Annotated in this window: 96 protein-coding genes (2 of these 96 only partly in view); 51 read left to right on the forward strand and 45 right to left on the reverse strand. The window is 40.9% G+C overall.

The window, feature by feature from the left end:
* From ACULLH_RS07790 to ACULLH_RS07805, 4 genes are all read left to right on the forward strand, one after another.
* Nucleotides 1-1,954 carry the 3' portion of a 3-hydroxyacyl-CoA dehydrogenase/enoyl-CoA hydratase family protein gene (locus tag ACULLH_RS07790; protein ID WP_454088178.1) on the forward strand. Its footprint begins 452 nt before the window's first position, so only the last 1,954 of its 2,406 coding nucleotides appear in the window; the start codon falls outside the window, past its left edge; its stop codon occupies nt 1,952-1,954.
* A gap of 1 nt (nt 1,955) precedes the next feature.
* On the forward strand, nt 1,956-3,146 hold the full coding sequence (locus ACULLH_RS07795; protein ID WP_454088179.1) for an acetyl-CoA C-acyltransferase: 1,191 nt from the start codon (nt 1,956-1,958) through the stop codon (nt 3,144-3,146).
* 28 nt (nt 3,147-3,174) lie between these two features.
* Nucleotides 3,175-4,986, forward strand: coding sequence for an acyl-CoA dehydrogenase family protein (locus ACULLH_RS07800; RefSeq protein WP_454088180.1), 1,812 nt, complete (start codon nt 3,175-3,177; stop codon nt 4,984-4,986).
* A 168-nt stretch (nt 4,987-5,154) separates the two neighbouring features.
* Nucleotides 5,155-6,600 (forward strand): pyridoxal phosphate-dependent decarboxylase family protein, encoded by a 1,446-nt coding sequence (locus ACULLH_RS07805; protein WP_454088181.1) that lies wholly within the window; start codon nt 5,155-5,157, stop codon nt 6,598-6,600.
* Here ACULLH_RS07805 and ACULLH_RS07810 read toward each other — a convergent pair.
* Nucleotides 6,593-8,392, reverse strand: coding sequence for a glycoside hydrolase family 15 protein (locus ACULLH_RS07810; RefSeq protein WP_454088182.1), 1,800 nt, complete (start codon nt 8,390-8,392; stop codon nt 6,593-6,595). The two genes, ACULLH_RS07805 and ACULLH_RS07810, sit on opposite strands and share 8 nt — an antisense overlap.
* Before the next feature lie 101 nt (nt 8,393-8,493).
* Between ACULLH_RS07810 and ACULLH_RS07815 the strand changes: the two genes are divergently transcribed.
* The 13 genes from ACULLH_RS07815 (at nt 8,494) to ACULLH_RS07875 (ending at nt 25,833) form a co-directional block, all read left to right on the forward strand.
* The gene (locus ACULLH_RS07815) at nt 8,494-10,701 is read left to right on the forward strand and encodes a bifunctional alpha,alpha-trehalose-phosphate synthase (UDP-forming)/trehalose-phosphatase (RefSeq protein ID WP_454088183.1); all 2,208 of its coding nucleotides are present in this window, start codon (nt 8,494-8,496) and stop codon (nt 10,699-10,701) included.
* Complete coding sequence (locus ACULLH_RS07820; RefSeq protein ID WP_454088184.1) at nt 10,701-12,221, forward strand: nuclear transport factor 2 family protein; 1,521 nt, start codon at nt 10,701-10,703, stop codon at nt 12,219-12,221. Before ACULLH_RS07815 ends, ACULLH_RS07820 begins: the two co-directional genes overlap by 1 nt.
* A gap of 121 nt (nt 12,222-12,342) precedes the next feature.
* Nucleotides 12,343-13,677 (forward strand): M28 family peptidase, encoded by a 1,335-nt coding sequence (locus ACULLH_RS07825; RefSeq protein ID WP_454088185.1) that lies wholly within the window; start codon nt 12,343-12,345, stop codon nt 13,675-13,677.
* A gap of 43 nt (nt 13,678-13,720) precedes the next feature.
* Nucleotides 13,721-15,334, forward strand: coding sequence for a M1 family metallopeptidase (locus ACULLH_RS07830; RefSeq protein ID WP_454088186.1), 1,614 nt, complete (start codon nt 13,721-13,723; stop codon nt 15,332-15,334).
* A gap of 1 nt (nt 15,335) precedes the next feature.
* A complete protein-coding gene (locus ACULLH_RS07835; protein ID WP_454088187.1) occupies nt 15,336-15,917 on the forward strand; it encodes a YdeI/OmpD-associated family protein in 582 nt (193 codons plus the stop codon).
* A 212-nt stretch (nt 15,918-16,129) separates the two neighbouring features.
* The gene (locus ACULLH_RS07840; protein WP_454088188.1) at nt 16,130-17,527 is read left to right on the forward strand and encodes an amidohydrolase family protein; all 1,398 of its coding nucleotides are present in this window, start codon (nt 16,130-16,132) and stop codon (nt 17,525-17,527) included.
* 132 nt (nt 17,528-17,659) lie between these two features.
* Entirely contained in the window at nt 17,660-20,860 is a 3,201-nt protein-coding gene (locus tag ACULLH_RS07845) for a WD40/YVTN/BNR-like repeat-containing protein (protein ID WP_454088189.1), read from the forward strand.
* A complete protein-coding gene (locus ACULLH_RS07850; protein ID WP_454088190.1) occupies nt 20,860-21,567 on the forward strand; it encodes a DUF2490 domain-containing protein in 708 nt (235 codons plus the stop codon). Before ACULLH_RS07845 ends, ACULLH_RS07850 begins: the two co-directional genes overlap by 1 nt.
* 36 nt (nt 21,568-21,603) lie before the next feature.
* On the forward strand, nt 21,604-22,824 hold the full coding sequence (locus tag ACULLH_RS07855; protein ID WP_454088191.1) for a bifunctional alpha/beta hydrolase/OsmC family protein: 1,221 nt from the start codon (nt 21,604-21,606) through the stop codon (nt 22,822-22,824).
* A 419-nt stretch (nt 22,825-23,243) separates the two neighbouring features.
* Entirely contained in the window at nt 23,244-23,825 is a 582-nt protein-coding gene (locus tag ACULLH_RS07860; protein ID WP_454088192.1) for a superoxide dismutase family protein, read from the forward strand.
* 87 nt (nt 23,826-23,912) lie between these two features.
* A complete protein-coding gene (locus tag ACULLH_RS07865) occupies nt 23,913-24,269 on the forward strand; it encodes a nuclear transport factor 2 family protein (RefSeq protein ID WP_454088193.1) in 357 nt (118 codons plus the stop codon).
* 109 nt (nt 24,270-24,378) lie between these two features.
* Entirely contained in the window at nt 24,379-24,750 is a 372-nt protein-coding gene (locus ACULLH_RS07870; RefSeq protein ID WP_454088194.1) for a VOC family protein, read from the forward strand.
* Between the two features lie 75 nt (nt 24,751-24,825).
* Complete coding sequence (locus ACULLH_RS07875; protein WP_454088195.1) at nt 24,826-25,833, forward strand: GNAT family N-acetyltransferase; 1,008 nt, start codon at nt 24,826-24,828, stop codon at nt 25,831-25,833.
* A gap of 84 nt (nt 25,834-25,917) precedes the next feature.
* On the opposite strand, the gene ACULLH_RS07880 is transcribed toward ACULLH_RS07875, so the two are convergent.
* Nucleotides 25,918-26,565, reverse strand: a complete 648-nt coding sequence (locus ACULLH_RS07880; RefSeq protein WP_454088196.1) for an OmpW/AlkL family protein — start codon at nt 26,563-26,565, stop codon at nt 25,918-25,920.
* A gap of 191 nt (nt 26,566-26,756) precedes the next feature.
* On the opposite strand from ACULLH_RS07880, the gene ACULLH_RS07885 reads away from it, so the two are divergent.
* Both ACULLH_RS07885 and ACULLH_RS07890 read left to right on the forward strand, forming a co-directional pair.
* Entirely contained in the window at nt 26,757-27,296 is a 540-nt protein-coding gene (locus tag ACULLH_RS07885) for a mechanosensitive ion channel domain-containing protein (protein ID WP_454088197.1), read from the forward strand.
* Nucleotides 27,297-27,363: 67 nt separating this feature from the next.
* The gene (locus ACULLH_RS07890) at nt 27,364-28,548 is read left to right on the forward strand and encodes an LETM1-related biofilm-associated protein (RefSeq protein WP_454088198.1); all 1,185 of its coding nucleotides are present in this window, start codon (nt 27,364-27,366) and stop codon (nt 28,546-28,548) included.
* Nucleotides 28,549-28,644: 96 nt separating this feature from the next.
* Here the strand turns inward: ACULLH_RS07890 and ACULLH_RS07895 are convergent, their stop codons facing one another.
* The 8 genes from ACULLH_RS07895 to ACULLH_RS07930 form a co-directional block, all read right to left on the reverse strand.
* Entirely contained in the window at nt 28,645-29,400 is a 756-nt protein-coding gene (locus ACULLH_RS07895) for a LytR/AlgR family response regulator transcription factor (RefSeq protein WP_454088199.1), read from the reverse strand.
* Between the two features lie 51 nt (nt 29,401-29,451).
* Complete coding sequence (locus tag ACULLH_RS07900; protein WP_454088200.1) at nt 29,452-29,781, reverse strand: 2TM domain-containing protein; 330 nt, start codon at nt 29,779-29,781, stop codon at nt 29,452-29,454.
* A complete protein-coding gene (locus ACULLH_RS07905) occupies nt 29,781-30,098 on the reverse strand; it encodes a 2TM domain-containing protein (protein ID WP_454088201.1) in 318 nt (105 codons plus the stop codon). Before ACULLH_RS07905 ends, ACULLH_RS07900 begins: the two co-directional genes overlap by 1 nt.
* Complete coding sequence (locus ACULLH_RS07910) at nt 30,089-30,391, reverse strand: 2TM domain-containing protein (protein ID WP_454088202.1); 303 nt, start codon at nt 30,389-30,391, stop codon at nt 30,089-30,091. The genes ACULLH_RS07905 and ACULLH_RS07910 overlap by 10 nt, the downstream gene beginning before the upstream one ends.
* 40 nt (nt 30,392-30,431) lie before the next feature.
* Nucleotides 30,432-30,710 (reverse strand): 2TM domain-containing protein, encoded by a 279-nt coding sequence (locus ACULLH_RS07915; RefSeq protein WP_454088203.1) that lies wholly within the window; start codon nt 30,708-30,710, stop codon nt 30,432-30,434.
* A gap of 125 nt (nt 30,711-30,835) precedes the next feature.
* Nucleotides 30,836-32,158: a 2TM domain-containing protein gene (locus tag ACULLH_RS07920; protein WP_454088204.1), complete on the reverse strand. Its 1,323-nt coding sequence runs from the start codon at nt 32,156-32,158 to the stop codon at nt 30,836-30,838.
* Nucleotides 32,159-32,160: 2 nt separating this feature from the next.
* A complete protein-coding gene (locus tag ACULLH_RS07925) occupies nt 32,161-32,784 on the reverse strand; it encodes a tetratricopeptide repeat protein (protein ID WP_454088205.1) in 624 nt (207 codons plus the stop codon).
* 164 nt (nt 32,785-32,948) lie between these two features.
* A complete protein-coding gene (locus ACULLH_RS07930) occupies nt 32,949-34,091 on the reverse strand; it encodes a hypothetical protein (RefSeq protein WP_454088206.1) in 1,143 nt (380 codons plus the stop codon).
* Between the two features lie 271 nt (nt 34,092-34,362).
* On the opposite strand from ACULLH_RS07930, the gene ACULLH_RS07935 reads away from it, so the two are divergent.
* From ACULLH_RS07935 to ACULLH_RS07965, 7 genes are all read left to right on the forward strand, one after another.
* A complete protein-coding gene (locus tag ACULLH_RS07935; RefSeq protein WP_454088207.1) occupies nt 34,363-36,762 on the forward strand; it encodes a TonB-dependent receptor in 2,400 nt (799 codons plus the stop codon).
* Nucleotides 36,763-36,766: 4 nt separating this feature from the next.
* A complete protein-coding gene (locus tag ACULLH_RS07940) occupies nt 36,767-37,612 on the forward strand; it encodes a DUF4249 domain-containing protein (RefSeq protein ID WP_454088208.1) in 846 nt (281 codons plus the stop codon).
* Nucleotides 37,613-38,119: 507 nt separating this feature from the next.
* Complete coding sequence (locus tag ACULLH_RS07945; RefSeq protein ID WP_454088209.1) at nt 38,120-38,878, forward strand: hypothetical protein; 759 nt, start codon at nt 38,120-38,122, stop codon at nt 38,876-38,878.
* A gap of 116 nt (nt 38,879-38,994) precedes the next feature.
* Nucleotides 38,995-39,993 carry a DUF3500 domain-containing protein gene (locus ACULLH_RS07950; protein WP_454088210.1) on the forward strand — a complete coding sequence of 333 codons (999 nt, stop codon included), beginning with the start codon at nt 38,995-38,997 and terminating at the stop codon, nt 39,991-39,993.
* A 71-nt stretch (nt 39,994-40,064) separates the two neighbouring features.
* A complete protein-coding gene (locus ACULLH_RS07955) occupies nt 40,065-40,817 on the forward strand; it encodes a DUF3179 domain-containing (seleno)protein (protein ID WP_454088211.1) in 753 nt (250 codons plus the stop codon).
* Nucleotides 40,818-40,829: 12 nt separating this feature from the next.
* Nucleotides 40,830-41,426, forward strand: coding sequence for an FMN-binding negative transcriptional regulator (locus tag ACULLH_RS07960; RefSeq protein WP_454088212.1), 597 nt, complete (start codon nt 40,830-40,832; stop codon nt 41,424-41,426).
* Nucleotides 41,427-41,520: 94 nt separating this feature from the next.
* Entirely contained in the window at nt 41,521-42,159 is a 639-nt protein-coding gene (locus tag ACULLH_RS07965; RefSeq protein WP_454088213.1) for a DinB family protein, read from the forward strand.
* Between the two features lie 19 nt (nt 42,160-42,178).
* On the opposite strand, the gene ACULLH_RS07970 is transcribed toward ACULLH_RS07965, so the two are convergent.
* Nucleotides 42,179-43,975, reverse strand: a complete 1,797-nt coding sequence (locus ACULLH_RS07970) for a PorP/SprF family type IX secretion system membrane protein (protein ID WP_454088214.1) — start codon at nt 43,973-43,975, stop codon at nt 42,179-42,181.
* A 305-nt stretch (nt 43,976-44,280) separates the two neighbouring features.
* Between ACULLH_RS07970 and ACULLH_RS07975 the strand changes: the two genes are divergently transcribed.
* Both ACULLH_RS07975 and ACULLH_RS07980 read left to right on the forward strand, forming a co-directional pair.
* Complete coding sequence (locus tag ACULLH_RS07975) at nt 44,281-44,760, forward strand: GNAT family N-acetyltransferase (RefSeq protein WP_454088215.1); 480 nt, start codon at nt 44,281-44,283, stop codon at nt 44,758-44,760.
* Between the two features lie 130 nt (nt 44,761-44,890).
* Entirely contained in the window at nt 44,891-45,313 is a 423-nt protein-coding gene (locus ACULLH_RS07980; RefSeq protein ID WP_454088216.1) for a DoxX family protein, read from the forward strand.
* Nucleotides 45,314-45,330: 17 nt separating this feature from the next.
* Here ACULLH_RS07980 and ACULLH_RS07985 read toward each other — a convergent pair whose 3' ends face one another.
* A complete protein-coding gene (locus tag ACULLH_RS07985) occupies nt 45,331-47,493 on the reverse strand; it encodes a TonB-dependent receptor (RefSeq protein WP_454088217.1) in 2,163 nt (720 codons plus the stop codon).
* 210 nt (nt 47,494-47,703) lie between these two features.
* Between ACULLH_RS07985 and ACULLH_RS07990 the strand changes: the two genes are divergently transcribed.
* The gene (locus tag ACULLH_RS07990; RefSeq protein WP_454088218.1) at nt 47,704-48,123 is read left to right on the forward strand and encodes a DUF2141 domain-containing protein; all 420 of its coding nucleotides are present in this window, start codon (nt 47,704-47,706) and stop codon (nt 48,121-48,123) included.
* A gap of 148 nt (nt 48,124-48,271) precedes the next feature.
* Nucleotides 48,272-51,664: a tetratricopeptide repeat protein gene (locus ACULLH_RS07995; protein WP_454088219.1), complete on the forward strand. Its 3,393-nt coding sequence runs from the start codon at nt 48,272-48,274 to the stop codon at nt 51,662-51,664.
* 5 nt (nt 51,665-51,669) lie between these two features.
* Here the strand turns inward: ACULLH_RS07995 and ACULLH_RS08000 are convergent, their stop codons facing one another.
* From ACULLH_RS08000 to ACULLH_RS08010, 3 genes are all read right to left on the reverse strand, one after another.
* On the reverse strand, nt 51,670-55,131 hold the full coding sequence (locus ACULLH_RS08000; protein WP_454088220.1) for a thiamine pyrophosphate-dependent enzyme: 3,462 nt from the start codon (nt 55,129-55,131) through the stop codon (nt 51,670-51,672).
* 65 nt (nt 55,132-55,196) lie between these two features.
* The gene (locus tag ACULLH_RS08005; protein ID WP_454088221.1) at nt 55,197-55,751 is read right to left on the reverse strand and encodes an OsmC family protein; all 555 of its coding nucleotides are present in this window, start codon (nt 55,749-55,751) and stop codon (nt 55,197-55,199) included.
* A 175-nt stretch (nt 55,752-55,926) separates the two neighbouring features.
* Nucleotides 55,927-57,777, reverse strand: coding sequence for a sigma 54-interacting transcriptional regulator (locus tag ACULLH_RS08010; protein ID WP_454088222.1), 1,851 nt, complete (start codon nt 57,775-57,777; stop codon nt 55,927-55,929).
* 163 nt (nt 57,778-57,940) lie between these two features.
* Here ACULLH_RS08010 and ACULLH_RS08015 point away from each other — a divergent pair, with 163 nt between their 5' ends.
* Nucleotides 57,941-58,882, forward strand: coding sequence for a LysR substrate-binding domain-containing protein (locus ACULLH_RS08015; protein WP_454088223.1), 942 nt, complete (start codon nt 57,941-57,943; stop codon nt 58,880-58,882).
* A 39-nt stretch (nt 58,883-58,921) separates the two neighbouring features.
* Here the strand turns inward: ACULLH_RS08015 and ACULLH_RS08020 are convergent, their stop codons facing one another.
* Nucleotides 58,922-59,119 (reverse strand): hypothetical protein, encoded by a 198-nt coding sequence (locus ACULLH_RS08020; RefSeq protein WP_454088224.1) that lies wholly within the window; start codon nt 59,117-59,119, stop codon nt 58,922-58,924.
* Between the two features lie 119 nt (nt 59,120-59,238).
* On the opposite strand from ACULLH_RS08020, the gene ACULLH_RS08025 reads away from it, so the two are divergent.
* Nucleotides 59,239-60,525, forward strand: coding sequence for a D-alanyl-D-alanine carboxypeptidase (locus ACULLH_RS08025; RefSeq protein WP_454088225.1), 1,287 nt, complete (start codon nt 59,239-59,241; stop codon nt 60,523-60,525).
* Here ACULLH_RS08025 and ACULLH_RS08030 read toward each other — a convergent pair.
* The 4 genes from ACULLH_RS08030 to ACULLH_RS08045 form a co-directional block, all read right to left on the reverse strand.
* Nucleotides 60,500-61,018 carry a peptide-methionine (S)-S-oxide reductase gene (locus tag ACULLH_RS08030; RefSeq protein ID WP_454088226.1) on the reverse strand — a complete coding sequence of 173 codons (519 nt, stop codon included), beginning with the start codon at nt 61,016-61,018 and terminating at the stop codon, nt 60,500-60,502. The two genes, ACULLH_RS08025 and ACULLH_RS08030, sit on opposite strands and share 26 nt — an antisense overlap.
* Before the next feature lie 21 nt (nt 61,019-61,039).
* Nucleotides 61,040-61,624 carry an NUDIX domain-containing protein gene (locus ACULLH_RS08035; protein WP_454088227.1) on the reverse strand — a complete coding sequence of 195 codons (585 nt, stop codon included), beginning with the start codon at nt 61,622-61,624 and terminating at the stop codon, nt 61,040-61,042.
* A 149-nt stretch (nt 61,625-61,773) separates the two neighbouring features.
* Nucleotides 61,774-62,427, reverse strand: a complete 654-nt coding sequence (locus ACULLH_RS08040) for a DUF2461 domain-containing protein (protein WP_454088228.1) — start codon at nt 62,425-62,427, stop codon at nt 61,774-61,776.
* 98 nt (nt 62,428-62,525) lie between these two features.
* A complete protein-coding gene (locus ACULLH_RS08045; protein ID WP_454088229.1) occupies nt 62,526-63,323 on the reverse strand; it encodes a TIGR00266 family protein in 798 nt (265 codons plus the stop codon).
* Between the two features lie 185 nt (nt 63,324-63,508).
* Between ACULLH_RS08045 and ACULLH_RS08050 the strand changes: the two genes are divergently transcribed.
* Complete coding sequence (locus ACULLH_RS08050) at nt 63,509-64,738, forward strand: hypothetical protein (protein WP_454088230.1); 1,230 nt, start codon at nt 63,509-63,511, stop codon at nt 64,736-64,738.
* A gap of 37 nt (nt 64,739-64,775) precedes the next feature.
* Nucleotides 64,776-66,005 (forward strand): hypothetical protein, encoded by a 1,230-nt coding sequence (locus ACULLH_RS08055; RefSeq protein WP_454088231.1) that lies wholly within the window; start codon nt 64,776-64,778, stop codon nt 66,003-66,005.
* 94 nt (nt 66,006-66,099) lie between these two features.
* Here the strand turns inward: ACULLH_RS08055 and ACULLH_RS08060 are convergent, their stop codons facing one another.
* The 3 genes from ACULLH_RS08060 to ACULLH_RS08070 all read right to left on the reverse strand — a co-directional run bounded on the left by ACULLH_RS08060 (nt 66,100) and on the right by ACULLH_RS08070 (nt 68,726).
* Nucleotides 66,100-66,429 carry a YegP family protein gene (locus ACULLH_RS08060; RefSeq protein ID WP_454088232.1) on the reverse strand — a complete coding sequence of 110 codons (330 nt, stop codon included), beginning with the start codon at nt 66,427-66,429 and terminating at the stop codon, nt 66,100-66,102.
* A gap of 168 nt (nt 66,430-66,597) precedes the next feature.
* Nucleotides 66,598-68,184 carry an outer membrane protein assembly factor BamB family protein gene (locus ACULLH_RS08065; RefSeq protein WP_454088233.1) on the reverse strand — a complete coding sequence of 529 codons (1,587 nt, stop codon included), beginning with the start codon at nt 68,182-68,184 and terminating at the stop codon, nt 66,598-66,600.
* A gap of 89 nt (nt 68,185-68,273) precedes the next feature.
* Entirely contained in the window at nt 68,274-68,726 is a 453-nt protein-coding gene (locus ACULLH_RS08070) for a DUF4442 domain-containing protein (protein WP_454088234.1), read from the reverse strand.
* Between the two features lie 169 nt (nt 68,727-68,895).
* On the opposite strand from ACULLH_RS08070, the gene ACULLH_RS08075 reads away from it, so the two are divergent.
* The 5 genes from ACULLH_RS08075 to ACULLH_RS08095 all read left to right on the forward strand — a co-directional run bounded on the left by ACULLH_RS08075 (nt 68,896) and on the right by ACULLH_RS08095 (nt 73,056).
* Entirely contained in the window at nt 68,896-69,378 is a 483-nt protein-coding gene (locus tag ACULLH_RS08075) for a DUF4870 domain-containing protein (protein ID WP_454088235.1), read from the forward strand.
* Nucleotides 69,379-69,551: 173 nt separating this feature from the next.
* Nucleotides 69,552-69,881, forward strand: coding sequence for a PadR family transcriptional regulator (locus ACULLH_RS08080; protein WP_097045933.1), 330 nt, complete (start codon nt 69,552-69,554; stop codon nt 69,879-69,881).
* 8 nt (nt 69,882-69,889) lie between these two features.
* Nucleotides 69,890-71,617, forward strand: coding sequence for a PspC domain-containing protein (locus tag ACULLH_RS08085; RefSeq protein ID WP_454088236.1), 1,728 nt, complete (start codon nt 69,890-69,892; stop codon nt 71,615-71,617).
* A gap of 85 nt (nt 71,618-71,702) precedes the next feature.
* On the forward strand, nt 71,703-72,425 hold the full coding sequence (locus ACULLH_RS08090) for a head GIN domain-containing protein (RefSeq protein WP_454088237.1): 723 nt from the start codon (nt 71,703-71,705) through the stop codon (nt 72,423-72,425).
* A gap of 181 nt (nt 72,426-72,606) precedes the next feature.
* Entirely contained in the window at nt 72,607-73,056 is a 450-nt protein-coding gene (locus ACULLH_RS08095) for a hypothetical protein (protein WP_454088238.1), read from the forward strand.
* A gap of 69 nt (nt 73,057-73,125) precedes the next feature.
* On the opposite strand, the gene trxB is transcribed toward ACULLH_RS08095, so the two are convergent.
* The 5 genes from trxB to ACULLH_RS08120 all read right to left on the reverse strand — a co-directional run bounded on the left by trxB (nt 73,126) and on the right by ACULLH_RS08120 (nt 77,198).
* Complete coding sequence (trxB, locus tag ACULLH_RS08100) at nt 73,126-74,094, reverse strand: thioredoxin-disulfide reductase (protein ID WP_454088239.1); 969 nt, start codon at nt 74,092-74,094, stop codon at nt 73,126-73,128.
* Nucleotides 74,095-74,624: 530 nt separating this feature from the next.
* On the reverse strand, nt 74,625-75,044 hold the full coding sequence (locus ACULLH_RS08105; RefSeq protein ID WP_454088240.1) for a GNAT family N-acetyltransferase: 420 nt from the start codon (nt 75,042-75,044) through the stop codon (nt 74,625-74,627).
* Nucleotides 75,045-75,057: 13 nt separating this feature from the next.
* Nucleotides 75,058-76,212 (reverse strand): phosphatidylserine decarboxylase, encoded by a 1,155-nt coding sequence (locus ACULLH_RS08110; RefSeq protein ID WP_454088241.1) that lies wholly within the window; start codon nt 76,210-76,212, stop codon nt 75,058-75,060.
* Between the two features lie 74 nt (nt 76,213-76,286).
* Nucleotides 76,287-76,862, reverse strand: coding sequence for a DinB family protein (locus ACULLH_RS08115; protein ID WP_454088242.1), 576 nt, complete (start codon nt 76,860-76,862; stop codon nt 76,287-76,289).
* 6 nt (nt 76,863-76,868) lie between these two features.
* Complete coding sequence (locus tag ACULLH_RS08120; protein WP_454088243.1) at nt 76,869-77,198, reverse strand: winged helix-turn-helix transcriptional regulator; 330 nt, start codon at nt 77,196-77,198, stop codon at nt 76,869-76,871.
* Nucleotides 77,199-77,327: 129 nt separating this feature from the next.
* Here ACULLH_RS08120 and ACULLH_RS08125 point away from each other — a divergent pair, with 129 nt between their 5' ends.
* The 4 genes from ACULLH_RS08125 to ACULLH_RS08140 all read left to right on the forward strand — a co-directional run bounded on the left by ACULLH_RS08125 (nt 77,328) and on the right by ACULLH_RS08140 (nt 81,586).
* Nucleotides 77,328-77,642 (forward strand): DUF6660 family protein, encoded by a 315-nt coding sequence (locus tag ACULLH_RS08125; protein WP_454088244.1) that lies wholly within the window; start codon nt 77,328-77,330, stop codon nt 77,640-77,642.
* A gap of 55 nt (nt 77,643-77,697) precedes the next feature.
* Entirely contained in the window at nt 77,698-79,884 is a 2,187-nt protein-coding gene (locus ACULLH_RS08130) for a TonB-dependent receptor (RefSeq protein ID WP_454088245.1), read from the forward strand.
* A 3-nt stretch (nt 79,885-79,887) separates the two neighbouring features.
* Entirely contained in the window at nt 79,888-80,307 is a 420-nt protein-coding gene (locus ACULLH_RS08135; RefSeq protein WP_454088246.1) for a Fur family transcriptional regulator, read from the forward strand.
* A 106-nt stretch (nt 80,308-80,413) separates the two neighbouring features.
* Nucleotides 80,414-81,586, forward strand: coding sequence for an aldose epimerase family protein (locus ACULLH_RS08140; RefSeq protein WP_454088247.1), 1,173 nt, complete (start codon nt 80,414-80,416; stop codon nt 81,584-81,586).
* Here ACULLH_RS08140 and ACULLH_RS08145 read toward each other — a convergent pair whose 3' ends face one another.
* From ACULLH_RS08145 to ACULLH_RS08200, 12 genes are all read right to left on the reverse strand, one after another.
* Nucleotides 81,587-82,504, reverse strand: a complete 918-nt coding sequence (locus ACULLH_RS08145) for a hydroxypyruvate isomerase family protein (protein ID WP_454088248.1) — start codon at nt 82,502-82,504, stop codon at nt 81,587-81,589.
* An 18-nt stretch (nt 82,505-82,522) separates the two neighbouring features.
* Nucleotides 82,523-83,866: a Gfo/Idh/MocA family protein gene (locus tag ACULLH_RS08150; protein ID WP_454088249.1), complete on the reverse strand. Its 1,344-nt coding sequence runs from the start codon at nt 83,864-83,866 to the stop codon at nt 82,523-82,525.
* A 5-nt stretch (nt 83,867-83,871) separates the two neighbouring features.
* Nucleotides 83,872-84,897, reverse strand: a complete 1,026-nt coding sequence (locus ACULLH_RS08155) for a formylglycine-generating enzyme family protein (protein WP_454088250.1) — start codon at nt 84,895-84,897, stop codon at nt 83,872-83,874.
* A gap of 122 nt (nt 84,898-85,019) precedes the next feature.
* Nucleotides 85,020-87,305, reverse strand: coding sequence for an FAD-dependent oxidoreductase (locus ACULLH_RS08160; protein ID WP_454088251.1), 2,286 nt, complete (start codon nt 87,303-87,305; stop codon nt 85,020-85,022).
* A 38-nt stretch (nt 87,306-87,343) separates the two neighbouring features.
* Entirely contained in the window at nt 87,344-89,002 is a 1,659-nt protein-coding gene (locus ACULLH_RS08165; protein WP_454088252.1) for a sodium:solute symporter family protein, read from the reverse strand.
* A gap of 11 nt (nt 89,003-89,013) precedes the next feature.
* A complete protein-coding gene (locus ACULLH_RS08170; RefSeq protein ID WP_454088253.1) occupies nt 89,014-90,126 on the reverse strand; it encodes a hypothetical protein in 1,113 nt (370 codons plus the stop codon).
* Nucleotides 90,123-91,928 (reverse strand): FAD-dependent oxidoreductase, encoded by a 1,806-nt coding sequence (locus ACULLH_RS08175; RefSeq protein WP_454088254.1) that lies wholly within the window; start codon nt 91,926-91,928, stop codon nt 90,123-90,125. Before ACULLH_RS08175 ends, ACULLH_RS08170 begins: the two co-directional genes overlap by 4 nt.
* A 40-nt stretch (nt 91,929-91,968) precedes the next feature.
* On the reverse strand, nt 91,969-92,922 hold the full coding sequence (locus tag ACULLH_RS08180; protein ID WP_454088255.1) for a family 43 glycosylhydrolase: 954 nt from the start codon (nt 92,920-92,922) through the stop codon (nt 91,969-91,971).
* A gap of 13 nt (nt 92,923-92,935) precedes the next feature.
* Nucleotides 92,936-94,435 carry a sulfatase family protein gene (locus tag ACULLH_RS08185; RefSeq protein ID WP_454088256.1) on the reverse strand — a complete coding sequence of 500 codons (1,500 nt, stop codon included), beginning with the start codon at nt 94,433-94,435 and terminating at the stop codon, nt 92,936-92,938.
* Between the two features lie 7 nt (nt 94,436-94,442).
* Complete coding sequence (locus ACULLH_RS08190; protein ID WP_454088257.1) at nt 94,443-96,677, reverse strand: TIM-barrel domain-containing protein; 2,235 nt, start codon at nt 96,675-96,677, stop codon at nt 94,443-94,445.
* Nucleotides 96,678-96,798: 121 nt separating this feature from the next.
* Nucleotides 96,799-98,586, reverse strand: a complete 1,788-nt coding sequence (locus ACULLH_RS08195) for a RagB/SusD family nutrient uptake outer membrane protein (RefSeq protein ID WP_454088258.1) — start codon at nt 98,584-98,586, stop codon at nt 96,799-96,801.
* A 28-nt stretch (nt 98,587-98,614) separates the two neighbouring features.
* On the reverse strand, nt 98,615-101,608 hold the full coding sequence (locus ACULLH_RS08200) for a SusC/RagA family TonB-linked outer membrane protein (RefSeq protein WP_454088259.1): 2,994 nt from the start codon (nt 101,606-101,608) through the stop codon (nt 98,615-98,617).
* A gap of 382 nt (nt 101,609-101,990) precedes the next feature.
* Here ACULLH_RS08200 and ACULLH_RS08205 point away from each other — a divergent pair, with 382 nt between their 5' ends.
* The 5 genes from ACULLH_RS08205 (at nt 101,991) to ACULLH_RS08225 (ending at nt 106,697) form a co-directional block, all read left to right on the forward strand.
* Entirely contained in the window at nt 101,991-103,010 is a 1,020-nt protein-coding gene (locus ACULLH_RS08205) for a LacI family DNA-binding transcriptional regulator (protein ID WP_454088260.1), read from the forward strand.
* A gap of 130 nt (nt 103,011-103,140) precedes the next feature.
* Complete coding sequence (locus ACULLH_RS08210) at nt 103,141-103,920, forward strand: SDR family NAD(P)-dependent oxidoreductase (protein ID WP_454088261.1); 780 nt, start codon at nt 103,141-103,143, stop codon at nt 103,918-103,920.
* A 45-nt stretch (nt 103,921-103,965) separates the two neighbouring features.
* A complete protein-coding gene (locus ACULLH_RS08215) occupies nt 103,966-104,874 on the forward strand; it encodes a helix-turn-helix domain-containing protein (protein ID WP_454088262.1) in 909 nt (302 codons plus the stop codon).
* 1 nt (nt 104,875) lies between these two features.
* Entirely contained in the window at nt 104,876-105,544 is a 669-nt protein-coding gene (locus ACULLH_RS08220; RefSeq protein ID WP_454088263.1) for an epimerase, read from the forward strand.
* Between the two features lie 10 nt (nt 105,545-105,554).
* On the forward strand, nt 105,555-106,697 hold the full coding sequence (locus tag ACULLH_RS08225; RefSeq protein WP_454088264.1) for an MBL fold metallo-hydrolase: 1,143 nt from the start codon (nt 105,555-105,557) through the stop codon (nt 106,695-106,697).
* Between the two features lie 222 nt (nt 106,698-106,919).
* On the opposite strand, the gene ACULLH_RS08230 is transcribed toward ACULLH_RS08225, so the two are convergent.
* The 4 genes from ACULLH_RS08230 to ACULLH_RS08245 all read right to left on the reverse strand — a co-directional run bounded on the left by ACULLH_RS08230 (nt 106,920) and on the right by ACULLH_RS08245 (nt 110,106).
* Complete coding sequence (locus ACULLH_RS08230; protein WP_454088265.1) at nt 106,920-108,470, reverse strand: DUF3570 domain-containing protein; 1,551 nt, start codon at nt 108,468-108,470, stop codon at nt 106,920-106,922.
* On the reverse strand, nt 108,388-108,597 hold the full coding sequence (locus ACULLH_RS08235; protein ID WP_454088266.1) for a DUF4266 domain-containing protein: 210 nt from the start codon (nt 108,595-108,597) through the stop codon (nt 108,388-108,390). Before ACULLH_RS08235 ends, ACULLH_RS08230 begins: the two co-directional genes overlap by 83 nt.
* Entirely contained in the window at nt 108,594-109,508 is a 915-nt protein-coding gene (locus ACULLH_RS08240) for an FAD:protein FMN transferase (protein ID WP_454088826.1), read from the reverse strand. Before ACULLH_RS08240 ends, ACULLH_RS08235 begins: the two co-directional genes overlap by 4 nt.
* Before the next feature lie 148 nt (nt 109,509-109,656).
* The gene (locus ACULLH_RS08245; protein WP_454088267.1) at nt 109,657-110,106 is read right to left on the reverse strand and encodes a thioredoxin family protein; all 450 of its coding nucleotides are present in this window, start codon (nt 110,104-110,106) and stop codon (nt 109,657-109,659) included.
* Between the two features lie 113 nt (nt 110,107-110,219).
* Between ACULLH_RS08245 and ACULLH_RS08250 the strand changes: the two genes are divergently transcribed.
* The 3 genes from ACULLH_RS08250 to ACULLH_RS08260 are packed head-to-tail and all read left to right on the forward strand — an operon-like array spanning nt 110,220 to nt 114,281.
* Nucleotides 110,220-110,741 carry an RNA polymerase sigma factor gene (locus ACULLH_RS08250; protein ID WP_454088268.1) on the forward strand — a complete coding sequence of 174 codons (522 nt, stop codon included), beginning with the start codon at nt 110,220-110,222 and terminating at the stop codon, nt 110,739-110,741.
* A 38-nt stretch (nt 110,742-110,779) separates the two neighbouring features.
* Nucleotides 110,780-111,703, forward strand: a complete 924-nt coding sequence (locus tag ACULLH_RS08255; protein WP_454088269.1) for a FecR family protein — start codon at nt 110,780-110,782, stop codon at nt 111,701-111,703.
* 4 nt (nt 111,704-111,707) lie between these two features.
* The gene (locus ACULLH_RS08260; protein ID WP_454088270.1) at nt 111,708-114,281 is read left to right on the forward strand and encodes a TonB-dependent receptor plug domain-containing protein; all 2,574 of its coding nucleotides are present in this window, start codon (nt 111,708-111,710) and stop codon (nt 114,279-114,281) included.
* Nucleotides 114,282-114,460: 179 nt separating this feature from the next.
* Here ACULLH_RS08260 and ACULLH_RS08265 read toward each other — a convergent pair whose 3' ends face one another.
* Nucleotides 114,461-115,343 carry the 3' portion of a glycoside hydrolase family 17 protein gene (locus tag ACULLH_RS08265; protein ID WP_454088271.1) on the reverse strand. 5 nt of this gene lie beyond the right edge of the window, so the window shows 883 of its 888 coding nt (coding positions 6-888); its start codon lies off the right edge, out of view — the gene reads right to left on this strand; its stop codon occupies nt 114,461-114,463.

The raw sequence follows: 115,343 nt of genomic DNA on the forward strand, positions 1-115,343 counted from the left end.
TTTTCAAAAGCACTTCTGCGGAACCCACTTTTTCAATCCGGCCAGATACCTGAAACTTTTTGAGATCATTCCTGGTTCGAAGACTTCCAAAGAAGTTTTGACCTTCTTAAATGGTTATGGCGAGCAGTTCCTTGGAAAAACATCCGTCGTGGCAAAAGACACCCCGGCTTTCATTGGAAACCGCATTGGAATTTTTAGCATTCAGAGCCTCTTTCATGCGGTTAAGGATCTAGGAATGACCGTGGAAGAAGTGGACAAGCTCACAGGACCAGTTATAGGTAGACCTAAATCGGCCACCTTCCGTACTGTGGATGTTGTCGGATTGGACACTTTGGTGCATGTTGCCAATGGTATCCACGAAAATTGTAAAGATGATGAGCGATTGGAACTCTTCCAATTGCCGGATTTCATCAAGACCATGGTCGATAATAAATGGTTAGGTAGTAAATCGGGACAAGGATTCTATAAAAAGGTCAAAGGCGAAAATGGCAAGAGTGAAATCCTGACGTTGGATTTGGATACTATGGACTATCGCTCAAAAAAGAGCGCCAAGTTTGCTACGCTGGAATTGACAAAGACCATTGATAAAGTTGTTGACCGATTTTCAGTTTTAACATCAGGCAAGGACAAAGCTGGTGAGTTTTATCGAAAGAGTTTTGGTGCCCTTTTTGCATATGTCTCGCATCGAATTCCGGAAATTTCGGATGAGCTCTATAAGATAGATGATGCCATGAAAGCGGGCTTCGGATGGGAACACGGTCCCTTCCAAATTTGGGATGCTGTTGGACTTGAAAAAGGTCTGGAATTTATCCAGGCGGAAAACTTGGAGGTAGCCTCTTGGGTGAACGACATGAAGGAAGCAGGAATCGAATCTTTCTATTCCGTGAAAGATGGAGCTACCTATTTCTATGATATTTCCAAGAAGACCATGAAAAAAGTTCCTGGTCAGGATGCGTTTATCATACTGGACAACATAAGGAAATCCAACGAAGTCTTTAAAAATAGTGGTGTTGTCATCGAAGATTTGGGTGATGGAATTCTAAATATTGAGTTCCAATCCAAAATGAACACCATAGGCGGAGATGTGTTGGCTGGTCTGAACAAGGCTGTCGACATTGCGGAAAAAGATTTTCAGGGATTGGTTGTGGGTAATCAAGCGGCCAACTTCTCTGTAGGTGCCAATATCGGAATGATTTTCATGATGGCTGTTGAGCAAGAATATGATGAGTTGAACATGGCCATCAAATATTTCCAAGATACCATGATGCGCATGCGCTACTCCTCCATCCCTACCATTTCAGCACCACACGGTATGTGTCTGGGAGGTGGATGCGAACTGTCCATGCATGCCGATAAAATCGTTGCAGCCGCTGAAACTTACATTGGTTTGGTTGAATTTGGAGTTGGTGTAATTCCAGGGGGGGGTGGTTCCAAGGAAATGGCTTTGAGAGCGTCCGATACCTTTAGAAAGAATGACGTGGAACTGAATGTGCTGCAAGAGTATTTCTTGACCATCGGAATGGCAAAAGTATCTACCTCAGCTTACGAAGCCTATGACTTGGGAATCCTGCAAAAAGGTAAGGATGTAGTGATTGTCAATAAAGATCGACAAATAGCTACGGCCAAGGCTTATGCGAAACTTATGGCCGAAGCCGGATACACTAAACCTCCAAAACGAACTGACGTAAAAGTATTGGGGAAACAAGCTCTAGGGATGTTCTTGGTTGGAACGGATTCCATGGAGGCAGGACATTACATTTCCGAACACGACAAGAAAATAGCGGATAAACTGGCATATGTGATGGCTGGTGGAGATTTGTCCGAAGCCAGTTATGTCAGTGAGCAATATCTGTTGGATTTGGAACGCGAAGCATTCCTTTCCCTATGTACCGAAAGAAAAACACTGGAACGTATCCAACATATGTTGAAAACAGGAAAACCTTTAAGAAATTAAGATGAAGACAGCATATATCGTAAAAGCATATAGAACCGCCGTTGGGAAGGCGCCTCGAGGTCTATTTCGATTCAAAAGACCCGATGAACTTGCCGCCGAGACCATTGAGCACATGATGAAGGAATTGCCCGGACTCGATAAAAAAAGAATTGACGACGTTATCGTAGGGAATGCAATGCCGGAAGCAGAACAAGGATTGAACATGGCTAGGTTGATTTCATTGATGGGATTAAATATTGATGATGTTCCCGGGGTGACTGTAAATCGCTATTGCGCTTCAGGGTTGGAAACCATTGGAATTGCTACAGCAAAGATTCAATCTGGAATGGCCGATTGTATTATCGCCGGCGGATCTGAGAGCATGAGCTATATTCCTATGGGTGGCTATAAACCAACTCCGGATTATGCAACAGCCAAGGAGGGTCATGAAGATTACTACTGGGGAATGGGCCTGACGGCTGAAGCGGTGGCAAAACAATTTAAGATTTCTAGGGAAGATCAGGATGTGTTTGCCTATAGTTCCCACATGAAGGCCTTAAAGGCTCAGGAAGAAAATCGATTCCAAGATCAAATTGTACCCATTGATGTTGAGCACACTTTTGTGAATGAAGCCGGAAAGAAAGAAACCACTTCCTATACCGTAAACAAGGATGAGGGGCCAAGAAAAGGAACCAATATTCCTACCTTGAACAAGCTTCGCCCTGTTTTTGCTGCTGGTGGAAGTGTTACCGCTGGAAACTCTTCCCAAATGAGCGATGGTGCTGCCTTTGTGATGGTTATGAGCGAGGAAATGGTCAAAGAGCTGAACCTCGAACCCATTGCCCGATTGGTCAATTACGCCGCTGCGGGGGTCGAGCCCCGTATTATGGGTATTGGTCCGGTAAAAGCCATTCCAAAGGCATTGAAACAGGCCGGACTAAAACAAGATGATGTGGAACTGATTGAGCTGAATGAAGCCTTTGCTTCGCAGTCGCTGGCCGTAATCCGAGAATTGGATTTAAACCAAGATATCATCAATGTGAATGGTGGAGCAATCGCTTTGGGGCATCCTCTTGGTTGTACCGGAGCCAAACTTTCCGTTCAGCTTTTTGATGAGATGCGCAAACGAGACATGAAAGGCAAATATGGCATGGTTACCATGTGCGTTGGAACCGGTCAAGGAGCAGCAGGGATTTATGAATTTTTGAACTAAGAAAAAGAAAGGAACTAATACTAAAGCTATGAGTACTGAAACCCTAAATAAAGATATCCTACGAGGCGGACAATTCCTGGTAAAAGAGACCAAGTGCGAAGACGTATTTACCCTCGAAGACCTTACCGAGGAGCAAAAAATGATGCGGGAGAGCACCAAAGAGTTTGTAGATAGAGAACTTTGGGCCCATTGGGAACGCTTTGAGAAAAAAGATTACGCCTATACCGAGGAAACCATGCGAAAAGCAGGTGAACTTGGACTTTTGAGTATCGCCGTTCCAGAAGCCTATGGCGGCATGGGTATGGGATTTGTTTCTACCATGTTGGTTTGCGATTATATATCTGGGGCAACAGGTTCTTTCAGTACTGCTTTTGGGGCCCATACAGGTATCGGCACTATGCCCATTACGCTTTATGGGACAGAAGAACAAAAACAAAAATATGTCCCGAAATTAGCGACTGGTGAATGGTTTGGAGCGTATTGTTTGACAGAACCAGGTGCTGGTTCTGATGCAAATTCCGGAAAAACCAAAGCTGTACTTTCCAAAGATGGGAAGCACTATAGCATTACCGGGCAGAAAATGTGGATTTCCAATGCCGGTTTCTGTAATCTCTTTATAGTTTTTGCACGAATAGAAGATGACAAGAACATAACAGGTTTTATTGTCGAAAATGACCCTGAAAATGGTATCACCTTAGGTGACGAAGAGAAAAAATTGGGTATTCACTCGTCCTCTACCCGTCAGGTATTTTTCAATGAAACCAAGGTTCCTGTGGAGAATATGCTTTCTGAAAGAGGAAATGGATTTAAGATTGCAATGAACGCCCTCAATGTGGGTAGAATTAAACTGGCGGCAGCTTGTTTGGAAGCGCAAAGACGTGTGCTTACTGAAGCTACCAAATATGCCAATGAGCGTATCCAGTTTAAGACCCCAATAATGAATTTCGGAGCGATTAAGGCCAAAATTGCCGATATGGCCACCAACGCCTATGCTGACGAATCCGCTTGTTACCGTGCGGCGAAAAACATCGAAGATCGCATTGCTATTAGGGAAGCGGATGGAAACTCCCATCAGGAGGCAGAACTTAAAGGTGTTGAGGAATACGCCATTGAATGCTCTATCTTAAAGGTTGCAGTTTCAGAACATGTGCAGCATACCACAGACGAGGGAATTCAAATTTTTGGGGGAATGGGCTTTAGCGCAGACACTCCAATGGAATCAGCATGGAGAGATGCACGTATTTCCAGGATTTATGAAGGGACCAATGAAATCAATAGGATGTTGGCCGTTGGTATGTTGGTCAAAAAAGCCATGAAAGGTCATGTCGATTTGCTAGGCCCCGCCACAGCGGTCGGTGAGGAACTTATGGGTATTCCATCTTTTGATACTCCGGACTTTTCAGAACTGTTTTCCGAAGAAAAAGATTTGATCGCCCGATTGAAAAAAGTCTTTTTGATGATTGCCGGAAGTGCTGTTCAAAAGTTTGGGCCAAGCTTGGAAGAGCACCAAATGCTATTGATGTCTGCCTCAGATATTTTAATACAAGTTTATTTGGCAGAATCCACTATATTGCGTACTGAGAAAAATACTAAAAGATTTGGCGAAGATTCCCAAGCTGCTCAAATCGCAATGTCCAAATTATATTTGTACAGAGCAGTGGATATCATCAACCAAAAAGGAAAAGAAGCTATCGTAAGCTTTGCGGAAGGTGATGAACAACGAATGATGCTAATGGGACTCAAACGCTTTACGAAATATACAAATCAACCCAATGTCGTGGCACTGCGGACTCAAATTGCCGACAAAGTAGCCACGGATAACGGGTATACCTTTGACTAATTCAAATAATGCTTAAACAAAGCTGAATTTGGGAACCGCTCCTCTTGGGGCGGTTTTTTTATGGCTCTAAATCAACGGAACAATTTTGTTAAACAAATTGCAAATGGAATAGTTTTTTGATAAATCATTTCGAACTTGCACAGTCCTAACGAATCACAACTTTATCCGATGCCAAGAAAATTACTTGATGCAGCATATTCAACCGAGAACTTCAACAGCACCGGTCATAAGCTTATAGAGCTATTGACAAATCATTTAAAACATACACTATCCGGTAAAAATCCTAAGACCATATCTTGGAACACACCTGATAATGAGTTGGATGCGTGGAAAGATTTTTTAGAGCACGGCAAAAGCGAAAATTTCTTTGCTGAAGTACTGCAACGAACCACCCACACGCACCATCCAAAATATGTTGGGCATCAAGTGGCGCCACCTGCACCCATAACCGCGCTTACCGGAATGTTGGTTTCCTTGATGAACAATGGCATGGCGGTATATGAAATGGGCATGTCCCCTACAGCCATGGAACGTATCACAACGGACTTATTGGGTCAAAAAATAGGATATGATTCCGATTCAAGGGGAATATTGACCTCTGGAGGTACGCTAGCCAATCTTACCGCGCTGCTCGCCGCCCGAAAAGCTAAGGTTGAACATGATGTGTGGAATAAGGGGCATACAAAACCATTGGGCATCATGGTAAGTGAGGAGGCGCATTATTGCGTGGATAGAGCTGCAAAAATCATGGGGCTTGGCGAACAGGGAATAATAAAAATTCCTGTTACCAAAGAATTCACCATGGATGTTTCTCAGTTGGAAGCTTTATATCAAGATGCAAAAAACCAAGGGATTCAAATCTTCGCTATTGTGGGCAGTGCCCCATCCACCGCTACGGGAATCTATGATGATTTGGAAGCCGTTGCGAATTTTGCGAAACAACATGACCTGTGGTTCCACGTTGACGGTGCCCACGGTGGAGCGGCCATTTTTTCCCAAAAATATAAGCACTTGTTGAAGGGTATAGAAAACTCCGATTCGGTGGTAATCGATGGTCATAAAATGTTGATGATGCCCACCATTACAACAGCACTCATTTTTAAAGAAGGTGCACATTCGCATACCACATTTAGTCAAAAAGCCGATTATCTATTGACAGATACGGATGAAGAGGACTGGTATAATGGAGGGAAACGAACTTTTGAATGCACGAAAACCATGATGAGTCTTCATTGGTTTATACTGCTCAAGTTGTATGGTGAGGAAGTTTTTGACCAGAATGTGACCGAGCTCTACGATTTGGCCAAAGCATTTGCCGAAATTCTTAATCGCGACAAGGATTTTGAGCTTGCCGTAGAACCTATGTCCAATATTTTATGCTTCAGATATGTAGTTGGTGGGCTGTCTTTGGAGGAATCCAATGTTTTGAACCAATCCATTCGACAACACCTATTGGAAGATGGGGAATTCTATTTGGTACAAACCAAATTGAATGGTATACATTATCTCAGGACTACCTTAATGAATCCGTTCACCACAGTGGAGCACCTGAAATCCCTATTGGGAAAAATCAAAATTGCTGCGGAGAAACTCCTTGCCAGTCAGGTTAGCTGATTGATTCCAGAATTTTTTCCTCACTTTTCTTTCTCGAGAAATTGATGGCGCATTCTATTAAAGCTAAATGAGAATAGGCCTGCGGGAAGTTTCCAAGTAAACGTTTGCTCTTGAAATCAATATCCTCGCTGAATAATCCCAGATGATTGCTGTACCCCAATAAACGTTCAAAATAAGCCAGGGCCTTATCCTCCTCCCCTATTTTGAACAAACTATTGATAAACCAGAAAGTACATATGGTAAATGAGGACGAAGGAAGTCCGAAATCATCTTCATTTTTATATCTGTATAGCAGTCCATCGTTGTTCAAATCTTCTTCAATAGCCCTTACGGTGCTAACAAATTTTGGATCTTTGGCATGAATGAATCCATAGGATTCCATCAACAGTACCGAGGCATCCAAATGGTCCGATCCATAGGATTGTACAAAAGCATTGACTTCTGGGTTCCAAGCATGTTCATGGATATCATTCTTTATTTCTTGTTCAAGCACGGTCCACTGCTCAAGTTTGCGTTCTTTTCCAAAGATTTTGGCCACTTTTATGGCTCTATCAATCGCTACCCAGCATAGCACCTTGGAAAAGGTAAAATGCCTATCCTCGCCTCGGAACTCCCAAATTCCCTTGTCGGGTTCTCTCCAGTGTTTGTTCACAATCCAAACAATTCCCTTGGTGATACTCCAAAGGTCTTCTCCATTTTCAATATCGTTCTCAAAGCGTACCAACTGCTCATAAATAACATCCATCAAAATGCCATAAATGTCGTTTTGCTTTTGTTTATAGGCAGCATTACCAATTCTAACAGGTTTTGAACCTCGATACCCATCAAGATGCTCAAGAGTCTTTTCTGTAAGTGTCTTTTCCCTGTTGATGCCGTACATAATTTGAAGCTTCTCGTCTTTGTCGGGCATCAAATCAATAATGAACTGAAGATATCTCCTCGCCGAATTCTTATGTCCCAATTCCGACATCACCTTAATAACCATGGATGCATCCCTTATCCAACAAAACCGATAATCCCAGTTGCGGACTTCTCCAATGGTTTCGGGTAAGGAAGTGGTAGCCGCGGCCAAAACAGCTCCAGTTTTATCGTATGTGAGCAATTTGAGCGTTATGGCACTCCGCATAATCTCCGCATTGAACTGCTTGTACGTAGGAGTTCTATCGACCCAATCCAACCAATAGATTTTGGTTCGTTCGAGTTCAAGAGATATTTTTTCGGTAGTCGGCCTGAAAATCTTTTCGTTGTAACAAATCAAAAAATAGCCATCCTCTTTAAGAATGATCTCATCGCCTTCCAGAATCTGTCTTTTGTTGAAGGAGGTATAGAGGAATAGGGTATCAAACTTCTGCTTGCTGGTCAAACTAACAATAAAGTTCTTCTTCATATGATGCGTGGTCTGACCCTGTGCATACTCCAATTTGGGATCGTACAAAACGCTGAACCTGGGAGCTCCAGAAATATGTTTTATATAACGCACAATCTCCGGAGGAGCGTTGTATTTGCCCGTAAGCTTGTGGTATCTGGGCATGAAATCGTGCACCTCAAAAGTATTTTCCCCATCGGAATAGCGTGTAACCAATATGGCCGTATTTCGATGGTATTCTTGATGTATTTCGTAATTGTATTTTGTACGGATTTCAAAGCTGCCGCCCTTCTTGTCATCCAAAAGCTTGGCGAACACTGAAGTTGAATCAAATTGTGGCAAACAACACCAGTCCAGAGAACCTGTGTCAGAAATTAATGCGGCACTTCTACAATTTCCAATTATTCCGTAATTTAGGTTATCCATAGTCAGGATGTGTATTTCTGTTGGTTATTATTCGGTTTTCACCTTATTATAAATCGAAAAAATAGGAATTTTATTACATTTTGGTCCTAAAATCACCTTTCATGAGTAAAACTATAATTATTTCCAATAGGCTGCCAGTTCAGTTGCAAATAAGTGATGGTGGCCTAACTGCCATTCCAAGTGTCGGAGGATTGGCAACCGGTATGAAATCGGTTCATAGTGGTGGAGAAAGTCTTTGGATTGGATGGTCTGGACTTACAGAAGAGGATACACCATCATCTCTTGAAAAGGAAATTGACAAGGCTCTGGAACAACATGGATGCGCTAAGGTCAATCTTACCATCAAGGAAATGGAGGGATTTTATTTTGGTTTTAGCAACCGTACCGTTTGGCCACTGTTTCATTATTTTCTGGAATACTCGGAGTTCGAACTCGAATTTTGGAATATCTATAAAGCCGTAAACCAGAAATTCGCCGATGCCATTATTGAGCATTCAGATGAAGGTGATACCATTTGGGTCCATGACTACCAACTCATGCTGGTTCCACAAATGGTAAGGGAAAAAAGACCCAATACCTCTATTGGATTCTTTCTGCACATTCCCTTCCCCTCCTATGAGATTTTTAGGACGCTCCCTTGGCGTGAAGAAGTGTTGGAAGGACTTTTGGGATCAGATTTAATCGGTTTTCACACTTACGATTACGAACGTCACTTTTTAAGCTCCGTCAGAAGGCTTTTAGGACTGGATGTAAGTTTCAACGATATTTATCTAGATCATCGTGTCATCAAGGTCGATTCTTTCCCAATGGGAATCGATTACAAAAAATTTAAGGATGCTGCCATTGCGAATTCCAAAAACACTGATGAAAAACGTAGTGATCTTCAGATGAAATTGGATGATCACAAAGCTTCGGCACCCGACACCAAACTCATCCTTTCCATAGATCGATTGGATTACAGTAAAGGAATTGCCAAACGAATCAATGCCTTCGAATACTTCTTGAACAAGTATCCCGAATACAAAGAAAAGGTTCGGTTGATCATATTGGCCGTCCCATCACGTTCCAATGTTCCGCAATACCAATTGCTCAAAAAAGAGATCGACGAATTGGTGGGTAGGATTAACGGTGAACTGTCAACCGTAAATTGGACCCCAATTTGGTATTTCTATCGTTCCCTACCCTTTGAAAATTTGATCGATCTATATACTTCTAGCGACATTGCTTGGTTGACACCGCTTCGTGACGGCATGAATTTAGTCGCCAAGGAGTACATCGCTACACGAATCGACAAAACAGGGGTTTTGATTTTAAGTGAAATGGCGGGATCCGCCTATGAAATGAACGAGGCACTATTGATCAACCCAAATAATTTCGAACAGCAAGCAGATACCTTGAAAAAGGCGATTACCATGCCGCGTGAGGAGCAAGTTGCACGCAACATGTTTCTTCAAAACAGATTAGAGCGTTACAATGTGGAAGTTTGGGCCAATGAATTTATGGGCGCCCTTAACCAAAAGAGTGAAGGAGAACAAACACATAAATCCAAAAAAATGTCCGATACCATTCTTGAAAAGGTGGGCAAAAATTATGTGGAGGCTAAAAAACGCCTTTTGTTTTTGGATTACGATGGAACACTTGCAGGATTTCACAAAGACCCCCAGAAAGCATCCCCAGATGACGAGCTGTACCAACTTTTGGACAAACTGCAAAATCAAAAGAACACCACCTTGTATTTGATCAGTGGAAGGGACAAGCAAACCTTTACCCGATGGTTCCTGCACAAAAAATACAACATGATCGTCGAGCATGGGGTGTGGATTTCAAGGGAAGGCGAAGAGTTTAAACTTCTGGAAAAAGTAAAGGGTGAGTGGATGGAAAAAATTAAGCCAGTACTGGAATCATTTGTGGATCGTACACCCGGTTCTTTTATCGAGGAGAAAAACTATTCCCTAGCCTGGCATTACCGCAGTACTGACCCTGATTTTGGTGAAAAAAGAGCCACAGAACTCAATACCGTTCTCACAAGTCTCATTGGGAATGATGATATCAGTGTACTCAATGGCAACAAGGTTGTAGAGATAAAAAGTAGCAATGTGAACAAAGGCAGGGCTTCCGTTCGTATATTAGGGGAGGATGATTATGATTTTGTCCTTGCCATAGGTGACGACTGGACAGATGAATTTATGTTCGAGGAGTTGCCCGATTCAGCGGTAACGGTCAAAGTAGGGTTAAAGAAAACCCAGGCCAAGTACCATGTTGAAAGTACCAAACGCGTTAGAACACTTTTAAAAAGATTAGCAACATAATGAACCCCAAATTCTTGATTGCGTTCCTGCTCATGACTTCACTATATGGGCAGGTGAACACGGATGTGTATCTGTTTGATTTGTCCATGGAACAGGGAAATCCAGTATTGACCAATCCAAAGAACATTTCGAACAACGAAGGATATGACAATCAACCTTCATTTTTAAACAACAACACTATCCTCTTTTCGTCAACAAGAGCGGACCAGACGGATATTAGAAGGTTCAATATTGAAGCTGGAAGCACTACTTCATGGATTTCCAATACCCCGACTGGAAGTGAATATTCCCCATTGAAAATTCCTGGTAAGAATGCGGTTTCCGCGATTCGATTGGACTTGGACGGATTGCAACTGCTTTATGAATATGATTTGGATACAGGAGAACCTACTCCTATTCTTGATCAATTAAAAGTGGGGTATCATGTGTGGTACAATGACAGTATTTTGATTTCTTCCGTCTTGGTTGATAACCGATTGGATTTGGTCATGAGTAATCTTAAGGATGGTACCAACCGCACGCTACAAAGAAATGTGGGGCGTTCCCTTTCTAAAATTCCTAACTCTGAGCTGATCAGTTATATAAGTAAAAGGGAAAGTCCATGGCAGATAAAATCAATTGATCCGAACTCCAAAACTATCAAAGTTATTGCTGATGTTCCTGAAGAAAGCGAGGATATCTGCTGGCTAAATGCCACAAATATTTTAACCGGAGTTGAAAAGTCATTGATGAAATTTGATACCGAAAAGGGTGATGGATGGAGTCCAGTTATTGAATTTCAACAAAAGGAAATCAATAACATCAGCCGGATCACCGTAAATGAAAACCGCACCAGATTGGCATTTGTCGCGGAAGAATCCATACAAAAGCTGATCGACAGGCAAGTGAGCACTTTTAACAGTGCAGATTTGTTGGGTTTTGTATCATGTTATGCCGAAGATGTACTGGTACAACGGTTTCCCAACGAAACCATGTACCAGGGAAGGCAAAAAATGACCGAAAACTATGACCGGTTCTATCAAAATACCCAAGAAGCACAGGTTGAAGTTGTTAACCGCATTCAAATTGGAAATACCGTAATTGATGAAGAAGTTACACTAGTTGATGGCCGTAAAGGACATCAGGTAGCAATCTATGAAGTGAGCAACGGGCAAATTGACTCCATGCGATTTATCTTTCCCGATAGAGAGACCCATGATTCGGAATCTGTTGTTCAATTGCAATTAGAGGCCTACAATGCGCGAGATATTGATGCTTTTATGTCCACCTATGCTGACGACATCGAACTATTTAACTTTCCCCATAAGCTCTTCCGAAAAGGTGCAGCCAAAATGAAAGCATCCTATGGAACCTTTTTTGAATCAACACCTGACCTTCATTGTGAGATTAAAAATCGCATCGTAATAGGGAACAAAGTGATTGATGAAGAGTTTGTCATAGTCAACGGGTCCAATTTCAGTGCAGTAGCTATTTATGAAGTAGAAGATGGGAAAATCGCAAGGGTTACTTTTATTAGATAGACCTCCTCTGATCCTCTAAACAATAGTATTGGTCCAAGTTTTATTTTGTTTTTTGTTTGCCTTATCCTTTTGTCGATTTTTAGTACTTTCATGGACTTCTAAAACAAAAAAACGATTGTGAATGAAACAGTTCTACGCATTATTGCTTGCGCTATTTTGTCTTTCACCGATTTTCTCCCAATCTGATTCCCGTTTATACGATATCATTGAAAACGTTTCTATAGAACGAATTAAGGGGGATGTCACAACACTTGCCAATTTTGGAACACGTCATACCTTGAGCGATACGATTTCGCAAACCCGGGGGATTGGTGCTGCAAGAAGATGGATAAAATCAGAATTCGAGAAGACTTCGTCAGCATGTAATGGATGCCTTGAGGTATTCTACCAGAAGAACTTCGTCAAAAAAGGAGAAGGCTCAAGAATTGTCAAGGATGTTTGGGTGGTAAATGTTGTCGCCATACAAAGAGGGACCAAATTCCCAAATCGTTTTATCATCATGAGCGGGGATATCGATTCCCGTGTAAGCGATGCCAATGATTACACCTCAGATGCACCCGGAGCCAATGATAATGCCACCGGAATGGCTGGAGCCATTGAAGCCGCTAGGGTATTGTCCAAATACCAATTTGAAAACAGCATCATGTACGTCGGCCTTTCTGGTGAAGAGCAAGGGCTTTTTGGTGGAAAAGGTTTGGCCGCCCACGCCAAGGAAAATGGCTGGGAAATAATAGGAATTCTGAATAACGACATGATTGGGAATATCACCGGTGTGGACGGCGTGGTCAGTAACCGCGACTTCCGGATCTTCTCCGAACCCGTGCCTCCAACGGAAACTGAAGACCAACGTAGGGCAAGACGGTTTTATGGTGGTGAGGTTGATGGGATTTCCCGTCAATTGGCCAGATACGTGCACAAAACAACTAAAACTTATATGCCCGACATGAACCCAATAATGGTCTATCGCTTGGACCGTTTTGGAAGAGGTGGACACCACAGACCCTTTAACGATGTTGGTTTCGCTGGAATTCGAATCATGGAAGCCCATGAGAATTACACCCAACAACATCAAGATATTAGAACGGAGAATGGCATTGCGTATGGAGATGTTCTGGAACATGTGAATTTTGAATATGCTACTAAGCTAACCGCGGTCAACGCGATCAACTTGGCTTCTATAGCTTGGGCTCCCCCTGCCCCATCCACAGTTGAAATTGGCGGTATCGTTGAACCTTCGGCCAAACTAAGATGGAATAAGGTCGAAGGAGCTATAGGTTACAAAATATATTGGCGAGACACTACTTCACCAACATGGGACCATTCAAGATATGTCGGTGATATTTCAGAATATACCTTAAATGGCATTGTTATTGACAATTTCTTTTTTGGAGTAGCAGCCGTGGGAAAAGATGGGCATGAAAGTCCAGTGACTTTCCCAAATAAGATTTTTAGATAGTATCGGTCATTTCGAGTAAGGCCATAAGTTTTGATAGCAACATATGAAACATTTTTTCACACCCTTTCTGATTATATGCGCAATACATATTTCAGTAGCCCAAAATTTTACTAGACAAGATACGCTTCGGGGAAGCATAACCCCAGAACGTGCCTGGTGGGATTTAAATTATTACGATTTGAATATTAAGGTCGACCCTGAAACGGAAACTATCGGAGGCTATAATGTTATTCGATACAAAGTGCTGGAAGAGGCCGACGTACTTCAGGTAGACCTGCAAAAGCCACTTAAGATAGAATCTGTTTCGCAAGATGGAAAAGAACTCGACTTCACTATGGAGGGAGCAGCTCATTTTGTGAAATTGAAGAAGAAACAAGTTCCTGGAACCTACAATCATGTGGTTGTAAAATATTCCGGAGAACCTAAAAAAGCCATACGGGCTCCCTGGGATGGCGGTTTTTCATGGGAAAGGGACAAAAAAGGAAACCCATTTGCGGCAACTTCCTGCCAAGGATTGGGCGCCAGCGTTTGGTGGCCCAACAAAGATCATATGTATGATGAAGTGGATAGCATGCGGATAAGTGTGGCCGTTCCGAAATCATTAATGAATGTCTCCAACGGAAGGCTTCGAAGAGTGGATAAAAACAAGGACGATAAGATCTATACCTGGTTCGTCTCCAATCCTATAAACAATTATTGTGTCAATGTAAATATTGGTGATTATGTGCATTTTGGTGAAAAATACCAAGGTGAAAAAGGAGAACTGGATCTCGATTATTACGTTTTACGTCACAATCTGAAAAAGGCTGAAGAGCAGTTTAAACAAACCTCTTTAATGCTTGAAGCCTTTGAGCACTGGTTTGGGCCATATCCATTTTATGAGGATAGCTTCAAGCTTGTCGAAGTGCCCTATTTGGGCATGGAGCATCAAAGTTCGGTCACCTATGGAAACCAATATCTAAATGGTTATTTGGGTCGCGATCTCTCCAAATCGGGTTGGGGGTTAAAGTTTGATTTTATTATTATCCATGAAGGTGGACATGAATGGTTTGCCAATAACATTACCTACAAAGACATAGCGGATATGTGGATTCATGAATCATTTACAGCCTATTCTGAAAACTTGTATTTGGATTATCACTTTGGAAAAGAAGCTTCAGCAGCATATGTCATCGGCACACGTTTCAATATTCAAAACGACCGACCTATAATCGGTCCGTATAATGTAAACAAAAGAGGTTCGGGTGATATGTACTATAAGGGTGCAAATATGCTTCATACGCTTCGGCAGTTGATAGAGGATGATGAATTGTGGAGGCAGGTGCTAAGAGGGTTGAACGAGGAGTTTTACCACCAGACGGTAACCTCGACACAAATTGAAAACTATATCAGTGAAAAAACCGGAAAAGACCTCTCTGCTTTCTTCAACCAGTACTTGAGAACCACAATGATTCCAAAACTGGAGTATTCCATCGATGGGAAAACCCTAAAATACAGGTATGTGAATATCGTAGAAGATTTTGATATGCCCATTCGCATTTTTGTGGATGCAAAGGAGCATTGGATATTTCCAAACGCTGAATGGAAAACCGAAACGCTAAAGGGAACCGACCCAATATTTGATATCAATTTTTATATAGAAACCGAAAAAATATAAATTGACCAACTATCCTGAACATTATTTTAAAAATGATGCTGAATGGAGGGACTGGCTCCATAAAAACCATGCTGCATCCTCAGGAATCTACCTGATTCTGTACAAAGTGGACCATGAAATGGAAAGCATGCGTTGGGAAGAGGCGGTTCGTGTTGCCCTGTGTTATGGATGGATAGATAGTACCGTCAAAAGCTTGGGAGATGGTAAACGCAGGCAATACTTCTGTCCAAGAAAGCCCAAGAGCGTTTGGAGCAAAGTAAATAAAGACCACATCAAAGATCTAATCAAAAGTGGTTTGATGCATACAAGCGGTCATGACATCATAGAAACAGCCAAAAAAAATGGTTCATGGATCGCTTTGGACGATGTGGAAAATGGTGTTGTTCCCCAAGATTTACAAAAAGCCTTTGATTCCGATAAAACCGCTTTCGAAAATTTTCGGAACTTTACGCATGGACAGCGTAAAAGTTACCTCTATTGGCTTCATCAAGCAAAAAGGGAAGAAACGCGACAAAAAAGGATAAAGGAAATCATCCAGTGTTGTGCGGCCAATATCAAATCCAGAAATCCAGGAAGCAGATAACGCATCGGCTCTAAACTGAGCTTCTTTTCAAAAAGAATGCTGATTTTGGACGTATTTCGGATGGAAAAATTGCCGAACTTGTAACTTGTCCTTTTGGATTCCAATCTGTTGGAAACATTATAATACCCTAAAACCATATGCAGTACTCAAAGGGATAAGTTATTTGCTGAACAGCTTGACAAACTTTTGAATGCATCCGAAATACAGTAACCATGAAAGCTACATTTAAAAAAATCACCCTTCTCCTGCTTGTATGCACCATCGGGAGTTCATGTCAGACAAAACAGAAGGCCGAAGAGATTAGTCCTACCCTAATGCTTATTTCCAAGGCCAATATTATTGATGTCCGAACAGGGCAGGTCAAAACAGGTCAGAACATTTTTATCGACTCTGGGAGAATAAAGCAAATCAATGCGTTGGAAATCGATGATCTATCAAAATACCATACGGTCATTGATGCTGAAGGACAATTTGTAATTCCCGGAATGGCGGAAATGCATGCGCACATTCCTCAGCCTCCTACCTCCAAGGAGCGCCTCGAAGATGTATTGTTTTTGTACTTATCACAAGGGGTCACAACAATCAGGGGTATGTTGGGACATCCCAATCATTTGACCCTTAGGAAACAAGTTCAAGATCGTGAGGTTTTAGGTCCAAGAATATTTACATCGAGTCCCTCACTGAATGGGAATACGGTAAAAACAGAGGAAGAGGCCATTGAAAAAGTTACGGCTTATCAAAAAGATGGCTATGATTTTCTGAAAATCCATCCCGGGATTCAGCGAAATGTATTCGATCAGCTGGTAAAGACAGCGAATGAAGTCGGAATCTCTTTTGCCGGACACGTTCCCGTTGATGTGGGTATCCGCCACGCACTCGAGAGCAAGTTTGTATCCATTGACCATGTCGATGGATTTTTGGAAGGATTGGTTCCAGAATCTGAAAACGTCGATCCTACTTCCAATGGCTTTTTTGGTTACAATTTCGCCCCTCTGGCAGATACCACAAAAATTGATGAATTGGTGCAATTATCCAAGGATAACAAGGTATGGATTGTTCCTACCCAAAGTCTATTTGAACGATGGTTTGCACCTACAAATGTTGACAGTCTATTGGCGGAACCCGAAATGAAATACATGCCCAAATCCACATTAGACAATTGGAGACGGGTAAAAGTCCAGACCATGGAGAATTCAGGTTTCGCGGTGTCCCAATGGGAGCAATTTGATGCAATTCGAATGAGCCTGATCAAAAAACTACAAGACAATGGCCATGGAATGCTTTTTGGATCGGATGCTCCACAGTTGTTCAATGTTCCAGGTTTTTCAGTGCAACATGAAATGAAAGGAATGGCAAGAGCGGGAATGCAACCTTTGGAAATCTTGCAATCCGCTACGATCAATCCAGCTATCTTTTTTGAAATGGAAGATACTTTCGGTGAGATCAAGGAAGGTTTGGAAGCAGATTTGGTCCTTCTTACCTCCAATCCTCTGGATGACCTTAAGAACTGCACCAAAGTTTCTGGGGTTATGGCCCGTGGCACATGGATATCCAGCGCTGATATTGAAAAAAGACTAAAAGAAATTGCTGACAGGGCAGCTATGAATTGAATCCTATTCGGTAAGCTACCAAAATGGACGAAGTTGTCTGATGATGGAGGACTCCTCGTCCATTTCCCTTAACACCTTTTTAAGAAATCCACTTGCCGTTTTTGGTATCTTTAGCCGAGCAATTTACCAACAATGAAATATTTCTACACACTATTGATGCTATTGGCATCTTTCCCCCTTTTTTCACAAGAATTTTCAATGGATTTGGTTCAGGATATGAAACCAAGGAACATCGGTCCCGCTGGAATGAGCGGACGGGTCACTTCCATAGATGTAGTCCATTCCAAACCGGATGTCATGTATGTCGGAACGGCTTCAGGAGGCCTTTGGAAATCTACCTCTGGTGGAATTAAATGGGAACCAATTTTTGATAAAGAGGTCACCGCTTCCATTGGTGCCGTAGCTATTCAGCAATCCAATCCATCAGTACTATGGGTGGGAACCGGTGAAGGAAATCCCAGAAACAGCCTAAATGGCGGATATGGTGTTTATAAATCCCTTGATGGAGGTAAAACTTGGAAGTCCATGGGACTTGAAAAGACCAGGCATATCCATAGGGTGATTATTGATCCGACTAATCCAGATGTGGTCTATGTCGGGGCAATTGGGTCTCCCTGGGGAGTGCACCCCGAACGTGGCGTTTATAAAACCACGGATGGCGGTAAAACCTGGAACAAAATCCTCTTTGTGAACAACAAAACGGGCATCGGCGATTTGGTAATGGACCCATCCAATCCCAACAAACTGATTGCAGCTATGTGGGAGCACAAACGTGACCCTTGGTTTTTTAAATCGGGTGGAGCCGGAAGTGGGCTTTACATTACCCATGATGGTGGGGCCAATTGGAAAAAGTTAACCGATGAAGACGGTCTTCCAAAGGGAGAACTCGGACGCATAGGTATTGCCATTGCAAAGAACAAACCCAACATTGTTTATGCCCTCGTAGAAGCCCAGAAAAATGCGCTCTATAAGTCAGAGGACGGCGGTTTTAAGTGGAAAAAGGTCAATGACAAAAACGATATTGGCAATCGCCCTTTTTACTATTCCGAAATCTATACGGATCCTCAAAATGAAAATCGCGTCTATTCAATTTTTACTTACGTGAATGTTTCCGAAGATGGAGGAAAGAATTTTAAGCAACTAATGCCCGCTTATCAAGTAAACAATGGCGTGCATCCAGACCATCATGCCTGGTGGATCCATCCCGAGAACGGACAATTTATGATCGATGGTAATGATGGGGGTGTCAACATCACCAAAGATGGAGGCAAAACATGGCGTTTTATTGGGAATCTTCCGGTGGCGCAATTCTACCATATCAATATAGATAATGAATATCCTTATAATGTTTATGGTGGAATGCAGGACAATGGCTCTTGGCGGGGTCCAGCATATGTCTGGCGTGCACAGGGCATACGAAACAGTTATTGGCAGGAAATCGCCTTTGGTGATGGTTTTGACGTAGTCCCTGATCTAGATGACAATCAATTTGGTTATGCCATGAGTCAGCAAGGTTTTGTGTCGCGATACGATTGGAAAACCGGGAACAACTACATCGTCAGACCAACACCTCCGGATGAAAAAACCAAGCTTCGCTTCAACTGGAATGCTGGGATAGGTCAAGACCCTTTTGATAACAGCACGGTTTATTTTGGTAGTCAATTTGTACATAAATCAACCAATAAAGGATTGACATGGGAAGTGATCTCACCTGATTTGACGACGAATGACAAAGAAAAACAAAAGCAACACGAAAGTGGTGGACTTACCATGGACGCTACTGGTGCTGAAAATTACTGCACTATTTTGGTTATCGAGCCATCACCCGTGGAAAAAGATATGCTCTGGGTCGGAACAGACGACGGACGTGTTCATTATTCCCAAAACGGAGGTGGCAGCTGGATAGAGGTCACAAAAAACATAAAGGGATTACCACAAGGTAGTTGGATTCCGCAAATCAAGGCCTCCAAGAAGAATAAGGGAGAGGCACTACTTGTGGCCAATGATTATAGAAGGTTCAATTACGAACCCTATGTTTACCGAACCAGGGATTATGGTAGAACTTGGACAAGAATCGTGGACGGCAATGATGCAGAAAGCTATGCTTTGTCTGTTGTGGAAGATGAAAAGAATCCGAATCTTATATTTCTAGGGACGGATGATGGACTTTATATCTCATTCGACGCGGGAGGCAAGTGGCAAAAATGGACTGAAGGCTTTCCAACGGTTTCAACCAAGGATTTGGTTATCCAACCACGCGAAAATGATTTGATCATCGGTACTTTTGGAAGGGCCGCTTGGGTTTTGGATGATATTCGACCTTTAAGGGAATTAGCTGCCAATCCATCGATTTTACAAAAAGATATCAGTCTTTTTGATAGCCCAGATGGCTACTTGGCGGCTTATCAACAAGCCACAGGAAGTCGTTTCGGAGGCGATGCCCTGTACAATGCCGAAAACCGAAAGTCAGGAGCGATGATCACCTATTATCTCAAGGAGGGTAAAAGCAAATCCAAATCTGAGGAAAAGAAAGACGATAAAAGTGAAGAAACCAATAAGGATGAGGCTAAAAAAGCCAAGGATTCTATTTTCTTCAAATTTTATGATGGAGATAGGCTGATTCGCACCCTTAAATACAAAACTCCCAAAAAACCAGGCTTCCACAGAATCTATTGGAGTCTTGATGAAAAAGGTCCCAACAGACCATCAAGAAAAATCAGCAAGAACAAATCTGAATCAGGAGGCATTAGTGTTAAACCTGGAACTTATAAAGTCAAAGTACACCATGGAGAGGCGGTTGATTCCACCACCGTGACCGTCAAGACGGATCCAAGGTTGAAAACCTCTAGTGCTTCCATAAATGAAGTATACGCTACTGGTAAGGAGTTGGAAAAATATATTCAAACCGCCGCAGATGCCGTAAAGCAGTTGGTAGAGAGTAAAAATTTGGCCAACAAGTTCCAAAAGGAGCTTAAGGATATGGACAAAGACAAGTATAAGAAGGACATTGAAGCCTCTACGGCGATTGTAAAACAAATAGATTCTGTTATAGCTCTCTATTTGGGCAAAGAGGATAAAAGACAAGGGATTACCCGAAATCCAGAGATTTCGGTCATGCAGCGATTGAACACCGCAAGCTTTTATGTAGGTACTCGAAAAACTGGAGTGACAGCTACGGAAAAAAGATTGCTTCAATTTGCCAAAGAAGAGCTTCAATCGGCCTTGGAAAAGACCAATTCCTTTTTCAATTCAGATTGGAAACCTTATAGGGAATCCATTGAAGCTTTGGATGTATCTCCATTTAAACAAACATCAACTTTTACTATAGATTAATGAGAAAATTCATGTTACTAGGGGTTTTATTGACCTCTATACTTACAGTTAACGCCCAACAAGCAGGTGAAGATGAATGGGGTGCTTGGTATATGTATTTTGGCACCAATAAGGTTTCTGAACGTTTCAGTATCCATACCGAGGCACAATTTCGATTTTATGAGACCACTGATAATTTTAACCAATTGTTACTGAGAACTGGGTTAAATTATCATATTGATGCGAATGCTATCGCTACCTTCGGATATGGATACATAGATACAGATCCCACGTTTCAAGGTGATGAAAATTTGGTGAATCAGATTTTGGAGCATCGTATTTTCGAGCAATTTATACTTAAAAACAAGGTTTGGGAATTTCTCTTTGAGCATAGGTATCGATTGGAACAAAGGTTTATCAATAACAAAGATTTGGACAATACCTTCACCGAACACAGAGCCCGTTATCGTATTCAAGTCACATTGCCGCTCACTGACACCTTTTTCTTGAATTTCTATGATGAATTGTTCATTAACCTTCAAGACAACCTATTCGGTCAAAACCGTTTGTATGGAGCATTGGGGATTCATATTACCGATAATAGCAGTGTTCAATTCGGATATCTGAGAAATCAGTTTAGTAATGCTGTGTTCGACCGCATACAGATAGGTTTCTTCTTTAATCCCGACTTAAGAGGTGTATTCAAAAAGAAGGCTAAGGACAACTAATCGGCTGTTACTTGGTCGTCTGTAAAACATCTCAACATGAGTTTACAAAAAGTAACCTTTAAGAACGATCTAGGTCAAATTTTGGTAGGAAGATTGGAACTTCCTGCTGATAGCCATCCCCACAATTTTGCGGTATTCGCCCACTGTTTTACCTGCAATAAAAATCTATTGGCAGTCAAAAACATAAGTAAAGGGTTAACATCCAATGGGTTTGGTGTATTGCGTTTTGATTTCACCGGACTGGGGGAAAGTGAAGGTGATTTTGCAGACACCAATTTTTCAGGCAATGTGGAAGATCTGGTTGCTGCCGCGCAATATCTCGAAAAGAATTATACAGCCCCTACCCTTATTGTAGGGCATTCTTTGGGTGGAGCGGCTTCAATTTTTGCGGCCACCGAAATACCATCCATAAAGGCAGTGGCCACTGTGGGCGCCCCTTCCAATCCGGTGCACGTTAAACATCTTCTCAAAAGTGGTATTGAAGAAATCCAAGCTGAGGGTAAGGCCGTGATTAATCTTAGTGGAAGGGATTTCACAATCAAAAAGCAATTTTTGGATGATTTAGAGACCAAATCGCTTCCCGAAACGGCAAAATCCTTGAGAAAACCGTTGCTCATCATGCATTCGCCACAGGATGACACAGTGGGTATCAAAAATGCCGAGGAAATCTATGTATCGGCACATCATCCCAAAAGTTTTGTCTCTTTGGATGGAGCAGATCATTTGCTCTCCAAAAAGGAAGATTCAGTTTATGTGGGCGAAGTTATTGCCGGTTGGGCCAAAAGGTACCTCGCCGATGGTGAAAAAAATGAGGCTCCCTTGAAAACCAAACATCAGGTAGTGGCCAGTTTAAATCATGCTGACGGTTTTACTACCCAAATGAAGGTGGGTAAACATTATATGGTTGCTGATGAGCCTGAAAGCTTTGGGGGAAACGACTTTGGTCCCTCACCCTATGAGTTGGTCTCAGCTGGTTTATCGGCATGTACGGTCATGACTATTCAAATGTATACAAAGCGAAAAGGCTGGGTGGTGGACAATGTTGAGGTCCATACCTCATACAGCAAATCCCACGCTGAGGATTGCCAAAACTGTGAGAGTGATAGTGCCAAAATCGACACTTTTCATCGAGAAATACGATTAACAGGGGATTTGGATGACAAGCAAAAAGCAAGGATTATGCAGATTGCGGATAAATGTCCTGTACACAAAACTCTGCACAGCGAAACACAGGTGATTTCAAAGTTAGTGGAATAGGTATAGGTGTATTGCGACTACCTTCGCATGTATAAAATATCGAAGTAACGCAGCTCCAGCTCTATGGCGGCTTGGTGTATTCTTCGCAGGGCGTTGATATATTCATTATACCCAATTTGCCCTTTGAGCCAAGCTTTCTTTGATTGGTGGTACCCTTTACAAAAAGATTTCCTCTTCTTACAGTAAATAAGAAAATTGATGTAATCTGAAGGTTGTTGAACTAAGGTACTCACCTATTTGGTTTGTTTAATTTATAGAAAATAGTCTTCATACAAAATAACGGGAGAAAGCCAAAAATAGTATTTCGTCGAAGTTTTTTTACCGTTCATCGATGTGAAACCATGGTTTTTAATAAAATAAAACTATTGCCATCTGAACAAATAATGAGTAACTTCACCCTCATCCTAAAAACACTTACAATGAAAAAAATACATGCCATGGCCATGGGACTTATCCTTCTTGGGGCCTTTAGTTGTAAACAAGCCAAAAAAGAAGCGGAGACCACATCGGAGGAGATTGTCGAAGAAATTCAAGAGGAAATTGTTGAGGTAAAGTCCATCAAGTTTTCCATGGAATCCAAAAGCGACAGCAATGTTAGCGGTGAAGTAACCTTTACTGAAGAAAACGGAAATGTGATCATGAAAGCCTCCTTGAGCGGACTTACCGAAGGAGAACACGCCATCCATATCCACGAAAAGGCGGATTGCTCATCTGCCGATGGAAAGTCAACAGGAGGGCATTGGAACCCAACCTTTCAACCTCATGCCAAATGGGGAGCCGAGGGCGGGTATCACAAAGGTGATATCGGAAATTTTGTAGCCGATGCCGAAGGTAACGCAACTGTTGATTTCGCAACCAGTGAATGGTGCATAGGGTGTGATGATGAAACCAAGAACATTGTAGGCAAAGCTGTTATTGTTCACCAGGGCGTAGATGATTTTACTTCTCAACCCAGTGGAGCAGCTGGGGCACGGATAGCCTGTACTGGGATTATTCAATAAAACACATAAAAAGGATTCCATATGGGATCCTTTTTTCTTTAAGCCCATTTAAGAACTAAGGTTAGCTGTATGGTAAACAGACCATGGATGGTATCATTTGTGTTGCTAATTCTATTGGCCCTAGGGTGTGCGCCGGATAGTCAAGAGCTGACCCAAGCGCAAAAAGACGCATTGATTCCGACCATTGAACGCTTCAACAATGCCTTTGCCCAAAGTGATTTGGCAACACTTGACGGATTGGTCACGGACGATTACATACATACCAATAGCACTTCCAAGGCTATAACCAGGGAGTCTTGGTTTCAATATTTAGACAAACGGGATAAGGAAATACAAACTGGCACCTTGGTCATCAAGACTTATGAAATGAGCGATTTGAAGGTTGAATACCATGCCAATTCAGCGATTGTTACTGGTAAGGTTTCTATCGTGTATACCGGGTAAGGAAAGTCTTTGGAAAATGAATATCGAATAACCAACGTATGGGTATTTCAAGATGAAAGTTGGAAACGTGCAGGTTTCCATGATGGAAAAATAAAGTAAAACTATAGATATGAAACTAGGAGCATTCTCAATCAGCTTAGCTGTTAAAGACCTCGAAACCTCAAGGGCGTTTTATGAAAAGTTCGGGTTTACCGTATTTGCGGGAAGCAAAGAACACAATTATTTTATACTCAAAAATGGAAATGCGTTGATTGGAATCTTCCAAGGGATGTTTGAGGGTAATATTCTCACCTTCAACCCTGGATGGAATGAAAATGCAGAGACTTTACCCGATTTTGATGATGTGCGTTCCATTCAAAAACATCTAAAATCAGAAGGAGTAACCCTGACATCTGAGACCGATGAGAATTCCACAGGCCCCGGAAGTTTTACCGTAATTGACCCGGATGGTAATGCAATTCTAATTGATCAGCACATTTAGACCTCTCCCATTTTCTTTATTGTTATAGTTGCAATTGAATATTTCATTATATTTACGTAACTAGTTACGTATTTTATGATGTTAAACGATTTTCTTCCCGAATTAAGACATTTGGGCTTTACGGCACGTATCAAAAGACTAAATGAAAAAATAGTCTCAAGTACTTTTTCACACTACTTCAATCAAGGGCTAAATTTAGAACCCAATTGGCACGTCATTTTTCTTTTGTTGAAGGAAAAAGGCGAACTAACCGTAACTGAAATTTCCAATGCCCTGGGGTTCTCCCACCCAGCTATGATCAAGATAACCCGAAAAATGAAGCATGAAGGTTACTTGGAAACCCACAAAGACACCCTCGATGGTAGAAAAACACTGATACAGCTATCCAATAAAGGAAGAAAAGCATTGCCCATTTTTGAAAAAGAATGGCTTAGAATACAAGAGGTGTTGCAAGAATTTGTGGATGATGACTTTTTAGAAAAACTTACTGCACTAGAACAAAAGCTACATGACCAGAGCTTTGCCGAGCGGTATCAAAACCGTTATGGTAAAACCAATTCAGGACAGCCCTTTATTGTCCGAAATGCGAAACCCCCCGAGCATAAAATCATCGGTCAACTTATGGTGCAGGTTTACGCAGGGCTTGAAGGATTTCCGAAACAGGCCGAGCAACCAGAATATTACAAAACCTTAGCGAATATTGGTGATTTTACCAAAAAGCCCGGAGTGGAACTTATGGTTGCCGTAACTCCTGAAAATAAAATTATTGGTGGGGTATTGTATTTTGAAAATATGAAATATTATGGTTCTGGAGGGACAGCCCCCCAAGAAAAAAATGCTTCGGGCTTTAGACTTTTAGCCGTTCATCCCGATGGAAGAGGTTTGGGAGTTGGGCGGGCCCTAAGTATTACCTGCATAGAAAAAGCCAAGGAGAAAAATCATAAAAATGTGGTCATCCATACCACGGAATTTATGAAGGTGGCTTGGAAAATGTATGAAAAGTTAGGTTTTAAAAGAGCTGAAGACCTAGATTTTATTCAAGTGGAGCTCAAAGTTTATGGATTTCGATTAAAAGTGAAATAGTTCTTTTAATCAATGGTATCACAAAAAGAACGGCCTGATTGCACAGGCCGTTCCTTTCATCAACTAAAAATCAATACTCAAAAATTAAAGCTTAACCCCTACTCCGAAACCAATGATCCATGGATTTATATCCACATCAGCTACCACAGTTGCGCCAAGTGCCGTGGTGGCATTTACGGTGGCATCGGTATTCAGAAATAGTTTTTTCACATCAACATTCAAGAACCATTTATCGTTGAGCATAAAATCGAATCCACCCTGCAAGGCGTATCCAATTGCTGTATCGTAGTCCACATCGTCTGCAACGGGGCCCTCATCAACCCCATAGAACAATGTCAAATTCAATCCGGCTCCCAAATAGGGAACAAGGTCCCCACCGGTAAAATGATATTGCCCGGTCAAGGTTGGTGGAAGTAACCATACATGTCCCAAATCTATATCACCTGCCGAAGTTTCTACAGCCTCCACATCGTGTTTGGCGGTGGCCAAAATCAGTTCCAAGGACCAGTTCTCATCAAAGAAATAAGAAATATCCAATTCCGGAACCACGGTGGTGGAAATCGAAGCATCTCCTCCAATTGCTTCAATATCCGCGCTCTCATCAGGAGTCACCACAATTCCCCGCAGCCTAAACTGCCAAGGGCTTCCATCATTATCCGTAGTATCTTGTGCAGTAGCCCAGTTTGCGGCTCCTACCAATACTGCCATTAAACAAATCGCCAGTTTTTTCATTGCCTATGTTTTAAAAATTTATCAAAACTACCTCGGTACTTGTTCGGAGAATATGACCTTTATCATTGTGCCTTTTTTGTTCATTTTTTTCTATTTCGAGACACATTCGGATCATCAAATGGCTAAATCCATTCATTTTTTTCACCCGACCATGGGAAATAGGTAATTTGCAATACGCTAAATGAAAAACTATGGTCGATTTTATGTCTTATAAACAGGAAATCTTGATTACGCTAATTCTGGTAATTGTCATTTTTGGTCTCAATTCCTTAAGCAAAAGGGCCATTAGACGTTTCGGCAAAACAAGTTCCATTGACATCAATAGCCGAAAGATTATTTTCTATTTGAGTAATCTGGTCTTCTATGGCATCGGTATTATCCTGATAACCTTGATATGGGGTGTAAACCTGCAAGAATTCTCGGTTTTCATTTCCTCGGTCCTTGCTATCGTAGGTATCGGATTTGTGGCCCAATGGTCCATATTGTCCAATCTAACGGCCAGCGTAATCCTATTTTTTAGTCATCCGTTAAGATTGGGAGACCGTATACGAGTGTTGGACAGTGATTTTGATTGGACCGGGAAGGTTGAGGACATTAGCGGCTTCTACCTGTTTATGCGGACCGATGACGGGAGAAGAATTACAATTCCGACCAATCTGGTTATTCAAAAGGGCATTGAGATACTCCAACAAGACGGGGACAACGCTCCAATCGAACAGATCGAGTCGTAATTAATAAAAGCTGTCCGCAGAAAAATCCTATAATTTGCTTTATTTTTGATTAGTAAACATTAACCTAATGAACCCTTCTGCTTCCGGTTGGATCAACAAATTTGGGCACCTCGTAAACAATGAACCGGAAGCGTTCACAAATTTTGACAGCCTTTACCAAGAACTGAAGAGAAACGGTTTTGTTTATGGAATTCACATCGACATTCCCCAGTTTATCAGTGTCGAGCATGAACTGACCGAGGATGAAGTTGCCAAGATCAATCTGCTTACCTCCTTATATTTTACCTACAAATTTGAAAAGGATGATACTAATTTCGAACATTTTGTAAATACGGTTTTCGGTTATTATAACTCCCTTGAGGTGGGCAAGATTTCATTCTTGAACAAAATCTTGACGGGAAGTCAAACCGAATCCCAGCTCGAAAAGCTCATAGATTCCCGAATTTATTTAGGTGGAAATGCCTTTAATCGTGCATTTGGCAATAGCCTTACCAATTCATTATTGTATGTTGATGTATTGATTTTTAGAATATATCTCCAAGCACATGCCCCGGTCATAGCGCATGCCCAACTCTTGGAATATGTAACTATCAACATCGCATACCAAGCCTTAAATTCCAAAGAAACCCAAAAAGAAGATGATAAACTGGTTCAACTTTTGGGATCATCGCTTACTTTTTTGGATTTGGAACGAACAAATTTCGACGGAAGCTATCGTGAATTATTGAAAGAAAACTTCACGGAATGTGAAAAAGATTACTTCATGGATATGGCCTGTTTGACCTTGTGGGAAGATAAGTCTTTGGACAGTCAAGAATGGGATTATATTTTGAGGTTGGGAACCGATTTAGACAAGTCCGAAAATGAGGTAAAATCCACTCTGGATTTTGTCCAATTTTTCTTCAAAAAAAACAAATCAAAAATTGGGTATTTAAATGACAAAAATGTGGCGGTTCAATTCTACGAAGGAATGTCAAAAAATGTGGGTAAATTAATTTTACGAAACAGCAAAAGATTGAAAAAAGAACTTGCTGAAAGTAAAGAATTGGTTTCCCTTTTATCCAAATCCGCGACCAAAGAATTGGATGCTACAGAAAGGAAAAAAGTACAAAATCAATTACTCGATATTTTTAAAACCATTCCTTCCTTGGCAATTTTTATGTTACCCGGCGGAGCTGTTTTATTACCTATTTTTATCAAGTTGATCCCAAAATTGTTGCCTTCAGCTTTTGATGACAACCGAGTGGACTAAATTTCGCCAATTTTGGACAAAAAAGTCACTATAAAGAAAATTTATAGTTGTTTTTTACCAAATTTAATAAGTTGAAATTCAGTTTTTTAAATTTCATTATTCCAACCATAACTTAAAGTCCTTAACTCGCTCCCTACTTACAATGATTTCTTGCTCGTTAAAGCGGTTTAACTTGATTTGAAGCCTAGAATTGGTGTATGAAATGATGTCGTTTATATGATTGATGTTCACATAAAATTTTCGGCTGACCCTAAAGAAAATTTTTGGGGACAACTCCTCCTCCAACTGTTCAAGTGTTGTGTCAAGCAAATAATTTCTGCCGTCCGCAGTTGCCGCATAGGTACCTTTGTTCTCACTGAAAAAACATTCAACCTCGTCGGCATTTATAATTTTCAAATGCTGTCCGACCTTGACCGTAAACCGTTTTTTATATTCCCGTTCCAAAGGGTTTACCAGTAACTTTTTTATGTCGTTAAAATCGACCGAAATATTTTGGTTTTCAGGCTTAAAATTTTGATACTTTTTTACGGCATTTTCCAGCTCTTCATCATCGATGGGTTTTAACAAATAATCGATGCTGTTCAACTTGAATGCTTGAAGGGCATATTCATCATAAGCAGTGGTGAAAATTATAGCACTTTTTACCTCGATGATATCGAAAATTTCGAAGGAAAGTCCATCCGACAATTGGATGTCCAGAAAAATTAAATCGGGATGTTGATTGTTATGGAACCATTCGATCGATTCTTCTACCGAATGAAGCATCGTTGAAACCGAAACATCGAGTTCGGATAACAATCTGCTTAATCTTCTTGCCGCTGGCTTTTCATCTTCTATGATTATAACCTCCATCTACTAATGATTACTATGATTAAATTGGTGTTGTTTTCAGTTTGGTACTGTTTATTTATATTTTTTGACCTCTTCTTGGTCTTGTTCCATGATTTTCTTGATCTGTCTTTCCTCCCACTTTTTAAGGAAGGGTAATTTGTGTCTATAGAGCGTAAGGCCGTGTATGACCACAATAATACCCCAGATAGCTACATTGGCGTTTATCCAATCAAAATAATATGCTTCCGTAGGAAACCCATCAGGCATTATTGGAGTCAACCATCCACTTTTAATGAGATAGAAGAGTCCATTGATAATAACAAAGATTTTCAGGTGGTTGTAAAAGCCCTTTAGCTCCTTTACCCGCTTTGCCGCACGTTCGTATTTGTTTAAATCTCTCATCACTTAAATTTATCCATCTCTCTTTTATCCTTTTCAATATACTTTTGGATTTGTCGCTCCTCCCAGTTTTTCCCGAACAGCAAATTAAACCCAAAGGTTTTCGAGGCGTGGAACAGTAACCCAATTCCCCAGGCGCCCAAGGTTATAAAGTGGGGCCACTCCCAAAAATTCTCGGAATGATTGTAAATGTTGATCAGAATAAAGGTGTTGATTACAACATATACCGCTAAATGGATATAAAATCCTTTGATTTCTTCAACCTGTTTCTTGGCTCTTTTGTACTTATCTCTATCAAAATTTTCCATGATTACCTCCATTTTTTTGTTTTTTCATCCTCTTCCATCAATTCCTTGATCTTGCGCTCTTCCCAATTTTTACCGAAAAAGGGATTGAGGTTGAACGTACCAACTGCGTGAAAAAGAATCCCAATCCCCCAACCAAATGCAGCCCACAAAAACCACATATAGCGGAATTCGTTGACTAAATAATTGATCAATGCCAAAGCTGAAATCACCATGATATAGGACCATAGATTGGCATAAAACTTCTTCAGTTCATCTACCCTTTCCTTGGCTCGGATGTATTTAGTTTCCTTATTTGAACGCTCCATTTTTGGTCGGTGTGGGATAATTATTAAATATAGCTATTCGTTAGAATTTATCATCGTTCATAAACTTCTGTATTTTGCGCTCCTCCCAGTTTTTCCCAAGTAGCGGGTGATATCCTGTTGCTTTCATCCAGTGAAAGAACAATCCAATACCCCATCCTACTGCTGGGAATGCGACCCACAAGAAACTCGTGGTTCTGTAGTTTATATAGGCTAAAAAGGGAATGACCAGAAAATAGGTCAACAAATTCCCATAAAAGCATTTAAGTTCTCTTACCTTTTCTTTTGCCCTTCGATATCTATGTTCGTCAAGAATTTCCATATGTTATGTTTTTAGGTGTTTTTTAATTACACCTCAAAATTCCATATAAATAAGGGTTGGTAAAAAAATGGATTCGCGAACTGTTGTTTTAGGTGGATGAATTGTTTCTGAACCTTTGGATGACATTAAAAATCATCCTTATCCATCAGTTCCTGGATTTTGCGTTCTTCCCATCGCTTACCCCAAAGTGGGTTGTAACCGTAGGCTTCCATACCATGGGCAATAACCCCAAAGCCCCAGCCCAAAGTGGGGAAAAACGCCCACAGAAACTCTGTAGTCCTAAAATTGAGCCACCATAAAAAGGGTATCACAATGCAATAGGCCGTTAGGTTGGAATAAAACTCCTTTATACTCTTGACCCTTTCCTTAGCCTTTAAATAACGTTTCTCTTCAATATAGCTCTGTTGGGTTTCTATGACAGAAATCTGCTCGGTAAGCATGGGTAGGCCAACACTGAACTCAGTATTGGTCTTGCTTATACCCACCTCCCGATCTGTTAGGATTCCGTAACGCTGCTTAATATTTTGAAGTCCAACCCCACTGCTCTTTTTAACCACTTGCTTTTCTTGGAGGTTATTCCGCACCACCAACATTCCATCTTCTTCTACTACCTTTAAATGTAAGGGTTTGGAAGATGTAACCACGTTGTGCTTTACCGCATTCTCCAACAGCAGTTGCAGCGACAAAGGGACAATTTTTGCATCCGGCATGCTGCTTTTTTCTGGGATTTCAAACACAATACTGTCCTCAAACCGCATTTTTAAAAGTCGTACATAAGTACGGGCAAAATTGAGTTCCTCATCAACCGTTACCAAATCTTTATTTTTCTGCTCCAGTACATATCGATATACCTTTGATAGCGAAGTGGTGAACTTTTGGGCCTGGTCTTGGTCCTCTTCGATCAAACTTGTAAGCACATTCAAGCTATTGAACAAAAAATGGGGGTCCAACTGATTTTTTAGCGCATCGAATCTAGCTGAAGCCGTTCCGGCGATGATTTTTTGTTTCTTTACCTCTTTCTTTTGAAGGGCCCGATAAAAATAAAAAGCATGGGTAAAAAGCGAGGCTATGATGGTAATCACAATCGCTATGATGTAGGAGTCCATGGTTTCTTTTTCAAGGAATTCAGCAATGGACAAACCCTGATAATAGAAATGGACCAGGTAGCGTAATACGCCAAAGGTGATAATAGTCAAGATAAGGGCCCCGATGGCACCTATCCACAACCGCTTTTTAGGGTCTTTCTCCCAGGAATAGCGGATATTCATTCCATCGTAGTAATATGAGTTGACTGCTGTCAACCCAAATGAAAAAATAAAACTGATCACAATATTACGCCTTATACTTTCAAAAGAATAGTCGCCATCCCCAAAAACAAAAATGCTTAGGACAGCGACGAATACCGTGATTAACAAGGAGACTTTTAAAACCTTGATAAAGTTCTGCATACTTATGACTTACATTGCTCTAGTACCTGCACCGCCCTATCTTTTCCCCATGAAGGGTAGAACGGAGTATCATTGCTAAAATTAGCAAAAAGTTCCAAGGCTCTTTCAACATCTTTGCAATAAGGAGTCGTATCCTTACCAAAATATCTGGCGGCCCCCATGTCCCATTCCGCTTTCGAAAACACCACTCTTGGGTTTTCCGGCGCTAGTTCAAGCGCTTTTTGATAGAGTTGTGCATTCTTACCGGATAAGGTCATTCCATATGTGGCCCCATCGAACGCAATCCATGCAGTGTTTATCATGGCCTCTTGCACCAATAATTCCGGATTTTCTGGTGAAATGGCCTTGGCCAAATCCAAAAACTCTTTAGCTTTTTCCAGCTGTTTGGATAGTTTTTCCAAGTCCGTTACACCAAAGGAGTAGATCGTGTTTATCTGAGCCACGTAATAATAGGGCATCCAATTATCGGGTTCTGCCATGGCAATACGCTCAAAAAGGTTTGCGGCTTCCATAGGTTTTTGATCTTGCCAAAGTTGAAACGCTTTTTCCATACCTTGGGTATACCTATCCTGTGCCGAGACTACCCCGACACAACCAATTAAAATAAGAAGGATTAGTTTTTTCATCACTGTTCGTTTTTTAATTATTTATGGCGCAAAAGTGCCCACGAACTTTGTTTGTGACCAAAAACTGTTACCCAATCGTAGATTTTGATGCCTGAACTGTTGTCTGAAAATAAAAAGTCCGGCAATTCACTTGAAAAGCCGGACTTTAAAAATATAAGTATTGGTTATTGGTTGCTGTAATCCATATAGATTGCCTCTTCAAAAGCCTCCCAATGCGCATCGGTCATTCTACCAGGGGTAAAGAGACATATTCCGGTTGCTCCATTCTTCATGGAACCTGCTATGGCCGTGCCAATTTCTTCAGGCAATAACCCATGATTCTCTGGATCCTTCTCATTTCCTTTCTTTTCGGGTTTAGGGCAAATAAACAATCCACTATAGATTGGAACGCCAGCTTTTGCAGCTCCTACTTCTTCCTTAACAATCTCTCCTACCCATTCCGGTCCTTCCAAATAGAAGTCGTTATAGTTCATAGGATATACCGCATCCAGATTCCATTTATTCCACTCTTGGCGCACCAATTTTTTGGAAATTGACGGACCAGGAAAAACAGCCGCATTTATTTTTTTTCCTTTGGAATGAACCACATCAGCCAAACGGCCCACCATATTGGTAATAAGATCATATCTGAACTGTTTCCATTCGCCAACTTGTGTGGCATCCTCTGCCTCTTTTATGTCTATACCGGTCTTTTCTTTAAAATCGGAAGTACAGTCATCACAATAGCAATAGTCATACGGAGCGTATTCTTTATCCATTACCAAACCATATTTATCCCATAGTCCACGAGCCAAAATAACATCGGGAAAACGGATATAATCCAGGTGAATACCATCTACCTCGGGCACGTCGGCGACACCGCCATATAATTCAGCCAAAAAGTTGTAGGTCCCCTCTTTGCTAGGACATAAAAATTTATAATAGTCCACATAGGCCGGCTTATCGAAGGCGGATTCCCCGTTTCTATTGACTGCGTACCACTCTCTATCAATCTTAGGATTTTCTCCTTGCACCATGGTTGGAATCCAAGTGTGGAATTCCATTCCAGCCTTCTTCACCAACGCTCCAACTCTTTTATAAGTTTCCGGATTCTGCCCACCGTTGTACATAAGTCCGTCCACTCCTTTTTCTTTAAGATCTTTAAACTGGGTTGTCAATTCAGCATCGGTAGCTTCACCAGGTCCACCAATCCATGCGTACACAGGAATCTTGTTCTTTTTGTCTGCGGAAGCAGTGGCTTCAGAATTTTTGGATTTACAGGAAATCAACAGCAAAGTTGCCGTTGCCATTAGGAGAAATTTGTTCATTTTCGAGCGTTATTTTGTTTAGCGGGATATGAATTTAATCAAACTTTATAACCTTACTCATATTCTTAGCTAAATGACACTTCTGCCAATACGAACACCAAAACTTTTGCAAATTTTAAGTTGATAGCTGAGGGAGCAATTCCCAATGTTTCGTTAAAAATACGTCCGGAATGAATTTCTTTTCGATTTGATGCAACCCTTTTTTTTCTCAAATGTCCTTAGGTGGAATAGATCAAAAAACGATTCAATCTAATCTTAAATCAAAAAACAAATGAGGATAAAAAAGGAAAGGCATAGGTCTTTTAGGTTACTTATGGGATTATGTCTTTTAATGGGAATGATTACCGTAAATGCCCAAAACAATTATACCATCAGCGGAAACGTAAAGGACAAGAATAATGGAGAGACCCTTTTTGGCACTTCAATATTTTTAAAGGGTACAACCATTGGAGCGATTACCAACGAATACGGGTTCTACTCCCTTACGGCACCTGAAGGATCTTACACACTTGTTTTCTCCCATTTAGGATATAAAGAGATTTCAATGCAGGTAGTATTGGACCAAAACCAAAAAATTGATATTGAAGTCGCTGAGGTCTCCACACAGCTCGATGAAGTTGAGGTGACTGCCGAAGAACCGGAAAGGGCCATTTTAAGAAAGCCTGAAATGAGCGTTTCCAAACTCAACATAAAAACGGTAAAGCAAATGCCAGTAGTACTTGGCGAAGTGGATGTCATTAAATCACTTCAAATTTTACCCGGAGTCACCAATAACGGTGAGGGATCAAGTGGTTTTCATGTTCGCGGTGGAGCTGTGGACCAAAACCTGGTGTTATTGGATGAGGCCATCATCTACAACACTTCGCATATGCTCGGTTTTTTCTCCGTTTTCAATGCAGACGCAGTTAAGGACCTTAAGCTTTATAAAGGAGGTATACCTGCTAAATTCGGTGGACGTGTATCATCTGTATTGGATGTACGCCAAAAAGATGGTAACAGCAAGAATTTTGCCTTGACCGGTGGTATTGGAGCCATTTCCAGTCGATTGGCGGCTGAAGGACCTATGTTCGGTGACCGGGGCTCCTTCCTTGTTGCAGGACGAGGATCCTATGCCCACCTATTTTTAAAATTGGCAGGTGAAAAGAACAGTGTCAGTTTCTACGACCTCAACCTAAAAACCAATTACCGCTTAAACGATAACAACAAGCTATTTCTTTCAGGATATTTTGGGAGGGATGTTTTTGATTTCGATGGTTCTTTCAGCAGTAGCTACGGCAATGCTTCGGGAAATTTGAGATGGAACCATATTTTCAATGATCGATTGTTCTCAAACCTTTCCCTGATCTACAGTAAGTATGATTATGAACTGGGTATTGAGGATTTTGAATTCGATTGGATCTCGTCCATCAAAAATTACAACGCCAAATACGATTTGAAATATTACTTCAGTGATGCTTTTAAGCTCGATTTTGGAATAAGCACGATCAAGTATGAATTTGATCCTGGGCAAATCAAGCCAACTGGGCCTAATTCTTCAATTAATGAACTGCAACTGGATAAGAAAAGAGCGTTGGAAAGTGCTGCCTACATCAATGCAGAGCATAAATTGACCGATAGATTAACTGCCCAGTATGGTTTGCGATTCAGTCATTTTAACAGAATGGGGGGACAACCATTATCTGAATATGCCAATGACCAGCCCTTGGTTTACAATGAGACCTTGCGATTTTACCAAAGAGCAGACCCCATAGGTGAAACTGTATATAGCAAGAGTGAGAGTATTGAAACCTTCAGTAATTTTGAACCTAGGCTAGCTTTGGCTTATCAAATCAACGATTATTCATCCGTCAAATTCGGATATTCCAGGGCCGCACAATACATTCATTTGTTGTCCAACACTTCATCCGTTACCCCTCTTGATGTTTGGACACCAAGTGGAAAGTACATCAAACCACAATTATCCGATCAGTATGCCATAGGGTATTTTAGAAACTTTAGGGATAAGATGTATTCATTGGAGGTCGAAACCTATTACAAAACCGTGGACAATCGTATTGATTACATCGATGGTTCTGATTTGATCGGGAACAATACCATCGAAAGAGAAATTCTTAATGGTGAGTCCAGAGCCTATGGTCTTGAACTATTGTTCCGAAAAAACGAAGGTCCTTTAACAGGATGGATATCTTATACCCTATCAAAATCGGAACAGCGAACCTTCGGCGGAAATGCAGGTGGTCCGGGCATAAACAATGGAGATTGGTACAACACGCCTCATGACCGGACCCATGATATTTCCATCACCGGAGCATATCAATTAAATGATAAATGGAGTTTTGGTGCGAATGCCATTTTCCAGACGGGAAGGCCTGTGACCTATCCGAATGGGCAATATCAGTACGAAGGCATATCCATCGCATCATATTCCGACCGCAATGCCGATAGATTGCCAGCCTACCATAGATTGGACATTTCAGCAACATATAGGCCGAACAAAAGACCGGACAAAAAATGGAAAGGAGAATGGGTATTTGGGATTTACAACGTGTACAATCGCAAAAATGCCGCTTCCATCTCCTTCGGACAAAACTTTGAAACTGGGGCCAATGAAGCAACCCGGACCGCAATCTTTGGCATAGTGCCATCAGTCACCTACAACTTTAAATTCTAAAACGATGAAACGCATATATAAAATCTTATTTATCACTTTATTGATCGGCATTTCTTCTTGTACCGATGTTATCGAAGTCGATGTTCCCGAAGGTCCGATAAGACTCACCATTGAAGCTTCTTTGGATTGGGAAAAGGGCACATCTGGAAACGAGCAGACCATTCTTTTAAGTACCTCTACACCTTATTTTGAAAGTCAAAACAATTCCGCAGTGACTGGCGCAACAGTGCATGTCAGCAATAACGATAGCGGGGCTGTTTTTACTTTTCAGGATGAAAATGATGGCCGGTATACTACAGCCTCATTTGTTCCGGTAATTGGTAACTCTTACACGCTTGAGGTGGTATATGAGGGTGAGCGCTACACCGCTACAGAGACCATGTTCCCTGTAAGTGACATTTCATCCATAACCCAATCTAGCGAAGATGGCGAGGATGATGAAGCCTTGGAGGTCAATGTCTCTTTTCTTGACCCTGCCGATATCGAAAACTATTACTTCCTACGATTTCAAAGTAGGGTTGACCAATTGCCAGAACTCTTTTATATCAAAGATGAGTTTGTGGATGGTAACGAGGTGACCTTTTACTACGAGAAAATAGAGGACGATGCGGAAAACATCAAAGAATTTGAACCGGGTGACACGGTGGATATTGTTTTATTGGGCATTTCAGAAGATTACCATAATTATCTGCGGCTTCTTGTCGAGCAGTTTGAAAGCGGGGGGAATCCGTTTAGCGCAACCCCTGTGGCCTTGGTCGGTAATTGTATCAACGTGGACAATCCGGATAACACCCCATATGGATATTTTAGGGTTTCAGAAAAAGTAGAAAGCAGTTTTACGTTCGAGTAGTTTTTGTTTTAGGTTGACAATCCCAAAGTTCGAGTTTTCGGCTTTGGGATTTTTTTGTTTCCAATTTGGACTAGAGGTTATCGGAATTGAATATAAAATAGGATACATCTTGTAGGAAACCATATATGAATCAGTCATTTTTCATGAATAAACAGTATTTCCACGTCTATTTAACCCCCTCATTACCAGTTTTTTATTATATTTAGAATACTAGGATATCTTCTTCCCCCTGTCCCACTTTCCTGGTTTATCCCCCACAGTAAAGAACCTTTACTTGCATCCGTGTAGGTTGATATATGCTGTTTGGAATTGAGCAAGGTGTCGATTACCAAATGTGCAGACTAATTCAATATTTATATCAACCTTTAATTCTAAACTTTATGAAAAAAAACTGCAAGTAGGCTGTTCAAAACAGTGATTACTTAATTCCCGCCTGTTCTATGTTCTCCATTCAAATTAGGAAACTTTAATACAGGCTTCCTTTTACTAACTCTTAAATCAATAAAAATGAAAAAGCTATTTTTTACCCTATTGCTGATTCCTTGTGTATTAATGGCACAAGAAAATCAAGAAGGCCCAATGTTCATGAACGTTATGTTGACCGCCCATCCTGCAAAGATTTCAGAATTTGAAGCCGGTTTGGCCGCGCACAACAAAAAATTCCATACGGAAGGTGCTAGCGCAGTAAGCGTATTTTGGATTTCAAGCGGAAAAAATTCCGGTAAATACATCTGGAGTTTGGGCCCTACCTCATGGGCAGCAATGGATGAGGCCAACAATCCCGACGCGGCCCATGCCGCCGATTGGAACGCAAATGTTGCGCCATATTCAAAAGCGTCCATGGAAACCACCTTTTGGAAAAATGACCTCAAACATTCCAATTTCAACAAGAACTTCCAGCTAAAAAATCTGGCCATTTTTATGCTGGATATGAAACGCTTTAAGGAGCAACAATTCATGGATGTTTTGGACAAGGTCTATGAAGTATTTAAAACTAAAGACGGAGACCATCAATGGGGTGTTTATTTTAATGAACTCAACAATATGGACGGTCAAGATATGGTTTGGGTCGATTTCTTTGATAAATCGGCGTGGATGGGAAGAGAAGATAAGTTTCCACAATGGTTTGAAGAAGTTCATGGACCCGGTAGCTTCATGAATTTCCTTACCGATTTTGAAAGCTCTACCAACGGAAGCCAACAAGAACTCTGGATATTCCGAGGAGATTTGAGTGGCGCCAGCGGAGAAGTGCAAGTGAGGCAGTAGATCTCATCATTAAAATAGGAGCTTTCAAAGCTCCTATTTTTTTGTAATGACCATACATAACAAATTACGCCCAAATTGTCCACCACATTTCCAGTACCTTTACTAAAAGCGATGTGATGCATAAAACTATTAGGGCCATTTTAATTTTCAGTTTTGTTGGCGCCATTGGCTTCGGTCAAAGTTCGGTGGCCAATTTCTTTAATTCTCTTAACCAAACACAACGAGACAAAGCTGTGATGGAGTTTAGTGATGGCTCTAGGGAATCTTGGCATTTTTTTCCTGCCTCCATGTTGGATAAAAGCGGTATTTCCTTGGCGGAACTCAATGTCTCCCAAAAAGACTTTTTCCAAACCATGCTAAAAAGCCACCTGAGTCAATCCGGTTATCAAAAGACTTTAAAAATTATTGCATTGGAAGATGTGCTCTTGGAACTGGAGGGAAATGCGAATATGAGGGATTCCGACAAATACCATATCGCCTTCTATGGCAATCCATTGAGTGATCCTGTTTGGGGCTGGTCGTTTGAAGGGCACCATCTTTCGCTGAATTTCACCACTGTAGGCAATCATGTTTCCCTTGCACCGAGGTTTATGGGTGCATCCCCTGCCACCATACTCTCCGGAAAACGAAAAGGTCAACGGGTCCTGACCAAAGAAGAAGATTTGGGATTGGAATTGATAAATGCTTTGGATACCAATCAAAAAAACAAGGCTATTTTCCGCAAAACGGCCTTAAGGGAGATTGTTTCTTTTGTGGATTCCGAAGTCAAACCTTTGGAAACAGTAGGAATAACCATGAAAGCCTTGAATCAAGCCCAACAGGAGCTGCTCTGGAAACTCATATACGAATACATTTCGGCCATGCCCGATGAGTTGGCCAAAAAACGAATGGATAATGTGAAGGATGAACAACCCGCAAACATCTATTTTGGATGGGCAGGTGCTACTTCCGCTGGTAAACCTCATTACTACCGTATTCAGGGTAAAAGCTTCCTGATTGAATTTGATAATGTTCAAAACAACGCCAACCATATCCATTCCGTTTGGAGGGATTTTGATGGGGATTTTGGAAGAGATCTTATTCGGGAACACTATCAAAATTCAAATCATCATTGAGCAATAGATGATTTGATGGTCATTAGTTTAACGGTTGGTTTTTGTAACTTTCTACAATAAATCAATCCAAGATGAGAACAACCTTTACTTTTATATTCATCCTCTGTGCTTTTACTGGGCTGTCACAAAGACCAAGTGCTTTGGAAAACGGTAAATTTTTTGACAAGGATGGAAGCAAGGTCCTGTATGGTGGCGAAAGTGATTCACAACATTTTATCATAGATAATCTCGACCTAAAACCTGCACAATTTCATTATGGAATTGGTCGTGAACGTTTTCCGGCACTATTGAAACCAGAATTTCAGACCATTCAAGAAGCAGATGCCTCCTGGACACCGGAAAGTCGATTTTTGCTCGCCAAAAAGGGAAATGAAATCAAAGCTTATTCCGTAGCGGACCTGACTCGACACGAAGTGGTCAATGATATGTTGGACGGAGAACCAATTTTTGCAGCCTATTGCATTTTGGCCGATTTGGGGGCAATCTATAAACGAACCTATGCGGACAAAGTGTTCACCTTCGCACTTAGCGGGTATACCTATTTTGATCCCAAAGTATGGGATGGCCTTGATGGTTTTGTACTTTGGGACAGAGAAACTGAAAGTCTGTGGTGGCCCCTAATCGACAAAGCGGTATCAGGCTCACTAAAAAATGTAAAGCTTCAAAAACTGGAAGATACTTTTTGGGAAGATACCACATGGGGGAACATACGGGAAAATTATCCAAACGCCCAGGTCATGAAATCGGGCTTAGACTACGAACGCCCAAAAACATGGAAACGATATGATGATGTCTCGGATATCGTTAAAAAATATGCTAACTGAATTTTTTTAGGCTTGTACATTCCACATTACTACAAAAATGAAAATGTTGACGAGGTCAAAACATTTTTAAAAGAAAACAGCTTCGGTATCTTGGTCAATCAGGTCGATGGTAAACCTTGGGCCACCCATATTCCGTTGGAATTGGATCAAGATGATAAAGGAAACGATGTCTTGGAGGGGCATATCTCCAAGGCCAATCCACAATGGAAGGCCTTTGAGGCATCCAACGAGGTTTTATGCATTTTTAATGGGCCTCACGCCTATGTGTCCTCCTCTTGGTACGAAGAAGAAGAGGTGCCGACTTGGGACTACATTGCTGTTCATGTATATGGGAGGTTGAAGGTTTTGAATGATGAGGAAACCATGGAATCCCTGCATAAATTGGTAGAGAAGTACGAGAAGGGTTCTAAAAACCCCATTTCGCTCAATGATATGTCTCCCAAAACACTGAGACAAGTAAAAGGTGTGGTTGGTTTCCAAATTCAGATTATGGATATTCAAGCGGCCTATAAACTTTCGCAGACCCGACCACAGGATCATCCTAAAATTGTTTCAGAACTTTCAGAAAGGGAGGATCCCGGAAGCAAAGCCATCTCAAAATTGATTTAAGGCTGAAGATGATCCTTTTTAGCTTTCGGAAGTAGGTGTTTTGTATCTTGTAAGAGATTAAAAAACAACTATTTACCTCTAAAACACCGATTTCATGAAAGCATCAAGAAGAAAATTTTTAGCTGGATCTGCCCTGGTCACAGCCGGACTTACCCTTACTCCTACTTCAAGTTTCGCTAATACAAAAGCGAAAAAAAGCTCAAAAGATGATTTGTATCTTATAGGACCCAAAGAAGGATTCTCACCAGAAATAGGAACTTTACTTTCCACAATGACCATGATGCGCCATTGGGTTATTGGCACAGTCAAAAATCTGACCCCGGAGCAGTTGGATTATCAAATTGATGATGAATCAAACTCCATTGGGGCAATGTTGTTACATTTGGCCGCAACAGAAAGATACTATCAGCTGAACACGTTTGATGAAATGGAATGGGGTTCCTGGAGCGACGAAATCAAAAACGAGTGGGATATTCCGATGTCCATGGGCAAAGCCGGTAGGGAGATAATAAAAGGACATCCTGTTGAGTATTATCTATCCAAATTGGAGGAAGTTAGGGAAATAACTCATCAGGAATTTGCAAAAAGAGATGATAGTTGGTTAGAAAAGGCGGAGCCTTTTTTTCAAAATAAACCCACCAACAACTATTGCAAGTGGTTTCATGTGTGCGAACATGAATCCAATCATAGAGGTCAAATGAAATTTATTGTCAAACGATTACCGAGCGCTTAGCAAACGACAGTTCCACTGACTATTCATTGTCCTGAAACTTGGTATCGGCCCATCCGGAATATCGCGGATTGTTCACGTGCATTATCCAGATTTCATCTTTATAGGCTCCTTTCATTTGGGATCTATACGCGGTGTAGGCATCCTCATTTTCTTGGTATTTGGCCAAATACACATAGTTTAAACCGTTATCCGGGTTTTTGAAATACTTAGCATTCAGTCCTTTAGCTTTCAGTTTCGCCATAAAACTTTTTAGATAATGCTCATTTTTAAATACATTGGCTACAATGTAATGACCTTTTCCAACTCCGTCGAGACTAATGAACTTTTCGACAGGCTTATACGCGCCTCCAGTGAATGCTCCTTTTTCTTTTGGAGCCATTGCCTTAGGTTTTGCAATTACCTTTTTAGGTTTTGCTGGACTTGCCGCTGCTAGCTGTGTTTGTTCCAAGCTATCGAAAATGGAATCTAAATCAGCTGTGCTTTTTGCCAGATAAAGTTTTTGGGCCTTGGCTTCAACATCTGGACGTTTGTTGTCTGTCTGTCTTTTAACCATCCGCATGACCATTTCAAATCGTTTTTCCATGTCTTGCTGTCTGGTTCTTTCAAGCGAATCCATTTTAAAGAGCAATTCATCAATTACCGCATAGCTATCTTCTTGCTGTTCTTTTAACTGCCTTACCTGTTCTTCCCAGAATGCTAAATCTTCTTTATTGGTTGGTCTCAATGTGGTCTCTGCTTCTAACTTGCTCTTCTTCGATTTTTTCTTTTCCTTTTTGATATCAGCTACAAAAGTTCCCTCAATAGGCTTTCGCGTGGAACCTTCATCATTGGATGCCAAAACATTTTTGGACATATTGGGTACAAAAGAAAATGCAATCGAAACCTCATGGGTCACTCCCAAGTTGGTGAAGCTGTTGTTGATGTTCTTTTCAAAGTTATATCCAAAGGACAGTCTTCGGTTTAAATTGAATCCGGTACCGGCCGATGCGCCGTAGAATTGGTCATATCCACCTTGTATCCATCCCAACTTTGGTAGATCAAGAATGAGTCCACCTCCAAAAATAGGGTCTGTCCTTCCTTCAAATCGCGCTCTGGCCAAAGGCAAAAGTCGACCATCTTCGAAGATACCAGCGCCATTTTTGAATTCATGTGCAAATTGTATATGGCCAGAAAAGGTTTTGTCGTTGAATTCAGTCAAGGATCTTCCGGATTTGATATTGTAGTCCACCAAATTTTGAGCGAACACTCCAAAGTCGAATTTTCCTAAAGAGAGATTCAATCCAGGCTGAAATGAAATGATGGAGTTCTGGGAGGCATCACTTAATAAAGGATCATCTTCCAAGGTTACCGCCCTATCCGGGTCAAAGCTACTCACATAGTAGGGAATGTTCACGCCAAAACTCAAACTACTTTTTTGGCCCAACTGGATCCCATGTGAATAATTCGCCATCACACCCAAATTGGAAATGACGCCTTCTTGCTGATTATACAAACTGACACCTAATCCAACACGATCATTGATTCGGCCGCTGTAGCTCAGAAAGTAATTTTGATTGTTGTTGTCAAAGTCTGCACTCTGACTTCTATGGAACAGGTTTACGTATGATTTGTCCTCGCGAACCGCTGAAAAAGTAGGGTTGATCAAGAATCGGTTGAATTTCAACAGGTTCTGAAATGGAACATCGTAACTTACATAGGGGTTGCCATCTTGAGCTCTTGATTCAACAAAAAGCAGGCAAGGTAAAAGCAACAGAAGAAGTCGAACGTTATGTCCTATGCAGATATTTTTGCATTGAATGGGTAGTTTTATAGCCATAGCCAAAAATTCTTAGTAGGTTAAACATCCCGTTGGGGATAGGTATGTGGTTTTTGTCTGGTCTCATTAGCAAGATTTGGGATTCTTGTAAGAGTTTTACTATTAACTTAATTGTAATAATAGGTATTTTATCGGCAAAAAACCAATTTAATCGATGAACGACACGGTTATTTGACGACAAGTGCCATTGTATAACGAAGTTTCTTCCTTTTTCTTATAAATCAATATGTTACTAGTATGATTATCTGCATGAATATCTAGTTATTTACCATTATTTTTGTGTTTTCTTACCCCTTTTTCATGTTATGACGGACCAAATTCAAATCGTTCCCTGTACAGAGACCTATTTTGAAGCTTTTAGAGTTTTGAACGAGGAATGGATCATCAAATACTTCAAAATGGAGGAAATGGACCGTCTCTCACTTCACAACCCGAAGGAGTATATCTTGGACAAAGGAGGATATATTGCCGTAGCATTGCTGAATAATGAACCTGTTGGCGTATGTGCCTTGATAAATAGTGATCATCAAGGGTTTGATTATGAGTTGGCAAAAATGGGCGTATCACCCAAAGCCCAAGGTAAGGGTATCGGCAAACTCTTGGGTCAGCATATCATTGAAAAAGCCAAATCGCTAGGTGCAACCAAGTTATTTTTGGAAAGCAATAGAGTTCTTGGTCCAGCGCTAAGCTTGTATAAGAAGCTGGGTTTTAAAGAAATAATAGGCGCTACTTCTCCTTATGAGCGAAGCGATATCCAAATGGAAATGGATCTAAGCAATTCCTAGGCTTTTTATCGCTTACACGGCGATCATAATGCCTACAATGCCAAATTATTTGGATAAAGGCCTGTTTTGATATTTCCGTACCCCGTTAAAAATGAGTATATTATAATATTCATTCTAAAACTCCAATGTCATGGGAACAGTTAAAAATTTGAACAAATGGGCCAATGCCCATACCTATTATCCTTTGGATTTGGTTCGAGTAGCCCTTGGAATATTTCTTTTTTACAAGGGAGTGGAATTTATGACCAACCATGAGCAGATGGCCGCCATGGTTAGGCCTTTTCAAGAAATGCCCGGAGGAATGATTCTCCTGCATTATATTGCTCCTGCTCATTTTGTCGGTGGTTTTTTGATTGTTGTTGGTCTGTTAACGCGATGGGCAGCCGCGGCACAGCTACCCATATTGATTGGAGCGGTATTGACTAATTTCTTAGGGGAAATGAATACAACCAATCTTATTTTGGCAACAGTCACTTTATTGGCCTGTATCTTTTTCTTTGTGTACGGCTCCGGAAAACATTCCGCGGATTACTATTTAAAGATGCAACAGTGATTTGCTAGGCGATTGCACTACAGATTGTCCAACTGATTGCTTTTGCCGTCATTGCTTATCGTCCAAAAGAAACCAACAAAAAAGAAGCTATCGGCCGGAGGGGTTATGGCCCTTCTATCATAAACTCCATTTAGGTTGGAGGCGTCGGCATATTGATAATCACTGACATTATTAAAGCTCAATACATTATTGACTGAGAAGTACAGAATTTTTTGTTGATCTATAAGGTAGGCCCAGTTGACACTCAAATTATTGAATGAACGTGTTTTCTCGGCCAAAAACTCGGGTGTGTTGGGGTTATCATAAGGTCTTCCAGATCCATAAGAATATGAAAGTCCAACCTGTGACCGCAATTTGTCCATCCAGTATTTGGTCACAACGGAGAAATTGTGTTTTGGAGCAAAATTGGGAGTGGCTCTTTCCCTATAGTTTAGAAAATCCCGCTCCGTGTCCAAATATGAATAGGAAACCCAATAGTCCAAGTTGTCAATGCTCTTGTTATCTCTCCAAAAAATATCCACACCAGCAGCATATCCGCTACCGAGATTGGTGAAATTGGAATTGAACTGAGGTAATTCTGTGTCATACTTTACCAAATTGTCATAATCCTTGTAATAACCTTCAGCCCTAAAAGTCTTGCCATCGCCCACATACTGATAGTTTAAAATGTAGTGTGACGTTTTTTCGGATAAAAGTGGCTGTCCAAACTTGGCCACATTGCTCATTGGATTCTGATAGAAATCTCCATAAGCCAACGAAAATTGTCCTTTTTCTCCTGGCTTATAGGCCACCGATACCCTGGGTGAAATGGTAAAGTCCTCCAGGAGCGAACTATGCTCTCCCCTAACCCCTAATTTCATGGCAAATTGATTGCTCAAGAAAATATCCGTTTCCATAAAACTTGCCCAGAGACGGTCATCATAGTTACGGTCGAACATAAAACCATCATTTGCAGCAAAAGTTTCTTTATAGTCCGTATTGAATAACTCGGTTCCAAAAGTAAGGTTGAACCTGTTGCTGAAATTCTTACGTGCCTTTACCTTTATATGGGAAGCTGTTTCTTTGGTGTCAATAGCATCTTCCATCAAACCGATGTCATTAGTGTCCCAAGAAATGGCAGCTCCGGAAGTAAGGCTCCAATCGTTTTCGAAATAATATTTATAGGATGAGTTAAAATAAAGGTTGTTGTTCTTCAATCGAAACTGGATAAAATCATCAAAATTGATATCCTCTTGTTCAATATCAAGGTTAGCATGATTGAATCCTGTGTAAAGTTTGAACATGCTCTTTTCTCCCTTACTTCGGAATACGGCCTCTCCGGAAATGGACTCGTAAGGGCTATTCCAGCTTACTCCTTGATCGGAAGGAATCAATGCCTCATATGGAGAAAGGTTGATATAGGATGTGTTGATACTCAACGATTCGTCACCCCAAATTTTGGTGTGGCCCAATCCTCCTCCCACGGACATTATGGAAATATCGGTTTTCTCCTGATCAGGAACATCCGTGGTGTTCAAAAGCAGAACACTCGACAAGGCTTGTCCATATTCTGCGGAATAACCTCCAGTGCTAAACGTAATTCCTTTGAACAAGAAGGGAGAAAATCGACCCCGTGTTGGCATATTGTTGGCGGTAGCGTTAAAAGGTTGAAAGACCCTGAGTCCATCAATAAACACTTGTGTCTCTCCGGCAGACCCTCCCCGCACAAAAAGTCTACCATCCTCATTTACCGTGGTTGTTCCTGGCAAGGTTTGAAGCGCAGCGACAAAATCTCCTGCAGCTCCGGCTGTGGTGACTATATCCAAAGGTTTAAGCACTGAAACTTTGGAGTTGTCCCCTGCCTCAAAAGTTCCTGCAGTTAAGGTAACCCCAGTCAACGCATTGATGGATTCCACCAATTTTATTTGAAGGTTCTCAAAATATTTTACATCCCCCACTTCGTAGTGCGGATCAAACGATAACATGGAAATCACCAAGGTCTGTGTTCCCATTTCGGTAGTTTCAAAGCTGAATTTTCCATTTTCGGTTGTGGAGGCGCCATCATAGGTTCCTTCCAAATATACATTGGCCCCGATTATCGGATTGTCCTTAGCATCGGTTACCGTACCCGATATTGTGGTTTGGCAAAACAATAATCCTGCGTTAAATAATGTAATGAGTAATAGCATCTGGTTTTTCATGACTGTTCGTTGTTTGATACTACAAAATTGCTCCACACGTTTCGGCCACACCAATCAAGAAGACCCAACTGTAGAATTTTAGTGATGAATTGAACGACAATTTTTTGATGACGATTCAGTCGCCAAAAACAACATTTCGGTAGGCTTAAATTTTAAAAGTGTGTCTCTTGAAGGAGTTTTGAGGCATCAAAAACATCAAAAACAATCATTATGAAAACTGCGACACTAACATTGGGATTACTTTTGGTATGCTTCCTAGGCTTTTCCCAAGAAAAAACTGTCAACAGCATTGTAGTATCCATTGAAAACGTATTGAGTGATGAAGGCAAAGTAATGGTTAGCCTTCATACCCAGGATACCTTCATGAAAGGTCCCGGAATACAAAATCTGGAAAGCACCATTGAAAACGGAAAAGTTTCCTTCACTTTCCAAAACGTACCGAAAGGTACTTATGCCATCATGGCCTTACATGATATCAATGAAAATCAACGCATGGATTTTGAAAGTAACGGCATGCCAAAGGAAAGCTTCGGAATGTCTGGCAACGATATGTCATTTGGTCCACCAAACTTTGAGATGGCCAAATTCAATGTAGCAGGGGAAGATTTAAAATTCGATATCAGATTTTAAATCCAAGTTTAGTCATCAATCGAATAAAGGCGTGTCGTTGGCACGCCTTTTATTTTGCGCTTTACGCTTTAAGCCTTACATTTAAGTAACTGTTTGTCAACCACTTTAAACCAATACCATAAAAACCTCAATCCACATAATCTTTTTTATGTGCTTTTTGGTTGTTTCCCTAAAAGCCCAAACAACCATCGATAGTCTTCGAGGAAAGTACCAAACTGCCCAATCCGATTCTGCCCGAGTACGCGTATTGAAGGACATTTCTTGGATATACCTCAACAACAGAAGCAACGTGGATTTGGCCAAAAAACATATCGATAGCTTCTATACCATCAGTAAAAAAGCAAATATACCTTGGGGTGTTTCCCTAGGCCATTATCAATATGCGGTACTGGAGCGGCAAAAGGGCAACTACAGCGATGCACTGGATTATATTGATAAGTATCTGGATTTTTATCAAACCAAAAAGGAACCCTTTGCAATGGCGAACGGTTTGTATCAAAAAGCCATTATCCTTGATGATCTTGGCAATTTTGACAAGAGTTTGGAAATCTACTACACCATCCTAAAAATCTACGAAGAGGCCGATGATTCCTTCAGCATTGCCACCACCCTGAACGCCATGGGGGAGATTGTAAAAAAAACGGGCAAAAAATTGGATGCCATGGACTTTTACAATCGAGCGCTAAACCTCTTTACCGAAATTGGGGATAAAACTGAAATTGCCAATTGCCTTTTTAATATTGGGGATACCCATATGCAACTGGAGCAGTATGACAGGGCTTTGGAATATTTCAATAAAGCGCTTGCCCTGGACCAAGAAACGCAAAGTGATTGGGGCATGGCCTATGACTACGAAGCCTTGGGCAAAGTGTATGGGTTCCAAAAAAAGTATCAAACCGCACTGGAATACCACAATAAAGCACTTGTGCTACGGGAAAAATTGGGGTTACGACGTGAGCTGGCCATGAGCCATTCCGAAATCGGGTCCATCAATCTTAAGCTAAAGAGATATACTACAGCCGAGAAAAGCCTGAACACCGCCCTTCAAATCGCTGGAGAAATAGGAGATAAATCGGAACTTAAGGATAACTATGATATTCTTTCCCAATTGTATGAGGAAACCGGTGATTATCAAAAATCCTTGGCTTTCAAAAACAAATTCATCAATATCAAGGACAGTTTGTTCAACGAATCGAGGTCCAAACAAATTGAAGAGCTTCAGGTAAGATTCGATACTGAAAAAAAGCAAAGTGCCATAGCCGCCTTGGAAAAGGACGCGGAAATTACCGGCCTCAAGCTTGAACGCCAAACAACCTTGCGGAATATAATCATCGGAGCAGCGCTGATCCTCTTGTTGTTTGGATACTTCGCCTTCAATAGATACAAGCACAATCAGCGTATAAAACATGCTGATGAAGAAAAGAAAAGGATGATCGTTGAAGAACGTAAACGCACAGAGATTGAAAAGCAACGTGTGGTTGAGCTTGAAAAAATTGATAAGCTCAAAGACGAATTCCTGGCCAATACTTCCCATGAGCTAAGAACTCCCTTGGTCGGTATCATCGGACTAACGGAATCTTTAAAAGATGGGATAGCTGGAAAACTTCCCAAAGCCGCACTCGAAAATTTGGAAATGATTGCCAACAGCGGAAAACGACTCTCACATTTGGTCAATGACATTCTGGATTTTTCAAAACTGAAGAATAAAGACATCGCCCTCTCGATACGCCCAGTTGATATTCATGCGCTTTCCACCATTGTGTTACGGCTATCATATCCGCTTATTCAAGATAAAAAGTTGAAGCTGATCAATTCAATCCCAAAAGAAGTGCCCTTAGTGGATGCCGATGAGAACAGGTTGCAGCAAATCATGCATAATTTAATCGGCAACGCCATTAAGTTTACCCAAAAAGGTTATGTGACCCTTCTCTCTGAGGTGAAGGAGGATATGCTACACATTTCCATTACAGATACAGGAATTGGCATTCCGCAGGATAAATTGGAAACCATCTTTAATTCCTTTGAGCAGGCTGATGGGTCAACCCAACGGGAATATGGAGGAACTGGTTTGGGCTTGTCCGTTACAAAACAATTGGTAGAGTTACATGGCGGCACCATTCAGGCGACATCTGAACCGAACAAGGGCTCTATTTTCACCTTTACACTTCCGTTGAGCTCAATGGACCGGAAGGACTTTAAAGCAAACGGACTCGCTTCAACCGATTTTGTTCTGCCACTTTCCACATCCCACGGAAAACTACCCCTTCCAGGAGCAAAAAAACTGCAAGGTCTTGAAGTTCCCAAGATTTTGATTGTTGATGATGAACCGGTCAACAGAAGGGTACTTGAGAACCATTTGACCATAGCTGGCTATGAGGTTGCCGAGGTAAGCTCAGGAAAAGAAGCATTGGAAGAACTGGACGGAGATGTATTGTACAACCTTGTCCTTCTTGATGTGATGATGCCTGGAATTTCAGGATACGAGGTCTGTGAAAAAATCAGGGAACGCTATATTGCCAGTGACCTTCCGGTAATCTTGTTGACAGCAAAAAATACGGTCAATGAACTCGTCACCGGATTTAACGCCGGGGCCAATGATTATTTGACCAAGCCCATTTCAAAAAATGAACTACTCAGCAGAATAAAAACACATATCAACCTGAATACCATTCATAGGGCGACTTCAAGGTTTGTTCCCTCTGAATTTGTGCAGTCTGTGGGAAAACAGTCCATAACCGATGTGAAGCTTGGGGACCATATCGAAAAGAATGTTTCAGTTTTATTTTCGGATATACGAGATTATACAACCCTTGCCGAAAGCATGACACCTGAACAGAACTTCAAATTTGTCAACGCTTATGTGGGGCGCATGGGGCCTATCATTAAGGAGAATAATGGTTTTGTAAATCAGTATTTAGGTGATGGAATCATGGCTTTGTTCCCCCACAAATCCGAAAACGCTTTGGATGCTGCCATTGAAATGCAACGGACCTTGGCCCTGTATAATAAAAGAAGGGTTAAGGAAAAGGGTTATGTTCCGATATCGGTGGGGATGGGATTGCATACCGGGCAACTGATCATGGGTATTATTGGGGATACACAGCGGAATGATCCTGCGGTGATTGCCGATACGGTAAACAGCGCATCCCGTGTAGAGGGAGTGACCAAACATTTTGGCGCCAACATCATTATCAGTGAGGACACTTTGCAATCTATGGCGGATACCACTGGCTTCAATTTTAGATATCTGGGGAAGGTCCGGGTAAAAGGGAAACAAAAAGCCATTGGCATTTACGAATGCATAGATGGTGATAGTGTGGAAAGCATTAGCCTAAAATTGGAAACAAAACAGGATTATGATGAGGGTGTAAAACTATTTTTTGAGCAAAACTTTGCTAATGCACTACTCCTATTCGAAAAGATTCTTGAGAAAAATCCAAAAGATACTGTTACGCAGTATTTTGTTTCCAAAGCCAAAACCTATCTTGCCGAGGGTGCTCCTGAAAATTGGCAGTCGATGACGGTAATGCATGAAAAATAGTTACGCTAGGAAAGTACGGAAGTAGCATTTTCATAAAGGGCTGATACATCCATCAATGCTCGAAGCTTATAGTTTGCAAATCTTCGGTTGATACATTCCTGTGCTTGGGCTATCATGGCCTCAAAGGTTTCCAAATCCTGTTCGAACAGCACTTCAAATCGTTTTTCCATTCTAAAATATTCAGCAATCGGCAGGACTGGCGTATACGAGTCCAGTTTCAATGCGTTCAATCCTTTTAATTTTCTCAAAGGGTCATTTCTATAAAGTAACCACTGTCCGGATTCCACTGCCGCTTTGTGGTACTGCGATGGATTTTTCATATCGATACCGTGTGCCGGGCTATGGCAATATGCTATGATCAATGAAGGTCCATCATGTTTTTCGGCTTCAATAAATGCTTTTAAGGTTTGTTCTTGGTCTGCACCAATGGCAACGGATGCCACGTAAACATCGTCATAGTTCATGGCCAAAAGACCTAAATCTTTCTTTTGTTTCTGTTTTCCCTTTGCCGCAAATTTTGCAGAGGCCCCGAAAGGTGTGGCTTTGGACATCTGTCCACCGGTGTTGGAATATACTTCGTTGTCCAAGACCAGAATGTTCACATTTTTACCTGAGGCCAAAACATGGTCCAGGCCACCATATCCGATATCGTATGCCCAACCGTCCCCTCCAACAATCCATACACTTTTTTTGACCAGGTTGTCCACGTTTTTCATAAGGAATGCTGCTTCAGTATCATCCAACATCTCCAAAAGCGCTTTTAGTCTTTCGATACGAGCTCTTTGCAAAGCAATTTCGGATGCTGTATCCTGCGAAGCATTGAGTATTTCCTGAACCAATTCCTTGTTCAATTGGTTCTCTAATTTTTTCAGTGTTTTTCTTACCTGGGCTTCCTGTTGGTCTAAAGTCAACCTAAACCCCAATCCGAATTCGGCATTATCCTCGAACAAAGAGTTGGACCATGCCGGACCTCTCCCCTCTTGGTTTTTTGACCATGGTGTAGTTGGTAATGCCCCTCCAAAAATAGAGCTCGCTCCCGTTGCGTTGGCGACCAACATACGGTCACCAAACAATTGTGATATCAACTTTAGGTAGGGCGCTTCCCCGCAACCATCAACTCCCATGGCATATTTAAAAAGTGGCTCCTGTAATTGTTGTTGGCTTATTTTGGTGACATCAATTTTTGTTCTATCAAATTCCGGAATGGTCTCAAAAAATTCCCAGTTTTCTTTTTCCTCTTGGATTTCAGCGCTATCAATTGTAGTAAATAATGCCTTTGCGGCACAAGCATCCACGCAGTTGTTGCAGGATGTGCACTGGTCTGGATTTACCTGTACCGTATAGTTTAACAAATCGAAACCATCCATATCCTCAGCAAATTCAAGTGATTTGAATTGGGTCGGAGCTTGATTCAAATGCTCTTGACCATATGCCTTTATACGTAACGCTCCCTGCGGGCAAGCCATGCTGCATGCGCCGCATTGTGTACATAAATCCGTATTCCAAATGGGAAGTTCTGCAACTTCTTCTCTCTTATTGAAAATGGAAGTATTGCTTTCAAAGGTTCCATCCTCGGGCAATAAACTAACTGGAATCTTATTCCCTTTTTGCGCCATCAGTTGTCCCAATAAAGTTTTGGAAAAAGTATCGTCCATAACTGTTGTTTCTTTGGATGACAGCATAGTAGTATCAACCTTTTGAATGCACCTGTGTATGCAATCCATGTTCGGATGATGTGAAAATGTATCCGTTAGCGACAAATGACAAGCCTGCAATCTTGATATAAAGTATTCATCAATATTTATGAGATTGGGCAACTGATTGGTATTGACCAGATATAGTTTTATTTGTTTTGACTGTACGATGCTTTGCTGTGCATGGGACAGCATTTCCCATAATTCTTTGGAATTAAGCTTAGACTCCACCAAAATTTTCCCGTTCTGTTTTGTGAGCTCCAATACGGAATCCTCTTTTAAAAATGAAACGGATTCGCATACTACAAAATCTGCGTCAGTAATCAGGTAGGGAGCCTTAATATGGGTCGAAGCGGTACGTAAATGGGAAACGCTTCTTGAATTTGATTTCTTGTAATCACATTCAGTATACCCTTGAACATACGTATTTGTATTTGCGCCCAACAGTTTCAAATATTGATTGAAGTTTTTAGCGGTTTCTGTCGTCTTGGTTTCATAAAATAGTGCTTGGTGATACTCCGAATGCATTTGAAAGTTTTCATCACTAACAAGGCTAGTAAAGGTCACATCATCCTGAATCCCAACAGTGAAACCATGTTTAGGTGTTGCCAATTTCAAGTTCTCCACAATGGCCTTTACCATAGATGGAGTAAATTCTTTAGAACTCAATCCATACCGACCTCCAATTATTTTTGGAAGCTTGTCGAAGGTATCCCTAGCTTGAAACAGTGACTGAACTACATCCAAATAAAGTGGCTCTCCGGCCGACCCAGGTTCTTTGGTACGGTCCAAGACTGCAACGCTTCGGCAAGTTGATGGAATGCTCTTAATCAAATGCTCAGTACTAAAGGGGCGAAACAGCCGTACTTTGATCAATCCGATGCGTTCACCCTTTGCATTCAACGTTTTTATGGTCTCCTCAATAGTTTCTGTAGCTGATGCCATGGCGACAATCACTTGCTCTGCATCTGAATGGCCCACGTAATCAAAAAGTTTGTATTGTCGTCCTGTCAATTCGAAAAATTTGTCCATCTCATTCTGAACGATTGATGGACAAGTGTTGTAATACGGATTGGTTGTTTCCCTACTTTGGAAAAATACGTCAGGACCTTGGGAAGTACCTCGAACAACAGGATTGTTTGGGTTAAGAGCTCTATCTCTATGAGCACTTATCAATTTTTTATCGACCATGGTTCTTATCACCTGATCGGGGATGATTTCAATTTTTGCTGATTCGTGTGAAGTTCTGAATCCGTCAAAAAAATGTACAAAGGGAATTCTAGAGGAAAGCGATGCAGTCTGTGAAATCAAGGCCATATCCATGGCTTCTTGCACCGAACAGGATCCCAAAAATGCATATCCCGTGTTCCGGGCGGCCATAATATCGCTGTGGTCCCCAAATACGGACAATGCATGGGTCGCTACCGACCGGGTGGCCACATGGATTACATTTGGAGTCAATTCTCCGGCAATTTTGTACATATTGGGAATCATCAACAAAAGGCCCTGAGAGGCCGTAAAAGTGGTTGCTAATGAACCCGTTTGTAAAGCGCCATGCATGGCTCCGGCTACTCCGACCTCACTCTGCATTTCAAATACTGAAGGAATATTGCCAAAAACATTTTCTAGGTGGTTGGCGCTCCACTCCTCGACCAGCTCGGACATTTCAGAAGCAGGGGTAATCGGATAAATGGCACAAACCTCATTGGTTCTATAAGCCACATGGGCCGTTGCCTGATTCCCATTGAATATATGTTGACGCTGATTTTTCATTTTTAGGAGGTGTGGAAATTGTGGGAGGATGAATAAGCCGCCCGTTTGGGCGGCTTATTTCAGTTTTACTTTTCAAACTCGATAGAAACCGGAGTTGGATTGGTAAGCATGTCAAATACTGGAGAGAATTGTGATAAAGCTCTCAATTGCTCTTCAGAAGCATCAGATTTTACTTTGAATTTAACCTTGATTCCGTTAAATCCTTTTCTTACCTCAGGATCCAATCCAAGGAAACCGTGTAAATCCACACCACCTTCCAAAGAAGCTTCCATTCCCTCGATATCGATTCCATTGGCTGCGGCATGGTACACCATTGCGCCTGTAAGACAAGAACCTAAAGCGTGCAATACAGTTTCAGCAGGGTTAGGTGCCAAGTCTTTTCCTAAAAGTACTTCAACGTGGTCGGCTTCCATAGTGAAAGCATCCTTGCTTCGCTCGGTATGCTCAGCACCAACACCGTAATAGTCCTTGATACTAGTTACACAATGACCTCCATCGATCCAGTTGGTTTTGGCTCTAAACTCGAATTTTGCCAAAGATGGTTCTTCTTGAACGTGATTGATGGTTTCTACCAATTGATCTACGTTTACTCCGTTTTTAATGTTTGCTGTTGTAATCATTTTTTTAGTTTTTAAAGATTAATTTTTTGCATTTGCCATAGTTAATGCAGTTGGCGTGCCAAAAAATATAACTATCTCAAAATCAAATGATTACAATGGTATTTATAATATTTCATACTAACGATATTTCGTTAATTAACGAAATATCGTTAGTATATTTATGAAATCTCGTGAATTATACCGGGCGTACGATGCCCAGTGCCTTTATTTTGGAAGTCAAGGTGGTTGGTCGTAGTTGCAATAGTGCGGCTGCTCCATTTTCACCAGAAATTTTCCAATTGGTCTGCCGCAATGCCTTGAGAATGTTTTCTTTTTCCAATTGCACCATTTCCTTTGCGGTTAAAGTGCGATTTGATTGGGCGCTTTCGGTTTCTGTTTTCGCGAAACTGCCATGGGGAATTATGTTTTGCCAATTGACTTGACCATTGTTTGAAACAATAATGGCTCGTTCAATTAAATTTTGTAGCTCCCTGACATTGCCCGGCCAATCATATTCGAGGAACAACTTCTTCTGGTCCTCTGTCAAGGGTTCGACATATTTGTTCATCTTTTTGGAAAACTGTTTAACCATTCGGTCGGCTATCAAACAAACATCATCTCCCCTATCCTTCAGGGCCGGAACAACAATCGGAAACACATTCAACCTATAATACAAATCTTCCCTGAACTTTCCTGTTTTCGAAAATTCTAACAGATCCCTGTGGGTTGCAGCTATTATCCGTACATCCACTTTGATGGTTTCCGAACTTCCGACAGGGTCAAATTCCCCTTCTTGGATTACACGTAGCAGTTTGGGTTGCAAGTCTATGGGCAGTTCTCCAATTTCATCCAAAAAGATGGTTCCTTTATCCGCCAATAAAAACCGTCCTTTTCTGCTTGTGGTGGCACCTGTAAAGGCTCCTTTTTCATGGCCGAACAATTCACTTTCAATCAAATTTGCGGGTATAGCTCCACAATTGATCCGTATCAATGGTTTTTCCGCCCTATCACTTGCATTATGAATCGCCCTGGCCACAAGTTCTTTTCCTGTTCCGGTTTCTCCCTGAATCAGAACTGTTGCTTCCGTGGCCGCTACCTGCTCCACCAAATCGAGTACATCGGCCATGGTACGGTCTTGGGCTATAATCCCATAATCGTTGGTCAGTTGTTTTATTTCTTCCTGTAGATATTTAGCTTGATTTGTTAGCGAACTAATTTTCCGTTCCGCTAATACCCTATCATCAATATTTCTAAGAATCAAGGTGTAAAAGGTATCTCCTTCAACCCCATAGGTGCTTATGGTTCCTTCGTTCAAAGTTTCAGTTTCATTGGAACCGATTACTTTCACTTCTGATGGCAGATAGGTGTTCATACCCTTCTTTTCCCCACTTAAATGGGCTTCGACCAGAGACTCCAGCATGTCGGCACTGTCCTCATCCAAAAAGAAAAGCACATTGCGCTTGATGACGTCCTCATTCTCCAAAATGACATTGGCAGATGCATTTGCCAAAACAATTTTAAAGCTGCTATCAAACATTATGATGGCGTCCATAGCGCCATCAATCAAACCCAACATTTTTGAATTTGACAGTTCGATTTCCTTCTTTGAAGCGGCCAAACTTTCTTGAATAATGTCCAGTTCTCGATGTCTTTTGATTAAAACCGACAGCACACCTTTTGTAAAACCCATGTCGGTGGAGACGAGATCTACGAAGTTTTTTGGTTGAATTTTGAGCAATGAGGTGTCCTCCAATGCTGTGACGGAAGCTGATCGGGGCTCTTCATCAATAAGTGCATATTCCCCGAAACAATCTGTTGGCAGCAACGTACTGTATAAATGGCTCTGATCATGAACTTTAACCTTCCCTTCCAAAATAACATACATCCCATCTCCCACGGCACCTTTTTCGATAATGCAGTCATTTTTTTCAAAACTTTCTGTTTCCGCATCCTTGCATAATTGCAGCAAAGACGCTTTGTCGACTTCAGAAAAAAATGGGACCCTTTTCAGAAAATCCACGAGATGATTTAGTTCGGTTGTGGTCATTGCTCCCTTTTGGTGGTTCAGCAGAAAATAAATATAAAGATTTGGAAATTAATCACGTAAAGTTTCGAAAGAGCTTAGCTTAAGAATTTCCCATCGCTTTTCAATTTTTATTATAAATATTATTGATGGTTTTTTATATTTTTATTTCTCAAACCTATACTAAATGACAATTACGCAGTTGCAGTATGTACTTGCAGTGGCCGAATACAAAAACTTTACCCTGGCCGCGGAAAAAAGCTTTGTTACCCAACCTACTTTGAGTATGCAGGTACAAAAACTTGAGGACGAGCTGGATGTTTTGATATTTGACCGCAGTAAAAAACCCATTTCCATTACTGAAGTGGGGAAAAAAATTGTGGCCCAAGCAAAAAATATTGTAGCGGAAGCAGAGCGCATTAAGGATATTGTTGACCAAGACAAGGGGTTCATCGGGGGTGATTATACCATCGGAATAATTCCAACGGTGATGCCAACTTTGTTGCCCATGTTTTTGGGAACTTTTATTAAAAAATATCCGAAGGTAAACCTGATTATCAAGGAACAGCCAACGGATGCGTTGATACGAAACATTTTAGATGGGCACCTGGATGCCGGAATTGCGGCCACTCCCTTGGAGATTGAATTCATCAAGGAGCGTCCATTGTATTACGAGCCCTTTGTTGGTTATGTCCCCGAAAACCATAGGTTATCTCCAAAAGATCAGTTGATTACCGAGGACCTTGAGGTCAGTGATATTCTTTTACTGCAAGATGGGCATTGTTTTAGGGATGGTGTCATCAATCTATGCCAGTCACCAAGAAATTTGGGGCAAGAGCATTTTAAGATTGAAAGTGGAAGTTTTGAGACTTTAGTAAGCTTATCAGATGAAGGTATGGGCATGACCCTGCTACCCTATCTGAATACCCTTGAACTGGATCAAAAGAAAAGGCAGCACTTAAAACAATTTAAAAAGCCCTCTCCTGCGCGGGAGATAAGTCTTATTTATCATAAGAGCGAACTTAAAATACAGATTACAGAAGCGTTGAAGGAAGTAATCTCCAGCATTGTAAGGGGTGCCATCGCCTTTCAGGATGTGGAAATTATAAGTCCCCTTGGAAAAAACTAACTGAACTTAAAAGAAAAAAGCCGCTAAAAGCGGCTCTTGTTAATTTTTAATTAGTAACATGGTGGGTTGTAATTCTGGTTTGTCCAATATAAATTGTTGTAACCAGATCTTGAGTTCTTCGATTTCATTTGGTAATAACCTTGAAACGGCTTTCTTCAATTCTTTAGCGAAGAGTTTTGCATCAAAACTAACTTTTTGAAGTACAGTTTTGGTGTAATCTAACATTGCTCTGGGCATAGAAATTTGATTATTTTGAATTAAAGGTTGTACGCCTAAATTACGAAAAACCGACCTTTATTACACTTAAATGAGGTTAAAAATTAAATAATTTCGTGTTAAATTCGATAAACCACAAAATGTACCTAGCCTACAATCAAGAAGTTAAGAGTCTGGCCCCCATAGTATTAGCAGGATTTTTCCTTCTTTTTGGCTGTTCTTCATCCCGCTTGGCAAAATTTGACAATCGGCTTACTGAAAATAGGCTTCAGAATTCTTTTCATGGATTGGTAGTCATGGATGCCCAGACAAAAAAGGTTTTGTACGATACCCATGGCGACAAATATTTCACTCCAGCCAGCAACACCAAAATTGTCACTCTCTACACAGGTCTAAAAATGCTTCCCGAGCATTTTCCAACGTTGAAATATCTCGAAAAAAATGATTCCATTTTTGTTGTTCCCACCGGAGATCCCTCGTGGTTACATCCATATCTGCAGGATAGTACCGGTATTCAGTTTTTAAATGGGAAAAAGAACATTGCCCTATACCTTGCCAATACAGAAGACGAGAGATTTGGGCCTGGATGGGCATGGGAGGACTATCCGTATTATTTTTCGGCCGAGAGGAGCTCCCTCCCGATTTATGGGAATGTAGTATCCATATCCAATATTGATGGTTTGGAAGCGTCTCCCCTTTTCTTTATGGATAGCCTTCAGCTAAGGCATTCAGGTACCGGCAGGGATGAATTCAATAATCAATTTTATTTGAATCCTGAACGACAAGACACAATTCACACACCTTTTATTGTCAAAGATGATGTGATAAAAAATCTTTTGGAATCCGTTTTGAAGAAAGAGGTTACCATACTGGACAGTTTACCCAATGAGCCCAAAGAAGTTCTTTATGGTATCAAATCCGATTCCATTTATAAAAGAATGATGCACGTAAGCGATAACTTTTTGGCAGAACAAATTATGATGACGGCTTCGTCTACGCTTTCTGATACGCTTGGCATTCGAAGGGCTATGGAGCATATGTTGGAGAACGAACTTGCCAATTTGGAACATCCACCTCGTTGGGTCGATGGTTCCGGTTTGTCCAGATATAACCTATTCACGCCTAAATCTTTTGTCCAAATCTTGGATAAACTATATCAAGAAGTAGATCACGAACGTTTATTCACACTATTTCCCAATTGGGATGCCACGGGAACCATTTCAAAATGGGAGGACCCCACTATGGAACCCTTCATTTTTGCCAAATCAGGTTCCTTCGGAAATAATTACAATCTCAGCGGGTATTTAAAAACGAAATCTGGAAAACTATTGATTTTCAGTTTTATGAACAATCATTTTAGAATTCCCAGTAGTGAAGTCCGGTCACAGATGTACGTGCTTCTTAAATCGCTTCACGAGAAGCATTGATCTTTTCCTCATCCGCCAAATCGCCAAACTTGTTCAGAATGGTTTGCAGTTTTGGTGAAATATAGGTTTCACAGAAGGGCTTTTCGGGATTTGCGTAGTAGTAATTGTGAAACTGCTCTTCGGATGGTTTAAATTGATTGAAGTAATGTACACTGGTAATCAGTTCCTGATCAAAATCGGAATTCAATAACTTCAAAATATTGGATGCTCTATCAAAATCCTCCTCTGAGAAAACATAGACAGCAGATCGATATTTGTTTCGAAATGAATGCGCAGAAGTGCTTTTATGGGTATGTAGGTGAACCGTTATCAAATCCTTCATTGAGATCAGCGCACTGTCATAGCTTACCACAACAGCCTCGGAAAAAGCATTTTCATCCTCTTTGGGAGAAACAAACCCCTGTTCGACCTTTACTACTCCCTTGAGCGATAAAAAAACAGCTTCGGTACACCAATGACATCCGCCTCCCAAGGCAACTTTCGAGATATTCATAGGTGATTGGTCGTTAAAACCTTAATCGAATAACGCATTGATTTGTGCCCACTGCAATAACATGATGGTTTTAGCGTCCCGTATCTCCCCCGTGGACATCATTTTCAAAGCTTTGGAAAACGGCATCTCCATAACCTCTATGTTTTCGGTCTCTTCTGCAGAACCACCTCCGTCACTCACTCGCATGTCTTCCTCATAATGACCAATAAAAAAGTGAAGAATCTCGGTAACCGAGCCGGGCGACATATACGATTCAAACACCTTTTCAACCTTATCAATTTTATATCCTGTCTCCTCTTCCACTTCCATTTTTATGGTCTGTTCGGCATTTCCCTTTTCCAAGATTCCTGCACAGGCTTCAATCATCATCCCATCTTCATTTCCGTTCAGATAGGTGGGCATTCGAAATTGTCTTGTAAGCACCACATTTCCTTTGGACTTGTTATACAGCAAAATCACGGCTCCATTCCCACGGTCATAGGCTTCACGCACTTGTTCCTCCCATTCCCCATCTTCACGTTGATACTCAAAGATTACCTTGTTCAGGGAGTACCAATTGTCCGATAAAAGTTCTTTTTTAATGTTTCTGACGTTGCCGTATTTCATTGATTAGAGCGTTTAGGATTTCGGAAAAAGCGCATACTACTGACCACTGCTTACTGCTTACTGATTGCTGATTACTGATTACTGACCACTGATTACTGACCACTGATTACTGATTACTGACCACTGACCACTGACCCCTGATAACATACCTACACCGATGACGCATTGTTCAAATATTGTCGAAAAGGAAGCATTTCCAAATAAACTAGTTTAATTTTTTCCTTAAAATCAGATTGAAAGACTTCCTTTCTGTCAAATTGGCATTCCACTCCAAAAGTCTTGTTTCGCAATAGATCTATATGTGGATGATTGTTGGTAAATCCTTTGGGAGCATTGGTCAATTTTTCATCTTCATAAAGTCCTCCAAAGCGTTTTTTGAAGGATGGCTTGTTCAAAATCTCGTGAAGTTCTTCCCCATTATAATCAATTCCTTCTCGAATACTTCGCAAAATTTTGGGTTCGGGCCGCCAAAATCCACCCGCCAACAGACACTGTTTCAGGCCTATTTCAATGTAAAAATCGGCCGATTTAGGTGCTTTATCCAAACCCGCGCCAAAATGGTCCTTGTAAATCGGTTTATGTGGATGGAACATTAGGTTATTATTGATTCTGTTGATGCCGTTCTTCCCCGGAGTGGGATAGTAATCCTCATGCAGCTCCGACATGGTCAAATCCAAATCATCCAACCAAAGGATAAAATCGTTGCGAAGCGACCTATGCCACTTTCGGTTGGCATCCATCCATTCCTTGTTATTGTTTTGTTGAAGTTGGGTAAGAAATTCAAAAAGTTCTTGGAAATTCATGGGTCGAAAGTAAGAAATACAATGTATTAATCCTTTATTCCTTACTTAAAAGCATCTTCGTTTTTTTACTTTCGACTTTCTATGAGGTATTTGGAACTTTAAAATTTGTTGTCACCCATGACAATGTCGCCCAGACCCCCAAGAATGCTACCTTCTCCTTTATCTTTACCACCTCTTGGAACAGCGGCCAGTACCCTTCCTGCCAATCGACTGAATGGCAATGATTGTACATAAACAGTACCGGGTCCTCGAAGCGTGGCAAAAAAGAGTCCTTCACCTCCAAAGACGGTGTTCTTAATTCCTCCTACGAATTCAATATCGTAATCCACGGTCTGGGAAAAACCAACTATACAACCGGTATCCACTTTTAAAACTTCGCCCGGTGCCAATTCCTTTTTGGCCATGGTTCCTCCGGCATGCACAAAGGCCATTCCGTCCCCTTCAAGTTTTTGCATGATAAAGCCCTCGCCACCGAACAATCCACGTCCAAGACGTTTAGAGAATTCAATTCCGACAGAAACACCCTTAGCTGCGCATAAAAAAGCATCTTTTTGACAAATAAACTTTCCTCCTTTTTCAGAGAGGTCAATGGGTAAAATTTTACCTGGGTATGGTGAAGCAAAGCTTACCTGTTTTTTTCCTTGCCCGACATTCAGAAATGCGGTCATAAACAAACTCTCACCTGTCAAAAGGCGTTTACCCGCAGAGAACAATTTACCCAACACCCCGGAATCTTGATTGGACCCATCGCCAAAAATGGTGTCCATTTTAATATCGGTATCCATCATCATAAAGCTGCCGGCTTCCGCTACGACGGCCTCCTGAGGGTCGAGTTCTATCTCTACATATTGCATTTCCTCCCCGTAAATTGTGTAGTCTATTTCGTGTGCGTTCATTTTCTAATTGTTGATTATAGATTATGCGTTGATTGGTTACAATTTCAAATTGTACTCAGTTGTTAGTTGATGGTTTCAGTTTTTTGTTACAAAACTTTAAAATGGATTAGATTTATAAGATTTTTCTTTCAAATATGCTTAAGTTTATTCCTGTAAATCTATTCCCATCTTTATCCTCAAATATTATGAAAAACTTAATTCTTTTCAGCATTTTCTTTTTATCCGTATTAAGCATAAAAGCCCAATGGACCGATAATGGAACAAATCTAACCACCACCGATAATGTGGGGATAGGCACCACCAATCCAGCACTCAATCTGGAAATTAATAAAAGCTTTGATGGTACAACAGGTGCATTTATTTTGAATCAAAGCCAAACAGCGAACTCAAGGACCATATTGTTAATGGGTGAAACTGCATCCGGAGGAAACTATGGATATCTTGCGCATTTTAACCCTAATTACGTCTCCAATTGGGGCTCATATACCTTAGCAAATTCCACAGCACTATTTGGTAATGATACCAATGGATTAAACCTTATTGCTGGAAACTCTAACGGTAAAATAGTCTTTGGTACTAGCACAACCGAAAAGATGAGGTTAAACTCCGTTGGGAACTTAGGCATTGGCACCACAAACCCAACTCATCTTTTAACCCTGAATGGAGGCGCAAGCTCAGATGGAGCAAGGGCCCTAGTTTTTGAAAGAGAGGTAAGCGGTGGAGCATATAACGATATCAAGGCTTCTTTAGGTATTAGTGGGCATACAACCCAAGGAGGATTACGATTTACGTTAAGTTCTGACAATGGAGGCAATTGGAACAATGATGTCCTCTTTTTACAAGCAGGAGGCAATGTTGGCATTGGCACCAGCGATCCTGAAGAACAATTGGATGTAAATGGAAAAATCCAAGTGGATCACTTAATACGAGTAAATGCCGCTTCTACTACTGAAGGTGGAGAAATTGGCCTGGACGGACCGTCGGGGTACAACGATTGGCGCATTGATAATCGCGTTGGCCATTTCCGATTGCATCATTCAGGCACTGTACACCTTCAACTAAACAATAATGGTAACCTTGGTATTGGAACAACCTCCACCGGCTCACATAAACTTGCAGTTGAGGGCTCCATCGGGGCAAGAGAAGTCAAAGTAGAAGCAAGTGGTTGGTCAGATTTTGTTTTCGAAAAAGACTATGACCTTCCGACATTGGAGGAAGTGGAAAATCATATTAAAACAAATGGACATCTGAAAGACATTCCAAGTGCTAAAGAGGTCGAAGAAAATGGAGTTTTACTGGGAGAAATGAATGCGAAATTACTTCAAAAAATTGAAGAGTTAATGTTGTATACGATTGAACAGCAGAAAGAGATCAAAGAGTTAAGATCTCGGCTTGAAAAATTAGAAACCAAATAATCTCAATCCCAAACTTGTCTTTAAAAATTATACATATATGAAAACAACAATTCTATTTCTCTCAATTCTTTTGACATTATCAACCGTACAGGCTCAATGGACAGATAATGGAACCAATTTAACTACCACCGATAATGTTGGAGTAGGAACGACTACTCCATCCGGAAAATTGGAAATTTTAAAAGATGCCAACCTATCAAGTTCAATAACATTACCCAATAGTGGTTTGGTCTTGCGAGCTGATAACGATGGTAACGACGCTAGTCTTAGGTTTGGAGTAGACAATACCAATTTAAAGGCTCTTATTCAAACACAGCAAACAACAACAGCTGCTAAATTTGACTTGCTCCTTAATCCTTTTGGAGGAAATATTGGAATTGGAACCATAAGTCCACAGTCCAAACTACAAATAAAACAAGATGGCCCTTCAGGTCTCAGATTTGTTAGAGATAGCCACGATGAATATGAATTACTTGTAGCGGGCACTAAGGGTCTGTTTGTTAAAAACCGTACTGATGGAGTTGATGAAATGGTATTCGATGGCACAGGGAATGTTGGCATTGGCACTTCAGATCCTGTGAACAGACTTCATGTTAAAGGCAATACTTTAGGAGCAGTAGCAGGGGATCAGTCTATGATTACCACTATTGAAGGAAGCGTGGATGGAAACAATTCAAAATTTCAAATCCTAAACAAGCGTAACAGCAATGGTACAAATTGGAATAACACCTCTTTAAGATTACAAAGAACAGTGGATTCAACTCCCCAAGCTTTCATAGATTTTGGAATTGAAAATGAAAATTCAAACTATGGGCTAGCTTTTGGGACCCGCAATGGATTTGGCGGCACCCAACAAACTAGAATGGTGATAGAGGAAAATGGGTATGTTGGCATAGGGACCACCAGCCCGGATGCCAGATTGGCCGTAAATGGAAATATCCATACCAAGGAGGTCAAAGTAGATTTAGTAGGTTGGCCCGATTACGTATTCGAAAAAGACTACCGACTTCCAACATTGGAGGAGGTGGAAAAACATATCAATATAAATGGGCATCTAAAAGACATTCCAACTGCTAAAGAGGTCGAAGAGAATGGGGTTTTCCTTGGAGAAATGGACTCCAAACTCCTCCAAAAAATTGAGGAACTCACCCTATATACGATTCAGCAGCAAAAAGAAATTCAGCAACTCAAACAGGAAAATTCGAAGCTACAATCCTTATCCGAGAGATTGGAACAGGTTGAGAGCCTTCTTGGTCAAAAAGAATAATTGGGTCTAATTCTGAGTATAAACCATAAAAAAAAAGCAACCAAAATTGGTTGCTTTTTTAAATCATGCTGATAGCGCCCTATAGCAATTGCTATTAGGAGTTATCCTCCACAGCAGCGTCAGGTGCGTTTTTCTTTACAGATGCTATCCCATTTTCCATTGCGGAAGTAGAAGTATACATCTCACTTTTTCCAATAACCTGGCCGTTGGAAGCTTTTAGGTTAAAGTATGGACTACCATCTTTAGCAGTTTTGCGATCAAAACGATCATCGTTCTGTGAATTGGTTCTCACTGATTCGATGCCATTCTCGCAAGCAGATTTGCTATTGTACTGTTCGCTAGTTAGTATCACCTGACCATTTCCGGCTTTAAGATTAAACATTGTTTTGCCCGAACTGGTGGTTTTAACTTCAAATTTTCCCATGTGTGTTTAGTTTTCTATTAATTACTGTTAATGGTGAAATTACTAAAAAATAGTAATTCCCCTAAGATATGAAGTTTAAACGTTATGTCATATAGTTCGGTGTAAATTGAAATTAGAAAACTTTCTTTTTAAAGATAACTGGGTTTTCAATAGCAATTGCGCTGGTCGCTATTCACCAATGCAAATGAGATGTTTTAAGGTTCTATGATACAATTTGCCGTTCGCAAAGGAGGGTGTGTTCACCGACCATGTTTTTCCTTTTGGACCAAGATCATTTAGACTTATAAATGCACTTTCATCAAATGATTCGGTTTTTGCATCTATACAATACACAACACCAAGCATAGTGGTAAAAAAAAGTTTCCCGTTCACAACGATAGGATTTCCGTTAAAATTCCAATGCCAACCATCCCTTCGGGATCTTTTATCATTGGACACATCCAGTCCTCTAATATTGATGGTTTCAGTGGTCAACTCTTTATTCCATATATAAGTCCTTGTTTCATCAGAATAATTAACATGAACAGGTACTTCCAGATATTCAGCTTTTCCTGTTTGTAGATTTACCTTGCCCACAGAATAGTCTGGACCGATATCTTTTCTATAATGTCCTTCTTTAAAACAAAGGAAAAAGAGGTTATCATCGACTATAATATTTGTGTACCACGAGGGAAATACATTCAACCCCAAATCCTTTTGAATGTCCACACTTTTTTTCACAATATATTTTCCAGCCTTTTCATCATACGTACGGATATCAACGTTGTCGGTCAACGAAACCTTCTTTTGCAGCTGACCTGTCTTTGAATCCAGAATATGGACAACACATTCCTTTTCGGTATACCACACGGCATAGTCCTTGTCCCAAGTGGCATTATATAAGGCCAATCCTTCTTCAGTTTCATATTGCCACAACCTTTTTCCAGTTTCCGCATCAATCAAGGAATATCCCTTTGGTTTTTCAGGAACATCATGATGCCCCCCTCTTCCGATCATGATGGCAGGCTTTCCATCTTCAGTTTCGGAAAGAAAAGGCGTGTTGTAATGTGTAAGTCCATCTTCAGAAATCCATATTTCCTTGCCAGTGCCTTTGTCAATGCCATATAAATAGTTCCACCCATAGGTTCGATCACCATCTTTTTTCCAATAGGTCTCCATATTAATAATTAGGTCGCCTACAATAAAAGGTTCGAACTGTTTGTTGAAGGGAAAATGGACGCCATCCAACTCTTCAACAGGATTCCAGGTTCTTTCCCAGATCAAGTTTCCCTGAAAATCAAAGCAACTCAAATTCCCGCTTGCATTGTAAAACCAAACATGCTTGCCATCGGTAACAGGTCCTGGGGTTGAAGAATCACTGAAACCGTACATATATTCGCTATCCACACTTCCCTTAAGCTCCTTTTTCCAAATAATTTTGCCATCCTTGGCATCAATGCATAACCCATGAACGTCAGCTCCTTTAATACCTTTTCCTTCTTCTATTCGGTGTATAGGTTTCATTACGGTTAGGAAAATAGTATCGTCCCATATCGTGATACCACTTTGTCCGCCTTCTGGCAACTCCGCTTTCCACAACACATTTTTACCTGTGGTTACGCTCCACTCGGTTGGAACTTTATCCTCCGTGGTCAAAGTCCAATCCCCATTAGGTCCGGCTGGTTGGGGCCAATTATTGTTCTTTTGTGCACTAATGGTCAAATAAAAAACTAGTGAAAGTATTAGTGGGAGTGTTTTCGTTTTGTTACTAATCATTTTTTGGTGTAGGTTGATTTAACAAAATGCAATAAAGGAGATTGGTTGGAAAGAAACCAATACTAAATTGACCTATAGAAACATTATTTCTACTTAATTCTGATGGTCCACTCGAAGTTAAAGGTCGAAACGACCACACCATCTTGGTTGACCCCTGTGGATTTCATCCAAAAAGTTTGTCCCTCCCCTGTTTCAATAGTTTTTTGAATAGCGTCGCTGATCAAATGGCCATCCTCACAGGTAAAGGTTATTCTGCCCGTAGCTTTTTTGGTAAAAGTGGCATTGTTATTTGCAACCAACATGGATATTCGCTTACCACTTTTTTTGATTTGCGTAATGACCATTGCTCCAGTACTCAGCTCCGCCGCCATGCCTTGCACTGCCCAAAACATAGAATTAAAAGGGTTTTGATTAAACCATTTATGTTTTACAGAAGTTATCGCTTTTTGGTCATCGATGTACTTCAGCCGTACGCCGCACCACCAAGCAGATGGTAATTTAAAAAACGTGAACTTATTGAATTTACTGGGATTTAGAGCCATTGTAATTATTTATCATTGCTAAAAGTAACCAAAATAATGACATTTTCAATATGTTAAATATATGTTAATATTTAGTACTTTGTTTTGCATAGTACCATCTTTTAGATATATATTTGCATCGTAAGCTAATAGGTAAACCCTGTTTGTAGTTAAAAATCATCAATTAAAAATGGCAACAACAATAACCAAACACGAAAGAAATTTGTCCGCGATCATACACGCATCGACCTTTTCAAAGTACTTTATTCCTTTTGGGAATTTTATACTTCCGTTGATTTTGTGGACCGCAAATAAAAAAGAGTATCAATTTGTGGATTATAATGGCAAACAGGCGCTTAATTTTCAAATTAGCCTGTTGTTATACTCTATTCTAGTTGGAATTATCAGTGTGCCGTTCTTTGTTGGTTTCCTGCCAGATTTATTCGACTGGGGTGTTTTTGACTTCCATAGATTAAGTGACCTGAACAACTTGAACATTCACATTAGCAGTGACGATTTTAGGTTTGGACGTTTTTTCTGGCCAGTCGGAATTTCGGGATTGCTTCAGTTTGCCTTGGTGGTCATCAACATTGTATATACCATTTTGGCCACTATAAAAACCAATGAAGGAGAAACTTTTAAATATCCGATCACAATAAAATTCATCAAATAAAAAACGATAGGAGTTTAATCATCAATCAAAAAACGAAAACATGTACTGAGTGTAGACGAAGTATCATCAATCAACAATCAATCAATCAAAAAACCGTTTCCACTCCCCTGCTCATCACAGGGGAGCTAAGGGAAACAAAAAACGAACAGTTAATTAAATAGAACCATGCAGTTATGAACATAGAAAACACAAAAGCACAAATGCGCAAAGGGGTTCTGGAGTATTGTATTCTTTCCATTTTAAATGATAAGGATAAATACGCATCAGAGATTCTTGGAGCCCTAAAAGACGCTAAGATGCTGGTGGTGGAAGGTACCATATATCCTCTGCTCACAAGGCTAAAGAATGCTGGACTGCTCAATTATCGTTGGGAAGAATCCACATCAGGGCCGCCTCGAAAATATTACGCACTTACCGAAACAGGACGCCTGTTCTTAAACGAACTCAACGGTACCTGGGATGAACTTAGAAATGCAGTCAATCTGGTAACCAACACAAAATAAATCAAGAAATGAACAAGACAGTAAATATAAATTTAGCAAACACGCTCTTCCATATAGACGATACTGCTTTTAACAAGCTCAAACGTTATTTGGAATCCTTAAAAAGATCCTTTGCCGGTACTCCGGGCAGTGATGAAATCATTGCTGACATCGAGGCAAGAATCGCGGAACTCTTCTTGGAAAAAATGGAGAACGAGCGACAAGTCATTACCGAAAAGGAAGTGGATTCGGTTATTAATGTGATGGGACAACCAGAAGATTACATGGTTGACGAGGATATTTTTGAAGACGAGCCCAGAAAGACTCAAAAACGCACAGAACGTAAATCCAAAAAGCTGTACCGCGATATGGATCAAAAGTATATCGGTGGGGTATGTTCAGGTCTGGAGCACTATCTAGGACTGGATGCCCTTTGGATTCGATTGATCTTTATCCTATTGGCCGTATTTACCGGTTTTGGACTTATCGCCTATATCCTATTATGGATTTTGGTCCCTGAAGCAGCGACCACCTCCCAAAAACTGGATATGTCGGGAGAGCCCATCAACATCAGCAATATAGAACGCAAAGTAAAAGAGGGGTTTGATGATGTTGCAGACAGTATAAAAAATGTTGACTACGAAAAAGTGGGCAACAAGGTAAAAAGCAGCTCCAAGACCTTTTTTGACACCATTGGTGAAATCATCATGTTCCTGTTTAAAATATTCGGGAAGTTTATCGGAATACTATTGATCATTATTGGTGCCTCTACCCTTATAGGGTTATTTGTGGCCATGTTCACAGTCGGTATGTTCGATGCCGTACATTTTCCCGGTGTGGATTTCTATGAAATCGTAAACACAACAGGAGCTCCTGTATGGTTGGTGTCGATACTCTTGTTCTTTGCCTTTGGCATTCCGTTCTTCTTCTTATTGTACCTCGGTCTCAAGATTTTGGTGAACAACTTGAAATCCATCGGCAACATTGCAAAGTTCTCACTCCTTGGTCTATGGCTCATTTCTATAGGAACCTTGTTCACTTTGGGTGTAAGACAAGCAGCTGAGTTTGCCAATGTAGGCAGTGTAAATATCAAAGATCAAATGTTGATGGTCGAAGGGTCGGATACCCTGACCATTAAAATGAAGGATTCAGATTTTGATTATGGTATGGAAGACATCCACTTTGGAAGAATGACATTTACCTATGACGATAACGACAATCGACTATTGATTTCTGACGACGTCGATATCAAGGTAAGAAAATCGGATGACGCCTATGTTAAGCTCAACATCCGGAAAGATTCCCACGGCAGCAGTACATTGGCGGCAAGGGAAAGAGCAAAGCAAATAAATTACAACTATGAACTTGCGGAGAATGAGGTGGTTCTTGATGAATACCTGACCACCTCTCCTTCCAATAAGGCACGAAATCAAGAAGTGACAACAACCATCTACATTCCTGAAGGCAAAGTGGTTTCTTTTGAGGAATCGACAAGGGGGCATATTGGTAGAGGAATACGAAACGACCGCGACCTGTACAGAAGTGGTATCGTTGCATACACCTGGATCATGGGCGAAGATGGTGAACTTAAATGCCAAGACTGCCCAGAAGAAATCGAAGATGAGGACGAAGAACGCGAAAGAGTGATCATTGATAAAAATGGTATCAATATCGACGTAGAAGATGGGGCGGATAGTTTTAAAATGAAGCTTGATGAGAACGGACTTGAAATAAAAGCGGAGGAAAAAGACAACTGAGAACCCGATTTCTACAGTTCGGAAACCTTTAATAGATAAAAAACAATTTAAACACGAATTTTAATCAATCATTAAAACAACAATCATGACAACACTAGCAAGAATAGCAATCGCATTTATTTTGGCCGTATTCGCCTCGTCCTGTATCATGGATGTCAATTTTGGCAACGGTAAAAAAGGAAATGGCGAGGTAGTAGAGGAAAGCCGAAAGGTTACCGAAGATTTCACTGTAGTATCTGCCTCTGAAGGACTTGATGTTTTTGTAACCCAAGATTCAGATTTCAAAATTTCCGTAGAGGCGGACGAAAACATCATCGACCTCATCGGGACAGATATCAAAGATGGAAAATTACGTATCCATGCCATAGAGAACATTGGAAGAGCTACCAAAAAAGTATATGTAACACTTCCTGAGGTTACCGCACTTAGAAGCTCCAGTGGGGCCGACCTAATCGCACAGAATGTAATTGAAACCGAAAAAATCGAACTCGACGCGAGCAGTGGTTCAGATCTACGGATAGAATTGGTAGCCTCTGAAGTATCTGCTGATGCAAGCAGCGGGGCCGGAATCAAGATTTCTGGAAAAGCGGATGCACTTTATGCGGATGCAAGCAGCGGGGCCGATATCAGAGCTCGTGAGCTATTTACCAAAACGTGTAATGCCGACGCCAGTAGTGGTGCTGATATATCCGTAAACGTATCCGAATCGTTGGTAGCTGATGCAAGTAGCGGAGCCGATATTCGGTATTCAGGAGAGGCCAGTGTTAAAACGAAAAAGTCTGTTTCTGGAAGCGTTCATAAATACTAGACTAAATAATCACTATATCCCTTTGGGAAAAACAAAAGACCTGGTTATCTCCAGGTCTTTTTTGTTTGTGCCCATAGCTCTTACTTGAAGCTCGATCAAAGTCGTTGTTTGCTAACCACTTAACAAAAAAAATTGTATCTTATTAGTGGAAAGGAAACTATAACTCTAAACACATACTGCCATGAAAAAAATATTTGGATTGGCCTTGTTGATGCTGATTTTGATTTCTGCTACAAAATTAGCTTCTCCAATGCCTGAATCGATGCACTCTATCGAGGGAACTTGGGAACTTCAAAGTTTCTATAACTATGATGATGGTGTTAACATTTCGGATACAGTCCCGACCGCGGATGGTTATCGACAGGTAAAAATGTACTATAACGGAAAGATTATGTGGAGTAGACACGCTCCTAAAGATTCTTTGGATTGGTTCGGCTATGGAACGTACAGAATCACGGCCGATTCGCTTATTGAAACTTTGGAATACGGCTCTGCGACCATGATGTCCGCTTTGGACACCTTGAGAGTGTTCAAATTTGAGTTGGAAATGACCGATGAAACATACAGTCAAATTAGCTTTGATGAAGAAGGCAATCGCACCTTTTCCGAAAATTACAAACGCATCGATTGAAACAGCATACCATAACAAAAAAGGCACCTTATATAGGTGCCTTTTTTTATTTTATATTTTGGAAAATCGCTAGGAAACCACAGTTTCTGCGCTCTCTACCGATGCCAAATAGCGTTCTGCATCCAATGCGGCCATACAGCCTGTTCCTGCTGCGGTAACGGCTTGGCGATACTCCTTATCCTGAACATCACCGCTCGCAAAAACCCCAGGTTTATTGGTCTTAGTGGATTTTCCCTCGGTAATGATATACCCAGTGTCATCCATATCCAATTGACCCTTGAAAATATCGGTATTGGGTTTATGCCCGATTGCGATAAAAAGTCCTGTAATGGCAATCTCTTCCTTTTCTCCCGTTTGATTGTTTACCATACGCAAACCTTCCACAACCTGGTCGCCAAGAACTTCATCCACTTCGGTATTATAGCGTATTTCAATATTATCCAAGCTATTTACCCGATGTTGCATGGCTTTTGAGGCCCTCATATAGTCTTTTCGCACCAACATGGTCACTTTTGTGCAAATATTTGCCAAATACGAAGCTTCCTCTGCCGCAGTGTCCCCTGCCCCAACTATAGCCACATCTTGACCTTTATAGAAGAAACCATCACAGACGGCACATGCTGAAACTCCACCCCCTCTTAAACGCTGCTCGCTTGGGATGTTCAAGTACTTTGCTGTAGCTCCTGTAGATATGATAACGGTCTCAGCTTCAATTTGCTTGCTGTCATCGACTGTAATCTTATGAATACCACCGACCTCATCGCTAAAATCGACAGCTGTTACCATACCGATGCGCACTTCTGTTCCAAATCGTTCCGCTTGCTGTTGCAACTGCACCATCATGGTTGGACCATCAATACCTTCAGGGTATCCCGGAAAGTTGTCCACTTCTGTGGTAGTGGTCAACTGTCCTCCTGGTTCCATGCCTGTATACATAACGGGTTTCAAATCGGCCCTAGAAGCATAAATTGCCGCTGTATAACCTGCTGGGCCAGACCCTATAATCAATGTTTTTATTCTTTCTATCTCTTCTGACATAATAAAAATCTACGAGTGTGTTTTAGTTTTACAAAAGTAGGTTTTTTGCACAGAAACTTACACTTGGGTTATTATGACTTACCAACACTTCAAATTAGAAAAGAGCCACAGGGCAAATGGCTCTTTTGATAATTTATAATAGGTTAATGATGGTGCGTCTTAAAAACCGCTACAACCAAGAGGCTCAACCTCAAAACCCCTTGGCGCAACGGAAACCTCATTGAATAAGATTTACACGGATTGAACACTAAAAAGTAAAGATCCTATCTTATTTTTTTGGAGGTTATTTCATGCTCTAAAAGATCTATCTAGAATTATTTGGTAAACTTACTATCGAAATAGAGTTTGGAGATAAGCCGATTAATCAATGCGGTGTCCCCATCGATGAATGGCCCGTTTGGATTTACGGTAATACTTCATGTTGCTTGGAGTAAGCGGGCAAAGTAGAAGATGAAAGCAATACTATACTGACAATGGACGTAATCAAAATTCTTCTGGGATGATCGGCCTTGGACAATTTCTATCAATAGCTAACTTCCCATAATCTTATACATTCCAGGGCTACCGTCACGCCTTTTAGTATACCCAAAAGAGGTATAGAATGTTTCCACGCCCTCTGCGGCCATGAGACCAATGAAGCCATAATCCTGTATAGTTGCGGAAAGAAAGGATTCTATGGCTTCCATAATGAGTTTCCCCACACCTTGTCCCCTGTGTGAAGGATGTACAATAATATCCTGGATATAAAAATAGATGGCACCGTCACCAATTACACGCCCCATCGCAACAATATCCTGTTCGAAAACCACCACTACCGAGAACAAATCTTGGTTAAGTGCTTTTGCCACTTTCTGATCCTCTAACAACTGCCAATTTGTGGTATTTCGAAGCTTTTGATATTCTGATACCGTTATGGGGCGTGTTTCTACTTTATAACCGTCAATATTCATTTTTTTGTTTTGCCTATTTTGACAATACACCAACTTTTTGTCCCAGTTGAACGTTGATGGCGTTCAGCCTACCTTTTTCAAACAAAAGCAAAACTGTAGAACCCCCATAGGCAAAATGTCCCAGTTTATCTCCTTTGTACACTTTAATAGGGTTTGAATCAACGATATCCTTGAATTTTTCCTCAAACACCACAGAACCTATGGTTTGCAATCCAATAGGAATCATTGCAATATGTCCGTAATCCTTGGTATCAATAATATAATACCCATGCCTAAAATTCTGAAAAACGCTATAATCTTTGTTATAAGCTACGTTTCCATCATTGATAATATCAAGAATATCGGGCATACCAAAAAGTCTATCGCCCACATCGTCTCTGGACTCCACCATAATCCCTGAAATGGGTGCATGGAAATGGTGATAATAAGTAGGCAATAAGAAAAATGCCATGGCAGTTCCACCAACAAACTTTTCACAGAATTTGGAGCCACCCAACAATTCCTTTAAACTTAATGTCATACCTCCTTTGGTCGGAATTTGGGAGTCCATTTGAACATTGTTGTTGATCATATTGACAACACCATCCGCAGGAGCCACTAGAACAGAATTGTCATTAATTGCCGTAATTGGCCTAGTTCCTGGTTTGAGGTCGCGGGTAAAAAAATCGTTGAACGACTTAAACCCTCCGATTGGCTCTACAAAATCCTTGTTGTTTAGAACAGGGTCGGAAAGCCATTCCGATATATTCTTGGTCGATTCTGGGCTGTCCATATATTTTCCGCGTTCCGCTATAAAGTTCAATGACCAGCTTTTGCCAGGTTCTTCAAGGATAAATTCCATTCCATCAGGGTTTTTATGATATAGGAAAGAAAATTCCAGAATTCGATCAAGTCCGTTTTTGGTATTCGGCAAAAAATAAAACCATTCGTTCATAAAGGTGTGCAAATCCTCAACATTTTTATTTTTCCATGGGTTTGCCATGCCATTTGGTAGTTCATGTACATTTTGGAACATACGATCAACAACGGATCTAAACTCTGCGTTGTTGGAATAGAGATTTTTAAGCTCAATTACAGGTTTGCTGTCGTTCTGGCCAATAAGACTTAAACACATAAAACATTGAAAACCGAGTGCGATAATGAATTCTTTGAAAACAAGTTTTTTCATGATTTCGGTTATTGTTATAAAATAATTTAATTGAATCCAGATGCCATTAGGGCTCTGGAACACTCAGGGGAACTTTAGTGCAATGTGGAGATTCCTTTAGGTAATGGAATTCCTAGATATCGTTCTTTAATAATATTGAAATGTCGGAGTTCGTGGCCCGCTATATGATATGCCAAAGCGCGAACCGTTCTTCTATTAATAATACTGCCGTCAAAATCAATACCTTCTCCGCTTCTTAAAAAACAATCATTGGGTAGATACTGAAAAAGAGCAATGGTTGCTTTTCGGACCAACTCGTACTCCTCAAATATACTATCCAAACTGCGTTTATTCGCTTGCGAATATTTCACATACCAATCCTGGTCAAAACCATGAAGCGGGGTTTCATCATTTCGTGCGTACCGCAAGGCCCTGTAGGTAAAGACGCGCTCATCGTCAATAAGATGCACAAGAATTTCCTTGATCGTCCATTTATCCTCTTTGTACCGATAGTATAACTTCTCATCTGGAAGCTGCTGGACAAAATCCCGAAGTGCGATAAAATTATCCCATAAATGCTTTAAAATCAGCCCGTCATCATCCAATAAATCCATATAAATACTTGAATATTCTGGGTATTCATCTACAGTGGGTTTGGTAATCTTTCTCATTCTTCCTTATTTGAATTTTTTCGCCCATCTATTTCTTGCCCAACCACCAAGAGGTTCTATCAATCCGAACAGCTCTTCACCATGTTCGGTCAAAGCATAACCCTCCACGGTTCGTTCGATCAGGTAAGAATCCCTAAGTTCCTTTAACCTCAAGTTTAAAGTGGTTGGGGATATGGATTCACAATACTCCTGAAGCTTTCTAAAGGTGCTAGGGCCGTTGGAAAGATGCCAAACAATTCCCATCGCCCAACTACGTCCCAAAAGATCTAATAAAGCCATAATGGGTTGTCCTGTTTTGGAACCTCTTACAGGTTTTCCAGGTATAGGTAATGCCATTTGCTACAAATTTAATAGCAAAGCTACATAATGTGTAGCATTTTGCCAAATGATTTTAAAACCAAAAGTTTTGCACTTGGACAGCGATTTTGCAATGTTGTTGCATTCACTTTAAATTATCTTTGCATTATGAAATGGATACTGATTGTATTTTCTGCATACTTTTTGTCTTTGAACCTACTTCCATGCGGAGACGAAGCTTTGGATTCTCAGTCAATAAAGACTGAAGTTTCTTGCGCGGACAGTGCCCATGAACATGACGAAGGCCATCTGTGCTCCCCATTCTGTCAATGTCAGTGCTGCCATGTCCATGTTATTTCTGCCGATTTGGCTATTCTTCTTCCCACCAAACCTGATTTTTCATCCGAGCTGCATACTGATAAGCAGGGAGTGATTCAAGAAATACTGTATTCCCTTTTCCAACCTCCCAGATTTTTTGGCTAGTTCTTTAGCGAGGCATCTGCCTTTCAAACTTTAACAGTCAAATAATAACATTTCAATGAAACAACATTTAATAAGCCTTTGGCTTATGCTTATGGTTTGTGGTTTGATCACAGGTCAAGAGCATAACGTTCAAATAAAGGTTCTTACCAACACTGAAAAAGAACCTCTTCTTGGAGCTTCCGTATATTTATCCAACCTAAAACTTGGCGCTATCACGGATTTTGCCGGGCAGGCCATTTTAGAAAACCTTGAGAAAGGAGCATATCAACTGACCATTTCTTATATCGGCTTTGAAACATATCATTCGACCATTCATGTTCCCATGCAGGAGCAATTGATTGTTCACTTAAAAGAAAGCACCAATGTACTTGAAGAGGTAGTATTGCAATCTTCACGAAGCACAAGAACCATAGAAAAAATACCTACTCGAATAGAGTATATTGGTATCGAGGAACTTGGTGAGAAAGCCATCATGAATCCAGCAAATATCTCCATGGTGTTGCGTGAGAGTACTGGTATTCAAATGCAACAAACGTCGCTTAGTAGCGGAAACACCAACATAAGAATTCAAGGGCTGGATGGTCGATACACCCAACTGCTACGGGATGGTTTCCCCTTGTACGGAGGTTTTTCGAGCGGGCTAAGTATTTTGCAGATTCCACCGCTGGACCTGCAACAGTTTGAAATTGTAAAGGGTAGTTCCTCCACTCTTTATGGTGGTGGAGCAATAGCTGGACTTGTTAATTTAATTTCCAAGGTTCCGGAAGAGGAGCCACAGATGGATATTATGCTTACCCAAACCCAAGCTCAAGGAAGTACCGGTAATATTTTTTATAGTGAAAAAAATAAAAAGCTTGGGTGGATAATCTATGGTTCAGCTCATCATCAAAACGCATATGACCCTGAAAATGATGGATTTAGCAACCTTCCTAAAACAATATCTATTTCATTAAACCCAAAATTATTCCTTTATCCTTCTAAAAGTACCACACTTTGGTTTGGTTTGAACGGTACTTTGGATGAGCGCAAAGGTGGAGACATGTCGCTTATCGAAGATGGTCAAAATGGGATCCATCAATATTCCGAAACCAACAGCTCTAAACGAATCAATAGTCAGGCAGTCTTGGAAACACGATTGGATTCCATAAAAACAATTAGGGTAAAAAACAGTATCTCCTTTTTCAACCGTGAACTGGAAATACCTGATTTTGTATTTAAGGGAAAACAATGGAATTCATTTTCAGAAGCCACCTTAGCAATCGAGCGCAGCAAATCGGAATGGGTGTTTGGAGCAAATCTTTATACGAGTTCATTTGATGAGGATTCCCAATCCCTGGAAAGAGACCAAACTGATATCACCTATGGTACTTTTGCCAACATGATTCATGACATTTCTGACCATTGGATTTTTGAAATGGGATTACGTACAGACTATTCCGAAGATTGGGGGTTCTTTACCTTACCCAGGGTTTCATTGCTTTACAAAACGAGAGCAAATTTCTCAACCAGAATTGGTGGAGGATTGGGATATAAAATTCCCGATATATTTACTGAAGAAGCGGCATTCGTCAATTTCCGCAATATTCTTCCTATTGACAAAAATGTGTTACGGGCGGAGAAATCTTATGGGGCTAATTTGGATTTCAACTATCAAGCCCGATTGTTTGAACAAGTTAGTTTTTCCATCAACCAATTGTTTTATGTCACGGCAATAAAAAATGGTTTGCTTCTGAGATCCACGGATGAAGGATTGTACCAATTTGAGAATGCCACAGGAAGCATTATAAGTAAAGGAGCTGAAACCAACATAAAGTTCGCGCATAAGAATTTTAAGTGGTTTTTGAATTATGCCTTAATTGATGCTAGATTGAACTACCTACCTAGAAATCCTCAAAAACCATTAACAACCAGACATAATATGGGTAGTGTACTTATGTACGAATCACCAAAATGGCGTATTGGCTATGAAACCTATTATATAGGGAAACAGTTACTTTCAAATAACATTCAAACAACCGATTTTGTCACTATGGGGCTACTGGGAATGCGTAACTTTGGTTGGGGAAGTGTTTTTGTGAATTTTGAGAATTTTACGGATCGTAGACAAAGTAGATTTTCACCGCTGGTACTTCCCCCACATGAAAACCCTACTTTTCCCGAAATCTACGCTCCCACAGATGGATTCATATTTAGTATTGGGCTCATCTTAAAACCTCTTGGAAACGAACAACAGCACAAATAAACTATGGACAAAAGCTTGGAAAATTTATTGGAAGACCGTGGAGTGCGTCCGACCGCAATGCGCCTATTGGTCTTAAAGTTTCTTGCCCACAGCAAAACAGCCAAAACACTGAATTCTATCCAAGATGCTTTAGAAAAGGCGGACCGTACAACATTGTATCGTACAATAAAACTTTTTGAGAAAAAAGGCATTGTCCATCAAATAGACAACGGAACTGGAGCGGCCAACTACGCACTTTGCGATGAAGATTGTGATTGTACACCAAACAAAGGCTTACATATGCATTTTCATTGCACTGGATGTGGAGAAACCATGTGCATGCCTCAAAGAGTGCTTCCAAAATTGGATTTGCCTGAAGATTATACCCTTGAAAACTATAATCTGGTAGTCAAGGGAAAATGTCACATTTGCTCCAAGCTTTGATAAAATATGGCATTCAATCTGCGTAAATCCATCAATTTGATTAGATTTGAAAATACCGCAATAGATGTAGCTAGTTGCTTCAACACATAACCAAAAAATTGGTTAAATGGTTCTCAGGAGAAATAGATTTTATACAAATTATAGTCAACTAAAGGCAATTTTCTTTGTCTTTTTACTCACGCTTGTCCATATGGGATGTACAGAAACTTCAAGAAATGCTGGAATTGAAGAAACAGATTTTGGAACAACCGCAGACGGAAAAAAAATAACCCATTATAAACTGACGAATAAAGCGGGAATGTCCGTAGGCATAATAAATTATGGCGGAATTGTCACCAGCATAGAAGTTCCAGACAAAGATGGAGCTTTTGGCGATGTTGTGCTCGGTCATGATAATCTGAAGGATTTTGAAGAGCAGAGTCCTTATTTTGGTTGTATCGTGGGACGTTATGGAAACAGAATTGGCAATGCCACGTTCAGTCTTGACAGTATTCCGTATACATTAAACGCCAACAATAATGGGCATTCGTTGCATGGTGGTGACGAGGGGTTCGACAAACGTGTTTGGGAAGCTAAACCTTTTCAGAGTGATAATGAATTAGGGGTTGAATTGCGTTATACCAGTCCAGATGGGGAAGAAGGTTATCCAGGAACTTTAAAATGTCAGGTCACCTACACCTTAACATCTGAAAATGCATTACGGATAGATTATCAGGCAACAACGGATAAAAAGACCATAGTAAACCTGACCCATCATTCCTATTTTAATCTTAAGGATGGAGGAGCTTCATCCATTCTTGATCATAAATTACAACTAATGGCATCTCGCTATACTCCAGTGGATGAAGGGTTGATTCCATTGGGTGAACATGCCGAGGTTGAAGGAACTCCATTCGATTTCAGGAATCCCGTAGCCATTGGAAAGCGCATAGCTGAGGACAATGAGCAATTGGTTGTCGGTCTGGGATACGATCACAATTTTGTATTTGACAAAGCGCATGAAGGGTTGGAGTTGGTTGCTAAAGTAACAGAACCTGAAACCGGGAGGGTGATGGAGATTCTTACCACGGAACCAGGAGTTCAGTTTTATTCTGGAAATTTTCTTGATGGAACAATAACAGGAAAGCGAAATATAAGCTATGCATATAGAAATGCGCTATGCTTGGAAACGCAACACTTTCCTGATTCTCCCAATAAGCCCCAGTATCCATCAACGGTGCTGGAACCTGGTGATACTTACGAAAGTACCACCATTTATCAATTTAAGGTTGACCAGTAGTTATAAAAAGTTATCTGATTCAACATAGGCATCGATAACTCTTTTCTCGCCTTCCTTGCCCTTAATCGAATTACCGTGTTCCATTCCAAGGATGCCTTTGTAATCTTTGCTATGGATAAACTTAAAGACATTCTTATAGTTGATTTCACCAGAAGTAGGTTCATTTCGACCTGGGTTATCACCAATTTGAAAATAAGCTATCTCTTCCCAACAGGCCTCAATATTCGGAATGAGGTTTCCTTCTTGAATCTGCTGATGATATATATCAAAAAGAATTTTACAGGAAGGAGAATCCACAGCCTTACAAACCTCATACGCCTGTGGGCTTTCTGAAAGGAAAAGACCAGGGTGGTTCCTAAAGTTTAAGGGTTCCAAAACCATTACAAGTCCATGGGGCTCTAAAATATCCGATGCTCTTTTTAAGGATTCCACCACATGTGCAGTTTGATACCCCATATTCTGTCTCAAGTCCACATGACCAGGAACCACGGTCATCCATTTTGCATTTACGCGCTTGGCCACTTCAACCGATTCCTTGATCTGGGAAAGAAACTCATTCCGTAAATTCAAGTCACCACTAGCGAGGTTTGGTTTTTGCCAATATATTTTATGGGCCACAAATACTCCCATTGCAATACCTCTTTTGGCCATGGTTGAAGCCATTTTTTCTTGAAGTTCAATGGTTCTACCCTTCATACCGTTGTCTTCAAAAGCTGTAAATCCCTGATCAGCCATAAAATTGAGCTGGTCTATAGGGTCTTTTCCGGCATGGTTTTGAAACATCCCCAAATGTGGGGCATATTTCAAATTGAAATCTTTATAGACCGGTCTACTTTCTTTTTGTCCCATCATCACTCCCGGAATAACGCCCAAGGCCGTTGTTGCCGCTATCGAACTAACAAAATTTCTTCGTTTCATTTTCTTGGTGTTTTAGTCTCATGCAAACTTGGTTACTCCGGGAACAGGAATCTTATAATTACCATCTGCATCTGGTAATGTGGGTGCCTCAGAATCCCAATTCAGGTTGTCCGGAACAAGCTGTATATCCGAATTCAAGGCCTGGTCCCATGTAATAATATCACCTGAATAGGTTGCCATTCGTCCCATAATCGCAGCCAAAGTTGATTTAGCACCATTTTCACCGTCGGCCAACAGTTCTGACTTGGTTCGTATGGCAGCAAAAAGTCGGTCGTGTTCCACCTGATATGGGTTAGGGTCTTGCTGACTTTGATTGACATCTGAATAATTGAACTTCTCAGCACCAGACAAATCCGAAATAATTCCCTTGCTTATGACCACGCTTCCGTTACTCCCCTGAAATGCCTCATCTACCCTATTGTGACATCCTCTTTGGTGTCTACATTGACTTGAAACCATAGCGCCTGAAGGATAAGTAAACTCTACAAAGTGATGGTCGAATATCTCTCCATGATCTTTTCCGTTACGCACTTGTCTTCCTCCCATACCTTGTGCCATTGTTGGGTATTCCCCGATAAACCAGTTGGCCACATCAATGTTATGGATATGCTGCTCCAAAATGTGATCCCCGCATAACCAATTGAAGTAATACCAGTTTCGCATTTGATATTCCAGTTCACTCTGCCCCTCTTGGCGTTCTCTAACCCAAACTCCTCCTCCATTCCAGTAGACCTGCCCGGATGTAATCTTACCTATAGCACCTTGTTTGACCTGATCATATAGCGTGGTATATTTTTTCTGGTAGTGGCGTTGTAGACCGACAACCACATTCAATTTTTTCTCCTTGGCCAACTTGGCCGCTTTAAGCACTCTTCTGACACCAGCTGGATCTGTGGCGACAGGTTTTTCCATGAACACATGCTTATCTTGGGAAATAGCATACTCAAAGTGCTGCGGACGGAATCCTGGAGGCGTTGCAAGCACAACTACATCGGCCAGATCAATCGCCTTTTTGTAGGCATCGAACCCGGTAAACCGATTTTTCTCCTTGACATTGATTTTTCGTTCTCCATCAAAGTGCTCTTGAATGGCACTAAGGCTTCCCTCCAAACGATCTTGAAATGCATCGGCCATAGCGACCAACTCAACATCCTTGTCAGCCGTAAGTGCTTGAACTGTTGCTCCTGTTCCTCTTCCACCACAACCAACTACTGCAAGTTTTAGTTTTTCAACTTTTCCCGTTTGTGCCATTGCCTCAAATGGGATGCTGCTCGCCAATATTCCTCCAGTTGCAAGTCCGGTTGTTTTTACAAACGATCTCCTGCTAACGGAACTATCCTTTTTGTTTGCTTGATTATTCATGATATTTATTTTGTATGTTTTGCTTTCCAATAGATCTTTTGCTCCTTTTCACTTGGAGTGTCATAAGGTCTTACGATTCTGAATCCGACAAATGTGGCATCTGTATGCCACCATTTGCTCTTGGGAATCTGTGGATCTTGAATTTTCCATCTTTTCTCAGAATATACCCTTGCGGCACTTCTAAGTTTTTCCGAACCATCCATCCACGAACCACCACGTACCACCCTAGGATATGTTTTCGTGGGTTTGACAAAAGGATCTGACGTTTTATAACCACTACGGTTGTCATAGATGTCGGAATCATATGCATCCAACGTCCATTCTGCCACATTACCATGCATATCTTTTAGGCCCCAGGGATTAGCCTTCTTCTGCCCAACTTTTTGATATTTTTTTTGACTGTTTTTTGAGTACCAAGCGTAGTCTCCCAATTGATCTGCATTGTTTCCAAAAGAATAGGTCGTCTCAGTGCCCGCTCTACACGCATATTCCCATTCCGCCTCGGTGGGAAGTCTATAAAAATTACCGGTCATAGCCGACAGCCATTCACAAAATTTTGATGCAGCATTTTGGGTCATACATATGGCGGGGTAACCTTCTGTTCCCATTCCAAAGCTCATTTCCACATAAGGAGTAGTAGCGCCGGATACCGCATCAACATCGATGGAAACTTCCTTTCCTTTTGAAGCGCCACCTTTGACATTATCTATTTCCCTGGCCATAAACAATTCATACAAATCCCATGTGATTTCCAATTCTGCCATCCAAAAAGGGGCAATATCAACTTTATGCACGGGTCCCTCATCTGCCGATCTTCCCTTTTCGCCATTGGGGCTACCCATTGAAAAGCTTCCTGCGGGTATCGGCTTCATCGATATTGTAAGATCCGTTCCTGGGATCTTTTGTTTGTAAGCACCAAAGGATTTTTTTTGACTGTTGACGCTAACAGCAAAAATACAAGCTATCAAAAGCATCAAAACATTTCTAAAATCACGTGTTTTGTTGCACGTACTCTTTATTTTTTTGGTCATTCTAAGTGTAAATATTTATAATTGGGACATGGATTTCAAAACTATCTTTTGAAATGCATTTTAGCTACCAAATAAACCACTCCAAGCAATACTTTTTTTGCTCGGTACATCTAAGTTCGGCATCATCCGGCAAAAGCTGATATCTTGAATACCGTTACCGGAACTTCTTTTTGAGGCTTTTCGAACTCGAAAGAAAGCTCTCTGGTAAAAATAGCGTCGTTTAGCTCAATCTCATTGATGGCCTGATGATTGTCTTTTTTCTCAAAAATAAGTACACCCGAATCGTCAAAAACCCTATAGTCCTTTACGATAAAATCGATTGTTTCCTTAGGATGTGTCATTAATATGGATTCGAGTGCATTGTCATAATCTGAATCAAAAAACAATTTAAGCAGCTGAACTTTAATTTTTTTATCCCAGTTCAATACAAGTTTTGAATGGTTATCATCCATCGCTGCTGACCAGCAATTGACCCGTCCATCTGGCGTGGGCCTCACATTCCCGGACTTGATATTTTCGCTGGAATATTTAGGAATTGCCGGGGTAATTTCCATCGCAATGCCTCTGTGATTTCTTTCAGGAGTCCAAAATTCAAAACTATCGACACCAATGCCTTCAGGAGGGGATTGATTTCCGTTGTTGGAAACAGCTTCGTTCTTCTTCTGAAAGACCGTGGTAGTACCAGAATACAACTCGGTTGACATCTGAACTTCAACCTTGTTGTTTTTCATAAAACAGACGTATGCGTAACAGTCATCGTCCAAGGTCTCCGGGATTTGAAAATTTATATTCTGAACACCTTTAGAAAGAGTGAATTCTTGTGAGGCAATCTCAACATTCGGGGTAAAATGCGTACTCTCCAAGCTTTTCTTCAATTTTAGGGTTATTGAAGTACTTTCTGAGGCTTTCAAACTTACCCCAAAGTTGTACTTTTTGTTTCCGTTTAGTGGCAGCAATTTGGCTGTATTTGCCATTAATGGTAACCATTCATCCGAACTTTTAATTTTACCCAGTTCCAATTGGGAGGATGAAGAAATTGTAGCAGACTGCACCAAATCCAACGTATCCGGAATCTCTAAACGAGGTATGGATTGCCCATCCCTGTTTAAAGCAAGCTGTAATTGGGAGATCTTATCTTTTTGGGCCAGGTCTTTTGGTAGAAATCCATTGTCCCTGCATATTTTAGCTGCCTTGCCAACCACTTGTGCCCCATGTGCGCATGTGAGCATTACCCGTGAAGACCCAAATGCAACATGCGATGCACTAATTATCCTGCCTGCCAAGAATAGGTTGTCGATATCCTTGCTATAATAGCATCTGTAGGGAATTGAATATACACCTTTGCTGTGCCATTGTGTGCAGGAATTGTGCTTGCTATAGACACCATCAGCGGGATGCAGGTCCATGGCCCATCCCCCGAAAGCCACACGGTCATAATAATCCCGTTGCTCCACAATGTCTTTCTGGGTAAGCATAAAATCTCCTTCAAAACGACGGCTCTCACGCTTCCCCGGAATGGTACCCACCCATTCAAGAGTCAAGTTTTCGGCCTCTGGGTATTTACCGCTATTCTTTACGTAATCCCAAATTCCATAGATTACCTTCCAAAGCTCGAATTTGATATCTTCAGATTGATGGACGGTGTCCAACCTTCCGCCGTATTCAACCCACCAAAGTTTGCATCCATGTTCATTGAGTTGATAGTTCTTGATTCGAGGTAACTCTGCAGCATTATCAATTGCAAATGCCGGGGGGATATATTTAATGGGCTTGCCCGCATCTTTTGTATAAAAATAGAGTGAGTGCCCAAGCAAGTTTCCATAGTCTTCAATATTTGGGGCAAACAACTCATCAAATTCTTCCATAGTTTCGGCACCCATCCTAAAAGATGCCCCAGCTTGAAACCCTACAATGCCATCACCAGAAGCATCACAGAAAAAAGGTGCACTTATTCGATAGGATGTAGAATTTTGACTATTGAAGGCCCTAACAGCCTCTACCCTATTTTTACTAACCTTAATGGTTTCGTACACACCAGTGTTCAACAGTAACGTAATGTTGTCTTCTTGATATACCTTTTCCAGAAGTATTGTATCAAAAATCAGAGGGTTCCCATCTTTGTTACGCTTTAGGTTATCCAATAGAATTTCATTGATAAGGCCACCTTCCCTTGACCATCTATTGTTATTGCCCATATGAGAAGTTGCTCCCAAAGCCCAGAGTCGCACCTCACTCGAGGCATTTCCTCCCAGAACGGGTCTATCTTGCACCAAAATAACTTTTAGGCCATCCCTTGCTGCCACAATAGCCGCACAGACTCCTGCCAATCCCCCTCCCACGACCACCAAATCTGCTTGAAGCTGGACTGTTTTGTTATTTCTGGCTGATTCAAATCCTTTTTTAATCATTCTTGGTTACTTAGTATTTTGCCTAAATCGGCTTTATCTTATTTTTTTTCATGGGCCAATCTTATCGATGGATGGACCCCTAGGGCCACTGTCATCACAATTGCACCAACGAACATGACGACTGCGTTGGATTCTTTTGTCAAGATGCCCAATGTCACGATCAAAGCCCCGACAATTGCCAGTGTAATTGCCAAGACTTTGGCCCCAAATGAATTTTGTTCCACATTATCCTCCACAATGGCCAGCGGAGCTTTTCCGCCGCTTAAAGTCTCAAGATACTGGGAATCTTCCCTATTTGTCATCTTCGCATACAACTCATAACCCATGAGCAAGGCCAGAGGTACAATCGCTCCCAACAGCATTTCGTATTCCCTTGATAGGCCTTGGCCTAAAACAGGTTCCGCGAAAAACAAAAACAAAAGATTGATTGTAAGACTTATTACAGTTATCCATAGTATTGATGCACCCGTTTGTCTTTTAGAAAATAATGCCCATATAGGAGGTCCATAAAGGGAGCAACCCGTTACAGCACCAATAGTAATCACCACATTGACAATCCCGCCCGCAGCTGGGACCAACAATGCCACCAAAATGGTCGCTATACCGAACAATATGGTAGAGACTTTCGCCACAAACATGGTTGTATTGTTCGAAGCCTTTGGCTTTATTACCTTAAAAATGTCATTAGTGATAACAGAAGCCGCCAAATTTAAAGTGGTATTCACAGAACTGGCCGTTGCAAATACCATTCCCCCAAGCATCAATCCCAGCATTCCCATAGGAAGTACTTCTTTACATGCCAATAAATACGCGCCTTCATTTTCGAGGCCGTCCAAGGACGGATTCAGCACCTTATAAATCATGGGGGGCAACATCCAGATCAAAGGGCTCAACAAATACAACCATCCAAACGCTAACCCCACTTTTTTAGCATCTGTAGGGCTTTTAACGCTTGTATAGCGCTGTACGTAGGCCCAATTGCCTCCCAAAAAAATCATATTGTAAAAGGCATAGGCAACTATAAATAGCCACGAATATTCCTGATTGGTCCAATCAAAAAAGTTTTCAGGAGCCCTTTCCACAAAATTGGTGAAACCTCCCACCTCCTGGAGTGAAAGATAGACAACAATGATTACCGCTGCGGTCAAGATTACAAACTGTAGCACGTCGGTAATGATTACCGCCCAAAGTCCACCAACTACTGTGTAGATTAAAATGAGCAATCCCAAGACAATCACGCAGGCTTCTATGGAAAATCCGGTTGAAACATTGATAATCTTGGCGACGGGGTACAAAAAGGAACCGGCATAGGCCAGCGAAAGCATCAGAATAACATAGGTGTAAAACTTTTGGGTTCTATCGCCAAGTCTTTTACGTACAAATTCGGCGGCAGTCAGGGCATTGGTCTTTCTCCATGCCGGAGCAATGAAATATCCAACTAAAAATCCCGCAACACACATGCCCAATTGGATAACAATGGCCACCATGCCCATTTCGTAGGCAATAGATCCCCATACTACAAAAGTACCGGCCGAAAAGAAGCTCATAAAAAGGGATAGGCCACTAAAAGTCCAGGGAACAGCACCTCCGGCAGCAAAGTAGGATTTCATATCCCCTCCCCTTTTACGGAAAGCAAGACCTGCTCCCACAACGAGCAGAGAGAATATTATTATGGTTATGTAATCGACTTGGTTCATGTCTGGTTGGTTTACTTCTGATAATTTTCTAAAAATGCCTTTACAAGGTATCCATATATTGCATGGTTGGAAGCAGCAAAGGCTTGCAGATTATCCAAGGTGTTTTGCCCCAAATACTGTTTCTTGTTTAGGTTTTCCAAGTAAATTTTAAGTTGGTTTTTGGTCATGGTTTTCAAGTTTTCCGACACTATTTCCAGTGCTTTTTCCGAAGCTGTATCGACATGATTGAGCAAAAGACTTTTGCTGTTTACATCGATGGATTTGAAACATTCCCATAGCTGTAATTGCAAGTGCTCATCTTCCCAGAATATTTTAGGAAGGTTGTTGATTATGAACCTCCTTACCAGTGGAATACTTGATTGGAGTATTTCAAGAATTCTTTTTTGATTGTCCAGAAATTGATTCTGGTCAAGTCTTTCCAAAGCAAAGAGCTGATAATCGTATTCGTCGCTATGCAACATATGTCTCTTCAAATTATCATCATACGTAGACATCGTGTGTTGTTTCATCCTTTCCTTAGTATCTCCGTGAACCAATTGCCAGGCGGTATAACATGAATATAATGCTCCTTCGACCACCGACTCTTTTACCTCAGCGATTGTAGCTCCGGCAACAGCATCAACTCCATTGGACTCAGGTGTTTTCACCAAATCTTTCACTTCCCTACCCCTTAAAACTGAATGTGCATCCTGTAGCAATAGGTGCAATCTCTGATAATCTTCCTCTAAAAACTCGTCATGGTCATGTTTGGTCAATGGTTCATCCAAAACTCTATCGAAACCTGCATATTTCCCCAACAGATTCCAATAAAACCTGATGTACATTAACCTGCAGTCACCATCGGCACAAACGGGTGTACAGATGTCTGCGGCATATAGCACTCCAGTCTGTTTTTTATCCACCAATAACTGTATATTTTGTTGCCCCATTCCTTCAACATAAATTGTCAAAGGGGTTTCTTTATGATCAAGCACAGTTCCATCTGTCCATTGCATGGTATAGAACTCAGGTTTTCCATTTTTTGGCTTGATATTGAAATCATCAACTTCCAAATCAATCTGTGTTGGAAAAACCCAACCCATAAGAAGCCAACAAAACAGAAAAATGCCAGATACTTTCTTCATTCTTTGGGTTTTGGAACCGATTCATATTTCTGGGACTCGATAAGGGCCAGGTATTCATCCAAATAGCCTCTGTATATTGTCCTTGGATTCACGTCGTATTTTTTGCAGAGTGATGCTGCCAACCCGACCGCAACTCCCATTTGCCCAGTAGTCCGCATTACTCTTGGTCCTCCAAGTCCCACATGGGAACAACTGAAATTTCTACCCGCCATAAAAAGGTTGTCAATATTTTTTGAATAGAGACTGCGGTACGGAATATAATAGGTATCCGTATGATAGAATAAGGCCTCGGACTTGAAATCGGGGTTGTTCTCATCTTCCAGCACGGTCTGATAGTGCACATCTATTTCCCTTTTTTCAATCACCACAGCATCAGGAAACTTACGATTGTCCAGAACATCCTTGAAAGTAAAAACATGGTCTCCCACCAACCTTCTTGACTCCCGTTTTCCTACTAAATAGGAAACCCATTCGAGCTTTCTCTTGGCATTTTCCGGATTTTTCTTCGCATTCGAAAATGAGCCATAAATAGCCCTAAGCATGTGATCCCTTATTTCTTCGGCATCATGAATCTGGTGAAGATCGTTTCTACTGAATTCCCAGCGCCATCCACCTTTAATGGCTTCATATCCTTTCGTAACATCCAAAGCCCAGGGCACATCAGGAAAAATTTCGTTAATATCCGTTTCATAAGAACGCCATAGTACGGAAGATCCCATTACCGCATTGTCCGGTTGTTTTGGACTCCAAAGTTCTCCCCATTTCTCCCACGATTCACCATATTTGTCGGCACTTTCCCTACCATAGGAAAACTCAGCCCCCGACCAATACCCAATCCATCCATCCCCCGTGGAGTCGACAAAAAGCGGTGCCTTGAAACGGGTTCGTTCGCCTGTGGATGTATGTCTGGCATCAACATATTGGATAGTGTTGTTCGAGGCCGTTGCATCATAGGCTCTCCAATTCAGAAAGAGCTCAATATTTTCATAGTTCCTAATATTTTTATCCCTCCTTTCTTGGTCCTTGTGTGCCTCGGGGGAACCATTTGGATAGTGTTCTGTATCAATTTTCCTAAGAATGCGCTCAAAATGGCCATAAATCCCCAAGGTGTGCACTCGAATCTCACTACTTGCATTTCCTCCAAGCACTGGTCGATCATGGATAAGGGCTACTTTCAGGCCCTGCTCCGCGGCGGCTATAGATGCTGCACACCCCGCAATCCCACCGCCCACAACAACCAGGTCATATTCCTGTTCATTTTCGGGAGTATCGGGTTTGGCCGTGATATTTTTACGCCATTCCTTTAATTTATTTAATGTATTTGGAGGTTTTTCATCTGAGGTGGAAAAATAGATTGCATCGCATCGCCCATTAAATCCAGTAAGATCGACCAGCTGTATTTCAACCTTACCACTGGCTATGGTTTTTAAGCCTGCATACTGCCATGACCAACCTGGATTGGTTCCTAAATCACTTTCAAACTCTTCTCCATTGATTTTGAGTTTAAATCTCCCAGGGGGTGTCCAATTTCCGGGCACCCAATTTTTGGTTCTTACCCAAACATGGTATTTCCCTGTCCTTTTAAATTCCGTCGTAGTGGAAGCATTCTTGACAGGTTCTCCATAACCATGCGCCATTAAATACGGAGAGCCCATTTGTTCAACAAATTGAGGATCTACAACCCAACCGCCTTTATCAACAAAACTTTCTGCCTCCACCAAAACTTGTTGCCCCCATAGTTGATTAATTGCCAGAAAAAACAGCATTGGTAAAATTCCATTTTTAATTTTAGCTAATGTCATCGGATAATTCATTCGGTTTGAATTGTAATCTTGTTTCATATTATTTTTGATTCGGTGGTTTCATTGATGTTTCTTCATTTTCCAATCCATCATTCCATAACATTGGTGCTAGCTTAAAATCCTGTTGATCTCCAGATGATCTTGATAAATACCATTTCCCATCCAAATCCCTAACTATTTCTGCAGCATGCCATGGGTCTATTCTTTTCACTCGGTCTGTCACCTTCCAACTGAATGGGGATTTACTCCTAAAAAACTCTTGGGCGCCATGAGGCCATGGTCGTGCGGACAATGTCAAATAGTAATATTCTCCTCGCTTTACCACAAATGGTGATTCCACTCCCGGACTTTCAGTATGTTCATCAAAGCATATTTCGGGGCCTTCCCAATGTACCAAATCCTTGCTGGTACTGTATCCAACTACCCAGTGCTTGTCATCTTTGAGCATGCTGAAGTACATTATCCATGTATCCCCATGTTTAAACACCATGGGGTCCTTATTCTTTTGATTCCCCGTAAACGCGTTGGCATAGGCAAACAAGGGTTCATCGGAAGGATGCTCCCAACTAAACAAGTCTCTTGAAACAGCATATCTTATTTGGCGCGGCACTCCGATGCTGGTATAGAACATATAATACAATCCATCGTGATGAATAATATGAGGGGCCCAAATTTCTTGGTCTTTATAAGTGTATGATTGATGTTTTTCCCAACCTCTCTGGGTCAATGAATCGGCTGTAAGGTGGATAAACTCTCTATTGTCGGCAATGATGCCGTACAAATGCCATTTTTTATCACTAGGATTATAGATTATGGAATGATCATAAGCATAGGGCAGTTTGTAAATTACAAATGGTTCACCTATTGTAATAGACCTTTCTGCACCCTGATGCACCACCTTTGCAGCATTGGGTTGTTGAGTGGATTTGCATTGCACCAGTATCAAGCAGACAATCCACAAACCACTTATTTTTATAAAAGCTCTCATGGTCATAACTTCTCTTTTATCACTTCAATTCAAATCTTGTAAGCTCAAGTATTTTCCCTTCATTTTTTCCAACCCCAAAATTTCTAATGCCCGGTGAATCTCCCCAGATGCCTTTTTTTGGTTTTTCATCACTATACGGCCTTTGATACCAATCTGGAATTTCGTTTGATGATACACGGTCACCGGTTAATTTTTGCCAGCTTCCGAGAACATCCCTAAGCTCATTCAGCTTTTTAACATACGCTGGATCGGCGGCTAAGTTTTTTTCTTGATGCACATCATTTTTATAGTGATATAATTCCTCCGATTCCCTGGGAAACCTAAAAGGGTCCTGTTGAAGCTTGCTCAACTCCCCCTTATTGTTCAGCCTTATCATATAATCTACAAAAGCCTTTCCTCCTATACCGCTTCTATCGGGGTGGCCATTTTGAATGTAGAGATAACCTGAAGCATCCCTTACCGAACGATAATAGCTCGAATAGCCGTGCCAGTTTTGTTCTGAGATAGCATATTGATTGATATTTGTCGATTTAACATCCTTTAAAATAGGGAGTATGGAACGACCCTGAAAGGTATAGTCCTCGGGTGCATGTCCGGTTATTTCCACAAAAGTGGGAGCCAAATCCACCATACTTATCAAGTGGTCGCTTTGTTGGTCAGCTTTAATCTTGGAAGGCCAACTCACCAGAAGCGGGGTTTTCATGCCTGCATCATAGATATGGGCTTTTGACCTCCAAAATCCTCTTCCGTTGTCCGCTACAAAAACAATCATCGTATTCTCATATACCTGCTGCTCTTTGAGTTTGTCCATCACCTCTCCGATAAAATAATCCATGCGATGGATCTCGTCATAATATGCCGCCAACTGTTCCCTCATGTACTCTGTATCGGGAAGGTATGGCGGAACATGAACGTCTGTTATATCATGAACTTTGGGTGCCGTCCAAGGGTCATGGGGGTCATGGGCTGCAAACCACATAAAAAACGGTTTGTTTTTGGGGCGATCATCCAAGATCTTTGTCCAATTTTCAGCGCCAGATTCTCCTCCTCTATGATCTGTTAGATCAAATCCCCTTTTAGCGGGTCCGGAGGCTTGAAGCCAGTGATATCCAAGATGCCATTTTCCGCTTTGTGCTGTGTAGTAGCCGGATTTTTGCAAGATTTCCGGAAAATAATCAATCCCATCAAAGAATTCTGGGAAATCCACCTTATAATCTGGTAAGGCGCCTGTCGCCAAATCAGTTTGTCCATTGGACACCGGATATCTCCCGGTAACCATGCTCGCTCTGCTCGGACTGCAATTGGCGGCGGTCAAGTAGGCATTGTGGAATATTATGCCGTTTTCCGCCAGTTCTTGAAGGTTCGGTGTTTTGATGCCCTGGTTACCATAGCAGCTTAAGTCATCAGAGCTTAAGTCATCCGCAATAATGAATACAATGTTGGGCCTTGACCTTTGTTTTGTTTGGGCCTGCACCGTAAAACCAACAGAAATTAAAAAAAGAAGTATGGTTTTCTTCATTTATCCATCATTTGCTTCGTACTTCATAAACATGGTTCCTATTCAAATCAAAAGAAATAATACCGGTCTCACTTTCGACGGCATATTCCACAGACGAGTTGGCGGTCTTATCAAAAACCACAAGATTTCTGGAAAACTTCGAAGTGTTGAGATGAATTTCATTTGTATCCGAGTCGTTCGGATATGTAAAATTGAAGGTACCATCTGTTGTACCCGTAAAATATATTTTGGCCTTATATAAGATGCCAGCGGGCATTCTTTCAACCAGAATTCCCTTCCCACCCACAAAACAGGGAGTTTTTCCCAAGGGGATTTCAAAATCCTTCAACATAGTCGGACCTTCATATCTTTCCCCGCTTTCATAATCGAACCAAATCCCCTCCGGAAGGTATACCTCCATTTTGCCTGTTTCAAAGCTTTTTAGAAGTGGTGTTGCCAGTAATGATTCCCCTATCATCCATTGAAAGTTGGAATGGTTTATCGCACTTTCATCTTTTGGAAAAGCAATGCTTAAAGGCGTCAAGGTGGTCGGATATCCCGATTTATACCCCTTTAGCGCTTCGCTGTACATATAGGGTGCTATTTTAAAATGAAAATCGATGGCCATTTTGAACAACTGCTGTTTTTCTTTGGGCCATTTTGAGGGAAATGCACCAACTGAAAGTCCAGAAGTCAACGAGAGCAACCAGGTATGTCTTATATTCTTATCAACATCCTTCAAATTGTGCATGTTGTGCACTCCAGCCACATCGGAATAGACATTGGGAAAACCTGAGGCGGCATATTGAAAATAATTTATTGGGATTCGTCTCGATAATTCTCCCACACCAGTATCGTTGATGCGTAACAGGGTTCCAGGGGCTACAAACTCTCCATTTCTGGCCATGACATGTCCGCCCTGATTAGCTATTTCGGTAATAGGTCGGTTATAGATGTTTGTCAAGGAGTCGATATCCATCATGGTATCTTCCTTGATACCATCCACATCCCATTTGGCATATTGTTTCTGATACCATTGTGCTGCACCGGGTGCATCGCCATTTAATAAATTACTGGGAACTATAGGAAAAACTCCCGAGGTAATATCCAGGATTTCATTGTTGTCAGCAGACACCAAAAATCCTTTTTCTTTAGCTTCAGCTGTCAATTCATTGCCATAGAATGCATTGACCTTGAGGTTTTTGTCGCGTTTTTTGGTTTTGGGATAGTATGGACCTCCCTCTGGAATAAAATTGGTCCTCAAGCCTATCATCCAGTAAATATCTTTGGAATGCATCCATGCTTTAAAAGTGGACACATCTGGAAACTTCTTGCCCCATCTCCCAAAACTTGTCGTAGTGCCACCTTCATCCCAAAATCCAGAGCCGGTAACCGCCCATCGGATTGGGTATTCGTTATCATGAAACTTCTGTAATATTTCCTGAACAGTGAATTGATTGGTATTCCAACCCAAAGCATCCCAGGATTCCCATCCCAGCTCAAATAGTCTTGATTTTGGTTTCACACTTTTATAGCCTTCCTGTTCCCGTACTTTTTTATAATTGGCATAAATGGTTTTCGGGTTGCCCAGAAAGAAATAAAAAGTAGCTTCTCCTTCTGTAGCAACGTTCATTACATATTCTTTTTTGTTGATGGTGACCGTTTTTTTGCCCTTTTCAAAAAAGACGCTGGCTAAATCATTCTGTGGAAAAATGGTGAACGTACTCACCCAACGCCTACCTCCTCCATCGTTTTCTATCGTGTATACATCCTGCTTATTGTCAACTATATTGAATGATTCCTTGAATGCAGCGGCATCTCCAAGGCCATGAGCAGTAGGCATTCCACCAACGGCTAAAGAAATGTTTGTTGTTTTTTGATGAAGTGGTTTGACCCAAATCGAAGCAATATCTTTTTCAAAGGAAACGCTTACGTGCGCTTTCACCCCATTTTCATTGGTCACTACAAAATTGCGAACTCCAGTGTTGTTTGCTTCAATTTCTTCGGATGACATTACATGGCTTCCAGAAAAAATAATTCCGGATCGGTCATGCCCTGGAACGATATTTCTTCCCTCCTTCCAAAAAGAAAAAGAGAAATTCTCAGTATTTATATGCATATCATAGGAAACCCCATGTAGGACATACTTCCCTTTATTTTCCTTGGTTTTATCTTGACCAAGTCCACATGAATGCATCCCAATTGCCGCAATCAAAATGAGCCCAACCCTAAAAAAAGTTACCATAAGAGCTTTGTAAAACATCTTGGTTTCCAATTAAAACATTTAAATGAATGAAGGGGTAACAGCACCCCTTCACCCAATTTAAACTAAACTTAACCTAACTCAAACTATTAATTATCTAATTCAGTTAATTCTTAGAAATCTAATATCCAGGACTTTGTTCTATGGTAAATCCATTTGCGATATAAAGATCTATTTCAGATTGTGGAATCGGAAGCAAATAATCCCTAGGAGCTGTAAAATTGCGCTCTGTGGCATTTTGCCAGTTTCCAAACAACCTAGTGTCATAGGCTGTAGGATCGACAACGCCATCAATCAGTAAAGATCTCCAATCGTCATATTCCGATCTATCGGGGTATGTTACCACCCCATCATCATCGATACTTGGGATGGACGATGCGGTTGTAGTTGGCAAGTCCAAAACTCGACCAATCAATGCTTCCCCGCGTACTTTTTCAGCAATTCGCCATCTAAGGATGTCAATATATCTGAAGCCTTCATTGGCTAGCTCTATCCGTCTTTCCATTCGAAGTATTTTTCTCAACCCCGTCTGACTAGTCTCTGTTACGGCCGGAAACGCACCTCCACCATAGGCTCTCTGACGCAGTTGATTCAATGCGTCACGGGCAGCTGCCAAATCACCATTTAGCTCTATCTCTGCTTCCGCCTTTATGAGTAGCATTTCTCCCAATCGCATCAAGATAAAATCATTGTCGCTTGATCCCTGATTGGCCGCGACGGCTTCTATATCGGTGAACTTCCTCCAAAGGTACCCGGTAAGTCCTGCTGGCCATTGTGCCGACCTACAGTTTTCATTTACAACCCTAACAGGGTCACCATCTATAAATCTAGTGGTCTCCAGACTATCTCGGTGAGATTCGTGGATGTATCCTCCCCAAAGATCTTGAGGAATAACAATACTGGCCCGCAGTCTTGGATCTCTATTGGACCAAGGGTCTTGTGGGTCATAAGCCGGATCCTCATCTATAGGAAGTCCATTCGCTGTTGGGTAAGCATCAACTAGATTTTGAGTAGGTAAATGCTGACTGAAAATGCTTCCGAAGCGATAACCCTGTCTTAAAGGAATGTTATGGGTTCTGAAGGATTCGTCATAGGGTACTTTCAACATAATCTCGGAAGAGTTTTCGCCAGCTGGTGAAAAAAGCTCCTCGTAATTTGGGTGCAATGTAATACCTAGGGAATTTGCCGCTGAAATAGCCGCATCTGCTGCTTGTGAGGCAGTACTGAAATCCCCTGCATACAAAGCAATCCTAGCCCGAAGTCCGTGGACAGTGGCCAAGGTAACACGCTCTCCGGTTGCAGAGCCATCTATTAAAGTTGCAGCCTCGCTCAAATCTGACAACAAGCGTTGCACTATTTCAGCTTTTGGTGTTCTGGGTAAAAACGCTGCAGTTGGATCTGCGGAAGGCAAAAAGTCTATGAACGGAACATCTCCCCAAAATTCAATCAAAAAATGGTAATAAAATGCGCGTAAGGTAAGAGCCTGCGCTCTAAAATCATCCAATTTTGCGGGTTCAACAACCTCAGCGGCTCGATCCATATTGTCCAACATGCCGTTTGCTCTACCAATAGCCCTGTAATAGGTTCTGTAAAACCCAAAACCACTTGCCGGATCATGAGAGCTATTGCTCAATGCGCGTAGTCCATCATTGTCATCGGTAATTCGGTACAGCGCGTTATCGGTCAGAATGGCATCCATGTACATCACCACAGGTATACCTTCTTGTTGAGGTTCATTTAGCCTTCCATAAATACCGTTCAACGCTAGTTGCAATTCATTTTCATTTGAAAAGAAAGTGGCATCTGTTGGGTTGTCGAGTGGTTCCAAATCCAATACCTGATCACTACAGGATGATAGCAGTGAACCAAGTAATACTGTGAATACTATATATTTAAAACTCTTTTTCATCTTTATACTATTTGTCATTAGTTCACTATTAAAAAGTAGCATTGATACCAAAGGTGTATACCTTCACAATTGGATAAATTCCTCCTTGGGAGTTGTTTGGAATCAATGGATCTATACCATCTGGCAGGTCTTTATTCAAGGTGATCAAATTTTGACCGGACACATAAAATCGTAAACTGCCGATAAAGTTGTTCTCAAGCACTTTGCTCGGTAAGGAATAACCCAAAGTGATATTTCGTATCCTGAGATAGGATGCATCGAACACATAGGTGGAATTTGTACGACTGTTGTTGCTCGCTCCACTGTATGGCTTAAGGATTGGAAATCTTGCATTCGGATTTTCCGGCGTCCAAGATTCTGTCAAATGATATTCGAAAATGTTTCCTGCATTGAACAAGGGCTGAACCAAATTTCTTTGGAGATATACTTCCCTGTCCGAAACGCCTATGGCATTGACGGAAAAATCGAATCCTTTGAAATCAAACCCTCCATTGATGGAATAGGTAACTCCAGGGAACGAATTCCCTATGATTACACGGTCATCATTGTCTATAACACCATCGTTGTTCTGGTCCTTAAACTTGATATCACCAGGCTCATAAGGCGCAAATTGGGTAGCAGAATTGTCAATTTCCTCCTGTGTCTGGAAAATACCCTCAGACTCAAAACCAAAAATGGACCCTGCAGATTCACCCACTTCTAAGATTGAATTTCCACTAATAAGAAATTCCTCCCCATTGAGATCGGTTACCTCATTCTTAACAGTTGCAAAGTTTCCGCCCAGGTTAAACCTAAAATTCTCGCCAATTTTTCCATTCCAATTAAGTTCAACGTCAACACCGGTATTTTTCATACTGAATACATTGGCAATAGGATTGCCTAATCCCACTGTGGATGGAATCTGTTGTGTTCCCAAAAGATCATTCGTCTTATTGTTATAATACTCCACTGATCCGGTCAATTGCCCGTTGAGTAGTCCAAACTCCAACCCAATGTTGGTCTTTTCAGCAGTTTCCCATGTAATATTAGAGTTCCCAAGAACCTGTTGGGCCGCACCTTGTGCGATTCCTCCATTGGCAAAATGACTTGACCCAATGGCTATCAGTGAAGAGTATGGGAAATCTATAATGTTCCCATTATTATCAAGCAAGATTTGGTTACCCAACTGTCCCCAAGATCCCCTGAGTTTCAGGTTGCTGAACAATTTTTGGTTCTGCATAAATGACTCTTCGGTAATACGCCAAGCAGCCGAAAAACTGGGGAATGTACCCCATCTATTGGCTTCATTGAACCTTGAAGAACCGTCCCTTCGGATATTGAATTCAAACAGATACTTATTGTCAAAGGCATAATTGAACCGCCCAAAGACAGATTCCAAACCATTTTGTGTGGCACCTCCTGAGTTGGCATCATTCTCTGCATTACCATTGTTCAGCACTTCAAAATCCTGAATTACAAACTCGAATCTGGAAGCTCCAAAACTGGTCGACACACTTTTGATAAATTCATATCCCCCTAATGCGGTAATATGGTGTTTTCCAAATTGCTTATCATATCTTGCCGTGGCGTAAAAGTTGTCCGTAAAAGCCCTATTGTTCGATTGATTTAACTGGGTCTGGTTGTTTGTGCCAGAACTGATCAATATTTCAGGTCCATCAAACGATTCATAAACCGGATATTGCACACGGAAGTTGCTGTTGTAGCTTTCGGCATGTTCAGGTGAGTAAACTGCGCTAAGTTCCAATTCTGGAATCGGTTTGTACACCGCCTTTAACAACCCCCTAAAATAGTTGGCCTGGGTAGTGTTTGAACCCGAAGCCCTTGTTCCGGCAACTGGATTACCACCAGTAGAAGGTAGTGCAAACCTCCCATCGCTGTAAATGGCTTGAAATATTGCTGGTTGACGATAAGCTGCCTGCACCCCACTTCCTGCGGGCGAGCTTTCAATATCCGATCTTCTAAAATTGATATCTGCACTTATTTGAATCTTATCACTTACCTTAAAATCAGTATTGACCCTACCTTGATATCTTTCAAATCCAAAACCGGGGATATTTCCATCTTGGTCTTGATAGGAGAACGTAGCGTTTGTCTTGACCGATTCCGATCCGCCACTAATTCCTATACTGTGGTATTGTATGAAACCTGATTCCGAAAACAATAAGTCAATCCAATCTGTATCAGGAAAGTTGTCGGTATCCCCTGGATTATCCAAATATTGTTGTAGTAGGGCATCGTCGCCGGTAGCTTCCAAATAGGTAACAGCATCCACGGGGTCAGGCTGGTTGGTTGGATCTTGAAAACCTACGTAAGAGTTATAGGTAACCCTTGTCTTTCCTGCTTTGGCTCTTTTTGTGGTAATCACGATTACCCCATTTGCACCTCGATTACCGTAAATTGCAGCGGCACCCGCATCCTTAAGTACCGAAATACTCTCAATATCACCGGAATCTATCCCATTTAAACTTCCTTCGATACCATCTATGATGACCAATGGACTTGAAGATGCATTAATGGAATTGATTCCACGAATACGTAAGGTAGCCCCATCAGAACCGGGTTGTCCACTTGATTGAATAGCAGTTAAGCCAGGGGAAAGTCCCTGAAGTGCTTGGGATGTTTGAAAAACCGGCTGCTTAATAAGTTCTTCACTTTCGATAGTAGCTACAGAGCCCGAAAGACTTTCCTTGTTTTGGGTTCCATAACCAACCACAACAACCTCATCCAATACTGAAGTGTCTTCCTGTAACACTACATTAATAGTAGAAGCAGTGCCTACGGTAATGTTTTGGGCACTAAACCCAACATAAGAAAAGACCAGTACCTGGCCATCGGCCACCAGAATTGAATAGTTTCCATCAAAATCTGTTTGGGTACCGGTTGTGGTTCCTTGAATCACGACAGAAGCTCCGGGCAATGGTGCGCCCTGTCCGTCAGTGACATTCCCGCTTACCGTCTTTTCTTGGGCAAACAGCATTGCACTGAATGCCAAGAAGAATAACATTAAATACGTTCTTTTCATAAATTCATTAGTTAGTTTATTGAGCCCGCAAAGTATTCTATGTAATAGGTCGGAAAGCGAATAAGCAGAAGAAAATTACCGGAAACGTTGCCGAAAACGTTTTAATTTTCCGGAACCGTTTCCGAAAAAATGGGATTCTTATCCTGAATATATTTTACTGCAAACAGAGTTTATCATAGTTTATTGATAATCAGATTATTAACACATAATTATATTAAATAACTCTTTAATCAAATTAAATTTCGCTGCTAATCAATCTTTAACAGTCATATCGAAAACTTATGGGGACATTGAATAATAATTAGTACTTTCTGACATGTTTCGAAGTCTATTCTATAGTTTTCGGAAATTGAAATTTTCATGATTCAACAAAATCACTAGCATGAAACATGTTACCATAAAAGATGTAGCCAGGAAGCTCAATGTCTCTGTTTCTTCTGTTTCCAGGGCGTTCAATGATAAATATGATATCAAGGAGGAAACCAAGAAGCTGATACTACGTACCGCGGAAGAGATGGGTTATTTTCCAAATCCAATTGCCAAGAAGCTGAGTCAAAACAAAACCTTTAATATAGGGGTGGTGGTTCCTGAATTTGTCAATGAATTTTATTCCGAGGTAATCATCGCCATCCAAGAAGTTCTGATTTCCAACAATTACCAGGTGCTCGTGATGCAATCCGACGAGAATCCTGTTTTGGAGCTAAAAAATGCCAAAACACTTATCCATAATATGGTAGACGGATTGATCATTGCCCCTACGGCCGAAAGCAACAATATGGACTACTATCTAAACCAGATACAGTTGGGATGTCCTATTGTTTTTATGAGCAGAGTGGAAAAATCCTTGCGAGCTCCCAAAGTGGTTTTCAACAATCAAAAGTGGAGTTTCTTTGCCACTGAACATCTAATAAGGGAAGGCCACAAGAAAATCTATTATCTATCTGGAAAGAAAAATCTCTGTGTTACCAAAGACAGAATCAACGGGTTTACCAGAGCTATGAACAAACATAAGGTTCCAAAAGAAAACTATAAAATCATAGAGGCGGGCATTAACGCCAAAGAGGGGATTGAAATCGTGGAGGACCTAATATATAACCACGATCTCCCCGATGCCTTTTTCTGTTTCAACGATTTAATTGCCATTGGGGTAATCAAAAGCCTGAAGAACAATGGATATAGCATTCCCAACGACATAGCGGTGATGGGCTTTACTGAAACACATATGGCTGAATTTATCACTCCTCAGCTCAGCAGTGTGCGACAACCGACCTACGATATGGGCCGTGAGGCTGCCAAACTTCTTCTTAAACAAATCAATGGGGAACCCGAACTTGAGGAAACCGTTGTTATGAACGGGGAATTGAATATTAGAAAATCCTCCCGTAAGTTGGATGTTACATAAGACCATCAAGATCAAATAGTTAACATTGTGATCAATTCTGTAAAATGTATACGTCCTTAGGTGAAATGTATACTTCTTCCTTCCATGCCCAAACTAATTTTGTTTCATAATTAATTTAAAGTTTGACAAAATGGAAAAGACAGCTTTAATAACAGGAGCAAGTAGTGGCATCGGAAAAGAGTTGGCACGAATTCACGCAGAAAGAGGTTGGGATATAATTATTGTAGCTCGAAGGCAAGAAAAGCTGAACGAGCTCAAATTGGAACTCGAGCAGAAGTTCGCTGTTAAGGTATTGACTATTGTCAAGGATTTAAGCAATCCTGGAGCTCCGAAGGAGATTTTTGAAAAAATTCAACAAAAGGGTATCCAAATCCATTATCTGATCAACAATGCAGGTTTTGGACTCCGTGGAAAATTCCATGAGCTTACTTGGGAACGCCAACAGCAGATGATACATCTGAACATGGTGGCACTTACAGAGCTTATGTATCTTTTCCTTCCAGAAATGATTGCAAGAAATAGTGGCAAAATCTTGAACACTTCCTCCACGGCTTCATTTTTACCCGGACCTCTTCAGGCTATTTATTATGCCTCCAAGGCGTATGTAACCTATTTAGGAAATGCTATCGCCGAGGAACTGCACGATACCAATATTACTGTAACAACATTGATGCCCGGAGCAACTGAAACTGAGTTTGCATCGACCTCTGGTATGGACAAAACAGGCTTGTTCGAAAAAACAGTGAGTGCTCGTTCTGTTGCTGAGGATGGTTACAACGGCATGTTGGAGGGAAAACTGGATGTTATTTCCGGATTGACCTTTGCACAAAGTTTGATGATGAAGACCCTTCCGTTTACACCGAAGAAGACGATACTTAAGCAGGTTCGTAAAATGCAGGAGGTTGACTAAAGTCAATATTATTGTTTAGCTTAGAAATATGCAGTATTCAGTATCATGAAAGATATCATACACATAAAATCCATAACGGAAGCCAACAGCATGTTTGGCATGCCTCCTCCCAAGCATCCCCTGGTATCGGTAATTTGGGCAAAAGACCTTCCACATTTCCATGAATTCGAAGGTGTGCGAATCAATACAAACCTATTCGCGGTCTCGCTAAAGGATGGCATTACCGGTTCGATGGGTTATGGACGTAACTCGTATGATTTTACCGAGGGAATGATGGTATTTTCCAAACCCAATCAGGTAATGACTTTTGAAGAAAAAAATGTGGAAGAGGATGCCAAAGGTTGGCTGTTGGTATTTCACCCGGACCTTATTAGAAAGTCTGAATTGGGCAGAACGATTGACAACTATTCCTTTTTTGATTATGAAGTGCACGAAGCATTGCACCTATCCGATGAAGAGAAAGCAACTCTAACCGATTTGGTGCTCAAAATTGAAACGGAAATCAATCAAAATATTGATAAGCACAGTCAAAAACTTATCATTGCCAATATTGAACTGATCTTGGACTACTGCAACCGCTATTACGACCGTCAGTTTTATGTCCGTACCAATTTGCACCAAGATCATATCAGTGAGTTCGAAAGTTTGTTGAAGGATTATTTCATTTCTGAAAAGCCTTCCGAGTTAGGCCTTCCAACAGTTCGATATTGTGGGGAAAGACTCAACATGTCGCCCAATTACCTCAGTGACCTTTTAAAGAAGGAAACCGGGATGTCAGCGAAAGAACACATCAATGCATTCATAGTAAACAAGGCCAAAAACAAATTGCTGGGTTCTACAGATTCCGTGAGTGAAATAGCCTATTCCTTGGGGTTTGAATACCCACAGCACTTTAGCAAACTATTTAAGTCCAAAACAGGAATGAGTCCTGTAAAATATAGAGGATTGAATTAAAATGAAGAAAGTAATAATCACCGGAGCAACCGGAATGGTAGGGAAAGGCGTTCTACTCGAATGCTTGGACAGTCGATATATTGAAGAAGTCCTGATCATAAATAGGTCTTCCCTTGGATTGAGCAATCCCAAACTAAAGGAGATTGTTCTTAAGGACTTTGCCGATCTGAAAACCGTGCAGGACCAACTTGTTGGATATGACGCCTGTTTTTACTGTATGGGTGTTTCTGTTCTGGGTTTGAACGAAAAAAGTTATACCCGGATAACTTATGGAATCACTAAAATTTTTGTTGATATCCTGTATGAATTAAATCCTGAAATGGTTTTCAACTACGTCTCAGGCACTGGAACAGATAGCTCTGAAAAAGGAAAATCGATGTGGGCCAGGGTAAAAGGTGCTACCGAAAACTACCTGCTAAACAAAGGCTTCCAAGATGCTTATTGCTTTAGACCTGGAATGATCATCCCTGAAAGGGGCATCAAATCAAGAACAACTTGGTACAATTTAATCTATGTGTTGATGAGGCCCTTTTTCCCGCTATTTAAAAAATCCAAGAACGTTACCACTACAAGTCGTATTGGAAAAGCGATGATCAACTCGTTACAGGTAAAGTCGAATGATAAGCATTTGGAAAATGCAGCGATCAATGCTTTGGCCTTGAACAACTAATCTTTACTAATTGAAAACACTTTTAAAATATCTAAAACGAATGTTACTGACTATTCTGGTCCTTATAGGTGTTGTGGTCGTAGCCTACCTCCTATTTGTGAATTTCTATCCAAGTTTGGGGGGAGATGTCTCCGAAGAACGCAAAACCCAATATCAATCTTCCGCACAATTTTCTGAAGGTATCTTCAAAAACAACAAGGATGTGCCCAAAGACCCAAGCTTTTCAGAAACTTTGAAAATTGCTCGCAAGTTTTTCTTTGAAAAGGTGGAGAACGGCAAACCCGAAAACGAAATTGGGATTAAAAAAATTGATTCCCTCGAACTTGCCGATTATCCGGGAGCAACGCGACTAATTTGGTTTGGTCATTCCGCTTTCTTGTTACAAATGGATGGGAAAAACATTTTAATCGACCCCATGTTCGGCGAAGTGCCAGCACCTCATCCTTTGTTAGGCGCTAATCGATTTCACAACCAATTGCCCATCGAGATTGACAAACTGCCTAAAATAGATGCTGTCATAATCTCCCATGACCATTATGATCATTTGGATTACCAATCCATCAAAAGCTTGAAAGACAAGGTGGAACAATTCTACGTACCGCTTGGAGTTGGCGTTCATCTGGAGGCCTGGGATGTGTCCAAAGAAGCTATAGTGGAACTGGACTGGTGGCAAGAAGTTTATTATAAAGATCTTCTGTTTGTGTGCACACCAGCGCAGCATTTTTCCGGGAGAAAATTTACTAATGGACAAAGTACATTATGGAGTTCGTGGGTGATCAAATCAGAAAATGAAAACATCTTTTTTAGTGGCGATAGTGGTTATTCAACCCATTTTAAAGAGATAGGACACGCCTATGGCCCTTTTGATTTTGCAATGTTGGAATGTGGCCAGTATAACAAAATGTGGCCCGATATCCATATGTTCCCCGAGGAAACGGTTCAAGCCAGTATAGATTTAAAGTCGAAGGTATTTATGCCGATACACTGGGGTGCCTTTAAGCTGGCACTGCATTCATGGACAGACCCGGTAGAACGTGCTGTCCAAAAAGCGCAAGAATTGCAGGTCCCTATGATAACGCCAAAAATTGGAGAACCCATAATATTAAACAACCCTCTAGATTATTCAACCCATTGGTGGGGAGGTGAAAAATAATTCCTTAACAAAATCTATTTACTATGCAAAAGAAAACCGGATGACACATAAAAATCATCCGGTTACCCAAACTAATCACCATTCAAAAACACCTAAACTACGTTGTTAAACTACCTGTTGACATATATGATTGTCATAAGAAAAAGGACATAAGCTATTAGGTATAAATACTTGAACCTACCTCCTAAGATTTGTTTCTCTTTCCCATTCATAACTTTACTCTTAATCCATTACAAATTTTAATCCTACCCCAAAATAGTTAGCCTTAAGACCGGTACTCCGCGTATAGTTATTATATTTTAAATCAACGCTCTTTAATCCAAATTTCCACGTTCTAAACTTTGTAAAAATATCGGTGTATGATATGCCGATACCATATTGATGGGCATCATATTGTGATAGATCAAAATCCGAGGTATAATATGGACTAGTTGACAAATGGGTGTCGAACGGGGCAAAATAATCCGCTTGGCTCTGAGTATAATACCTGTAGGAGGGATACAAAGTGAACTTTTGTGATATTTTCACTGGTAATTCTATGTTCGCAGTATGCGATCGCAGTCCCCAATCATCAAAATAATAGCGATAATAGGTTCTTACGGACAAGAATTCGTTTACAAAATGGTTCAATCGCATCCCTATGGGTATTTTCAATCTATTTTCAGGGAGTCGCTCCAGATCGTCAGCCAACATAAATACGTCAACATTCTCTACAGAGGTATAATTCGGAATATTAGCTGCATTTCCAATGAAATAGTTGGGTCTATCAGCAAAATATACACGTTGCATAGGATTTGCCAACCATCCTTGTTGGTTTATCAAATCCGCAAAAAGCGATATTTGCGTGTTTTTTCCTAAAATCTGCGAAAATGAAAGGGAAAGCGCATAGGTGTTACGTTTCTTGTTTGTAATAAGACCAAATCCATCCAACGGCCCCCAAGTATTGCCAGTATTCTTGTCCGTGATGTTACCATTCTCATCGAGTATGTTGATCCCACTAAAAAAGCCATTGTTTAAATTACCTCCTACCTCAACATAGGTGTCCAATTCAGTTGGATATTTAGGAATCCAGTTATCCAAAAACACGTTGGCCTTTATTCCAATTTCCGTATTCTTCTCATTGAAAAGTTTGGTAAAGCCCCCTCCGAACCCAATGGATACGTAATCGTATTCGATTGCAAAGGAAGCATTGGCACTCAATATTTCATTTCTATCCTTTGAGCTATGGGAATAACTTGCCGCAATACTTCCCCAAGTATCTTGTCTAGATGCTCCAGATGAAGCTACCCATGGACTCCCTATAACATCTTCTGGATTTGCAACCATTCCTCCTCCTTCATCATCATCGTCATCGTCATCGTAATTGGCCGAAGCACCTGAAAGGTCAAAAGGATCGAGATTGCTGGAAGAAGCAGAGGTATAGGTTGAAATACCTGTGTCAATGGTCAATACATCATCTGGATTAAGCGGGATGCTCACTACAATGGATGGGGCCAAATCTGTTAGCTCCTCGGTACCGACTCCACCAGTAACCGAAGCATTATTTCCAGTTTGCTCGTAATAACTCGATAAAATATCAACCTCTGTGGACTCCAGAACTCTTTTCTCGTAGGAAGTTGCGTTCTCCTGCTGTGATATTCCGGTGAACGCCCAAAGCATGGTCAACATCCAAATTTTGGGACTAATATTTTTAATTACACCCACAACCACCTCCTGACTTTCCGCCATTCGCTCCAGATGCTCCCTCACGATATACCTGATAACTAATCTCAAATTTTGTAAACTTTTTATCCGCCAAAAGCATGTCGGGATCATTAATGTTCACCTTTTCATATTCATGCAGGGTAACGCATGATGTCAAACCCAATAATGGAATAAGTATTATTGCAATTCTTTTCATAGTTCCTTTTGCTTATCACTGTTTTTTAATTCAATATTTTTTGAGGTAATTATGGTGTTATCGGCATCCACAATTATGCATTCTACTTCGTTCAGTTGATTGATAAAATCCAACCCTGTTTCCTTCCCCATTACAAATACCGATGTAGCCAATGCATCTGCAAGCTCCGCTGTTTGGGTAAAAACCGTAACACTTAATAATCCGGTACTAGGGTATCCAGTCCTTGGGTTGATGATATGGGAATACAGTTCTCCATTGAATCTCACATATTTTTCATAATTCCCCGATGTTACTACAGCACCATCTTTAACCGGAAGCCACGAAAACACCTTCTTTTTATCCAAAGGATTCACAATGGCTACCATCCAATCTTTTCCGTCAGGTTGGGTGCCCCAGGCGTTTAAGTCGCCCGAGGCATTGATAATTCCCGAATGAACACCTAACTTTATCAATAGCTGTTTTGCCATATCCGCGGCATATCCTTTTCCAATGGCTCCGAAACCAATCTTCGTACCTACTTTCTTTAGAAAGACCGTTTTATTTTCCTCGTCAAGAACAATATTCTCGTATCCTACTTTTTCGATTGATTTTTTAATTGCAAGCTTATCAGGCATCTTGGCCATAGTCCCATCAAATTTCCAGATACGGTCCATTGAGGCATAACTGATGTCAAATGCCCCCTGGGTTAATTTTGAAAGTTTTACGGATCTTTTTATTAATTGAAAAAGTTCATCATCAACTTTTACGGGAATCTTCCCGGAGTTGGTATTGATCTTTGAAGTCTGTGAATTGGCATCCCAAGAAGAGATCAGTTTTTCTATTCTTGTGATTTCTTCGATAGCTGCATCAATATGTTGGTTTCCTTCTTTTTGGTTTGAAGCCGTAACCGTAATATCGAATCGGCTCCCCATCAACTTTACGGTTCTATGGTATACCCCAACTTGACCGCTGATTGCCTCAATATCTGTACCCTTATGCTTATCCTTCAGCACATAGAGCATTAGTATCCCTAAAAAAAACGTAATACTCAAAATAATCGGTTTCATCAATTTCTTAGGTTTATTTGGAAAATGCATTTAGTTTATTGAAATAGGCGGTTGGACTTATTTTTTCATATCCCATGTCTCCCAGAATTTTACCGTGGTTATCCAGAATCACCACATATGGGAAATGGCCTTTCGGATTGTATTTTTGGGCCAATGTCTTATTGTGCGCCTCAGTTTCTGGGGATAGTTTGTTTTTTTTCCTTCTCGGAAAATCGGCCTTGAGCATGACAAATTTCGTTTTGGCCAAACTTTTAAATTCAGCTGTGCTCCAAATTTCCTTATCCAGTTTTATGCAGGGCGCACACCAATCGGAGCCCTGAAAGACCAGTATAATGCTCCTATCTCCGTCCTCTGCAATCTTTTTGGCAGTTTCTATATCAGTTTGCCATTCTTGGGCAATACCTTGCCAAAAAGCACATAAAAAAAGTATCTGGGCCAGCAACTTATGTTTCGTGGTGATCATGATATTTCCTGTTTCTTGTTTGGGTTCTTTACAGTAGGACAGTCCAATTGGAATACACCCTATTTTTTTTAATATTTATTTTTACATCCTATATTGATCTCTTATTGGCCCATATGTCAGAAAAAGAACCCTCCATCTGTGAACCTGAGAATTATAATCAGTTGTTCAGGAACCTATACGGACCGGTAACTCGATATATTTATTATAAGTGTGGAGATTTGCAACAAGCAGAGGATATAGTACAAAATGCCTTCCTTAAACTATGGAAGCTTTGTGCGTCGGTTCAATTTTCAAAGGCCAAATCCTACATTTACAAAGCCTGTAACCATCTTTTTTTGAATGAGATGGCACATCAAAAAGTGGTATTGAAGCATCTAAATTCGGTTAGGCAGACCAAGGATAATGAAAGCCCTGATTTTTTGATGGAAATGGAGGAATTTCGAAAAAAATTGAAAGCTGCCCTCGGAAATCTTCCGCCAAAAGAGCGTGAGGTTTTTCTACTGAGCAGAATCGAAAAGAAAACATACAGGGAAATTGCTGAAATTACGGGACTGACGGTCAAGGGGATTGAAAGAAGAATGAGCAAGGCATTGTTGCAACTTAGGGAAATGCTCGGAAAAGAAATTAAATTTTAAATAGGGTATTTTATGTTCTGTTTGTCAAATAGATAAGAATGGATAAGCCTATGGATGACAATTACATTGACGAAGAGTTTTTGGCAAGATGGATGGCAAACGAGCTTACTGAAAAAGAACGTTTGGCGTTTGAAAAAACCGAAGCTTACAAGGAAATCAAATTGATTTACGAGGAATCCCAATTTTTGGAAGGCCCTCATGTCAATACCGAGGAGGCGCTTAAAAAGGTGACGTCTATACTTCACCAAGGAGAAGAAAAGCCAAAAGTGAGATATCTCAAGTGGATATCCCTAGCCGCTAGTCTGACCATAATTTTTGGAATTACCATCTTTTTTCTTGCCACCAAAACTTACAGTACCGGAATTGGAGAAAAATTGACCATTATCTTATCTGATAGCTCCGTGGTTGATTTAAATGCAAATTCAAGCATATCCCATAAACGTTTCGGTTGGTTAAATCAAAAAGAAGTGGATTTAGAAGGTGAGGCCTATTTTAAGATAACCCATGGACCAGGTTTTAAAGTAAAAACCTCTAAAGGTTCAATAGATGTCTTGGGTACGGAATTCAACATCAAGGATAGGGAAAATTTCAGTATTAGCTGTTATGATGGAAAAATACAGTTCTCCTTGTTGGAAAATGATGTGAGCCCACTAGTTTTAACCAAAGGAATGGAAGTGCGATTGGACAGCAATCAAATAACCACCTCAAACATACAATTACCAATGCCTTCATGGAAACTTGGTAGTTCAACTTTTGAAGATCGACCCATTTTAGAAGTGCTTCAAGAACTTAAAAATCATTTCCCAGTTGAATTTAAATTGGAGAATGTGAGATTGGAACGCCTATATACTGGGGCTTTTAGCCATGATAGCTTACAAATAGCATTGGAAGCCACATTGACCCCGATGGGTATTAAGTATCAAATTTCAGAGGATCAAAAAATGATTATTCTGTCCGAATAAGATAATGAAGCACACACTTTTAACAGTATTTCTTTGTTTTTGTTTTTTAATTTGCAGCGCACAATCCAAGCATGATTATCGCTATGGAGGTGTTTCTTTGCAGCTTGCAATAAATGACTTGGAAGAAAAGCACAAGGTATCTTTCTCCTATGCTCCAGACCTCATTAAGGGCAAAACCATCAATTTGCAAATAGATCAAATAGAACTACCCGAACTTTTGAACATTTTGGAAGCCCAATCCGGGTTGATTTTTAAACAAATATCAAAAAATCAAATCACGGTAAGTCCACAACCCGTTAGAGACAAAGTTTGCGGCTATTTATTGGAGATTGATTCTCGAACGCCTTTACCCTATGCATCGGTAACTATTGATTCGATAATGGAAATTGCAACTGATGCGAAAGGTTTTTTTGTTTTTGAAGGAAATCGGAAAACCTCCCACTCGCTGAAGGTATTGGGGTTTGAGACCATATTATTGGAAAGCAGCCAACGGTGCACCTCAATTTACCTAACTCCAACGATCGAAGCTTTGAAGGAAGTGGTGGTAACAGGTTATATTACCTCGGGTATAGACAAGCAAAAAGATGGTTCTATTGAGGTCACACAAAGTTCTTTGGGTATCTTACCTGGTCTCACAGGTCCTGATATTCTTCAAAGTGTACAATTGGTGCCCGGAATCTCCACTTTGGACGAATCCGCTTCCGGCATTCAGATTCGAGGCGGATCCCCCGACCAGAATCTCATCTTGTTTGATGGCATTAAATTGTTCAATACGGGATACTTTTATGGGATGTTCTCAAGATTCAACCCTTATGCTACGGAAAGGGCAACCTTATTTAAATCGGGCACCAGCGCTTCTTATGGTGATCGAATTTCAGGTATCATTGATATCTCTTCAGGAACGGAAATTCCCAATAATACAAAAGGTGGGTTTGGCGTAGATGGTCTTAGTCTTGATGGATATATAAAAGCACCTTTAAGCAAAAAAACAGCGGTATATCTCTTCGCAAGGCATTCCTATACTGATTTATATAAAAGTCCCGCCTACGATGGTTATGCGGAAAAGATCTTCAGAAACGGGGGGGTTGTTAAAGATGTTTCAGGAAACATTCTGAACATTCAAACCGATGATGAATTTACGGTGGATTCCAGCACCAATGATTTTTCGTTTTACGATATTAATTCCAAGATTATCTATAATCCAACAGAAAAAGATCAAATTACTATAAGTGGCCTATTTACCAGAAATGCCCTGGATTTTTCCTTTACAAGCTTAGGAGAGCAAAGAATTGACTCATTAGTTACCCAAAATCACGGGATTAGTGTTGGGTGGGAACATAAGAAATCAAACAAACAAAAGGGCAAAATAAATGCCTATTATTCCCATTATGATTCCTATTACCGAAATCAGGAATTCTTGGTTACGGGCAATGTTTTGGAGGAAACCAATATCAGGAGCAATGAAATTGCGGATTTTGGTCTGGACCTTACAACATATCGCACCATCAATAAAAATCATTCATACTTCTTAGGTTATCAAGTTTCACATACCAACAACAAGATTGCGCTTAGCCAAGAAGAACCATTTGAACCCGAAGGAAATATAAATTTACCTTCCGATGAAAGCAATCTTAAAAATGCCGTATTTGGTCAATATGCCTACAAGACAAATAATTCGGGAATATTTACCGGAGGAATTAGATTGGTGCATTATAGCAGCGTAGGCAAGGTATTTGTTGAACCCAGACTTAACTTTGAACACCCCTTTTCAAAAACTGTTCGCGCAAAAGTGAGTTTGGAAAGAAGGAATCAACCTATATCGCAATTGGTTGAATTTAATCAGACCGAATTGCGATTGGAAAACAACCTTTGGCGACTTTCTGACGAGACTATCTATCCGCTACTTCAAAGCAACCAGGTTTCCGCTGGTTTTTTGTTTGATAAAAATGGATGGACTTTGGACTTGGACGGATATTACAAACGCCTTATAGGACTTACCTCATATACGAATGGATTTAGCACACCACAATTAGAGCTTTCAGAAGGAAAAAGTACTATAATCGGGGTTGATTTCTTATTGAAGAAAAGAATTCAGGACTATCGCATTTGGATTGGATATTCATTCAATGATATCAAATTTGATTTTTCAGAAATACAATTGATGAAGTTCCGTGGCAACAACGATATAACCCATAGTTTGAGAATATCCAACTCCCTAAAATTGAACAATCTTCAATTCTCTATGGGATGGCAATATAGGAGCGGTGAGCCTTTTACCCCTATTGTTGGTTTTAACAACAACACCTCAGTGGTTGAATTTGGCCCTATAAACAGCGCCAGATTGCGTGACTATCATAGACTTGATGCATCCGCCACATATAATTTCACGGTAAATGCCAACAAAAACCATCTTATGCAATTGGGTTTATCTGCGCTGAATATCTATAACCGAAAAATTCCGATTTCAATTATTTACCGGGCAGATGATGAAGGAAATGGTTTGGAGTTAAAACAGGTTGTACAAAGGTTTTCGCTTGGTTTTACCCCAAATATAGCTGTAAGGTGGTTTTTTGATTAAATGACCATTGAAACTATTCCTAAATACTTAGCGCAGGGTTTAGATTTAGAAAGCAAACAAAAATCGGGGTGATATTTCACACCCCAATCTTCTTTCCATTAAACTCCAAAAAAATAAACAAAAAATAATAAATGGAAATACCTGCTGATTTAACAGCTTATTTAGTTAATGGCTTTGTTCTAAAATTTTAGTTTTTCGTCTTTGTCCCATAGTCCCCAATAGGCTCCAACATCACCTTCAGCACCAACTTTCCAGGATTCGTCGAAGGAGGAGAAATAGAATATTTCAACATCCTCTTCTTCCGACCACTTTTGGGTATTCATAAAATACTTCATGAAATTTTCGAAGGACGGGAAGGCACCTTCCAAATTTGTCCCTTGACTGGGCCAACCTGTTTCAGAAATGATGACTTTTTTTCCATTCCCCGCTCGTTGTGCTTGTCGGAACATATCTTTCATGTAAAGCAAGGAGTAATCCAAATCACAGCCTTCCCAAAAGGGGTAACAGTTGGCTAAAATGATATCACAAGCATCAGTAATTCTAGGATGGTCCACAAATTCATAGTAAGCATCCACGTAGCCCACAGGAACATTCGAAATCTGTTTTTTGGTTTCGGCAATATAGTCAAGCAGCTGGTCTTCACTCAGGTCTCCACGATAAAGTACCTCATTTCCAACAGCAGCAATATCAACATAACCATTATTGGCAAGTTCAATCAATCCTGCAATTTCCTTTTTATTGATTTCCAAATCATGCCCCAACCAAGCCCCGACCATTGTTTTTATGCCATACTCCCTGGCTACACGCGGTATAATCTCATTCCCATCCGTACACGAAAATGACCTTATCCATTTTGTGTAGGGTTTGATAATTTCCATTCTGCGCCTAATCTGTTCCTCGGTAATCTCATTTTCCGGATTCTGTCCTTCAACATAGGGACTAAAGCACAATCCATGAACGCCATTTTTAAGAACCTGTCTACATAATTTCTTTAATTTCCGAACCGATTTACCTTCGTAGTCCAGGGCTGCTAGGGCCAACAATTTCTCTTTTCTTCGTGAG

It is taken from the genome of Flagellimonas sp. 2504JD4-2 (assembly GCF_053642935.1).

Coding starts and splice junctions, on each gene's coding strand:
- ACULLH_RS08155 (WP_454088250.1), bottom strand. CDS start 84,897: ATGACCAAAAAAATAAAGAGTACGTGCAACAAAACACGTGATTTTAGA.
- ACULLH_RS08195 (WP_454088258.1), bottom strand. CDS start 98,586: ATGAAAAAGAGTTTTAAATATATAGTATTCACAGTATTACTTGGTTCA.
- ACULLH_RS07805 (WP_454088181.1), top strand. CDS start 5,155: ATGCCAAGAAAATTACTTGATGCAGCATATTCAACCGAGAACTTCAAC.
- ACULLH_RS07885 (WP_454088197.1), top strand. CDS start 26,757: ATGGTCGATTTTATGTCTTATAAACAGGAAATCTTGATTACGCTAATT.
- ACULLH_RS08200 (WP_454088259.1), bottom strand. CDS start 101,608: ATGAAAAGAACGTATTTAATGTTATTCTTCTTGGCATTCAGTGCAATG.
- ACULLH_RS08240 (WP_454088826.1), bottom strand. CDS start 109,508: ATGGGGAGCCGATTCGATATTACGGTTACGGCTTCAAACCAAAAAGAA.
- ACULLH_RS08235 (WP_454088266.1), bottom strand. CDS start 108,597: ATGAAAAGAATTGCAATAATACTTATTCCATTATTGGGTTTGACATCA.
- ACULLH_RS07810 (WP_454088182.1), bottom strand. CDS start 8,392: ATGGATAACCTAAATTACGGAATAATTGGAAATTGTAGAAGTGCCGCA.
- ACULLH_RS07870 (WP_454088194.1), top strand. CDS start 24,379: ATGAAACTAGGAGCATTCTCAATCAGCTTAGCTGTTAAAGACCTCGAA.
- ACULLH_RS07855 (WP_454088191.1), top strand. CDS start 21,604: ATGAGTTTACAAAAAGTAACCTTTAAGAACGATCTAGGTCAAATTTTG.
- ACULLH_RS08185 (WP_454088256.1), bottom strand. CDS start 94,435: ATGAAGAAAACCATACTTCTTTTTTTAATTTCTGTTGGTTTTACGGTG.
- ACULLH_RS07815 (WP_454088183.1), top strand. CDS start 8,494: ATGAGTAAAACTATAATTATTTCCAATAGGCTGCCAGTTCAGTTGCAA.
- ACULLH_RS08065 (WP_454088233.1), bottom strand. CDS start 68,184: ATGATTAGTAACAAAACGAAAACACTCCCACTAATACTTTCACTAGTT.
- ACULLH_RS08045 (WP_454088229.1), bottom strand. CDS start 63,323: ATGAACGCACACGAAATAGACTACACAATTTACGGGGAGGAAATGCAA.
- ACULLH_RS08160 (WP_454088251.1), bottom strand. CDS start 87,305: ATGATTAAAAAAGGATTTGAATCAGCCAGAAATAACAAAACAGTCCAG.
- ACULLH_RS07945 (WP_454088209.1), top strand. CDS start 38,120: ATGAAAAAGCTATTTTTTACCCTATTGCTGATTCCTTGTGTATTAATG.
- ACULLH_RS07820 (WP_454088184.1), top strand. CDS start 10,701: ATGAACCCCAAATTCTTGATTGCGTTCCTGCTCATGACTTCACTATAT.
- ACULLH_RS07905 (WP_454088201.1), bottom strand. CDS start 30,098: ATGGAGGTAATCATGGAAAATTTTGATAGAGATAAGTACAAAAGAGCC.
- ACULLH_RS07845 (WP_454088189.1), top strand. CDS start 17,660: ATGAAATATTTCTACACACTATTGATGCTATTGGCATCTTTCCCCCTT.
- ACULLH_RS08070 (WP_454088234.1), bottom strand. CDS start 68,726: ATGGCTCTAAATCCCAGTAAATTCAATAAGTTCACGTTTTTTAAATTA.
- ACULLH_RS07865 (WP_454088193.1), top strand. CDS start 23,913: ATGGTATCATTTGTGTTGCTAATTCTATTGGCCCTAGGGTGTGCGCCG.
- ACULLH_RS07990 (WP_454088218.1), top strand. CDS start 47,704: ATGAAAACTGCGACACTAACATTGGGATTACTTTTGGTATGCTTCCTA.
- ACULLH_RS08095 (WP_454088238.1), top strand. CDS start 72,607: ATGAAAAAAATATTTGGATTGGCCTTGTTGATGCTGATTTTGATTTCT.
- ACULLH_RS08135 (WP_454088246.1), top strand. CDS start 79,888: ATGGACAAAAGCTTGGAAAATTTATTGGAAGACCGTGGAGTGCGTCCG.
- ACULLH_RS07970 (WP_454088214.1), bottom strand. CDS start 43,975: ATGGCTATAAAACTACCCATTCAATGCAAAAATATCTGCATAGGACAT.
- ACULLH_RS07925 (WP_454088205.1), bottom strand. CDS start 32,784: ATGAAAAAACTAATCCTTCTTATTTTAATTGGTTGTGTCGGGGTAGTC.
- ACULLH_RS08215 (WP_454088262.1), top strand. CDS start 103,966: ATGAAAGATATCATACACATAAAATCCATAACGGAAGCCAACAGCATG.
- ACULLH_RS08130 (WP_454088245.1), top strand. CDS start 77,698: ATGAAACAACATTTAATAAGCCTTTGGCTTATGCTTATGGTTTGTGGT.
- ACULLH_RS07840 (WP_454088188.1), top strand. CDS start 16,130: ATGAAAGCTACATTTAAAAAAATCACCCTTCTCCTGCTTGTATGCACC.
- ACULLH_RS08025 (WP_454088225.1), top strand. CDS start 59,239: ATGTACCTAGCCTACAATCAAGAAGTTAAGAGTCTGGCCCCCATAGTA.
- ACULLH_RS08000 (WP_454088220.1), bottom strand. CDS start 55,131: ATGAAAAATCAGCGTCAACATATATTCAATGGGAATCAGGCAACGGCC.
- ACULLH_RS07940 (WP_454088208.1), top strand. CDS start 36,767: ATGAAACGCATATATAAAATCTTATTTATCACTTTATTGATCGGCATT.
- ACULLH_RS08150 (WP_454088249.1), bottom strand. CDS start 83,866: ATGAATAATCAAGCAAACAAAAAGGATAGTTCCGTTAGCAGGAGATCG.
- ACULLH_RS08085 (WP_454088236.1), top strand. CDS start 69,890: ATGAACAAGACAGTAAATATAAATTTAGCAAACACGCTCTTCCATATA.
- ACULLH_RS07910 (WP_454088202.1), bottom strand. CDS start 30,391: ATGGAGCGTTCAAATAAGGAAACTAAATACATCCGAGCCAAGGAAAGG.
- ACULLH_RS07900 (WP_454088200.1), bottom strand. CDS start 29,781: ATGAGAGATTTAAACAAATACGAACGTGCGGCAAAGCGGGTAAAGGAG.
- ACULLH_RS08060 (WP_454088232.1), bottom strand. CDS start 66,429: ATGGGAAAATTTGAAGTTAAAACCACCAGTTCGGGCAAAACAATGTTT.
- ACULLH_RS07825 (WP_454088185.1), top strand. CDS start 12,343: ATGAAACAGTTCTACGCATTATTGCTTGCGCTATTTTGTCTTTCACCG.
- ACULLH_RS08115 (WP_454088242.1), bottom strand. CDS start 76,862: ATGAGAAAGATTACCAAACCCACTGTAGATGAATACCCAGAATATTCA.
- ACULLH_RS07965 (WP_454088213.1), top strand. CDS start 41,521: ATGAAAGCATCAAGAAGAAAATTTTTAGCTGGATCTGCCCTGGTCACA.
- ACULLH_RS08055 (WP_454088231.1), top strand. CDS start 64,776: ATGAAAACAACAATTCTATTTCTCTCAATTCTTTTGACATTATCAACC.
- ACULLH_RS07875 (WP_454088195.1), top strand. CDS start 24,826: ATGATGTTAAACGATTTTCTTCCCGAATTAAGACATTTGGGCTTTACG.
- ACULLH_RS08245 (WP_454088267.1), bottom strand. CDS start 110,106: ATGATCACCACGAAACATAAGTTGCTGGCCCAGATACTTTTTTTATGT.
- ACULLH_RS07890 (WP_454088198.1), top strand. CDS start 27,364: ATGAACCCTTCTGCTTCCGGTTGGATCAACAAATTTGGGCACCTCGTA.
- ACULLH_RS08040 (WP_454088228.1), bottom strand. CDS start 62,427: ATGAATTTCCAAGAACTTTTTGAATTTCTTACCCAACTTCAACAAAAC.
- ACULLH_RS08260 (WP_454088270.1), top strand. CDS start 111,708: ATGAAGCACACACTTTTAACAGTATTTCTTTGTTTTTGTTTTTTAATT.
- ACULLH_RS08180 (WP_454088255.1), bottom strand. CDS start 92,922: ATGACCATGAGAGCTTTTATAAAAATAAGTGGTTTGTGGATTGTCTGC.
- ACULLH_RS07935 (WP_454088207.1), top strand. CDS start 34,363: ATGAGGATAAAAAAGGAAAGGCATAGGTCTTTTAGGTTACTTATGGGA.
- ACULLH_RS07880 (WP_454088196.1), bottom strand. CDS start 26,565: ATGAAAAAACTGGCGATTTGTTTAATGGCAGTATTGGTAGGAGCCGCA.
- ACULLH_RS07850 (WP_454088190.1), top strand. CDS start 20,860: ATGAGAAAATTCATGTTACTAGGGGTTTTATTGACCTCTATACTTACA.
- ACULLH_RS07950 (WP_454088210.1), top strand. CDS start 38,995: ATGCATAAAACTATTAGGGCCATTTTAATTTTCAGTTTTGTTGGCGCC.
- ACULLH_RS08165 (WP_454088252.1), bottom strand. CDS start 89,002: ATGAACCAAGTCGATTACATAACCATAATAATATTCTCTCTGCTCGTT.
- ACULLH_RS07985 (WP_454088217.1), bottom strand. CDS start 47,493: ATGAAAAACCAGATGCTATTACTCATTACATTATTTAACGCAGGATTA.
- ACULLH_RS08110 (WP_454088241.1), bottom strand. CDS start 76,212: ATGAAAAAACTTGTTTTCAAAGAATTCATTATCGCACTCGGTTTTCAA.
- ACULLH_RS07800 (WP_454088180.1), top strand. CDS start 3,175: ATGAGTACTGAAACCCTAAATAAAGATATCCTACGAGGCGGACAATTC.
- ACULLH_RS08210 (WP_454088261.1), top strand. CDS start 103,141: ATGGAAAAGACAGCTTTAATAACAGGAGCAAGTAGTGGCATCGGAAAA.
- ACULLH_RS08075 (WP_454088235.1), top strand. CDS start 68,896: ATGGCAACAACAATAACCAAACACGAAAGAAATTTGTCCGCGATCATA.
- ACULLH_RS07980 (WP_454088216.1), top strand. CDS start 44,891: ATGGGAACAGTTAAAAATTTGAACAAATGGGCCAATGCCCATACCTAT.
- ACULLH_RS07830 (WP_454088186.1), top strand. CDS start 13,721: ATGAAACATTTTTTCACACCCTTTCTGATTATATGCGCAATACATATT.
- ACULLH_RS07920 (WP_454088204.1), bottom strand. CDS start 32,158: ATGCAGAACTTTATCAAGGTTTTAAAAGTCTCCTTGTTAATCACGGTA.
- ACULLH_RS08220 (WP_454088263.1), top strand. CDS start 104,876: ATGAAGAAAGTAATAATCACCGGAGCAACCGGAATGGTAGGGAAAGGC.
- ACULLH_RS08125 (WP_454088244.1), top strand. CDS start 77,328: ATGAAATGGATACTGATTGTATTTTCTGCATACTTTTTGTCTTTGAAC.
- ACULLH_RS08020 (WP_454088224.1), bottom strand. CDS start 59,119: ATGCCCAGAGCAATGTTAGATTACACCAAAACTGTACTTCAAAAAGTT.
- ACULLH_RS08005 (WP_454088221.1), bottom strand. CDS start 55,751: ATGATTACAACAGCAAACATTAAAAACGGAGTAAACGTAGATCAATTG.
- ACULLH_RS07995 (WP_454088219.1), top strand. CDS start 48,272: ATGTGCTTTTTGGTTGTTTCCCTAAAAGCCCAAACAACCATCGATAGT.
- ACULLH_RS07975 (WP_454088215.1), top strand. CDS start 44,281: ATGACGGACCAAATTCAAATCGTTCCCTGTACAGAGACCTATTTTGAA.
- ACULLH_RS07915 (WP_454088203.1), bottom strand. CDS start 30,710: ATGGAAATTCTTGACGAACATAGATATCGAAGGGCAAAAGAAAAGGTA.
- ACULLH_RS08015 (WP_454088223.1), top strand. CDS start 57,941: ATGACAATTACGCAGTTGCAGTATGTACTTGCAGTGGCCGAATACAAA.
- ACULLH_RS08170 (WP_454088253.1), bottom strand. CDS start 90,126: ATGAAGAAAGTATCTGGCATTTTTCTGTTTTGTTGGCTTCTTATGGGT.
- ACULLH_RS08030 (WP_454088226.1), bottom strand. CDS start 61,018: ATGAATATCTCGAAAGTTGCCTTGGGAGGCGGATGTCATTGGTGTACC.
- ACULLH_RS08080 (WP_097045933.1), top strand. CDS start 69,552: ATGAACATAGAAAACACAAAAGCACAAATGCGCAAAGGGGTTCTGGAG.
- trxB (WP_454088239.1), bottom strand. CDS start 74,094: ATGTCAGAAGAGATAGAAAGAATAAAAACATTGATTATAGGGTCTGGC.
- ACULLH_RS07930 (WP_454088206.1), bottom strand. CDS start 34,091: ATGAACAAATTTCTCCTAATGGCAACGGCAACTTTGCTGTTGATTTCC.
- ACULLH_RS07955 (WP_454088211.1), top strand. CDS start 40,065: ATGAGAACAACCTTTACTTTTATATTCATCCTCTGTGCTTTTACTGGG.
- ACULLH_RS08205 (WP_454088260.1), top strand. CDS start 101,991: ATGAAACATGTTACCATAAAAGATGTAGCCAGGAAGCTCAATGTCTCT.
- ACULLH_RS08175 (WP_454088254.1), bottom strand. CDS start 91,928: ATGACATTAGCTAAAATTAAAAATGGAATTTTACCAATGCTGTTTTTT.
- ACULLH_RS08035 (WP_454088227.1), bottom strand. CDS start 61,624: ATGAAATACGGCAACGTCAGAAACATTAAAAAAGAACTTTTATCGGAC.
- ACULLH_RS07795 (WP_454088179.1), top strand. CDS start 1,956: ATGAAGACAGCATATATCGTAAAAGCATATAGAACCGCCGTTGGGAAG.
- ACULLH_RS08090 (WP_454088237.1), top strand. CDS start 71,703: ATGACAACACTAGCAAGAATAGCAATCGCATTTATTTTGGCCGTATTC.
- ACULLH_RS08250 (WP_454088268.1), top strand. CDS start 110,220: ATGTCAGAAAAAGAACCCTCCATCTGTGAACCTGAGAATTATAATCAG.
- ACULLH_RS07895 (WP_454088199.1), bottom strand. CDS start 29,400: ATGGAGGTTATAATCATAGAAGATGAAAAGCCAGCGGCAAGAAGATTA.
- ACULLH_RS08140 (WP_454088247.1), top strand. CDS start 80,414: ATGGTTCTCAGGAGAAATAGATTTTATACAAATTATAGTCAACTAAAG.
- ACULLH_RS08120 (WP_454088243.1), bottom strand. CDS start 77,198: ATGGCATTACCTATACCTGGAAAACCTGTAAGAGGTTCCAAAACAGGA.
- ACULLH_RS08255 (WP_454088269.1), top strand. CDS start 110,780: ATGGATAAGCCTATGGATGACAATTACATTGACGAAGAGTTTTTGGCA.
- ACULLH_RS07860 (WP_454088192.1), top strand. CDS start 23,244: ATGAAAAAAATACATGCCATGGCCATGGGACTTATCCTTCTTGGGGCC.
- ACULLH_RS08190 (WP_454088257.1), bottom strand. CDS start 96,677: ATGTTTTACAAAGCTCTTATGGTAACTTTTTTTAGGGTTGGGCTCATT.
- ACULLH_RS08050 (WP_454088230.1), top strand. CDS start 63,509: ATGAAAAACTTAATTCTTTTCAGCATTTTCTTTTTATCCGTATTAAGC.
- ACULLH_RS08010 (WP_454088222.1), bottom strand. CDS start 57,777: ATGACCACAACCGAACTAAATCATCTCGTGGATTTTCTGAAAAGGGTC.
- ACULLH_RS08105 (WP_454088240.1), bottom strand. CDS start 75,044: ATGAATATTGACGGTTATAAAGTAGAAACACGCCCCATAACGGTATCA.
- ACULLH_RS08145 (WP_454088248.1), bottom strand. CDS start 82,504: ATGAAACGAAGAAATTTTGTTAGTTCGATAGCGGCAACAACGGCCTTG.